At 60.8% G+C, this 90,946-nt stretch carries 78 protein-coding genes and 1 pseudogene (1 of these 79 running past the window's edge); 56 read left to right on the forward strand and 23 right to left on the reverse strand.

Annotated elements, in window-relative coordinates; translation table 11 throughout:
• The 3 genes in view from FJ934_RS08005 to FJ934_RS08015 are tightly spaced (at most 31 nt apart) and all read left to right on the forward strand, a layout consistent with a single transcriptional unit that may run on beyond the window.
• Nucleotides 1–247: the 3' portion of a GTP-binding protein gene (locus tag FJ934_RS08005; RefSeq protein ID WP_140608493.1), read on the forward strand. It extends 716 nt beyond the left edge of the window; only the last 247 of its 963 coding nucleotides appear in the window; its start codon lies off the left edge, out of view; its stop codon occupies nt 245–247.
• 31 nt (nt 248–278) lie between these two features.
• Nucleotides 279–608, forward strand: coding sequence for a nitrate reductase (locus tag FJ934_RS08010; protein ID WP_140608494.1), 330 nt, complete (start codon nt 279–281; stop codon nt 606–608).
• A gap of 4 nt (nt 609–612) precedes the next feature.
• Nucleotides 613–972: a hypothetical protein gene (locus FJ934_RS08015; RefSeq protein WP_140608496.1), complete on the forward strand. Its 360-nt coding sequence runs from the start codon at nt 613–615 to the stop codon at nt 970–972.
• Here the strand turns inward: FJ934_RS08015 and FJ934_RS08020 are convergent.
• Nucleotides 930–1,844 (reverse strand): LysR family transcriptional regulator, encoded by a 915-nt coding sequence (locus FJ934_RS08020; RefSeq protein WP_140608498.1) that lies wholly within the window; start codon nt 1,842–1,844, stop codon nt 930–932. The two genes, FJ934_RS08015 and FJ934_RS08020, sit on opposite strands and share 43 nt — an antisense overlap.
• A gap of 140 nt (nt 1,845–1,984) precedes the next feature.
• Between FJ934_RS08020 and FJ934_RS08025 the strand changes: the two genes are divergently transcribed.
• The 5 genes from FJ934_RS08025 (at nt 1,985) to FJ934_RS08045 (ending at nt 6,272) form a co-directional block, all read left to right on the forward strand.
• Entirely contained in the window at nt 1,985–2,191 is a 207-nt protein-coding gene (locus FJ934_RS08025; protein ID WP_140608500.1) for a DUF680 domain-containing protein, read from the forward strand.
• 161 nt (nt 2,192–2,352) lie between these two features.
• Nucleotides 2,353–2,805 (forward strand): nuclear transport factor 2 family protein, encoded by a 453-nt coding sequence (locus FJ934_RS08030; RefSeq protein WP_140608502.1) that lies wholly within the window; start codon nt 2,353–2,355, stop codon nt 2,803–2,805.
• 612 nt (nt 2,806–3,417) lie between these two features.
• Nucleotides 3,418–5,136, forward strand: coding sequence for a GMC family oxidoreductase N-terminal domain-containing protein (locus FJ934_RS08035; protein WP_226890555.1), 1,719 nt, complete (start codon nt 3,418–3,420; stop codon nt 5,134–5,136).
• 30 nt (nt 5,137–5,166) lie between these two features.
• A complete protein-coding gene (locus tag FJ934_RS08040) occupies nt 5,167–5,487 on the forward strand; it encodes a putative quinol monooxygenase (RefSeq protein ID WP_140608504.1) in 321 nt (106 codons plus the stop codon).
• Between the two features lie 35 nt (nt 5,488–5,522).
• On the forward strand, nt 5,523–6,272 hold the full coding sequence (locus FJ934_RS08045; RefSeq protein WP_181165555.1) for a glucose 1-dehydrogenase: 750 nt from the start codon (nt 5,523–5,525) through the stop codon (nt 6,270–6,272).
• Between the two features lie 209 nt (nt 6,273–6,481).
• Here FJ934_RS08045 and FJ934_RS08050 read toward each other — a convergent pair whose 3' ends face one another.
• Both FJ934_RS08050 and FJ934_RS08055 read right to left on the reverse strand, forming a co-directional pair.
• Nucleotides 6,482–7,525: a GlxA family transcriptional regulator gene (locus FJ934_RS08050; protein WP_210240594.1), complete on the reverse strand. Its 1,044-nt coding sequence runs from the start codon at nt 7,523–7,525 to the stop codon at nt 6,482–6,484.
• Between the two features lie 108 nt (nt 7,526–7,633).
• On the reverse strand, nt 7,634–9,283 hold the full coding sequence (locus FJ934_RS08055; RefSeq protein ID WP_140608508.1) for an ABC transporter substrate-binding protein: 1,650 nt from the start codon (nt 9,281–9,283) through the stop codon (nt 7,634–7,636).
• Nucleotides 9,284–9,823: 540 nt separating this feature from the next.
• Between FJ934_RS08055 and FJ934_RS08060 the strand changes: the two genes are divergently transcribed.
• Complete coding sequence (locus FJ934_RS08060; RefSeq protein WP_140608510.1) at nt 9,824–10,486, forward strand: TetR/AcrR family transcriptional regulator; 663 nt, start codon at nt 9,824–9,826, stop codon at nt 10,484–10,486.
• A gap of 14 nt (nt 10,487–10,500) precedes the next feature.
• Here FJ934_RS08060 and FJ934_RS08065 read toward each other — a convergent pair whose 3' ends face one another.
• Nucleotides 10,501–10,980 carry a TetR/AcrR family transcriptional regulator gene (locus FJ934_RS08065; RefSeq protein ID WP_140608512.1) on the reverse strand — a complete coding sequence of 160 codons (480 nt, stop codon included), beginning with the start codon at nt 10,978–10,980 and terminating at the stop codon, nt 10,501–10,503.
• 185 nt (nt 10,981–11,165) lie between these two features.
• Nucleotides 11,166–12,026, reverse strand: a complete 861-nt coding sequence (locus tag FJ934_RS08070; RefSeq protein WP_140608514.1) for a LysR family transcriptional regulator — start codon at nt 12,024–12,026, stop codon at nt 11,166–11,168.
• A 106-nt stretch (nt 12,027–12,132) separates the two neighbouring features.
• Between FJ934_RS08070 and FJ934_RS08075 the strand changes: the two genes are divergently transcribed.
• Both FJ934_RS08075 and FJ934_RS08080 read left to right on the forward strand, forming a co-directional pair.
• A complete protein-coding gene (locus FJ934_RS08075) occupies nt 12,133–12,786 on the forward strand; it encodes an isochorismatase family protein (RefSeq protein WP_140608516.1) in 654 nt (217 codons plus the stop codon).
• Between the two features lie 88 nt (nt 12,787–12,874).
• On the forward strand, nt 12,875–13,291 hold the full coding sequence (locus FJ934_RS08080; RefSeq protein ID WP_140608518.1) for a DoxX family protein: 417 nt from the start codon (nt 12,875–12,877) through the stop codon (nt 13,289–13,291).
• 101 nt (nt 13,292–13,392) lie between these two features.
• Here the strand turns inward: FJ934_RS08080 and FJ934_RS08085 are convergent, their stop codons facing one another.
• Complete coding sequence (locus FJ934_RS08085; protein WP_140608520.1) at nt 13,393–14,292, reverse strand: LysR family transcriptional regulator; 900 nt, start codon at nt 14,290–14,292, stop codon at nt 13,393–13,395.
• 108 nt (nt 14,293–14,400) lie between these two features.
• Between FJ934_RS08085 and FJ934_RS08090 the strand changes: the two genes are divergently transcribed.
• From FJ934_RS08090 to FJ934_RS08110, 5 genes are all read left to right on the forward strand, one after another.
• Entirely contained in the window at nt 14,401–15,471 is a 1,071-nt protein-coding gene (locus FJ934_RS08090; protein ID WP_140608522.1) for an aldo/keto reductase, read from the forward strand.
• Between the two features lie 297 nt (nt 15,472–15,768).
• Complete coding sequence (locus FJ934_RS08095) at nt 15,769–16,230, forward strand: (2Fe-2S)-binding protein (protein WP_140608524.1); 462 nt, start codon at nt 15,769–15,771, stop codon at nt 16,228–16,230.
• A 15-nt stretch (nt 16,231–16,245) separates the two neighbouring features.
• Nucleotides 16,246–18,420: a molybdopterin cofactor-binding domain-containing protein gene (locus FJ934_RS08100; RefSeq protein ID WP_140608526.1), complete on the forward strand. Its 2,175-nt coding sequence runs from the start codon at nt 16,246–16,248 to the stop codon at nt 18,418–18,420.
• A 479-nt stretch (nt 18,421–18,899) separates the two neighbouring features.
• The gene (locus FJ934_RS08105) at nt 18,900–24,611 is read left to right on the forward strand and encodes a HAMP domain-containing protein (protein ID WP_140608638.1); all 5,712 of its coding nucleotides are present in this window, start codon (nt 18,900–18,902) and stop codon (nt 24,609–24,611) included.
• Between the two features lie 10 nt (nt 24,612–24,621).
• Nucleotides 24,622–26,697 carry a response regulator gene (locus FJ934_RS08110; protein WP_140608528.1) on the forward strand — a complete coding sequence of 692 codons (2,076 nt, stop codon included), beginning with the start codon at nt 24,622–24,624 and terminating at the stop codon, nt 26,695–26,697.
• A gap of 204 nt (nt 26,698–26,901) precedes the next feature.
• Here the strand turns inward: FJ934_RS08110 and FJ934_RS08115 are convergent, their stop codons facing one another.
• Entirely contained in the window at nt 26,902–27,105 is a 204-nt protein-coding gene (locus FJ934_RS08115) for a CsbD family protein (RefSeq protein ID WP_140608530.1), read from the reverse strand.
• Between the two features lie 352 nt (nt 27,106–27,457).
• Here FJ934_RS08115 and FJ934_RS08120 point away from each other — a divergent pair, with 352 nt between their 5' ends.
• The 4 genes from FJ934_RS08120 (at nt 27,458) to FJ934_RS08130 (ending at nt 32,752) form a co-directional block, all read left to right on the forward strand.
• Nucleotides 27,458–29,395, forward strand: a complete 1,938-nt coding sequence (locus FJ934_RS08120) for an AI-2E family transporter (RefSeq protein ID WP_246671462.1) — start codon at nt 27,458–27,460, stop codon at nt 29,393–29,395.
• Between the two features lie 291 nt (nt 29,396–29,686).
• On the forward strand, nt 29,687–30,007 hold the full coding sequence (locus FJ934_RS08125) for a plasmid stabilization protein (RefSeq protein WP_140608534.1): 321 nt from the start codon (nt 29,687–29,689) through the stop codon (nt 30,005–30,007).
• A gap of 636 nt (nt 30,008–30,643) precedes the next feature.
• A complete protein-coding gene (locus tag FJ934_RS27920) occupies nt 30,644–30,793 on the forward strand; it encodes a hypothetical protein (RefSeq protein ID WP_181165557.1) in 150 nt (49 codons plus the stop codon).
• A gap of 168 nt (nt 30,794–30,961) precedes the next feature.
• The gene (locus tag FJ934_RS08130; protein WP_140608536.1) at nt 30,962–32,752 is read left to right on the forward strand and encodes a thiamine pyrophosphate-requiring protein; all 1,791 of its coding nucleotides are present in this window, start codon (nt 30,962–30,964) and stop codon (nt 32,750–32,752) included.
• Between the two features lie 49 nt (nt 32,753–32,801).
• Here the strand turns inward: FJ934_RS08130 and FJ934_RS08135 are convergent, their stop codons facing one another.
• On the reverse strand, nt 32,802–33,326 hold the full coding sequence (locus FJ934_RS08135; protein WP_140608538.1) for a DUF1993 domain-containing protein: 525 nt from the start codon (nt 33,324–33,326) through the stop codon (nt 32,802–32,804).
• A gap of 441 nt (nt 33,327–33,767) precedes the next feature.
• Here FJ934_RS08135 and FJ934_RS08140 point away from each other — a divergent pair, with 441 nt between their 5' ends.
• Nucleotides 33,768–34,121, forward strand: a complete 354-nt coding sequence (locus FJ934_RS08140; RefSeq protein ID WP_140608540.1) for a hypothetical protein — start codon at nt 33,768–33,770, stop codon at nt 34,119–34,121.
• 571 nt (nt 34,122–34,692) lie between these two features.
• Here FJ934_RS08140 and FJ934_RS28320 read toward each other — a convergent pair.
• A pseudogene (locus tag FJ934_RS28320) lies at nt 34,693–35,057 on the reverse strand (IS1 family transposase); the annotation flags it as partial.
• A gap of 434 nt (nt 35,058–35,491) precedes the next feature.
• Between FJ934_RS28320 and FJ934_RS08150 the strand changes: the two are divergent.
• The 6 genes from FJ934_RS08150 to FJ934_RS08175 all read left to right on the forward strand — a co-directional run bounded on the left by FJ934_RS08150 (nt 35,492) and on the right by FJ934_RS08175 (nt 41,879).
• Nucleotides 35,492–36,037 (forward strand): 2Fe-2S iron-sulfur cluster-binding protein, encoded by a 546-nt coding sequence (locus FJ934_RS08150; protein WP_140608542.1) that lies wholly within the window; start codon nt 35,492–35,494, stop codon nt 36,035–36,037.
• On the forward strand, nt 36,034–37,011 hold the full coding sequence (locus FJ934_RS08155) for a xanthine dehydrogenase family protein subunit M (protein WP_140608544.1): 978 nt from the start codon (nt 36,034–36,036) through the stop codon (nt 37,009–37,011). Before FJ934_RS08150 ends, FJ934_RS08155 begins: the two co-directional genes overlap by 4 nt.
• A 50-nt stretch (nt 37,012–37,061) precedes the next feature.
• Complete coding sequence (locus FJ934_RS08160; RefSeq protein WP_246671463.1) at nt 37,062–39,338, forward strand: xanthine dehydrogenase family protein molybdopterin-binding subunit; 2,277 nt, start codon at nt 37,062–37,064, stop codon at nt 39,336–39,338.
• Between the two features lie 206 nt (nt 39,339–39,544).
• Complete coding sequence (locus FJ934_RS08165) at nt 39,545–39,874, forward strand: PepSY domain-containing protein (RefSeq protein WP_140608548.1); 330 nt, start codon at nt 39,545–39,547, stop codon at nt 39,872–39,874.
• Complete coding sequence (locus FJ934_RS08170; protein ID WP_140608550.1) at nt 39,871–40,536, forward strand: response regulator transcription factor; 666 nt, start codon at nt 39,871–39,873, stop codon at nt 40,534–40,536. Before FJ934_RS08165 ends, FJ934_RS08170 begins: the two co-directional genes overlap by 4 nt.
• The gene (locus FJ934_RS08175; RefSeq protein ID WP_140608552.1) at nt 40,536–41,879 is read left to right on the forward strand and encodes a HAMP domain-containing sensor histidine kinase; all 1,344 of its coding nucleotides are present in this window, start codon (nt 40,536–40,538) and stop codon (nt 41,877–41,879) included. The genes FJ934_RS08170 and FJ934_RS08175 overlap by 1 nt, the downstream gene beginning before the upstream one ends.
• A gap of 7 nt (nt 41,880–41,886) precedes the next feature.
• Here FJ934_RS08175 and FJ934_RS08180 read toward each other — a convergent pair whose 3' ends face one another.
• From FJ934_RS08180 to FJ934_RS08210, 7 genes are all read right to left on the reverse strand, one after another.
• Complete coding sequence (locus FJ934_RS08180; RefSeq protein ID WP_246671452.1) at nt 41,887–43,407, reverse strand: RnfABCDGE type electron transport complex subunit D; 1,521 nt, start codon at nt 43,405–43,407, stop codon at nt 41,887–41,889.
• Nucleotides 43,395–44,114: an FAD:protein FMN transferase gene (locus tag FJ934_RS08185; RefSeq protein WP_246671453.1), complete on the reverse strand. Its 720-nt coding sequence runs from the start codon at nt 44,112–44,114 to the stop codon at nt 43,395–43,397. Before FJ934_RS08185 ends, FJ934_RS08180 begins: the two co-directional genes overlap by 13 nt.
• A 25-nt stretch (nt 44,115–44,139) precedes the next feature.
• A complete protein-coding gene (locus tag FJ934_RS08190; RefSeq protein WP_246671454.1) occupies nt 44,140–45,015 on the reverse strand; it encodes an FMN-binding protein in 876 nt (291 codons plus the stop codon).
• Nucleotides 45,016–45,425: 410 nt separating this feature from the next.
• Complete coding sequence (locus FJ934_RS08195; RefSeq protein WP_140608556.1) at nt 45,426–45,851, reverse strand: type II toxin-antitoxin system VapC family toxin; 426 nt, start codon at nt 45,849–45,851, stop codon at nt 45,426–45,428.
• A complete protein-coding gene (locus FJ934_RS08200) occupies nt 45,851–46,093 on the reverse strand; it encodes a type II toxin-antitoxin system prevent-host-death family antitoxin (protein WP_140608558.1) in 243 nt (80 codons plus the stop codon). Before FJ934_RS08200 ends, FJ934_RS08195 begins: the two co-directional genes overlap by 1 nt.
• A 188-nt stretch (nt 46,094–46,281) precedes the next feature.
• The gene (locus FJ934_RS08205) at nt 46,282–47,583 is read right to left on the reverse strand and encodes an epoxide hydrolase family protein (RefSeq protein WP_140608560.1); all 1,302 of its coding nucleotides are present in this window, start codon (nt 47,581–47,583) and stop codon (nt 46,282–46,284) included.
• 301 nt (nt 47,584–47,884) lie between these two features.
• A complete protein-coding gene (locus FJ934_RS08210; RefSeq protein WP_140608562.1) occupies nt 47,885–48,541 on the reverse strand; it encodes a VOC family protein in 657 nt (218 codons plus the stop codon).
• A gap of 291 nt (nt 48,542–48,832) precedes the next feature.
• On the opposite strand from FJ934_RS08210, the gene FJ934_RS27925 reads away from it, so the two are divergent.
• The 7 genes from FJ934_RS27925 (at nt 48,833) to FJ934_RS08240 (ending at nt 55,816) form a co-directional block, all read left to right on the forward strand.
• Nucleotides 48,833–48,976: a hypothetical protein gene (locus tag FJ934_RS27925; RefSeq protein WP_181165559.1), complete on the forward strand. Its 144-nt coding sequence runs from the start codon at nt 48,833–48,835 to the stop codon at nt 48,974–48,976.
• Nucleotides 48,977–49,157: 181 nt separating this feature from the next.
• Nucleotides 49,158–51,101: an FUSC family protein gene (locus FJ934_RS08215; RefSeq protein WP_246671455.1), complete on the forward strand. Its 1,944-nt coding sequence runs from the start codon at nt 49,158–49,160 to the stop codon at nt 51,099–51,101.
• Nucleotides 51,098–51,301, forward strand: coding sequence for a DUF1656 domain-containing protein (locus FJ934_RS08220; protein ID WP_140608564.1), 204 nt, complete (start codon nt 51,098–51,100; stop codon nt 51,299–51,301). Before FJ934_RS08215 ends, FJ934_RS08220 begins: the two co-directional genes overlap by 4 nt.
• A 12-nt stretch (nt 51,302–51,313) precedes the next feature.
• Nucleotides 51,314–52,633: an HlyD family secretion protein gene (locus tag FJ934_RS08225; RefSeq protein WP_246671456.1), complete on the forward strand. Its 1,320-nt coding sequence runs from the start codon at nt 51,314–51,316 to the stop codon at nt 52,631–52,633.
• 364 nt (nt 52,634–52,997) lie between these two features.
• On the forward strand, nt 52,998–53,894 hold the full coding sequence (locus FJ934_RS08230; protein WP_140608566.1) for an enoyl-CoA hydratase/isomerase family protein: 897 nt from the start codon (nt 52,998–53,000) through the stop codon (nt 53,892–53,894).
• A 114-nt stretch (nt 53,895–54,008) separates the two neighbouring features.
• A complete protein-coding gene (locus tag FJ934_RS08235; RefSeq protein WP_140608568.1) occupies nt 54,009–54,728 on the forward strand; it encodes a hypothetical protein in 720 nt (239 codons plus the stop codon).
• Nucleotides 54,729–55,036: 308 nt separating this feature from the next.
• Entirely contained in the window at nt 55,037–55,816 is a 780-nt protein-coding gene (locus tag FJ934_RS08240; protein WP_140608570.1) for an alpha/beta hydrolase, read from the forward strand.
• Between the two features lie 227 nt (nt 55,817–56,043).
• Here the strand turns inward: FJ934_RS08240 and FJ934_RS08245 are convergent, their stop codons facing one another.
• Nucleotides 56,044–57,657, reverse strand: coding sequence for an MDR family MFS transporter (locus FJ934_RS08245; RefSeq protein WP_140608572.1), 1,614 nt, complete (start codon nt 57,655–57,657; stop codon nt 56,044–56,046).
• Between the two features lie 30 nt (nt 57,658–57,687).
• Nucleotides 57,688–58,881: an HlyD family secretion protein gene (locus FJ934_RS08250; RefSeq protein WP_140608574.1), complete on the reverse strand. Its 1,194-nt coding sequence runs from the start codon at nt 58,879–58,881 to the stop codon at nt 57,688–57,690.
• A 118-nt stretch (nt 58,882–58,999) separates the two neighbouring features.
• On the opposite strand from FJ934_RS08250, the gene FJ934_RS08255 reads away from it, so the two are divergent.
• A complete protein-coding gene (locus tag FJ934_RS08255) occupies nt 59,000–59,674 on the forward strand; it encodes a TetR/AcrR family transcriptional regulator (protein ID WP_140608575.1) in 675 nt (224 codons plus the stop codon).
• 71 nt (nt 59,675–59,745) lie between these two features.
• Here FJ934_RS08255 and FJ934_RS08260 read toward each other — a convergent pair whose 3' ends face one another.
• Nucleotides 59,746–60,429: a hypothetical protein gene (locus tag FJ934_RS08260; RefSeq protein WP_140608577.1), complete on the reverse strand. Its 684-nt coding sequence runs from the start codon at nt 60,427–60,429 to the stop codon at nt 59,746–59,748.
• Between the two features lie 628 nt (nt 60,430–61,057).
• On the opposite strand from FJ934_RS08260, the gene FJ934_RS08265 reads away from it, so the two are divergent.
• The 20 genes from FJ934_RS08265 to FJ934_RS08360 all read left to right on the forward strand — a co-directional run bounded on the left by FJ934_RS08265 (nt 61,058) and on the right by FJ934_RS08360 (nt 79,074).
• Entirely contained in the window at nt 61,058–61,288 is a 231-nt protein-coding gene (locus FJ934_RS08265) for a DUF680 domain-containing protein (RefSeq protein ID WP_140608579.1), read from the forward strand.
• Between the two features lie 41 nt (nt 61,289–61,329).
• Nucleotides 61,330–61,524: a hypothetical protein gene (locus FJ934_RS08270; RefSeq protein ID WP_140608581.1), complete on the forward strand. Its 195-nt coding sequence runs from the start codon at nt 61,330–61,332 to the stop codon at nt 61,522–61,524.
• A 213-nt stretch (nt 61,525–61,737) separates the two neighbouring features.
• Nucleotides 61,738–61,965 carry a DUF1127 domain-containing protein gene (locus FJ934_RS08275; RefSeq protein WP_246671457.1) on the forward strand — a complete coding sequence of 76 codons (228 nt, stop codon included), beginning with the start codon at nt 61,738–61,740 and terminating at the stop codon, nt 61,963–61,965.
• 152 nt (nt 61,966–62,117) lie between these two features.
• Complete coding sequence (locus tag FJ934_RS08280) at nt 62,118–62,378, forward strand: DUF680 domain-containing protein (protein WP_140608583.1); 261 nt, start codon at nt 62,118–62,120, stop codon at nt 62,376–62,378.
• 480 nt (nt 62,379–62,858) lie between these two features.
• Complete coding sequence (locus FJ934_RS08285) at nt 62,859–63,437, forward strand: transcriptional regulator (protein ID WP_140608585.1); 579 nt, start codon at nt 62,859–62,861, stop codon at nt 63,435–63,437.
• 102 nt (nt 63,438–63,539) lie between these two features.
• A complete protein-coding gene (locus FJ934_RS08290; protein ID WP_140608587.1) occupies nt 63,540–65,273 on the forward strand; it encodes a GMC family oxidoreductase in 1,734 nt (577 codons plus the stop codon).
• A 20-nt stretch (nt 65,274–65,293) separates the two neighbouring features.
• Entirely contained in the window at nt 65,294–65,662 is a 369-nt protein-coding gene (locus tag FJ934_RS08295) for a Rieske (2Fe-2S) protein (RefSeq protein ID WP_140608589.1), read from the forward strand.
• A gap of 56 nt (nt 65,663–65,718) precedes the next feature.
• A complete protein-coding gene (locus FJ934_RS08300; RefSeq protein ID WP_210241952.1) occupies nt 65,719–66,477 on the forward strand; it encodes a sulfite exporter TauE/SafE family protein in 759 nt (252 codons plus the stop codon).
• A 341-nt stretch (nt 66,478–66,818) separates the two neighbouring features.
• A complete protein-coding gene (locus FJ934_RS08305; protein ID WP_140608593.1) occupies nt 66,819–67,442 on the forward strand; it encodes a hypothetical protein in 624 nt (207 codons plus the stop codon).
• Nucleotides 67,443–67,488: 46 nt separating this feature from the next.
• Nucleotides 67,489–68,118: a hypothetical protein gene (locus FJ934_RS08310; RefSeq protein ID WP_140608595.1), complete on the forward strand. Its 630-nt coding sequence runs from the start codon at nt 67,489–67,491 to the stop codon at nt 68,116–68,118.
• Between the two features lie 66 nt (nt 68,119–68,184).
• The gene (locus FJ934_RS08315) at nt 68,185–69,558 is read left to right on the forward strand and encodes a peroxidase (RefSeq protein ID WP_140608597.1); all 1,374 of its coding nucleotides are present in this window, start codon (nt 68,185–68,187) and stop codon (nt 69,556–69,558) included.
• 31 nt (nt 69,559–69,589) lie between these two features.
• The gene (locus FJ934_RS08320) at nt 69,590–70,960 is read left to right on the forward strand and encodes an NAD-dependent succinate-semialdehyde dehydrogenase (protein ID WP_140608600.1); all 1,371 of its coding nucleotides are present in this window, start codon (nt 69,590–69,592) and stop codon (nt 70,958–70,960) included.
• 174 nt (nt 70,961–71,134) lie between these two features.
• A complete protein-coding gene (locus tag FJ934_RS08325; RefSeq protein WP_246671458.1) occupies nt 71,135–71,494 on the forward strand; it encodes a hypothetical protein in 360 nt (119 codons plus the stop codon).
• An 83-nt stretch (nt 71,495–71,577) separates the two neighbouring features.
• On the forward strand, nt 71,578–72,528 hold the full coding sequence (locus FJ934_RS08330) for an NAD(P)H-binding protein (protein WP_140608604.1): 951 nt from the start codon (nt 71,578–71,580) through the stop codon (nt 72,526–72,528).
• 33 nt (nt 72,529–72,561) lie between these two features.
• Nucleotides 72,562–74,079 carry a DUF4331 family protein gene (locus tag FJ934_RS08335; protein ID WP_246671464.1) on the forward strand — a complete coding sequence of 506 codons (1,518 nt, stop codon included), beginning with the start codon at nt 72,562–72,564 and terminating at the stop codon, nt 74,077–74,079.
• Nucleotides 74,063–74,704, forward strand: a complete 642-nt coding sequence (locus tag FJ934_RS08340) for a HupE/UreJ family protein (protein ID WP_246671459.1) — start codon at nt 74,063–74,065, stop codon at nt 74,702–74,704. The genes FJ934_RS08335 and FJ934_RS08340 overlap by 17 nt, the downstream gene beginning before the upstream one ends.
• Nucleotides 74,701–75,789 carry a hypothetical protein gene (locus FJ934_RS08345; protein WP_140608608.1) on the forward strand — a complete coding sequence of 363 codons (1,089 nt, stop codon included), beginning with the start codon at nt 74,701–74,703 and terminating at the stop codon, nt 75,787–75,789. Before FJ934_RS08340 ends, FJ934_RS08345 begins: the two co-directional genes overlap by 4 nt.
• A 19-nt stretch (nt 75,790–75,808) precedes the next feature.
• Nucleotides 75,809–76,174 carry an EthD family reductase gene (locus FJ934_RS08350; protein WP_140608610.1) on the forward strand — a complete coding sequence of 122 codons (366 nt, stop codon included), beginning with the start codon at nt 75,809–75,811 and terminating at the stop codon, nt 76,172–76,174.
• Nucleotides 76,175–76,440: 266 nt separating this feature from the next.
• The gene (locus FJ934_RS08355) at nt 76,441–77,958 is read left to right on the forward strand and encodes a mechanosensitive ion channel family protein (protein WP_140608612.1); all 1,518 of its coding nucleotides are present in this window, start codon (nt 76,441–76,443) and stop codon (nt 77,956–77,958) included.
• A 228-nt stretch (nt 77,959–78,186) separates the two neighbouring features.
• Nucleotides 78,187–79,074, forward strand: a complete 888-nt coding sequence (locus FJ934_RS08360; protein WP_140608615.1) for an alpha/beta hydrolase — start codon at nt 78,187–78,189, stop codon at nt 79,072–79,074.
• 29 nt (nt 79,075–79,103) lie between these two features.
• Here FJ934_RS08360 and FJ934_RS08365 read toward each other — a convergent pair whose 3' ends face one another.
• Both FJ934_RS08365 and FJ934_RS08370 read right to left on the reverse strand, forming a co-directional pair.
• Nucleotides 79,104–82,151, reverse strand: a complete 3,048-nt coding sequence (locus FJ934_RS08365; RefSeq protein WP_140608617.1) for a PAS domain S-box protein — start codon at nt 82,149–82,151, stop codon at nt 79,104–79,106.
• A 640-nt stretch (nt 82,152–82,791) separates the two neighbouring features.
• Nucleotides 82,792–83,427 (reverse strand): response regulator, encoded by a 636-nt coding sequence (locus FJ934_RS08370; RefSeq protein ID WP_140608619.1) that lies wholly within the window; start codon nt 83,425–83,427, stop codon nt 82,792–82,794.
• 151 nt (nt 83,428–83,578) lie between these two features.
• On the opposite strand from FJ934_RS08370, the gene FJ934_RS08375 reads away from it, so the two are divergent.
• Nucleotides 83,579–84,049 (forward strand): response regulator, encoded by a 471-nt coding sequence (locus FJ934_RS08375; RefSeq protein WP_246671460.1) that lies wholly within the window; start codon nt 83,579–83,581, stop codon nt 84,047–84,049.
• A 2-nt stretch (nt 84,050–84,051) separates the two neighbouring features.
• Here the strand turns inward: FJ934_RS08375 and FJ934_RS08380 are convergent, their stop codons facing one another.
• Together FJ934_RS08380 and FJ934_RS08385 are read right to left on the reverse strand one after the other, a co-directional pair.
• Nucleotides 84,052–90,486 (reverse strand): AAA family ATPase, encoded by a 6,435-nt coding sequence (locus tag FJ934_RS08380; RefSeq protein ID WP_140608622.1) that lies wholly within the window; start codon nt 90,484–90,486, stop codon nt 84,052–84,054.
• Nucleotides 90,487–90,634: 148 nt separating this feature from the next.
• A partial coding sequence (locus FJ934_RS08385; RefSeq protein ID WP_246671461.1) for an ATP-binding protein occupies nt 90,635–90,946 on the reverse strand: 312 nt, incomplete at its 5' end.

Here is a 90,946-nt window from a genome sequence, read left to right on the forward strand (position 1 = left end):
AAAATTCCTGCCATGGCTGCAGACGATCACGCAGCGGTTCGGCATGGATATGTTGCGCATGAAGGGCATTCTCGCTTTCAAGCAAGACGACGACCGCTTCGTGGTGCAAGCCGTCCATATGCTGCTCGAGGGCGATCACCAGCGGCCATGGAAGGCCGATGAGGAACGGATCAGTCGCCTTGTCTTCATCGGTCGTAATCTGCCGAAGGACATCATCGAAAGCGGCTTCATGGAGTGCCGGGCGTAACCTTTGCCGATCAAGAGAGGCTGAGAAGCTGGTGAAATTCGTCAATCCCTTTGCTCCCAGACGGGGGCCGTCATCATCGAATGCCGACAGGATCAAACAATGGATGCGCAATGGGCTTGATCTGAAGGAAGATGTCGCAATCACCGTTACGGAGGTTCGCTGCCGCGAATCGGGCTGTCCTGATCTGGAAACCGTCATCAGCATATTCGAGGAGGGGCGTCCGATGCGCTGCTTGCGCGTCGGCAAGGCCGTGGCAATGATTGGAAAGCCTGACATTGCACTCGCGCTGCAAATCGAGCGGCGGCTTCCCTGCCAGGAGACGGATGGTTCACCCCGAAAGGTGAACGTCAAACAGCATTGAAGGCATGGACTGGATCGAGGATCAAATTGAATGGAGCGCCGATGGCAACAAGGTCGCCATCGGCCTGACCCGTTTTGGAGCGGGCAAGAGCCTGCTCCTGCTGCCGGCGCTCAGCTCAATCTCGACCCATACCGAGATGCGGTCGCTGCAGGAGCGGCTCGGTACATCCTTCGCGACGACCGCCATCGACTGGCCCGGCTTCGGCACCTTGCCTCGCCCTAAGGTCGAGTGGCGCCCGGAACTCTATCGTGCATTCCTGCGCTTTGTCATGAGTGTCGTTCAGCCGGCTGCCACCATCGCGGCCCGTCTGGCGGGGCTTGCTCACCGCGCCCAATTGGCTCCCGACCCGGCGTTGGCCGAATAAAGCTTCAATTCTTCATGCAGGAAATCCGCCACCCGGCGGATACGCATGCTGGTGCGCACGTCGCGATGCATCGCGAGCCAGACCGGCAATACCGGCAGCGGCAGGTCCGGCAGCACCACTTCCATCAACGGGTCGCGGCGGATCAGCGGCTCCTGACCGATGCCGATGCCATTTCCAGTCCGCAGCGCTTCCCACAGAACGATCTGGTTGTCGGCCCTGAAACGGAAAGCATTGCGGGTCAATGAGATGCCGAACTGGGCAAAAGCGCGGATCATGTCGTCGCTGCGGTCGAAGCCGACCAGATCGTGGGCGGCGAGATCGCCGAGCTCCCGCGGGCGGCCTCGCCGGTCGAGATAGGATATCGCTGCGCAAGTGCACAGCGGTATGTCCGCGACCTTGCGCGCCACCAACTCGTTCTGCGCCGGCTTGACCATGCGAATGGCGATGTCGGCATCCCGGCGCAGGAGATTTTCAACCTGGTTCGAAGCGACGATTTCGAGCTCGATGCCGGGCTCCTCGACGGCAAGCCTGGCGGTCATCTCCGGCAGGACATAGGCAGCCACCACCTCGCTGGCGGCGATGCGCACGCTGCCTTCGATGGCCTCGACGGATCCCAACGCCAGCCGTGAGAAGGCGCTGGCCTGCTCGCTCACCGCCCGGCCGCGTTCGAAAAGCGTGCTGCCGGCCTCCGTCAGCGCATAGCCGCTTCGGCCGCGCCGGAACAGCGTCACGCCCAGCGCTTGTTCCAACTCGGCGATGTGGCGGCCAAGCGTCGGCTGACTCGCGGCGAGCTTTCGCGCGGCGGCGGACAGGCTGCCGGTTTCCGCCACGGTGACAAAACTCTTGATCAGGTTCCAGTCGATCTCTGTCATTCATTTGTGAATATCAGATTGCCGTTTTCTGTCAATTTCTATTCGAAGTCAAAGGCTTCATACAGCAGGTGCAAGCAAACACGGAGACGGCCTGCAGCCCTCCCAGAAACCACCAACCTTGAAAACCAGGAGTATCCAACATGACCAAGATCGCAATTACCGCCGCCGCCATGCTCGTTGCCATGGGCGCCGCCTTCGCCGGCAGCGACAATTATGGCTCGGCTGATGCCAACCAGCCGGCCGCTACCGTCGACAACCCGTACACGGCTTCGATCAAGAAATCGGAGCCCGCGGCCAAGCAGCCCGTCGTTCAGGGCAGCGACCGTAATCTGTTTGGCAGCCATTGACAGCCGACACTTTGGCAGCAAGCGACGGGAATCCCGTCGCTCTGCTGTCGGTCGGTTGCCGGAATGCCGAGGATGCGTCTGTCGCCTCGCACGGTCCGCAAAACTCGTCGCGGACCGCCCTCATCATCACCAACGAAGCCGTTCGAACTCGAAAGAATCCCATGACCAACACATCATCCCATGCCGCTCTTGCCGAACCCTGGCGTCTGCTCTGGAACGGAGATCTATCTTACACCGACAAGATCATCGCTCCGGATTTCGTCGCCCACGCCGCGCCGCTGACCGGCTTCGGCGATGACACCATCAAGGGCCGCGCCGCCCTCAACGCCTGGGTCGGCGGCATCAATTCCGTCCTCACCGGCCTCGATTTCACGATCGAGCAGGGGCCGATCATCGATGGCGACTTCCTGGTTGTTCGCTGGCGGGCACGGGGCACCTACCATGGCGGTTTCCCCGGTGCATCGGCCAATGCGGTCGGCCGCACGATCACCTTCACCGGCACGGACACGTTGCGCATCGAGCATGGTCTTCTGGCTGAATATTGGGCCAATGCCGACAGCCTGCTTTTCATGCAGCAACTGGGGGTAGCCAAGGTTCCTGGCGCTCAACTGTAGGGCCGATACCTCAGAGCCGGCTTACGCATTCGTCCGTACCGGAGCCAGTGACATGAAATTCCTCTTTGAGAACGACGCCTTCTCGTTCGACCCCAATCCTGATCGCGGCGACGGCTGGCAACGTGCCTGAGGCCTATACGCTGAGTGGGCAAAACCAGGTTCCGCTCGGCGAACTGTTGAACCCACTGCGCCACGCCCACCGGTGCAAGCTGCCTTGCGCAAGTCCCCTTCCTGATCTATCGCGCCGACAAGCTGACCGCGTTGGAACTGGCCGACGCTGCCTCCAGCTATGCCACAAGGCTGAATGACTGGGCCGCGGAAGGCGCGCCAGCCCGCGCGGCCGCGTGAGCGGTCGCCCTGTCTTCCTGGAAATAGCTGTAATGACCCCGCAGACCAAACACTTGGTGCCATTCTGGCATCGAAAGGCCGCTCAGCGATCCCTGCGGTGATCGGCGGCTGCCTCGCGGGTGGCAGTTTTTGTGGGATAGTTGTCATTGCGGCGAACCTCCGTGAAGCCGGATATTCCCTCATGAGATGACAGAGCGGCGCTTTCGCACCCAATCCGATCGCTGGCTCCAGTTTTCCGCCTGCCATTCAATTGGGGAGGGAGCCATGAACGAAATTTCCAATGCGTCGAACGCTGTCCGGCTTGCTCTGCTGGAAGGCCAACTGGTCACGGGACAAATCGATCGTCGGGTTTTCCTGGACGGCGCGACGCAACTGGGCCTGCCGGGCCCGGACGCCGACCAGGCGGCACAGAAGTTTATGGCCATTGGAGCCAACCAGACCGCGCTCCGATCTCGACTGAGGAAGAGTTACGAGTACATCGTGGTGGGGGCCGGCGCCGCGGGCGCTGCGGTGGCTCGCCGCTTGGCCGAGAATAGTCTTAACAACGTGCTCCTGCTTGAGGCAGGCGGCGATGACCTCAGGCCAGGAATCCTCATGACCGAATCCTGGTACCTCAACCAGGGCACCGACGTTGATTGGGCGTACGAAGCCACGCCGAGCGCTGGCGTCAACCACCGCTCGATCAAGCACGCCTCCGGCAAGGCGCTCGGTGGCGGAACGAGCATCAATGGCATGGTGTGGGCACGCGGCCACAAACATGATTTCGACTCCTGGGCCAGTGCAGCGGGCGATGCGGACTGGGGCTATCGGCATGTGCTGGAAATCTACAAGCGCATCGAGGACTGGCATGGTGAACCCGACCCGGAACGCCGTGGCCAGGGCGGAGAAGTCTTCGTCCAACCGGCACCGGACCCCAACCCCCTCGCGCCGGCCTTCCTGAAGGCGGCTGAATCCTTGGGGATACCTGTCTTTGAAGATCAGAACGGCGTCATGCAGGAAGGTTCCGGAGGCGCTGCCATCTCGAACGTCCGCATCCGTGACGGCCGCCGCCTGAATACTGCTGCTTCCTATCTTTACCCGGTGATGGACCGACAGAACCTTACGGTTTTGACGAACGCGTTCGTCTACCGCCTGCTGGCCGATGGCAACGCGGTCACCGGGATCGAATTCGAATGGCAGGGTGAAATTCACCGGGTAGCGACTTCACGGGAAGTGGTTCTTTCGGCGGGCGCCATTCAAACACCGAAGATCTTGTTGCTCTCCGGTATCGGCGATCGTGCCGAACTGGACCGGTTCGGGATTCCACTGGTTTCGCATTTGCCCGGCGTTGGACGGAACCTTCAAGACCATCCCATTATCGGCTCCGCGCTATGGGAACCACACGAGCCTATGGTGGTCCGTAACAATGCCGCCGAAGCCAATCTGTTCGTCAAAAGCAGCGCCGATTTGGCCACTCCCGATCTTCATATATTCCAGATCGAAGTTCCCTATGTCTCCGAAGTCACCGCACAATATGCCGTAAACGGCGCCTGGACGATTGCACCTGGCCTGGTTCGCCCGGCGAGCCGTGGCTTTCTCAAACTTAAATCGATCGATCCTCGCGCTGCGCCGGAAATAAACTCGAACTTCCTGTCGGACCCGCGCGATCTTGCGGCCTTGCGACGGGGCATGCAACTGGCCCGCGATCTCGGCAATTCCGAAGCGATGAAGCCATTTGTGAAGCGGGAGCTTCTGCCCGGTGATCGTGCTGGGGAGGAATTGGACAATCTCATTCGCGACGGCGCGACCTCCATGCATCACCCCACGAGCACCGCCAAGATGGGGCAAGACGATGCTTCTGTCGTGGATTCAAAGCTGAAGGTCTATGGCGTCGACAATCTTCGCATCGCCGACGCGTCGATCATGCCCGACATCATCACCGGCAATACCCAGGCGCCCAGCATAATGATTGGTGAGCGCCTGGCCGAGATCCTTACCAAGTGACGCCCAGTGATTTCGGAAGGGTCGAAGAAGATGAGCACGGTCACAAATCTCGCATTCTTCCGCGCTCGCCCAGGGCGGACGAATGAGCTGGGGATTGCGCTGATGGCCCTTGTCGAGCCTACACGGAGCGAATCGGAGTGTCTGACCTACAACCTGCACCAGTCCGTCGAGGATCCCGATGTTTGGTTCGTTTACGAAAACTGGAAAACAGCCAGCGGATTGGACGCCCACATGCATGCGAAACATGTCCGAGAGTTCCTGGCAGCAGCACCGACACTGATCACCGGCGACGTCGAGTTGCGCAGATTTTCCATGATTTCGGCGTTCCCGACGCGAGCCTGGGACGCATGACGGACAGAGATCGACAGCCGATCACGGGGGATAAGATGCGCTTCACGGGAAAGAACATCGTCATTACAGGCGCCAGCGGCGACCTTGGTCTGGCAATAGCCGAGCGGCTGATATCGGAGGGAGCAAACGTGCTCGCCGTGGTGGAGCGCGAGGAAGAACGCACCAAGCTGGACAAGATTTCGCCGCCGCCGGGCGTGTTGGAGTCCTTTGTCGCCGACGTCACAAACACCGAGCAGGTAAAAGCGTACGCCGAAAAGGCCTTCTCGCTGTGGGGTGCGATCGACGGGTTCGTCAACAATGCCGGCATCCAGACCCGTGTTCGTCCAATTGTCGACTTTCCCGAAGCGGATTTTGACCGGGTCATGGCTGTCAACGTTCGCGGAGTCTTTCTCGGGATGAAGTACATTTTTCCGCGAATGCGCGACGGAGGATCAGTGGTGAACATGTCGAGCGCGCTTGGCGTCGTCGGCGGCCCCGGCATCGTCGCCTATGTCGGCTCTAAACATGCAATTGTCGGCATGACGAAGACCGCAGCCCTCGAAGTTGGGAACCGCGGCATCAGGGTCAATGCATGCGCTCCGGGTCCAATAGCAGGATCCATGACATTCAAGCTTGCCGAGGAAGTGTTCGCAGGGTCCGACAAGACGTTCGCCGAGACCGTGCCGCTCGGTCGCCACGGCACACCGGAGGACGTAGCCGGGCTCGTGGCTTTCTTGCTGTCCGATGATTCCCGCTACGCGACAGGCACTGTTCATGCCGTGGATGGAGGCTTCACCACGCCGTAATCGACACCGTTGGGCCCGGGCCAACCCCGTCAAATAGAGGCTCTGGGAGCACAACAGTGAGCAGGTGTCTCGATTGCAATGAGCTCGCTCCGAACCGCGTAAAGGCCCTATTGCCGCCGCAGGCGGTGTTGAAAAATAGGCGACAAAAGTCGCTCGGTGACTGTCGCGGCGACGATTTGAACCGACCAACTACGCAAAAGACAGCCGGATCATTGCGAATTGAGTTGGCAGCCGTCGCCGGCTTCGTTTGACCTCTCCACCGATCTGTTCCTGGTGGCGAAGCGGCGGCGATACTCACGAGGCGGAATGTTTAGCACGCGCACAAACGCGGCCCGCATTTGCTCCTCGCCCCGATATCCGCAAGTCTCGGCTATCCCTTCGATCCGATCGTCGCTTTCTTCAAGAAGGCGTCGCGCGGCGTCGAGGCGTATTGCTTCAACCGCCTTGGCGGGAGTGCGCCCGCGTTTTTGGGTGTAAACACGGGTAAAATTCCTCAAGCTCATGTGCATACGATCCGCCAGGGCCTCGACATTCAGCGAGGTGGTGAGATTCTCGGCGATCCAACGGTCGAGTTCGATGAACGTATCAGAATCCGCTTCTCCTTGAGTCGCGAGAAGCGCGCTGTACTGCGATTGACCGCCGGCGCGTTTGAGATAGACAACAAGCATCCGCGCTACGCTCATCGCCGCCTCGCGACCGCAATCGTCCTCGATCAGTGCCAAGGCCAGATCAATACCTGTGGTCACTCCGGCAGACGACCAGACACGTCCGTCGCGGACAAAAATGGCGTCGGGTTCCACGGTTATTTCGGGATACCGTTGGGCAAGCAATTTCGCGTGCATCCAATGAGTGGCGGCGCGTCGACCCTTCAACAGGCCTGCCGCGGCGAGCAAGAAACTGCCGACGCAGACGGAACATACGCGGCGGCATCGCGGGCCTGTTTTTGCCACCCATTTGATGAGATCGACATCACGCGTGACGTCATCGACCAGAAACGCCCCGGGCACGATCAGCGTATCGATCTTCACACGATAGAGGGATTTGATCGATTGAGCGACAAGCGGCACTCCGTCGGCGGTGGCTACCTGGCCGCCTTGCGAAGAAACAACGGTGCATTTGTAGCGGATGCGGTGCTCGCCTCCGAACTCCGAGAACACGCGGAAAGCCTCCAGCGGTCCGCCCAGATCCAACAGCGATACACCCGGATAAACAGCAAGGACGATATGCCTTTCCTCGGTCAAGCGTGTGGCCACGTTTTGTTTCCTTGCATCTGGGGGCAACGGTATCGGCGTAGTTGATCGGGGCGGACACTATGGTCGTGTCTATGACGGACAGCCCGTGCCGCTCGATGTGAGCTTCACCTAGGTTTCCAGCCATACCTCTTCGAAGATCGTTTCCTGCATGGGATGGGTGCTATAGTTCTTCACCGCCTGTGCAGAGTGATTGAAGATTTTGCGCCAGTAAGCCTGAACGAGGACACCGGAGTCCTGAAGGATCTTCTCGACATCCTTCATAATCGCGCGCCGCTTCTCTACGTCGGGGGTAGCCATCGCCTGAGATAGTTTCTCATCAAATTCCTTGTTCGAGAAACCGGACTCGTTCCAAGCTTCGCCAGAGCGGTAGGCAACCGCCAGCACCTGCACGCCGAGCGGCCGCATCGACCAGACGGTGAGCGAGAAGGGATATTTCGTCCAATCGTTCCAGAAGGTCGAGCCTGGCAGAACAGTCCGCTTCACTTTGAAGCCCGCCTCGCGCATCTGCGCCGCGATCGCGTCGCCAGTGTTCTTCTGCCAATCCTCGTCGACCGTGATGATCTCATGCTCGAAGTCCGCTTGACCGGCCTCGGCCATCAGCGCTTTCGCCTTCTCGATATTCCTCTCCACTTTGGGAAGCGGCGCGTATTCGGGATGGATGCCGCACACATGATGGTTTTCCGCCACCTCGCCAAGATTGTTGTAGCCCAGTTCGAGCACCGCTCCATTGTCGACCGCGAGTTGCACGGCATTGCGCACCCTCTGGTCGTCATATGGCTTGTTGTTGACGTTCATGCGGGCCGTAAGTGTGCCGGCGGTCAGAATCTCGCTGCGCACCAGCCCCATCTTGTCCAGGATCGCCACATAGTCGCCGGTGGTCTCATAGTTGGTATGGACTTCACCCGCCTCGAAGGCGCTGATCATGGCGTTGGGGTCGTTGCTGTAGTCGATGAATTCGATGCCGTCGAGATGAACCTCGCCGCCCCACCAGGGCCCGCCGTTCTCGCGCCGCTTGTAGACCGCGTGCACCGCGGTTTCGTAGGAGACGAGTTCGAACGGTCCGGTGCCGATCGGGTTCTTCACGAAATCCGAACCCATCTTCTCGAAGTCGCGATGCACGATGAGGGCTGGATAATCCGAAAAGGCGGGGATGATGGAAATGTCCGGCACCGACGGCGTCAGCTTCACCGTATGGTCATCGACCTTGGCGATGGCGCCGTTCCGGGCCTTGCCCGTCGCCGGGTCGATCAGGCTGGCCATGCGCGCGGCCATGGAATTGCCTTCCGCAGATTTTTCGCACCAGCGTTCGAGGTTGAAGATGACGTCGTCGGCGTTGAAATCGTCGCCGTTGTTCCATTTCACGCCCTTGCGCACATGCAGCACGTACTCGGTCGCATCGTCGTTCACGTCCCATTTTTCGAGAAGCATGGGCTTGAAAGTGAAATCCTTCGTGTATCTGACAAGCGGCTCCAGGACCTGGCGGGCGATGTTGCCCATTTCGCCCCAGTCGAAGCTGCGTATATCCTTCATCTCCTTGACCAGCATGGCCACCTTGATGACGCCGCCTTTCTTCGGCTGTGCCGCCGCCGCCGCCGGGGCCGCGAGACCGATCATGCCGTAGGCGACGGCTGTCGAAAGCCCGAAGACGCTGGCGAGTGCCAGGAATTCGCGGCGATCCATGCGTCCCTCAGCGGCCTCCACCGCCATCCGCTGGACAGTTTCGGGAACAGGTTTGTCGTTGCGTGTCAGAAAGCCCATTTCTTCCTCCCATTGGCCATCAGGCCCGTTTCGTCCGCCATGCCCGTCAGGAGACGGGCATGGCGCCGTCCTCTTCTATGCGGCTCGCAATGAACCCATCCGAGATCTCGGCCGAGGCAGCGGCCACAGGAAACCCTCGAGCGTCCGCTCCAGATGCCGTTGGCGCGTTCGGTTGCCGTGCGCGAACTGGTCTCCGTCGAAGTGCCGAAGTTCGAAAGGTCGAGAACCAGCGGCTCGTCGAAAGCGGCGGCGTTCGGATCGGCATTTCAAAACGTGGAAGCCAGCGGCCGCATGGCATGTTGAGCCAGCTGCGAATTCAGCCCGACCGATCCGGACCACATCCGTCCCACCGGGCTTGGCGAGGCGATACGACACCAAAGCGCCAGCGACCCTGCCTCCCATTGCGACTGCTCGGTAGTGTGACTTCAATCCTGCCTCCCAAGATCAGGATGATCACCATTGGACATATATGTACAATGATTGGACAGCTATGTCCAGTAACTCCTTGCGCGATGTTTTGGGCTGTGTCATTCGTCAGTGATGATCAAGCTGATGCCGCAGAAAGAGCCCACCCCCGGCAACATCAAGGTGACCCGCTGGGATTGGATCAATCTGGCTCTGGAGGTGTTGGTCACCGAGGGCGTGGAAAGCGTACGCGTCCTGCAGGTAGGCGAGAGATTAGGCGTGTCGCGATCGAGCTTCTACCATTATTTCGAGAACCGTCAGGATCTGTTGAATCGTCTGCTGGAGCATTGGCGCGACACCAACACCAGGGCAATAGTCGAACGGGCGGCAAGGCCTGCACAGAATATCATAGGCGGTGTAATGAACGTCTTTGAGTGCTGGGCGGACGAGAGCCTGTTCGACCCGCGCTTCGATTTCGCTGTGCGCGAGTGGGCACGCCGCTCCGCCGAAGTGCGCAGGATCATTGACACGGCGGATGATGAGAGACTGGGCGCCATACGCGATCTTTATCTGCGTCATGGCTACAGTGAAGAAGACGCTCTCATTCGCGCCCGCGTGCTCTATTACATGCAAATAGGCTACTATGTGCTCGACGTGAAGGAGCCGGCGGAGACTCGCCTTGGCCATCTTGCGGCCTATCTGCGCAGCTTCACCGGGCAGGAACCAAGCGACGCCGACGTGGCCCACTTTTCCACCTTCGTCATGCAGGCGCGATCACGGCAAACGGCCCTCAAATAGCGGGCAGGATGTCCTCAGGCCTGTGCCGTTGCCACGTGCATCAAAATATCCACCAGGCGATCCTGGCCCGACCCTCGAAGCGCTTCCGGCGGACTCCGACCGTAGCCAACCGTCAGCAGCAGTCCATCCGTAGCGGCCATGATGACGGCAGCGCGTTGCAGCCCGGCGTCGAAGGAGAGTTCCGGTCTTATGCGCAGGATCAGATCGCGGAAGCGGACAAGCTGCTCGTCGCACAGCGGATCCAGCGCTTTGCTGGCGATGGGATCGCGATGCGCTAGGTTCCAGAGTTCGTAGAAGAACCCGGCGGTGTGGGCGTTCTTGTTGTCCTCGATCAGGAAATGCAGCATGCGCTGAAGCTTGGTCTCTGCATTGCCGAGAGTCTCGCTTTCGAGGCGGCTAAAGGCTTCGTTGTAGTCATGCGTAATGGAGTCGGTGACGGCCTCGAAGAGTTTTGCCTTGTTGCCGAAGAAATGTTGGACGGTGGCGATCCTCACGTCGCAGCCGGAGGCAACGGCCCGCAGGGTGGGGGCGCCTTGATCGCACAGGAGCGGACCAGGTTCGACTGAAGACAGCAAGGCTGAGCGCGGACCTCGGTCCGGGTTCAGGACGCAACGAATCAGACAGAGCGAGGGCTGGGATTTGGTGATGGCGTCTCACGGCAGCGACAATGCTGTCGGGGTCAGACAAGGTGCTTTATGAGCGCTTTTACGGCGATGGACGGTGTAACCGAGCGCGCCTGCAGTGCAGTCGTCTCAATCTGATCAAGGCGACTTTCAGGAAGGATTCGGACAAGATTTCCCTCGGCGATAGGGACGTCTGCAAGATAGCCAGGCAACAGGGCTATGCCCAGACCTGCGCACGCCGCATCGCGGGTTACGTGCATGTTGCTGGTACTGATTTTCCACGGGATGCGTATCGACTGATCATCGATCGTCCAGTGATCGAGATCCGTGCGCGTGAGGATGCCACGGTGGCTGGCAAGCTCTGCCACCGTCCGAGGTGTTCCGGCGCGATCGAGATAGTCGGGCGAGGCGACCAGCTTCCTGTCGACATGCCTAAGCCGACGCCTCACCAGATCGCTGTCGCCAAGCTGGCCAAGCCGTATCACAAGATCGAAGCCGCCGGCGATTACGTTCACGAGCTCGTCGCTGAGGTGCAGGTCGATGCGTACCTCCGGATAGCGCTGCAGAAATGTGAAGAGTTTCGGCGCCAGGACATGCTGGCCGTAAGCAATAGGGGCGGCGATCTTTAACGTTCCACTCGGGATGGCATGTTCCGCAAGCGCCTCGACCTGGGCCTGCTCGGCATCGTGAACGATCGGACGGATCCGCTCAAAGTAACGCCGGCCGGTGTCGGTGAGACTGAGTGCGCGCGTCGAGCGCAGGAGCAGCGGCGCCCCCATGCGCTGCTCCATCAGCGCAAGCTGGCGACTGATCGTCGCCTTGGGAAGACCGAGCAAGCGGCCGGCGGCGCTCAAGGAGCCGCACTCCACGATCTTTACGAAAAGGGCCATCCCGGAGAGGTCAACGGCGTCGGTCATCGTTCCAAATGTAAGACGCTGGAGTTCCAAATGCGAGTCTACTGTTCTACCCGGCGCGGGTCCAAATTCCGTTCACCGTAACATCCATCCACAGGAGCAAACAGCAATGACTACGAACAGCTATACAAAGTCCAGGTTCACTAAAGACAACGCGGCACTTCTGCTGATCGACCATCAGTCGGGAATCTTGCAGCTGGTGCATGACTATTCACCCGCCGAATACCGCAACAACGTTCTGGGGCTTGCGAAGCTCGGCAAAGCCTTCAACCTGCCTACCATCCTGACCACGAGCCTTGACCAAGGTCCCAACGGCCCGTTTATCCCCGAGGTGCTGAGCATGTTCCCCGACGCCCCGCTGATTCGGCGGCAAGGGATCATCAGTGCGTGGGATGATCCTGAATTCCTGGCCGCGGTCGAGAAAACGGGCCGCAAGAACCTGATCATGGCCGGTGTCACCATCGATGTATGCCTCGCCTTCCCCGCCATGCAGGCGGTCGAGGCGGGCTACAATGTGTATGGCGTGGTCGACGCCTCTGGCGGGAGTGACGAGACCCTTCGCGACCTTGCCATTGCCAGAATGCAGGATCACGGGGTCACCCCCATCAACTGGACAACCGTCGGCTTCGAGCTGCAGCGCGACTGGAGGCTGCCGACCGCTCAGGAATTCGGGCCGGTCGTCCGCGATCACTATCACAGCTACAGCCTGTTGATGGACAGCTACGAGGCCCAGACCGCAAACCCTGCCAAGAAGGCTTCCTAGCTCCTCCCGCACCGGTCCTGACGGTCGACTGCGCCCGATCCCACGCTCAAGATCGGGCGCAGCGCCAGGAACCAAAGAGGATTTCGGCATGAACGCTAGATCAAGCCATCGACTGTTTTCCAGTGTCTCGCTGCGACTGCTCTGCATACTCGTCAGTTCGCCGTTTTGGATAAGCGGGCTGAGCAAGCTAGGCGATTGGAATAGCGCGATTTCGGAGATGACACGCTTCCATCTGTCGCCGCCAGCACCTTATGCAGCAGCGACGATCCTGGTCCAGCTCCTCGGAAGCGCCATGTTGATCGTCGGTCCATATAAATGGCTTGGCGCCATCGCGCTGAGTGGCTTCGTCGCGCTGACAATTCCGGTCGCCCACGACTTCTGGAACCAAGTGGGCGCCGACCGCGCGATCTCTTTGGATTTCGCCATCGAACACATGGCGGTCATCGGTGGATTGCTGGCAGTGGCGAGGCTGGCGGCGGAGAGCAGGTCTCCTGGCGGTCAATAAGAACCGCACGAGTGCCCGCAAGGACCAGCGCTCGTCGTGAGCGGCTCGCATGCGATTTGCGTGCCCCTTCCGATGGCGCGTCGATACGAACTGACCCCGCTTTACGAATTTCGATCCAGAAGGCAGTCGATGAAGGCCCGCAATGCCGGCGTCGGTGAGTGGCGATTCGAATAATAGAGGAAGAGGCCGGGAAAGGTCGGCGACCAATCCACCAGGACTCGTTGGAGGCGTCCTTCCTCGATTGAACGCACAATGCGATGATCATTGAATGTATAGAGGATGCCGAGACCCTGAAGCGCGCCATCCAGCACCACCTCCTGCATGTTCGAGGTCAACGGTCCGTCGACCGACATCTCGAACGCCTTTCCGTCCTTCTCGAACTCCCAACGATAGACCGCGCCGCTGCCGGGGTAGCGCCAGTTGATACAAGCATGGGCGTGCAGGTCCGCCGGTGTGTTCGGGATCCCTCGCGTACTCAGATAGTCGGGCGACGCGACGGCCATCATCTCCATGTCCGGCGTCAGCCGAACGGCCACGACGTCCTTTTCGAGCCGCTCGCCGGCGCGGATACCGGCGTCGAAGCGCCCGGCGACGATGTCGCTGAGGCTGTCATCGGAGACGACGTCCAGCACCACGTCCGGATAGGCCCTGTGAAAGTGCCCGAGCCTGGGCGCGATCAGCATGATCGCAGCATAGCCAGGCGCATTGATGCGCAGCAGACCGGCCACACGGCCGGTCGCGTCGACCGCTTCGGTCACCGCTGAATCAAGTTCCAGCAGGATTGGCCCCAGCCGCTCATAAAGCCGTTGGCCGACTACGGTCGGCGCCACGCTTCGTGTCGTGCGGTTGAGCAGCCGGGCACCGAGCCGGCTTTCGAGCAGGCGTATAGTCTGGCTGAGAGCGGATGGGGACAAGCCGAGATGGTTGGCTGCGCGGGCAAAGTTTCCGTGCTCCACGATTGCCGCGAAGGCCTTCAGTTCGGCAAAGTCTGATCCTCGCATTATGCATCGTTCTCTAACTGACCCATCAGGATTATAGAGGATTATTTTACCGGCCGCGACGGTGCATCTTCAGTCCCGTAACTTCACTCGTTCCTGGAGGTTCACCCCATGACCCAATCACTTGACCTTGCTACCTATCGCCTGCTCGGCCGTTCCGGCCTGCGCGTCTCCCCGCTTGCCCTGGGAACCATGACCTTTGGCTCCGATTGGGGCTGGGGTGCCGAACAGGACGAGGCTCGGCGCATATTCGACGCCTATGTCGACCGCGGCGGTAACTTCGTCGATACCGCCAACGCCTACACCAACGGTTCCTCCGAGCGCCTTGTCGGCGAATTCGCCGAGGGCAAGCGCGACCGGCTGGTGATCTCGACCAAATATACGATGGCGACGCATCCGGGCGATCCGAATTCGGGTGGCAATCATCGCAAGAGCATGGTTGCTTCGGTCGAGGAAAGCCTGCGCCGGCTGAAAAGCGACTATATCGACCTGCTCTACGTACATCAGTGGGAGGGGCTGACCCCGGTCGAAGAGATCCTGCGCGGGCTCGACGATCTCGTGCGGCAGGGCAAGGTGCTCTATCTCGGCCTTTCGGATATTCCCGCCTGGCAGGCGTCAAGGATGCAGGCGATCGCCGACCTGCGTGGCTGGACGCCGTTCGTGGCGCTGCAGAGCGAATACAGCCTGGTCGAACGCACCTCGGAACGCGACCTGATCCCGATGGCCAACGAGATGGGTATGGGCTTCATGCCCTGGGCGCCACTCGCCAATGGCGTCCTGTCGGGCAAATACAGCCGCGACGATCTCGGCGCTTCGCAGACCGGCATCGCGGGGTCGCGCAAGGCGGTTGCCGGCGCCCACGGTTCCCTGTCGGAACGCAGTCTGGCTATCGCCGATGTCGTCGGCGAGATCGCCCGGGAAACAGGTCGATCGTCGGCGCAGGTCGCGCTGGCCTGGGTCATGGCCAATACCGAGGTGACGGCTCTGCTGCTCGGCGCGCGCACGCTGCAGCAACTGGAAAACAATCTCGGCGCCCTCGACGTCAGCTTGAGCGCTGAACAGATGACGCGGCTGGATGCGGCGAGCGCGATCGAGCTCGGTTTTCCGTACAACCTGCTGCACGGCCCATTCCTTCGCGCGGCGGTCAGCGGAGGGGCGCACTTCCCGGAGCGGACTTGGTAGCGAACGGGGCTTGGCAAGCCGACCACTCCAGCACCTCGCCTGCCTCTGGCTGCCGTGTGGTCGGGTGCCGAATGATGTCGGTATCCAGCGCCCGGCAACGATGCTCGCTGCTTCATTCGCGGCAACTGCAACGTCAGCGATAGGCGCGGTTGGGCGAGGCCCATGTCTCACGGCGTTGGCGGCAGTTTTTCTGGGATTTATGTCATTTCGATCGTCAGCGTCGCGCCATAGGCTGCGAGATGCCTCAAGCCGTCAAGGCTCGGCACCAACCTCGACGTCATACGGCGGAGAACCTCGATGGCGACATACAAGATCACGGTGAATGGGCAGCGCCGGGACGTAACCGTTGATCCATCGACCCCTCTGCTCTGGGTTCTGCGCGAAGAGCTGAAGCTGACAGGCACCAAATATGGTTGCGGCATCGGCCTGTGCGGCGCCTGCACCGTGCACCTTGCCGGCGAAGCAACCCGCTCCTGCGGCTTGCTGGTCTCGGACGTCGGCGATCAGGAGGTGGTGACGATCGAAGGCATCGGCGGCGATCGTGTCGGTCGCATCGTGCAGGAGGCCTGGGTGGAGAAGGATGTCGTGCAGTGCGGCTATTGCCAGAGCGGCCAGATCATGGCCGCCGTGGCGCTCCTCAAGGTGACGCCTCGACCGTCGGAAGCCGATGTCGAGGGAACGATGACGAATCTATGCCGCTGCGCCACCTATGTGCGCATCCGCGCAGCCATCCAGGACGCCTCGGCACGGTTGATCTAGCAAAGGAGCCGGACCATGCGGTTCGCATACCAGCCTGACAAGGGTCATTTGAGCCGCCGCACCTTCCTGCGCGCATCGGCAGTTGCCGCGGGCGGACTATTGGTTTCGCTGCATTTCGATCTTCCCGCGCTCGCGCAGGATGCCGGGGCGCCACCAGCCCCAGCCGACGCATATGTCCGCATCAAACCCGACGGGCGGATCGTGATCGCTGTGCGGCATATCGAGATGGGGCAGGGCGTGCTCACATCACTGCCGATGATCGTAGCCGAAGAGCTCGATGCGGACTGGTCCCAAGTGAGCGCCGAGCTTGCCCCGGCGGGAGATGCCTACAAGGCGCCACCGCTCGGGATACAGAGCACGAGCGGTTCGTGGTCCGTGCGCTATGGCTATCAACAGCACCGCGAGTTCGGCGCTCGCATCCGCGCGATGCTCGTGGGCGCGGCCGCCGACCGATGGAAGGTGCGCCCGGACGAATGCCGCACGGAAGCCGGCGTGGTCCATGGTCCAAGCGGCCAATCGGCGAGCTATGGCGAACTCGCGGACGATGCTTCGCGCAGGCCCGTGCCGGAGCAGGTCGTGTTGAAGAACCCTGGCGACTTCCGGATTGTCGGGAAGCCGACGCGCCGCATGGACAGCCGCCCGAAGACGGATGGGTCGCAAAAATTCGCGCTCGACATCGACCTTCCAGGCATGAAGATCGCGCTCATCGCACGGCCACCGGTATTCGGGGCGAAGGTCAAGGCGTTCGACGCGCAAGCGGTCCGCTCGATGGACGGTGTGCGGGACGTCTTCGAAATTCCCCTCGTCAAGGGGAGCGCCGTGGCTGTGGTCGCGGATCGGTTCTGGAGCGCGAAACAGGCACGGGACCAGCTCAAGATCGACTGGGATTTCTCAGGCGTGGAGCGCGCCGACAGCCACGAATTGCGCGCCAGGTATCAGGCCCTCGCCAAAACGCCGGGAAACGTCGCTCTCAGCCGAGGCGACAAGACCGCGCTTTCCCGGACAGAACCCTCCAAGCGCATTGTCGCGGATTATGAACTTCCCTATCTGGCCGCAGCCGCGCTCGAGTGCTTGAACATGACGCTTCGCTATGATGGCGACCGCGCCGAAGCATGGATTCCGTCTCAATTTGCCACGCTTGACCAAGGCGTGCTCGCCCAGGCGCTCGGATTGGATCCCGGCCACGTCACGTTGCATGTGGTCTTTGCCGGCGGCGGATTCGGACGGCGCAGCCCGCTCGACGGTCCGGTACCCTTCGAGGCGGCGGCCATCGCGAAGCGCATGCGCGGCACGCCGGTCAAGCTGATGTACACGCGCGAGGACGACATGCGGAGCGGCTACTACCGTCCCATGACCACCCATCGCGTGGAAGTCGGCATTGGGACCGACGGCATGCCATGGGCCTGGCGACACGTCGCCGTGGGCCAGTCGTTCATCATCGGAACGGCGATGGAGAAGACTTTCATCAAGGACGGCGTTGATCCGCTCGTCATCGAGGGAGCGGTGAACAACAAATACCGCATCCCGAACTTTGAGGTGTCGGTACACCATCCGGCGGTGAACGTGCCGGTCTACACCCTGCGCTCTGTCGGGCACTCACAGAACACTTTTGTCATGGAGACGCTGATCGACGAACTCGCCGTTCGCGCCAAAGCCGACCCCATCGCCTATAGGCTGAAGCTTCTCGATCCCGAGGCCACCAAGGTCCGCGATGCATTGACCCTGCTCGAGGAGAAGAGCCGCTGGCGAAATGGCCTTGCGTCCGGCCATGCCGCCGGCATTGCCTGCGCCGACTATTGGGACACGGGTATCGCCTGTGCGGCCGAGGTGTCGCTCGTCGACAATCGGCCAAGGGTCCACCGCGTTACCGTTGCCATCGCCTGCGGGCTGCCGGTGAATCCGCTTTCCATCGAAGCGCAGTGCCAGGGCGCGATCGGCTTCGGTCTCACTCAGCTCATGTCGGCCATCACACTCAAGGACGGCGAGGTTGAGCAGTCGAACTTCGATGGATTTCGGCCGCCTTACATGTCCGACGCGCCGGCGGCGATCGATGTCCATATCGTGCCGAGCGATGACGCCCCGCTGGGTGTTGGGGAACCCGCCACCCCAGTCATTTCGCCGGCCGTGGTAAACGCGTTGGCGAGTCTCACTGGAAAGCGATACCGGTCGCTCCCGATCGATACTGTCTAAGGCAAGACGTCAGTTTTGCTCCACAACCGAGGCGACTGACGCCAAATAACGCCGTAGTATCATGACTTGGCAAGTCTGATCGGCAGTAATTGGCATCGCGCTTTTTGCGCGTAAGCACTACGGAAGCACAAGAGATCGCGCAATTTCGCCGCAACCCTCATGTGGAAAAATGCTATCGAAGTCGGCTCGATGATGACGCGGTGGCCGAAGGTTAGCGATTCCGGCTTCGTTGCCCTGATGAGTAATTTTGCACGCCGATTCACAGCTGGCGGCGTCGCGTTCGAGGAAACGTTCCTTCGAGGCTGAACGTCAGAACCACAATCGTGCCGGAACGTGGGCTTTCAGTCGGTGCGCACCCCCCAAGCGACATGGAACCATTATCCAAATGGCACGTTTTCGAGCTTGCGGCGAGATGTAGCTCGGCCGTGGGGCTTTCTATTCAAACGCAAATCCATCGGCATCGGAGGGGCGCTGTGACCGTGCAGGCATCCAAAAGGGAACTGGACCATGTAATCATTCTGAATTCTCTAAGAGCCTTCCGCCGCGGTGATTTTTCCGTCCGTATCGAGAACGTATACAAGGGGGTCGATTCCGAAATCGCGGAAACTTTCAACGAGATCGTGGACGTCAACGATCAGGTGACGCGTGAGTTCGAGCGCCTCAGCAGGGTTGTCGGCAAGGATGGGCGGATAGGTGAGCGCGGTCGCGTTCGCAATGCTACTGGCAGTTGGGAATCAAGTGTCCGGTCCGTCAACGATCTGATCGAGGATATGGTCCAGCCGACAGCCGAGGTCGCCCGAGTCATCGGTGCCGTTGCCAAGGGCGACCTGTCGCAAACGATGATGGTCGAAATTGATGGCCGGCCTTTGCGTGGGGAGTTCCTGCGGATTGGCAAGATCGTCAACACCATGGTTGGCCAGTTAGCCTCCTTCGCCTCGGAAGTGACCCGCGTGGCGCGCGAGGTCGGCACCGAAGGCAAGTTGGGTGGTCAGGCGCGCGTGAAAGGCGTCGCCGGGACTTGGAAAGATCTGACCGACAACGTCAACGCTATGGCCACCAACCTGACCGGACAGGTGCGCAACATCGCCGAGGTCACGACCGCCGTCGCGTCGGGCGACCTGTCGAAGAAGATTACCGTCGACGTCAAGGGCGAAATCCTCGAATTGAAGAACACCATCAACACGATGGTGGACCAGCTCAATTCCTTCGCCTCGGAAGTGACGCGGGTGGCGCGCGAGGTCGGCACGGAGGGTAAGCTCGGCGGTCAGGCGCGCGTCGAAGGGGTCGGCGGCACCTGGAAGGATCTGACCGACAATGTGAATTCCATGGCCGAGAACCTCACCGGCCAGGTGCGCAATATCGCCGAGGTGACGACCGCCGTGGCTCTGGGCGACCTCTCGAAGAAGATCACCGTCGACGTGAAGGGCGAAATCCTCGAGCTGAAATCGACGATCAACACGATGGTCGACCAGCTCAACTCCTTCGCCGGCGAGGTCACGCGCGTAGCGCGCGAAGTTGGCACTGAAGGCAAGCTTGGCGGCCAGGCACAGGTGCGTGGCGTCGCCGGCACGTGGAAAGACCTCACCGACAACGTCAATTCGATGGCTGAGAACCTCACCGGCCAGGTGCGGAATATCGCGGAGGTGACGACGGCGGTTGCTTCCGGCGACCTCTCCAAAAAAATCACCGTGGCGGTGCAAGGCGAAATTCTCGAACTCAAGGACACCATCAACACGATGGTTGATCAGTTGAACTCCTTTGCCTCGGAGGTCACACGCGTTGCGCGCGAGGTCGGCACCGAAGGCAAGCTCGGTGGCCAGGCCGAGGTGAGGGGCATTGGCGGCACGTGGAAAGATCTGACCGACAACGTCAATCTGATGGCCGCCAATCTGACCGGGCAGGTGCGCAACATTGCCGAGGTTACGACGGCCGTGGCCCGCGGTGATTTGTCCAAGAAGATCACGGTCGACGTCAAAGGGGAGATTCTGGAGCTCAAGGATACCGTCAATACGATGGTCGATCAGTTGAACTCCTTCGCCTCGGAAGTGACGCGCGTCGCTCGTGAAGTGGGATCGGAAGGCAAACTAGGCGGACAGGCTCATGTCGAAGGCGTCGGTGGCACCTGGAAGGACTTGACGGACAACGTCAACGCAATGGCCGGCAATCTGACCGTCCAGTTACGCGATGTGTCCAAGGTCGCGACGGCTATCGCGACGGGCGACCTGACGCAGAAAATCACGGTCGATGCGCTGGGCGAGATCCTGCAGATCAAGGATGTCATCAACACGATGGTCGATCAGTTGAATTCGTTCGCCTCGGAGGTGACGCGTGTGGCGCGCGAAGTCGGTTCGGACGGCAAGCTCGGCGGTCAGGCACAGGTGCGCGGCGTTGCCGGCACCTGGAAGGACCTGACCGACAACGTCAATGCCATGGCCGCCAACCTGACGGGTCAGGTGCGAAACATCGCCGAGGTGACGACGGCCGTGGCGCTCGGTGACCTCTCGAAGAAGATCACCGTGGATGTCCGTGGAGAGATTCTGGAGCTGAAGGACACCATCAACACAATGGTGGACCAGCTCAATTCCTTTGCCTCGGAAGTGACCCGCGTCGCGCGCGAGGTCGGTACCGAAGGCAAGCTCGGCGGGCAGGCGCAGGTGCGCGGCGTTGCCGGGACGTGGAAAGATCTGACCGACAACGTCAACTCGATGGCCGAGAACCTGACCGGGCAGGTGCGCAACATCGCGGAGGTGACGACCGCTGTTGCCCGTGGCGATCTGTCGAAAAAGATCACGGTCGACGTGAAGGGGGAAATCCTTGAGCTGAAATCAACCATCAACACGATGGTGGACCAGCTCAACTCCTTCGCCGGTGAGGTCACGCGCGTGGCGCGCGAGGTTGGCACCGAGGGCAAACTCGGCGGTCAGGCCCGTGTCGAAGGCGTCGCCGGTACCTGGAAAGACCTCACCGACAACGTCAATTTGATGGCGACGAACCTGACCAACCAGGTGCGTGGCATCGCCGACGTGGTGACGGCGGTTGCGCAAGGCAATCTCAAACGCAAGCTGACGGTGGATGCCAAAGGCGAAATCGCCTCCCTTGCCGATACGATCAACGGCATGATCGAGACACTCGCGACCTTTGCCGACCAGGTGACCAACGTCGCCCGCGAGGTGGGTATCGAAGGCAAGCTTGGCGGACAGGCGCGTGTGCCAGGAGCGGCTGGCCTGTGGCGCGACCTGACCGACAATGTCAATCAGCTCGCCGCCAATCTCACAACCCAGGTGCGTGCCATTGCCGAGGTTTCGACAGCGGTCACCAAGGGCGATCTGACGCGCTCGATCAGCGTCGAAGCTTCGGGTGAAGTTGCCGCGCTCAAGGACAACATCAACGAAATGATCCGCAACCTGAAGGATCAGACGCTGAAGAATGCCGAACAGGACTGGTTGAAAACCAATCTCGCCCGGTTTTCGCGGATGCTGCAAGGCGAGCGCGACCTCGCAACTGTCTCGCGGCTCATCATGTCCGAACTCGCGCCGCTGGTGAACGCCCAATATGGGGTGTTCTACGTTACCAATCGCGACGAAGAGGAATCCTATCTCGAGCTGGCGGCGTCCTATGGCGCTGAAAGCAAGGCGGCGATCAAGCAGCGCCTCGACCTGCGCGAAGGCCTGGTCGGCCAAAGTGCTGCCGACAAGCGCGCAATCATGCTCGACAATGTCCCGCCGGAATTCCTGCGCGTCACATCAGGCCTCGGCAGCGCCTCGCCGGCCAATGTCATCATTCTTCCCGCCTTGTTCGAAGATGAGGTGAAAGCCGTTATCGAACTTGCCTCGTTCGGCGAGTTCCGCGACACCCACCAGTCGTTCCTCAACCAGTTGATGGAGTCCGTCGGCATCGTTCTCAACACCATAGCCGCGACAATGCGCACCGAAGGCCTGCTCAAGCAGTCGCAACTGCTGACCTCGGAATTACAAGCGCGCCAGACTGAACTGACCAAGAAGCAGGAAGAGCTGCATGCCACGAACGAGGAGCTGCAGGAAAAGGCACAGCTGCTCGAAAACGAAAAGAAGCAGGTGGAAAACAAGAATCTCGAAATCGAGATGGCGCGACGCGCATTGGAGGAGAAAGCCGAGCAACTGGCGCTGACTTCGAAATACAAGTCCGAGTTCCTGGCCAATATGAGTCACGAACTGCGCACGCCACTCAATTCACTGCTCATTCTTTCAAATCTCCTGGCGACCAACCAGCAAGGCAATCTCAACGAAAAGCAGGTCGAATTCGCGCGCACGATCAATTCCGCCGGAACCGATCTTCTCAGCCTCATCAACGACATCCTCGATCTGTCGAAGATCGAATCAGGCACGGTCTCCATCGATATCAACGATATGCCGGTGTCACACCTGCGCCAGCATATGGAGCGCACGTTCCGTCAGCTGGCGGCCGACAAGGGACTTGGCTTCACCATCGAGGTCGACCCGGCCCTTCCAGATACTGTCCGCACGGACGAGAAGCGCTTGCAGCAGATTGTCCTCAACCTGCTTTCGAACGCATTCAAATTCACCTCCGAAGGTGAGGTCGGTTTGAACCTTCGGGTCGAGAAAACTGGTCGCCGCAACGGCGCCGCGCACCCGAGAAAGGCTCTCGCGATTGCCGTGACCGACACCGGCATTGGCATACCTGAGGATAAGCAAAAGCTTATTTTCGAAGCCTTTCAGCAAGCCGACGGCACCACCAGTCGTAAATATGGCGGTACGGGTCTGGGGCTCTCTATCAGTCGGGAAATCGCCCGGTTGCTTGGCGGCGAATTGCGTGTCGAAAGCACACCGGGCAAAGGATCGACGTTCACGCTGGTTATTCCGTTCGACGGCCCCAGAATGGCGACAGTGCAATCGGCCTTGCTTCCTGTGGCGGAAGAAGTCTCAGCGCCAGCATCCCCCAACAGTCCGCCTTCGGCCGAGTTAATCGATGACCGCGATTCTATCTCGCCGACCGATCGGGTCGTTCTGATCGTTGAGGACGACCCGACCTTCGGAGGCTTGTTGCTTGGCCTCGCACGTTCGGCCGGGTTGAAAGGCGTCTTGTCAAACGCTGGTTCCGGCACTTTGGCATTGGCGCGCAAGCTGGTTCCCGATGCCATTACGCTTGATCTCGGGCTTTCGGATATCGACGGCTGGGTGCTTTTTGATCTGTTACGCCATGATCAGAAGACGAGGACAATCCCCGTCCACGTTATCTCGGGTGCGGGAGATATTAATAGCCTCGCGCGCAAGGGCGCCTCCAGCATTTCCACCAAGCCCGTATCATCGGATGAACTGATGCAGGTGTTTCAGGACATTCATTCCAGAAAGCTGCGCATCCAACGCCGCGTTCTGGTCGCCGACCCCGATCCGGATCGCCGGCTATCGCTGGTCGAAGCGATCCGCGACGGCGTCACCTCGGTCACCGCGGTTGGTCGGATCGCGGCAAATGCGGACGACATCGGGATCGCCTCGTATGATGCCGTCGTGCTCGGGTTTGGACGCTCGGCCAAAGACAATGCGCAGGCACTAGACGAGGTCACCGGCCAATTCGGCGAAGCCTTGCCGAAACTTTTGTTCTTTGCCCCCCATCCTGATGCGCTTGACCCGGTCCTGTCGCTGAATCCGGCTTTTGCGAATGCGCCGCGCGCCGAGAATTTCGCCCAGTTGGCGCTGCATATTTCAGCCACCCTTCCGGGAGAAGGCCGCGAAGAAAGCATGATCGAAACAGAACAGGACGCCAAGTCCGATCTCACCGGTGCGAAGGTTCTGATCGTCGACGACGACATTCGCAACATTTATTCCCTCACCAGCGTTCTGGAGACCTATGGGATCCAAGTTCTGCACGCTGAACGAGGCCGCGACGGCATAGCGCTGCTGGAACATACGCCTGACGTCGATGCAGCGTTGATCGATATCATGATGCCGGAAATGGACGGCTACGAGACGATGCGGCAAATCCGCACCACATCCTCAATAGCTCACATTCCGCTGATTTCGGTTACGGCCAAAGCGATGAAGGGTGATCGGAAAAAATGCTTGGACGCGGGGGCTTCCGACTACATCGCCAAGCCAGTCGATCTCGATCTCTTGCTGGCGCTGCTTCGTGTCTGGATTGGGCGTTCCCGGTCACGCGGTGACACCCCGGAAAAAATGCTCGTGGCGGCGAACTGACGGCTATTCGATGCAAAAATTGCAAAGAAGCAGAGCGAGGAAACCTGGTGTCGTTCAGCTGCCGGAAGGACCGGCACGGGCACGTATTCTCGCCGTGGACGACGATGAGCGCAATCTGCTGGCGATCAGCGAAGTGCTCGCCACCACCGGCGACGTCCTCTGCGCTCAGTCGGGCGAAGAGGCCCTACGTTTTCTGCTGAAAGAAGACTTCGCCGTTATCCTGCTCGATGTCCTGATGCCAAGGCTGGATGGGTATGAAACAGCCGCGCTTATCCGACAGCGCGAACAGTCCAAACGCACGCCAATCATCTTCCTCACCGCGATCAACAAGGAGGACGCCCATATGCTGCGCGGCTATGATGCCGGCGCGGTGGATTATGTGTTCAAGCCATTTGATCCGACCATGCTGCGTTCGAAGGTCGCGGTTTTTGTCGAGCTTCACGAAAAGACGATCGAAATCCAGCGGAAGGCGGGAATTGAGCAGGGACTGCTGGCGCAGGCGCTGCAGGCGCAGAAGGAAAAGCTTCAGGCGGAACGGGCTCTGCGCAGCGCGGAGGAACGGCAGGATGCCATACTGAGTTCGCTGCCGGTCTGCTTTCACGCGCGGACGGCCGAGCCGCCCTTTGCGACGCGCTTTGTCACCAAAGGTGTCGAGCGTTTGACCGGCTTTTCGCCTGCGGATATGACTTCCGATCCAGGATTCGGGCTCAAGCGGGTCCATCCCGACGATCTGGCACGGCTCGAGCAGGCACTTCTGGCGGCCAAAACGGCTGGCTCGTATACGTGCGAATTCCGCTGGAAGTGCGCCAACGGCGAGTATCGCATCTTTCTTGACCAAGGCGTCATGTCGAACGGCGCTGACGGCCGCGAGTCCGAAATCCTCGGGACGCTGCTCGACGTTACCGATCAGCGTGGCCTCGAGGATCAACTGCTACAATCACAACGTCTCGACGCCATCGGCAAACTGACGGGTGGCCTGGCGCATGACTTTAATAACCTGCTGGCTGCAATTCTCAGTGGATTGGGGTTGCTCGAACGCCGCGCGACATTGGACGGTCAAGCACGGCAGGTCCTCGACTTGATGCGGCGTTCCGCGAAACAAGGAGCTGACCTGGTCACGCGAATGCTGGCTTTCTCCCGACGGCAGACCCTAAAGCCGGAAGCGGTGCGCCTGGCAGTGCTGGGCGACAGCATGAACGGGTTGGTCGCACCTGTTTTGGGAGCGTTGGTCCGATTCGACTGGCAAATCGACGACACGGTGTGGCCGGTGCACGTCGATGCCGGACAGCTCGAGCTGGCTTTAATGAATCTGGTTTTCAACGCGCGTGATGCCATGCCCTCCGGCGGTACGATAACCGTGCAAGCGCACAACCGTTCACTTAGGAGGTCTTCGGCGGACGTTTCGGCGGGTGACTATGTCGTTGTGACGGTCAAGGATACAGGTTCTGGCATAGCTCCTGATATTCTCGCCAAGGTCGTTGAACCTTTCTTCACGACAAAGCCGGTCGGGAAAGGGACCGGTCTGGGCCTCAGTACGGTCTATGGCTTTATGAGGCAATCCGGCGGTGCACTTCGCATAGACAGCGTCGTTGATCGTGGAACGAGCATGCAACTCTGGCTGCCACGCTCCGTCGCGGAGCCAGACGGTCCTGCTGCTGAGACCGACGTCGGACATATACGCCTAGACGCCGACACGAGGCGCCCATCGATCATTCTGATCGATGATAGTAACGCGTTGCGGCAGCTGACAGCCGAGTCTCTCCGTCAGCATGGTTTTGATGTGACCTGCGCCGCAGGAGGGCCCGAGGCATTGGCGCTGATCGAGCGCGCTCCTAATGATTTCGATGTCATCGTTACCGACTTTGCCATGCCACTCGTATCGGGCGTGGACGTTATCCGCTTCGCACGCACTCTGCGCTCCGACTGGCCTGCGGTTATCATAACCGGCTATGCCGATGCTAGCCAGATCGCCGATCGACCGGCGGACGTGCCCTTGCTCGGCAAACCCTTCCACGACAAGGATTTGCTCGAAACCATTTTTTTGGCGATCGCAAATGTGGAGCCTAAAGGAATCAAAACAGCCTAGCCAAGTGAGGACGCCGGCCGCTTGACACCATCCGGCGCCAGCAAGAGCAATGGGGTGTAGAGAGCGTCGCGAGGCCGCCTAGCGGAGGAGGTGAGCGCATCATAACCCGGCCCCGGGATGAAGCCGCGAGCTGCGTCGGCTGCAAGCCGCGTTCCCATGCCGGTCGCCGGTAAGAAGAAGCTCACACGACGTGCCAGGCGATACCTACCAGTCTTGCCGTTGGTACCAATCGTCAATATCGCGCCGCACACGATCCTTCTCAATGCCGTAGCGCTCCTGGATCTTGCCTTCGAGTTGATCACGTCTGCCGGCAATACGGTCGAGGTCGTCGTCAGTAAGCTTGCCCCACTGTTCTTTGACCTTGCCTTTGACCTGCTTCCAATTTCCTTCGACACGATTCCAATCCATGACACGGGCCTCCTTGATTGCATTACGGTGCCAAACGTCATGCGCCCTGTGATGTTCCAGGTCGGTGCTCGCTTTTGCGCGTGCGCGTGTTGATTTTGAGGGCCATCGATTTGGCCGGGTTGAGTGTTGGGCTCAGTGCCGGCCCTGTGATGCGTACTGACGGGTGCTTTCGCTGCGGTCGGGCAAGCCATAGGGAGTGCATTGCCGCAGGCGTCGTGCCCATAGACATGGCTCTCGATGCGCCCTCGTTCCGGCCAGGGAAACCGCTATTTGATGGAAAACATATCCCACTTTAGCGTTTATGATCTTGGTGGGCAGGCGGAGGAATTTCTTGGCGATCGATCGTAACGGCATCTCCCCCAGTTCCGGATTGGGAGGACCCCTTTCCTTAGCGCGTCGGCGTACGGCGCTGCCGACCGTCGCCACCGTCGTAACCACTGTTGCGGCGTTGTATTTCGGACGAGAAGTGTTCTTGCCGATCGCGATCGCGCTGCTCCTGACCTTTGCACTCGCTCCTCTGGTCTCGGCGCTCAAACGGGCAGGCATGCCGCGCCTTGCCGCGGTCATCCTGAGCGTGCTCGGGGCATTCGCGGTTCTGGCGCTGTTCAGCTTTATTGTCGCGTCGCAGGTCAGCGAACTCGCTCAGAACATCTCGCTTTACCAGTCAAACATCCTCACCAAGGTCCGTTCTCTCAAGGAGACGGGAGTGGGCGGCGGCGTGATCTCGAGATTGAGCAGTGTAGTCGAGCGGGTTGGCCAGGAGATCAACAGGCAAGAGCCTTCGCTTCCAGCCTCCCCGCAAACCCTGAAACGCGACCCGGTGCCGGTTGAAATCGTTGCCAAGGAAAAGCCGCTCGAAATCCTCCAGAACATCATTGGTCCGCTGATCAGCCCTTTGGGGTCGGCTGGCTTGATCGTCATCGTCGTCATCTTCATGCTTCTGGAGCGGGAAGATCTGCGCGACCGTTTCATTCGCCTTGTTGGCTACGGCGACCTTCATCGGACGACGCAGGCGCTGCAGGACGCCGGCTCGCGGGTAGGGCGCTACTTGCTGATGCAATTGGTCGTCAACCTGATCTACGCGATCCCGATTGCGATCGGGCTATGGGTGTTGGGCATCCCCAACGCGCTCCTGTGGGGACTGCTGGCGCTGGCCCTTCGTTTCGTTCCCTATATCGGACCCGTGATCGGCGCGCTGCTGCCCCTCTTCCTTGCGCTGGCGGTGGCGCCAGGATGGTCGCTTGTGTTGTGGACGGCAGCTCTATTCGTGGCGATGGAGTTGATCACCGGGAATGTCATCGAGCCTTGGCTGTATGGATCGCGCACGGGGCTTTCGCCATTGGCCATCATCGTTGCGGCAATCTTCTGGACATGGCTATGGGGTCCGCTGGGATTGGTCCTGTCGACACCGCTCACGGTTTGTCTGGTGGTGCTTGGCCGGCATGTACCGCAGTTCGAATTCCTCGATGTGCTGTTCGGCAACGAGCCGGTACTGGAGGCCCACGCGCGGCTGTACCAACGGCTGCTGGCAGGCGATCCCGACGAGGCAACAGACCATGCCGAGGAAACTCTCGACGAGAATTACCTGGTCGAATTCTACGACAAGGTGGCCCTGCCCGCCTTGCTGCTCGGTGAGAAGGACCGCGTCCGTGGCGTAATGGACGACCAGCAGATTCAGCAGGTGGCAACCAGCGCGCTGACGCTGGTCGCGAACCTCGAAGACAGCGCTCAACACGAGATGGACGAGGAGGATGCCCCGGTTATCGGCGAGGATGCGGGGTCGATCGAGGACAATGAGGCCGCGAAGAATGGCTATGCCGAATTGCCGGATGGCTCGGGATTGACGGTGCTTTGCGCTGGCGGCCGCGGTCCACTCGACGACGCGGCGGCGGCGATGCTGGCGCAGGTGTTGGAAGTGCAGGGCGCTACGGTGTCAAAGGCGAGCTTTGTAGACTTGGAGCCGTCGACAATTCGTCGCCTTGAGTTGGGCGGCGTCGATACAGTGGTGGTCGGCTTCCTCAACCAGGATTCCGTCAAGCATGCCCGCTTTCTGGTGCGCCGGCTGAAGCGGGCCAAAGCGGACCTCAGGGTCGGGATCGCGCTATGGTTCAAATTCGACGGGGCCGACAAGGAGGACGCCGACAATCTGGCCAAGGACATCAGCGCGGATTTCGTCGCGTCCGGTATGGTACAGGCGGCCTTGGGCGCGCTGGCTTCGGCGCCGCCTGTGCCGCTCAAAATCGTCGCCAAGCGGCGCACACGCCGCCGAAAAACGTCACGAAGCGATTGACCCCGCCGCGTTGTGGGCTCCGGCGGGTTGGACCGCCTGGTGCTTGCCGGGCGAAGTCGGCGGTGCTCGCCGGGCATGGCTGCATTTCTGGACGGGCGAATTTGCAAGGCAGCTGATTGGAAGCGATCGGCCACGCCGGGTTCGCTGGTCCGGCAGCCCGAGAGTTCCGACAGAGGTTTGGGGCTTGGTTGATATTCGATCGCCCAGTGGCGTCGCGCTCGGATGTCTTGGCAATCTGGAACCAAATCGGGATGTGTTCGTTCGCAACCGTTAGAGAAACAGGAGGTCACGATGCCACGTGGCGACAAGTCGAAATACACTGACAAGCAGGAGCGTAAAGCTGATCACATCGCCGAGGGCTACGAGCATCGCGGGGTATCGGAAAAGGAAGCCGAACGTCGTGCCTGGGCAACGGTAAACAAGGATGACGGCGGCGGCAAGAAAGAGGGCGGATCGGGACGTGGAAAGCACACCGGCCATCCTGCAGCTCACAAGGGGGGAGAGAAGGGCGGCAAAGCCCAGGCATCTCGTTCCGCGGCCGAGAGGTCGGCCTCTGCGAAGAAGGCCGCCGCGACAAGGAAAAGGAATGCTGCAAGCCACTCCCACTCATAGGTTAAAGGCAGCACTTTTCGAGTTAACGGCAATTGAGTTGGTGTGACGTCGTTCGGCGGTCACGGCCGTGATCTGGCCGATTCCTGCCTCTTGGCTCGACGTACGAAGGTCGAGCGGCTTGCTGCCTCACTGGTGGTCTTTTTGCGTCAGGCAAGAAAGACCGCTGCCTGCTATCCGCCACGCGAAATCAACCTTACCGGCACCGATTTGGCCGCGGGCACATGACCCTCAGGCCCCGGACACATCGCTCGACCCCCTCCTCGGCTGCCGATTTCAGATCGATCTCGTCCCCCTCGGAAACTCAAGCCGTTGCATATCGCATTTGTTCATCAGCAGAACCATGTGAGTCCTGTGGAACACTGGCGCGCGAAGACCGTTTAGGCCGCAATGCCGCCTTGGCAGGTAAACGGTATCCGGCATCAGTGGATCTGTGATGACGAGAAAACCCTATGTCAAACCCACGCTCGTGAAACGCGGAAGGCTAACAGGGCGCACGGCTCAAATCATAGCTTCCGGGATCATATTGGGCGAATAGGCGCGGGGGCTTCGGCCAAACCCCTTGCCCGCGCGCAATGTCATCGCACGCATCCCGGAACCACCCGTCAACGATTGGGTTTCCCGCCGAAGGAGATTTCCATGTTCAGGTTTTTGATCGGTCTCGGCATCGTCTATGCCGCTTACAAGATTGGCAAGGAAGTCGGTCGAGACCAGGCTCTGCAACAAGGTCCGTCTGAATTGGCACGCGATGATCCCGAGGCAGCCGCCCGGCGTGTCGCTGGGAGCTGAACCCCGGCGGGCAGGGAAGCTTCTGGGAGCGGTGAACACCATTGATCGATAAGGAGCTCGGCAGACCGATGGGTCGGATCAAGAGCTGGAGAACAGTGGCGAGGCTGGGAACGGGACGTCGCCACGCTGGTTAATTCGCTTTCCAGCCATGATCGAAAGGCTCCTCTCATGTCTAAAACTGTTGGCGATTTCCTGATCTCGCGCCTCCACGCCTGGGGCGTACGGCGGATGTTCGGATACCCCGGTGACGGCATCAACGGCGTCTTCGGGGCCCTCAACCGTGCGGATGGGAAGATTGAATTCGTCCAGGCACGACATGAGGAAATGGCCGCGTTCATGGCGTCGGCCTACGCCAAGTTTTCTGGCGGACTTGGCGTCTGCATAGCAACTTCCGGTCCCGGCGCGACGCACCTCGTGACAGGTCTTTATGATGCGCGCCTTGACCACCAGCCCGTCTTGGCCATTGTCGGCCAGCAGGCGCGTAGCGCGATCGGCGGCCACTACCAGCAAGAAGTCGATCTTGCCTCGCTGTTCAAGGATGTGGCGGGAAATTTCGTCCATCAGGCCGCCGTGCCCGCACAGGTCCGTCACCTCGTTGACCGGGCCGTTCGCATTGCGCTGGCAAACCGAACCGTGACGGCGCTCGTCCTGCCGAACGACTTGCAGGAGATGCCTTATGAGGAACCGTCCCGCGCTCACGGCACGGTGCATTCCGGCGTCGGCTATCGCAAGCCGTTGGTTGTTCCACACGCGGATGATTTGAAAGCGGCCGCCGATATCCTCAACGAAGGCGAGCGTGTCGCAATCCTCGTCGGCGCTGGTGCCCTTGCCGCGACGCAAGAGGTGATCGACATCGCCGATCGCCTTGGCGCGGGTGCCGCAAAGGCGCTTCTCGGCAAGGCGGCTTTACCGGATTTTCTCCCTTGGGTAACTGGCTCGATCGGGTTGCTCGGAACGGAACCCTCCTGGGACCTGATGCGGGACTGCGACACGTTGCTGATGGTCGGATCCGGCTTTCCTTATTCGGAGTTCCTGCCAAAAGAAGGTCAGGCCAAAGGCGTCCAGATCGATCTTAAGCCCGGCATGATGTCCTTGCGCTATCCGATGGACGTCAATCTTGTCGGCGATGCAACTGAGACGCTCAAGGCTCTGCTGCCATTGTTGAAGCAGAAGAAAAACAAGTGGCGCAAACAGATCGAGAAGAGCGTAGCCGACTGGTGGAAACTTCTGGAGAAGCGAGCCAAGACAAAAGCCGACCCAGTCAATCCGCAACTGGTGGCATGGGAGCTTTCGCCGAGATTGCCGGACAATGTCATTCTGACGAGCGATTCCGGATCCTGCGCGAATTGGTACGCGCGTGACGTCAGGATCAGGCCGGGGATGATGGCATCGCTCTCCGGCGGCCTCGCCTCGATGGGCGCCGCTGTCCCTTACGCGATCGCCGCCAAGTTCGCGCACCCGGACCGGCCGGTGGTGGGGCTTGTTGGCGATGGAGCCATGCAGATGAACAACATGGCGGAACTGATCACCGTCGCCAAATACTGGAAGTCGTCCTGGCCGGACGGCCGGTTCATCATCTGCGTCTTCAACAACCAGGATCTCAATCAAGTTACTTGGGAGCAGCGGGTCATGGAAGGCGACCCGAAGTTCGAGGCGTCGCAGCGTATCCCGGACGTGCCCTATCATCGGTTTGCCGAACTGATCGGTCTTGAAGGCTTGTTTGTCGATCGCCCAGAAGACCTCGGACCGGCCTGGGACGAAGCATTCGCGTCCGATTACCCCGTCGTCCTTGAGGTCAAGACCGATCCCGAGGTCCCGCCACTTCCCCCGCATTTCACCTTCGACCAGATCAAAAACCTGACATCGTCGCTTGCAAAGGGCGATCCCAGTGAAACCGGTGTTATTCGCGGGACCGTCAGGCAGGTTCTGGGTTCGATACTGCCGGGCAAGTCAGACTAGCAGAAACTGGTGGAGTGCCGAGGTCCTTCCGTTGAGGCTAGATTTCATCTCAGGATGATCTGGTGCGCAGCCGACCCTCGTAATCATGCTTACCGAGCGGCACGCCTCGCGAACGCAGGATGTTGTATGTGGTGACGGCATGGAAATAGAAATTTGGCAGCGAGAAAGAGAGGATGAAGGTCTCCGCGGTGAAGGCAAGCCTTCGCGGGCCGATCTGAAGGTCCAGGTGCTTGCCCGAGCAGCCGTTGACCTCATCGGGGATGAACGCCTCCAGCGTCGTTTCTGCCTTGCCGATCATGGCCTGCAGGTCAGCGAAGGGAACAGGTCCGACCAAGGCGGGAGGGGTGAACGCGCCGGACTTGAGGGCCTCGACCCCCCAAACGGAATGATGCCACGCCGCCTCGATCTGAAAATGGAAGGGTGCCATGTCGTCGAAGAGGCGGGTGTGCACGATATTATCGGGATCGACACCGGTGTTCGAGAAATGCGTGGCCGCACGGTCGAGGAAACCTCCGATGGATCTCACGGTCTGCAGGAAGGTTGGCACGCTGAGATCGTAGAGCGATGTCCGCATCGGTCATTCTCACGAGCAATTTGAATTTCCACATTCAGCATGTGGCACGATGGCTGCAACCGCAAGGCAAGCGCAATTATCGACTGGCGGCGGTCTTGCCCAGTGGAACCCTGATTCGTGCGGAACATTCGGCTGCTCGTCGCATTTTTGCACCGGAATCGATGGAGGCAGGGAGGTTGGCTTGAAACGTCGAAAAATCGACAGGGAAAAAATAGAAAGAGCGAACAGAGAGTCCAAATTGGTGCTGGAGGCTGAACGCCAGGCGAGGTTGGCGAAAACGGCACGTCTTCGCCAACAGCGCCTTAAGCTCACAATGTCCTCCGAACCCAGGTCGGTAGAGTCCGTCAATGCAACTTCCACACCAAAATAGCAGCCCGCAAGGGTCGCTTTGAGGAATTAACCCGTGAATTCCGACCTTGGCTTATCGGGCCCTCGGATTGAGTGAAGTCAAGCCACGCGGTAGGCATCGATCCTGACGACATTCGCGACGAGGTGGGCGATCTCCCGGAATATATCGCTGAGGCGATCAACGAGCAGGACGCCCCGATCGAGTCCGACGATCGGATCAACAAGGGAGCCGAAACACGTTCACGGCTTTTTCGAGATGATCCCGCTGATGGGGCGCCATCAGCATTGTCTCGCCGCACTGGGGCCAGTGCCTGGCGCTATTCCGGATTAGAGGCGCAACCGCTCGTTATGATTTTGCATGGAAACAGCGGCAATTTCCGCCGGCCTGTGATGGAACCCTCTTTCAGCAGCGATGTTATTCATCACCCAACCGGCCGGCAATCATAAGCCTGGGGGCGCAATGGGCCTCACGCGAAAACAAGGCGAAGTGGAGGATCGAACCCTTCAGTCGAACGGCCAAAACCAAAGACCGCAGGCAACACCGAGCCCGGCCATTGAGAAGACCTCCGGCGCTGGTCCCTCTATAGCCGAACACTCAAAGGATGCAAAAGCGGGGTAGTGGGTCAGTTTGAAATCTGACCCGTCGGCCTTGCTATGCAATAGAAACAAAAGCCGGCGAGCAGAGCAGCGAGTGCCCCTAGCGTAGCGAGTGATCTGAAATGCCCGTCACACGGAAGGATCAAAAAAGAAAAACTTGCTGCGATAAGAACCGCCGCTGAAGTCCACGTTCCCGGTCTTGCGGCAACAGAGCGTGGGAAAGCGATGGCTGCAGCAACTGCTGCTAAGTAAAGCGGCCAAGACATTAGGAAGCCGGCCGCAACATAAACGACGAAAAGCGAAAGTGTCTCAGACCATGGAATCTCCGGCGAAGGATTTGACACGGCTAACAAACCTCCAATCACGCCGAACACATAGGACAGCGTGATTTTTGAGGCGAGCGAGACCCTTTGCCTCAGTGTCATGCTACTGCCCGCTTCTCGTAACGGCCGCGCACGACCGGCCTTTCAGCTTCCTTCGCCTCGATCAGTGCCACGATATCCGCGATCTCCCAAAGCTTGTCGGTGACGCCAGCGGCCATCGCCGGGTTACGCGCAGAGAAGCATGAATTCGCACAAAATTATAATACATGAAGTGCAGGGCAACAGCATTTGCGTGAGCCTCAACCTTCTTTGAGAAGCCGTTGGTCAGGCGCGTGAAGCGGCGCATGTGCATGCGCATCTTAAGATTCTGGCGTTCCGAAAATGACGTGCTGACATGCTTGATGTCGGGGTTTCCTTCGATCCGCTCTTTACGTGCGCAAGTGCATTCGGCAGGGTTGTACTGACCCACTACCAAAAAGCGGCAAAGGGCGGCCGCCAGCCTGGCGCCTATGTGAAAGACTGAAGATGGCCCGATGACTGCCGCCTCGCTTTCACGAGTACAGCATAAGAAAAATACTCGCGGCCACGGAATGCAAGGCAGCGTGGCCGCGAGTGACGCCCGGTCTCAATCGCTCTTGAGGCGGATGTGGGTCTCATCGAATTCGATTCCGCCGCCTCGGTGCAGCCGTTCATCGAGGCCTGTCGCAAGCTGCGCCTATGGGCCAGGGAAGGTGCCGTCAAACTGTGACGACGCACCGAGGCTGAACAGTTCTTGCGTCCTGGCCCTCGGGCCAGGCAGCGAAGATTGCACTCAATCGCTATCGGATGTCTCGACGTGGGTTGACCCCTCCGTCGCGAGCGCCAAGTAACCTTCTCTACGCCGATAGCGAGGTCGCCATGTCCATTATCGTCAACGGCTCAGCCGTGCCACTGCCCGCCGACCCACGGGTTTCGCTGCTTGATCTTCTGCGCGAGGAACTCCGGCTCACGGGCACAAAAAAGGGCTGCAATCAGGGCGCGTGCGGGGCCTGTACGGTCCTGCTCGACGGCGAACGCGTGGTTTCCTGCCTGACCCTTGCCGTGCAGGCCGAAGGGCGCGCTGTCACCACTGTCGAGGGTCTTGCGCAAGGAGACGAGCTTCATCCGCTTCAGCAGGCGTTTATCGACCGCGACGGTTTCCAGTGCGGCTATTGCACGCCGGGACAGATCTGCTCCGCCATCGGCATGGTGGCGGAGTTGGGGCGGGGCCTTCCCAGCCACGTGACCGGCGATCTGAGAGCCGGTTCAATCCCTGCCAGCCGCGAAGAGCTGGCAGAGCGCATGAGCGGCAATCTGTGCCGGTGCGGCGCGCATAACGGCATCATCGATGCGATCGCCGCGACGTTTATCAGCAAGGAGGCCGCGCAGCCTTACCGGCCCGATAGCCCGGAGATGGCAGCATGACCCCGTTCCAATACTCCCGAGCGACAAACGCGGCCGAGGCGGTACAGAGAGCAGGCCTTGAGGCAGCCAAATATCTTGGCGGCGGCACCAATCTGGTGGACTTGATGCGCGAGACGATCGAGCGCCCGGCCATCCTGGTGGATGTGACCGGGCTGCCGGCAAACATAGATGAGCATGAGGGCGGATTGCTGATCGGAGCGGCAGTCCGGAACACCGCCTTGGCCGAGCACCGCGCGGTGCGCGAGCGCTATCCCGTTCTGGCCCGCGCCATCCTTGCCGGCGCCTCCGCTCAGATCCGCAACATGGCGACGGTGGGTGGCAACATCCTGCAACGCACACGCTGCGCGTATTTCTACGACGACGAGGGATCGCGCTGCAACAAGAGAACCCCCGGACAAGGCTGCGATGCCGCGGACGGCTTCAATCGCATGCACGCAATTCTGGGGGCCTCGCCGGCCTGTGTCGCGACGCATCCTTCGGACATGTGCGTGGCGCTGGCCGCGCTCGATGCCAAGGTCCATCTCGAAGGCAGGACAGGCAAGCGGACACTGCCGCTGACCGATCTTCACCGCCTGCCAGGCGAACACCCCGAAATCGAGACGGTTCTGGAGCCAGGCGAGTTGATCACCGCCGTCGAACTGCCGCCGCTGACAATGGCTTCAACCTATCGCAAGGTGCGCGACCGCGCGAGCTATGCTTTTGCCCTTGTCTCCGTCGCCGCGGCGCTGCGGGTGGAGAACGGTGCCGTCAAGGCGGTGCGCCTCGCCCTCGGCGGAGTGGCGCACAAGCCCTGGCGGGCCTGGAAGGCCGAGGCGGCGCTGAAAGACGGTCCTGTTACCGCCGAGGCCTTTCGGGCGGCCGCGGAAGCGGAACTCGCGGACGCCGTTCCGTTGCGTGACAACGCGTTCAAGATCGAACTGGCCAAGCGCACCATCGTCAGCGTGCTTGGCGAATTGGCGGGAGAAGCCGCATGAGCATCCTGGAACAAGCCGGCGAGGCGGCCAAGGGCGCGGCCCAGGGCCTGATGAAGAAAGCCATTGAACTGGCACCCGACAGCTGGTTGCCAGGCGGGAAGCCCGATCCGCTCATCCATCACCAGCATGGGCATGTCGGCAAACCCATGTCGCGGATCGACGGGCCTCTCAAGGTCAAGGGCGCGGCCCGTTTCTCCGCCGAGTTCCCGCTCGCCGACATGACCTACGCGGCTGTGGCGTTCAGCACGATCGCCAAGGGCCGGATCGCTGCCCTGGACATCAAGGCTGCGTCGGAAGCGCCGGGCGTGGTTCTGGTGATGACGCACCTCAATGCGCCGCCCATGAAGCCGACGCCGCTGTTCATGACGAATGCCAAGGCGGCGGGCGGCGATAATCTGGCGGTCATGCAGGACGATCGTATTCACTGGAACGGCCAACCGATCGCCGTCGTCGTGGCAGAAACCCAGGAGCAGGCGGATCATGCCAAGTCACTGATCCGCGTCGAATACGAGGCCGAGCCGGCGACCACTTCGCTGGCCGCTGCCAAGGCGCAGGGCACCGAGCCGGGTCAATTCATGGGCGAACCGCTGAAGCTGGAAATCGGCGATGCCGAGGCGCAATTGGCTGCGGCCCCGCACAAGATATCCGTGACCTACCGCACACCTCGCCAAAACCACAATGCCATCGAGCCGCACGCCGCGACTATGGCATGGAATGGCGAGGAACTGAGGGTGCATGATGCCTCGCAAGGCGTGGCGCACACCGCCTGGTCCTTGGCGAAGATCTTCGACATCGACGAGAAGCAGGTGAATGTCACGTCGCCCTATGTGGGCGGCGGCTTCGGCTCGAAGTGCCTGTGGCAGCACCAGGTGCTGGGTGCGGCGGCGGCGAAGCTTGCCGGCCGGCCGGTGCGGATCGCCCTGTCGCGCGAAGGCGTGTTCAGGGTGGTCGGCGGCCGCGGCCTGACCGAACAGCATGTGGCGATCGGCGCGCAGCCGGATGGCCGTTTTACCTCGATCATCCACACTGGCGTCACCGTGATGACCCGGCACAATGCCTTTCCCGAGCCGTTTATTATTGCGACGCGCAGCGGCTATGCCGCCGACACCTTCAAGCTCGATGTCGAGGTGGCGTATATAGACATGGCGGCTAACACCTTCATGCGGGCGCCCGGCGAAGCTGTCGGCACATTCGGGCTCGAATGTGCCATTGACGAACTGGCCGAAGAACTCGGCATGGACCCGATCGAACTGCGCATCCGCAACGAGCCGGAGAAGGATCCGACCGAAGGCACTCCCTTTTCGTCAAGGCATATCGTCGAAGCCTATCGGGCTGGCGCCGAGCGCTTTGGGTGGAGCCAGCGAACCGCGCCCGGGACGCGCCGTGAAGGAGAATGGCTGGTCGGCATGGGGTGCGCGACCGGCACCTATCCCTATTACCGCATGCCTGGTGGCGCGGCTCGCATCACGCTCACCCGCGACGGCCGGGCGACGGTGGCGGTGGCGGCGCATGAGATGGGAATGGGCACGGCTACCGTGAACTTATCCGTCGCCGCCGAAAGGCTTGGCCTGCCGCTTCATTCTGTTTCGATCGAATACGGGGATTCGACCCTTCCCGGTGTGATCCTGGCGGGTGGCTCGCAGCAGACGGCATCCATCGGAGCGGCCGTAATCGCCGCCCAGCGCGTGCTTGTGACCGAGTTGCTCAAGCTCGCGGGAAACGATTCGCCGCTGGCGGGGCTCGGCGCCGACCAGGTCGGCGGCTACGATGCAGGCCTGGCCAAGCTCGATGAGCCGGAACGCCACGAGAGCTACGCTTCCATCCTGTCGCGTGCGGGACGCGACGAGGTTGTGGCCGAGGCGAGCGCGCCTGCGCCGCTTGAACTGCAACACTGGTCGATGCACTCTTACAGCGCCATCTTTTGCGAGGTGCGCGTCAATGCCGTGACCGGTGAGACGCGGGTCAACCGTGTACTCGGCTCATTCGATTGCGGCCGGATCCTCAACCCGAAGACGGCTGCAAGCCAGTTCCGCGGCGGCATTATCATGGGCCTCGGACTGGCGCTGATGGAGGAAACCGAGTTCGACGAGCGCAACGGTCGCATCATGAACGCCAGCCTGGCCGATTATCACGTGCCGGTGCATCTGGATGTTCCGCCGATCGAGGTGATCTGGACCGACATCGCCGATCCGCACACGCCGATGGGCGCTCATGGCATCGGCGAAATCGGCATTACAGGCACCGGCGCCGCGGTCGCCAACGCGGTTTACAACGCCACCGGGAAGCGCATTCGCGACCTGCCTGTCACGCTCGACAAGCTGATGTGACCGATGTCGGCCTGGAGCAGGGCGCGTAGGCCCCACGATCTGCTTACTGATCGCGGACCGGCCTCGATTGATCGGTGATTGCCGGGTTGTCGGCAATCGCAGCATCCGCAATATTCGAGTCGAGCTTGCTGGGTACGAACCTTTGCTGTCTGCTGGACGATGGCTGACAGCGGATTGACAGCCTTTGTGTGCGAGATGCCTGGTTGATGACAACCATTCTCAAACGACTTGTCGTGGCTGGCCTTATTGGGCTCGCCGCCGCCCAGCCGCTCGCAGCGCGAGCCGGCGAGGATGACGACGGCGATCACGACCGGGCAAGGGACCTTTACGAGCATGGCCAAATCAAGGGCTTTGCCAGGATTCTGGATATCGTGCGCGCCAAGGCGCCCGGCGATGTTGTTGCCGTCGACCTTGTCCGCCTTGGGAGCAAATGGATCTATCGCTTGCAGGTTGTCGGCGCGGACGGCCGCCGCAAGCTTGTGGATGTTGATGCTGGAGCCGGCGTGATCGTAAGAGGCGAAGGGGGCGACCGTTGAGAATCCTCCTGGCCGAGGACGAACCCCGGATCGCGGCGGACGTCGCTGCAGCGCTGAAGGCGTCCGGGATGGCCGTCGATGTGGTGCGCGAGGGTGAAGAAGCCTGGTTTGCGGGCGATGTCGAGAACTATGACGCGGCCATACTGGATCTCGGCTTGCCCAAGCTCGATGGTCTAACCGTCCTTAAACGATGGCGAGCCAACGGTCGCCGGTTTCCAGTCCTCATCCTGACGGCGCGAGGCATGTGGACGGAGCGCGTCGAAGGCATCAATGCGGGCGCCGACGACTACCTGCCCAAACCTTTCGAAATGGAGGAACTGCTGGCGCGATTGCGGGCGATCCTGCGCCGTTCGACAGGCCAGGCAGCGCCGGTGCTCAGATCCGGACCCTTGCTTCTCGACACTCTTCAAATGCGTGTTTCGGTCCAAGGTGCCCCTGTTTCACTCTCGCCTCTCGAGTACAGGCTTCTGGCGTACCTGATGCATCATGGCGGGCGCGTCGTGGCACCGACCGAACTGACGGAGCATCTGTACGATTCCGGCAACGATCGTGATCCCAATGCGATCGAGGTCATCGTTGCCCGCCTGCGCAGGAAGCTCGGCAGCGACATCATCAAGACAAGGCGCGGCTTCGGCTATCTGATAGCCGATGATGGCAGCTGATGGGAAACTCGATCCGGTTCAGGCTCTGGCTGGCGGCCACGATTTCAATTCTCATCGCCCTTGCCATCGCAGGCGTTGGGTTGCGCTATCTGTTCGAACTGAATGTAGAACGGCGTATCGTCAGTGAGCTCACCGTAGACCTCAACGAACTGATCGGCGCCACCGCTTACGGTGCCGACGGCCACCTCTCTGTCCAGGCGCCGCTGACCGACCCGCGTTTTTCCATTCCTCTGTCCGGCCACTATTGGCAGGTGGAGGACATCGCATCGAGCTATCTTGTCCGCTCGCGTTCGTTATGGGATGCGACCCTTGCACTGCACGCACACCAGATCGGTGGCGAGCTCAAGGAAATCAAGGAGTTCAAAGGGCCGGAGGGAGAGCTCGCAATCGCGGTCGCGCGTACGGTCATCGATCCCGGCGGCCGATCGTTTCGTGCCATCGTCGCCGAGAACCACCGCAGCGTGGAAGTGGCGGTGAGCGAATATGTCCGCGATCTCGCGCCGGCCCTGATCGTTCTTGCCCTGGCCCTAATGGCCGCATTCTTCATCCAGATCACTGTGGGTCTCGCCCCGCTGGAAAGCCTGCGGGTCGCGGTCCGAAACGTTGTCGCCCAGCGCGCGACGCGGCTCGAAGTGGCGGCGCCTCGGGAGGTGCAACCGCTCGCCGATGAGATAAACCGCTTGCTTGAGGCCCAGGACAAGGCGCTTCTACGCGCCCGCTCACGCGCGACCGATCTGGCGCATGGGCTCAAGACGCCATTGCAGGTGCTCTCAGCGGACATTCGCGCGCTGCGGAAGAAGGGCGAGACGGAGCTAGCCGGCGATATTGAAAGAAGCGCCAGCGCGATCCGGCGACACGTCGAGCGGGAACTGGCCCGGGCCCGCCTTGCACCCGGCATTTTCGGCAAGGCCACTTGCCGCGTCTTCGAGACCGCGGCCGGCGTGGTCGGCGTGGTAAAACGGACGCCTGGCGGCAAGCGTCTTTCCTTCGAGATCGATGTCGCCGATGATCTTGTCGCGCCGATCGATGAAGGAGATCTGTCGGAGATACTCGGCAATCTCGTTGAGAATGCCACGCGCTTTGCACGATCATCGGTACGCATAGCGGCATCCGTGACAGCCGCGGCCGTAATTATCGCCGTTGCTGATGACGGGCCAGGCATCCCGGACGCGGACCGGCAATCCGTCCTGTCTCGCGGGGTTCAGCTGGACAGCAAGGGCGGCAGCAGCGGCCTTGGCCTCGCTATCGTTTCGGACATCGTGGAAGCCTACGGCGGAAGCCTTGCCATGGCAAATGCCGACCCGGGCCTGATCGTGACCATTTCGGTCCCAAGGCACGGGTGACTGCTCGTCAGGCAAAGCCGGGGAAGTAGTCGACCTTTATCCTTGAACGGCGCACGCCCATGGCGCGAAGCTTCTGGCGAAGCGCCTTGACCATGGCCTGTGGGCCGGAAATGTAGAACGTCCGTTCGAGATAGTCGGGGACCGCCAGGCGTATCAGGCGCTCGTCGATATAGCCTGGATACTGGCCGCGCTCGGCGCCCCGTGCGACGGCATGGATTGTCCTGATGCCGAGTTTTTGCCTGGCGGTGCCGAGCACATCGCGATAGGCGATATCCTGCTGTCCCTCGGTTCCGTAGAGAACGACGATCGGGCGTCTCTCGTCGCGGTCGAGCAGATGTTGCAACATGGAGCGGAATGGGGTGATGCCGATCCCACCGGCCAGGAAGGCGATCTTTGTTCCATGGTTCGCCGGAAGGGTGAAGTTGCCTGCCAACTGCGCGGCATGGATTCTGCCGCCGGGCTTCATGGCGATCAGTTCGCGCTTGAAGGCGCTCGATTGCGGGTAGAATTTCACGCCCAGACGGACGGTTTCCTCGGTCGGCGCCGAGGCGATGGTGAAATAGCGGCGGTTGCCCCGATTGTCGGAGCGGTTCATGCCGAGCGTCCACTCGAGATATTGGCCCGCCTCGAAGGCCAGCTTTCGCGGCGAACTGAAGACGAAGTCGTAACTGTCGATGGCGGAGCGCTCTATGCGTTCCAATGTCAGCACGAAGCGGCCCTTCGGCCCTGCCGCGTAAGCAAACACATTGCCAGCGAGCAACGCCAGCTCCGGCGTGAAATAGAACGAGCCGATATGCACGTTGGGAGCGAACAGGAAACCGACGACCGCCGCGAAGGCGATGCGTGGCCAACGCGTGGTAGGCGCCGTCAACGGCTCGGTCAGCATCACGAAGGCGAAGAACAGCAGCGGCGACGAGGTCAGCGTCTCCTTGAGCGCCTCGCCATAGAGCGATGGCTCTGTCGTGGCCAGGATGGTGATCAGCGCCACGATCAGGAAGGCCGCGACGAGATCCAGGCGCCGCAGCTTTCGCACAACGAGAATGCCGCCGACCAGCACGAAGGGGAGCAGCCATGAATTGCCGCCGGCCCACCAGGTGGCGGGCTTGTCCAGAAGCAGCGCCGACAGCGCCACGCCGAGCGCCGCCGGGTTGAAAACATGCTTCCGCCCGACTGCGAAGATGAACTTGGATGAGATCGCCCAGACGGAGGCGAATGCCACGGCGCCAATGCCCGTGAGGTCCGTTGCGGCCACCGGATCGAGGATGAGGGCAAGGATGAGCGCGGTGATGTAGACGGACTCCTTGTTTGCCGGAACCTCGAAGACCAGTTCGAAGGCTTTGTTGGTGATCCAGCAAACCGCGAGCGTCAGCGCGGAGGTAAAGGCGAGCGCGAGTGGATCGTAGGGCACGAGCTTGGCAAAGGTGAAGGCGAAGGCCGTGACCAGCAGGGCCGTCAGATAATAGAGCACCAGCCTGTACATGGTCAGGTGATCGAGGGATCGGTCGAGCGCCTTGATCATGGTTCGCATAGGTCTCCGAAACCGGTTGTCAGCGTTGCCCGACCGTCGATGTCGATGACATAGCCCTCGAGGCCGGAAACCTGCTCGATGAAGTGGATGCCCTTCCGGCCCATTGCGAAGGCGGCGGTGGCGAAGCGGTCGGCGTCGAGCACGTCGGGTCCGACAACCGTCAGGCTGACGATCCCGGTGATCGGATCATCGAACCCATGCGGGTTGTAGATGTGTTGTCCGCGCGCATAGGTGCCGGAGGTCGCGACGCCGAGACCACGCGGGTAGAGGACCTTGACGATTTCATCCATTTTGAAGGGATTGCGGATGCCGATGCTCCAGTCGGTTCCGGAGGCGTTCTTACCGCTCGACTGGACGTCGCCGCCGGCTTCGATGAAGAAGTCCTTGCCGCCCGCTTGGCGAACGAGGCCCGCGGCGTTGCGGATTGCCCACCCTTTGACGATTCCCGAAGGATCGAGCGAGCCGTCCGGCCTGCGAATGTCGAAGTAACCGCCCGTCTCGTTCTTCGTGCGCTCGGCAAGTGCCAGCACTTCCATCATCTCGCGGCTCCAATCCTTGACCGGAACGTCGCCGCGATTGATGGCGGAAATCTCGCTGTCGGTCTTGTACGTGCTGAAGCGCCGGTCGATCCGGTCGAAATAGCCGAAGACGTCCTCGATCAGCGCGCCAGATGCGCCACCGATGTCGACCGTAATGGGCATTCCCATCAGAACGCGGGTTTCGTGCATCGAATTAGGAAGAAGCCTTCCTGAGCGCGCCGTGGAGCGATTGGATGAAGGCCCTGCTGCTCAGCGTTGCGCCTGAGATGATGTCCACATTGGCGCTTTGCGCGCTGATCGCCTCGTCGCGCAACATGGGCAGCGCCTGTCTGTTGATGCGGACGGAGGTGCTCCGGTCCGACGGATATTTCAGCACTTTCAGCGCGGTCAGACGGCCGCCCTGTATGGAAACCTGGATCTGCATGGGGCCGTAATAGGCGTCCGTAACGGGACCGGCATATGTTCCGTCCCTGAAACCGTGCGTGGCCGGACTTGTCGCGATCGCCTTCATTCCTGCGCGGATGACGCGAGCCGGTGCCTGGGGATAGTCCGGCCGCGATTGTGGGATAGGGATGTACACGGCGGGAGTTACGGCGAATGACGAAGTCTCCTGCGTTTCAGCAGCGACGCTCGGCTGAGGTTTGGCCACGGCTGGCTCCGGTGCCGGGGCCGTGGACAGCGAGGCCGGCAGCCGCGACGCCTGCGATAGCCTGACCGCGGCTTGCTCCGGCTCTGGTGCGGGCATCGGAATGGCCGCCGTCGTTTCCTTGCTGATCGCCGACGACGGCACGTCGACACGGGGCTCCAGCCGCGTGCTCTGCCGGCGAGGCTCGAGCAAGGCTGGCGCTGGACTAGGGGCGGTATCCGCGGGTGTTGCGGGGATGGCTGGCTGCCCGGCATCTCGCTCCGTAGCGTCGGCAGGAAGCGCCGAACCAAGCATATCGTCCGTCTGGGCCTTGCCGGGTTGTTCCCAGACATAGGCGCCGGAGGCGGCGATCACGAACAGCGACAGGGCAATCTTTTTCATCCGCGTTTCAATCCAGCTTGGCTTATGCACTGGCGAATCCATTCTGGATCGCTTGGGACGCATTATCCCACGACGAAGCTGACAATTGGCTGTCAGTAGGCAACGGCTCCGCCGTTCGACCTCGGCCGCAGCAGCGGCAAACCTGCGCCACGACGGCGTGGGCTTCCCCGTTTCCTGCACGATCGCCCGCTTCTGCTCGTCGCGAATCCGGCGGCAATTCGATTGCCCGTCCACGGCTTTTCGGTGTCAAGCGTATCTACGCCGCGCGCAATTAGCAGCGCTGCTTGATTAGGCCCAGGCACTCAGCCTGTTTCCAGTTGTTTGCTTCTGTTCCGGCGAATGCACTGTAGTGATAGTGCTAGGGCCCACACCCAAAAAGACGCGGTAAAGGGCCTAACCGCGTCAAAACAATCGAGTGGGAGTGACAGGTAAAAGCAGCGAGAGGGCCTGCTTCATGTCAGCAACTGCGTCGGCACCCCAAGCGCTGGACCGGCCTCACTGAGCCGCTGATCGAGCGTGTGCACTGTGGCGCCATGCTCCGATGCAATGGCGAGATGCAGCGCATCGCCGGCTCGAAGCCCAAGCATATGCTGATCGGCAAATTTCGCCGCGGTCCGGAATTGCCAGCCCGTCACGCCGAGCACGGTGAAGCTCTCGGCGACCAGCTTGTTGAACATGGCGAGCACCCCGGCGCGCTGTTCCAGGCTGATCTGGCCGGTCCGCAGCTTGATCGCCATGGCCGAAGACGTCTCGGTGATGGTCCAGTCGCTGATCAGAAGCTGCGCCGCATCCTGCTCCGCCAGCCAGGCCTGAACACGCGGCGTCATCGCTTCATTGGAGAGCGCCGCGACGATCAGCGACGTGTCGAGATAAAGCATCAGTAGCGGTCGCCGTCCCGCATCGCTCGCACCAGATCAGCAGCGCTTTCAGTCTGCGGTTGCATAATCGCCGTCAGAGACCGGAGCACGGCAGCGTCGATTGGTTTGCGAGGCTTGGCCACGGCGGTGAGCCGTGCAACCGGCTTGCCGCGCCGGGTGATGTTGATTGAATCGCCCGCCTCGACCCGGTCGATCAACTCGCTCAGATGGGCCTTGGCGTCTGCCAGATTGATCGCATCCATGCCATTCTCCTGACCATGTAGATGGTCATATAGCGTGTTCAGCTCAAGAATTCCAGCGCGACCTCTCGACGTCATCGATTTCGAACCAGCGGCGCTTGGTCAAGACTGGGGCAACGTGGAGCGGGATTGCAGTCCCGCTCCACGTCCCGGGAGGAGAGCGGAACACTCATGTTCCGCTCGGGGGGATCTCAGGCTGACCGCAACTGCCGGAAACTTGCGCGAACTTCCTCTGAATAGAATTGCGGCTGTTCCCAGGCAGCGAAGTGCGTGCCTTTGGGAAGCTTGTTGTAATGAATGAGCTTGGGGTAGGCCTTTTCCGCCCAGCTCTTTGGGGCGGTATAGATCTCGTCCGGAAACGCGCTCACCGCGAATGGGATGGTGTTCACGCCCTTGACGTCGAAAAAGCCCTTCTTCGCCGTGGCGCTGGCGTCCCAGTAGAGACGCGCCGATGACACCGCCGTCTTGGTCAACCAGTAGAACGTGATGTTGTCGAGAACGTCGTCAGGGGTGAGGCCTTCGGGTTGTCCGTCGATCGAGCGCGCGATCATCGCGTAGCTGCCCGCGTCGTGATCGAGGATCCAGGCCGCCAGGCCAACCGGCGAATCCTCGAGCGCGTATAGCGTCTGGGGGCGTAGTGACATCTCGTTGGCGTAGCCCAACCCCTTCTTGTAGAAGAGTTCGAGTTGGTTCCACGCATTCTGCTCGTCGGCGGAGAGCCCGGCGGGCGCCGGCTCGTGAAGATTGAGCGCCTTGGAGATATCGGCAGGAAGGGTCCCCGGCATGTTCGAGTGAACGCCAAGCAATCCGGGAGGTGCCTGCACGCCCAATTCGTCGCCGACCTGCGCGCCCACGTCGCCGCCAGCGGCGACGAAATTCGTGTAGCCGAGCCGCTTCATTAGCGTGACCCAGGCGCGTGCAATGCGTGGTGTGTCCCAACCTGTGACGGTTGGCTTGCCTGAGAATCCGTAGCCCGGCAGCGACGGAACCACGATGTCGAACGCATCCGATGCGCTCGCGCCATGCTTGGTCGGATTGGTCAAGGGATCGATGATTTTCAGCTGCTCGATGATCGAGCCGGGCCAGCCATGCGTGACGATGAGCGGCAACGCATTTTCATGCTTCGAACGGACGTGGATGAAGTGGATGTCAAGCCCGTCGATCTCGGTCACAAAATGGGGCAGGGCCTTTAATTGCGCTTCGCACCTTTTCCAGTCGTAGTCCGTCGCCCAATACCGCGCGAGTTTCTGGATCGTCGACAACTGCACGCCCTGGCTCGCGTCCGCGACCGTTTCCGATTTCGGCCAGCGGGTTGCGGCGACGCGCCGGCGGAGATCGGCGAGGTCCTCGTCCGGAAAGCTGAAAGTGAACGGGCGGATCGCCTCCGCGTCAGTCGCCGCATGCAGCGCCTGAGGCAGCAGGCTGATGACCCCGGCGGCGGCGGTGGCAGCGAGAACTTCGCGCCGGTTGGGCGATAGCGAAATGGGTGACATGACGTGCTCCTCTCTTCGGTCGGTGCGTTACGATGCGCTACACAAATCGACTGTCGGCCGAGGCAAATCCATTGCACGTTGGTATCGGCAATACTTTCGGATCGGTTCGGGCAATGCACAGTCGGCTTGAAGAATCGACATGATCGCAAGGCACGGCAAAAGCGCGCCCCGTTCCCGGCGCACGCTTTCAAACGGATGTTCATCGACGCGCTTCCGGCCGATGCCGCCGACCGGATCGTCGCCAACGCTTGCCGCGTGAGCGGCTGGCAAGCAGGCCAACGGACTGCTGATGCCAGGAATCCTACTGCGGCAACGGCCTGCCGGCCCGCTCGGCGACCATGTACTCGGCGTACCATGCCGGCCAGTTCACATCGTGGCGGCCACCGTCGCGCTTCTCGTGCTCGCCATGGGCGGTCGCCGCGCGTAGCAGCGCGGCCTCGAGTTCGCCCGCCGAACTATACGCTGTGTCGCCCGAGTCCACGCGTCCGGGGAGTCGGGTGGTGATCTCCTGCAGCAGCCAGCTGTTGCCGTCCGGATCACGGAAGGTGGCAAACGAGTTGTAGGTGCGGCGCTCCGGATCAACGCCCGGAATAGCAGGGCCGCCAACGGCGGCGCGGTGGAACACTTCACTTACACCGGCGCCGCGCGCTATGAGCGCGGCGCGTGCGGCCTCGATGTCGGATACGACGAGATAGAGATTTTGCGATCCTGGCGCGGCCGAAGTGAGACCCTTGCCGAAGTGGATCGAACCCAGCGAACCGGGCGGCGTGAATTGCACGACCCGGAACGCATCACCGTTGACGAAGTCGGCGTCGAGCCTCCAGCCGAGGCCCGTATAGAAGGCCTTGGCACGATCGATGTCGGACACAGGGATGACGACGACTTCCAACTTCAAGTCGACGCGGGGCGCAGTGGCGGCCCCAGTTGAAACTTCCTTGGTTGCTGCGAGAGTGCTCATGTCGGGCTCCTTGAATTTGGCTGGCTTGAGTTTGGCTGCCTTGAGAGTGGTAACGGTCCCAAGGGCGGTCAATTGAGCGAAGGTATCGGTGGCTGCCGCTTCCTCACTTAGTCCAAGTCGACTCAGTCCAAATTGCCCAACAAATGGACCCGCGTCGGCCCTCCGATCCTCCATCATGCCTTGATATTGGTTCGTTGCGGACCAATCCAAAAGTATTGCCAACACCATCGTGTGATAGATTTGCGGGCGCCTTAAGTCGATCTCTAGCGTATCCGACAGAGGAGATGCGCCATGAACGATCGACGATTTTTCAATTCCGACACCATGACAATCAGAGCGCCCAGGGAGACCAGCGTCAGCCAGGCGCGATGGATACTCATGCCGCTGTTCGGATTGTGGATCGCGTTCTCGATCGTTGGTGTGGTCCTCGGATGATCCGGAGCCATGCAACGGCCTCGCCGCGGTCGGCGGGCTTTCTAGGAGGTTCGACCTTGACGTCCTTCTACCGGCTCTTTCGGGTCATCGATCTCGATCTTCCCACCTCAGATGCGCCGTCAGGCGCAGGGTTGCGCGAGCGCGCGGGCCGCGGGGAATTTCTCAAGATTGGATTTCGGACGTGAGCGCAACCACGGCACAATCGCCCTTCACTGTCGCCGGATTTCCTGTCTGGTCATGGGCCTTTGCGGTCCGCATCTGGATGGCCGCGATCGTCGCCTTGTTGGTAAGTTTCTGGCTCCAGCTCGAGGTTCCGTCCTCGGCCATGCTCACCGTGATGATTTTGGCGGAGCCGACGCGCGGGCAGGCGCTGGAAAAGGCCGGCTATCGCTTGATTGCGACTGTCATCGGGGTGGTCGCCTCGATCGCGATCGTGGGTTCGCTTTCCCAGACGAGGGAGTTGCTGCTCGTGGCATTCGCGGCATGGATGGGCCTTTGCATCTATGCGTGCGGACTGCTCGACGGGTACCGCGCCTACGCAGCGGTCCTATCGGGATACACCGTCGCGTTCATCGCCATCCAGCAGATCGACAATCCACAGAGTGTCTTTGAAGCAGCAATGGAGCGCGGTGCCGCGATTGCGGTGGGGGTGCTGTCGATCACGCTCGTGAACGATCTGCTGTTGGCCCCCGACCGTCATCCGCAACTTGGAACACAACTCGCGGTCCTTCACCGCCGGGTGCGAAGTTATGCGCGAGCCGCCATTCGCGGCCAGGCCACCGATACGGTGGCGGTCGCGACCTTGATCAGAGCGATCGTCGCGCTGCGCCCGGATATTTCAAGCCTCGCCACGGAGTCGAGCAGCGGCCCCGTGAGAAGCGATGCGGCTCGGAGCGCGATGGTCGCGCTTATAGCCGAGTTGCAAGCTGTGCGTGCCTTGGAGGTGCTTCCCGCGACCTTCGATCCAGCTCTGCGCCAGCGACTGGCTTCCTTGTTCGATTTGGATGCCGGCGAGCCTTTGCGGACCCCGCTGAACGAGGATGACCTCGTTTTGTCCGGCGCCGCGTCGACATCATCTGGATGGGCGCTGCAGGAACTGCTGCGGCGGGACACGCAGGTTCGCCTGCATTTTTCCGCGCTGAAATCCGCCGTTCGTCCACCGTGGTCATGGCGGGCGCCGCTCTACCGCTCGCAGCGCATGGCGATGGAAAACGGTATCCGGGCGGCAGCATGCGTCGCGGCAGCTTCGCTCTTCTTTGTTCTGGCGGGCTGGCCGAGCGCGAGTTCCGCGCTCTCGCTGGTCGCGGTCACCCTGGGACTGAGCGCGACGACGCCTGCGCCGCGGGCATTCGCCGCGATCGCCTTTGTCGGAGCACCGATCGCGGTCGCTCTGGCCGGCATCCTCGAATTCTTCGTTCTCAATGGCGTGTCCGACTTCCCGCTGCTGGCGATCGGCCTTGCTCCGTTCCTGATCGGAGCGGCGCTCCTGGTGACCCTGTCAAACCCGATCCTGTCCGGCCTCGGCAAAATCAACCTGATCTTCATTTCGGCCATCTTGGCGGCGAGCAATCCGCAAACTTACAATCCGCAGTCGTTCCTCTTCATTTCATTCTTTATCTGTGTCGCGACGGGCTTGTTGCTCGCGACCCAATACCTCATTCCTCCCATATCGGACAGCCAGCGCAGGCGCTGGCTGCTTGCATCGGCTCGAGATGACATTCGCCTGCTGTCGGGTGGCGCGGATCAACGCTACGCGCCCGAAGAGGCTGCCTTTCGCGATGCCGTACGGGTCGGACAGATCGCCGCGGCCGGCCCGACCGATGCGGAGTACCGAGCTTCCGTCGAGCAAGCGCTGGCTTGCTTCGATCAAGCAGCGGTGATCCGCTTGCGCGCAGCCCAGCTTGCTCGGCCGACGCATGGCGCGGCGGCTGGCTTGGTCGAGCAGGCGCACGCAACTCTGACCGCGCTTGATCCACAATACATCCGCGCCTCCGCCCACAGCCTGAGTGGGCGTGCCGGGGCTGGCGACGTCGCAGCCGCGACGAGTGCGACGCTCGTCATTGCCAATGCCGTTCTCGACCGGCCGCCCACCGACGCTCCCGATATTTACGGACGCGGGTCATGACGCACGACTTTCATGAACTCGTGATCGGCGGAGTCCTGTTCGCTCCTTTCGTTGTCTACGCGGTCGCGGCGCTCGCTATCGTGCTGGTGCTTCGGCCGGTCTTGCACCTCATCGGCTTCGCTAGGATTTTCAGCCACGTGTCGATCGCCGAGTTCAGCCTCTATGTGACCGTTCTCGGAGCCCTTGTGCTTCTGGCCTGATGGAGAATGTCAATGGAAACGCAGCTCAAGATGGATCTTGTCCGGGAAACGCCGGCGGTCCAGGCGACGGAGTCACCTAGTCCTCCATCGACGCAAACAGAGGGGGCAGCACCGACCGAGAACCTCTACCTTCTTGCGCCGGCCCCACCGCAAGACCGTGCTCAGACGGCTCTCGTGCCGCAAGGTGGCCCCGTGCAGAAGCGACATCCCGTGCAAGAAGCGTTGCTCGCAACGGCAAAGCGGCTGGCCACTCTGGTCGTGGCGCTGGCCGCCGTGCTGGTTTCCCTTCTGGCCTGGGACCACTATCTGACGGCCCCATGGACGCGAGACGGGCGTGTCCGCGTTCAGGTCGCGAGCGTGGCTCCCGAAGTTTCTGGCCGGATCAAGGATCTGCACGTTGCGGACAATCAGTTCGTGCACAAAGGCGATCTCCTCTACGTGATCGATCCGTTCGATTTTAACGTGGCTCTGCGCACCAGCAGGGCGACGCTGCAGCAAAGAGCCGCCGATTTGCAGGTGAAGGAGCGGCAATCGGAACGACAGCGTAAATTATCGAGCGTTGCCACAACTCCCGAGCAGCAGCAAATCTACGCCGGCAATGCGATTCAGGCCGAGGCCGCGTTCGAAGCCGCGCAGCAGCAGGTCGCCCAGGCTGACATAAATCTGAAGCGCACCGAGGTTCGCAGTCCGGTGAACGGATACGTGACCAACCTGCTGCTGCGCGCCGGCGACTATGCTCGCCAGGGCATCACCAACGTCTCGATCATCGACACCGACAGCTTCTGGATCGACGGATATTTTGAAGAGACCAAGATGGCGCGAGTCTGTACCGGAGCTCGCGTCGAGGCGAAATTGATCGGCTACCAGGCGCCGATCATCGGGCATGTCAATACGATCACCCGTGGCCTCAGCGTCGCCAACGCAACCGCCGGCGCACAGGGACTTCCAAACGTCGATCCGATCTATACCTGGGTGCGGTTGGCGCAGCGCGTTCCGGTGCGCATTGCCATCGACGAAGTGCCGCCCGGTGTGCCGCTCGTATCCGGCATGACCGCCACCGTGACGGTCCGGGACGCCTCCGATCGCTCGACCTGGTTCGACCGGGCGCAAGCGAGCGTGTTGAACGTTCTGGACGGACCCTCGGTGCGGCCAGACTGTGTTGCCACCGCCCCGACCGACGGTGACCCGTCGCAATCTGTCCCGGCATGGGAAGCGGAAGCGGCCCCGGAGCCGGAACAGATCAATCCAGGCTTGGCCACCGGCATACAGATGACCCCGGCCACAATTAGCGCCGCTGGACGAGCTGAGGAAGCCATCGAGGGCGGCCACTGATGGGAATGCGGCCGTTTCGCTGTCATTTGCCGCGCTAGCACCGTTCTTGGGCGCCTTAGCTTCCATCGCCCTTCAGCTCCAGCGCGGCTGTTTCCGCGATCCGCCGGCTGTTGAATCTCGCACATTGGCCCGGCAGCGCCGCCGCTTGCTGGTCTGGCCGATACCTAGGTGCAATTGCTGGCGGGCCTCCAAGCGATCACATTAGGCCTGCCAAAATCTCTGCGGAAATATCCGGTCCCCAAACGGGGTCACCACGCACGCATCAGGACCAGCATCGGACTTCGGCACTCGTGCTGAGCGCGGCGCCCGCAAGGCTCGCGCTGCTCAGCCGCCTTTCGACGTCTTGAAAATTTGGAGCCATCCAGTGGAAACATTCGACGTGGCCGACCGCATCGATCACAATCGCCTTCCGGCTCCCGGCACGCCATCGGGCGCCACGGCGGTCTTCGAAACGTTCAAGGTGCGCAGGGAAGGCGCCGTTCTGTTCGCGGATATTGCCGCACCGCCGATGAACCTTCTGGGGCCGGCGATGGTGCGCGACCTGGTTTCCCTCATTCAGCAGGCCGAGGCCGACAGCGGCATCAAGGTGCTCGTGTTCAGAAGCGCTGACCCGGACTATTTCATTCCCCATGTCGATGTGACCCAAATCCAGCAGTACCGTGAGGAGGCCGCGAAGCTCACGGGCGAGGCGTCGATCGGGCTCATGTTCCGCCGGCTGAGTGCGAGCCGACTGGTTACCATCGCGCAGATTGAAGGCCGCGTACGCGCCGCGGGCAGCGAGTTTGTCCTGGCGTGCGACATGCGCTTCGCCGCCCAGGGGGCAGCGATCTTCGCGCAGCCGGAAGCGGCATTCGGAGCGGTCCCCGGCGCAGGAGGCATTCAGCACCTGGTGCGTCTGATGGGGCGTGCGCGCGCGCTGGAGGTTATGTTGAGCGCGAGGGACTTCGACGCCGATCTGGCCGAGAGGTACGGCTGGATCAATCGCGCGATGCCCGCCGACGTCCTCGGCGATTTCGTCGGATCGCTCGCTCACCGGATTGCAAGATTTCCAGCTGCAAGCCTCGCCATGGTCAAGAATCGCGTCAATGACATCGCGCTCGCGCCAGTCGAGGCTTTTCGACGCGATTCCGACCTCTTTGGCGAGGCCTCACGCAGCCCAGAGGGCCAGGCCCGCTTCCAGTCGGCGTTCAAGCGCGGCTTCCAGACCCGGGAGGCGGAGATGGATTTGGCTGGATTGCTGGGCGAGCTGGACGATCACTGACCTGAGGGCCACCGGACAAGCTTTGTGCTCCGCCCGTGCGGAGGAGACCAAACCAGAATTCACCAGAGCACTTGCGCAATGTTTGTCAGCACAATGGAACCATCGGAGATACTCATGAGCACGTCCGCACCAGTGATGACCCCGTCTACCAGCGTGTACGTCACCCCAGCCTTCTGGGAGCGCTTGTGGCGCTCTAGCGGCATCCAGTCCGTCGGCCTCTTCATCATCGCTTACGTGATCCATGGATATCAGCCGCAGGTCGGTTCGTCGGCTGATGCCCTCGTCGCTTTCTACGATGGAGATCGCGCGCGGATCCTGATCGCGTCGATTTTTTCCGGCCTGGCGGTTCTCAATCTTCTGTGGTTCGCGGCAGCGCTGCGGACCACCTTGGCGGATGCAGGACAAGATGGCTGGGGCGCGGCCGCGACCGCCGCCAGCGCCATGCTCGGGGCCCTGATCCTCCTGCAGATAACAATGGGTACGGCGCTCGCCTACTCGATCGCCGGTTCACAAGATCACACGCTCCTATCCGGACTGAACGACTTCGCGTGGGTTCTCGGTGTGCTGACGTCGTTTCCACGCGCGATGCTGATCATGTCAGGAGCGTTCGGCCTTTGGCGGGCCAGATTGATTTCCAACGCACTTTTCGCAGCCGGTGTAGCGGCTGTCGTGCTCGGACTGCTGGGCGGTACCACATGGCTAGGCCACGGAATCTGGGCGCCCGATGGGGCCTATTCGCGGTTCGTCTCTCCCATTCTGCTTTTGCTGTGGGTTCTGGTCGTGAGCCGGGTTCTCCTGGGCAGGGCACCCGCGACGCGTGCCGGATGGTGGTGAGGATGCTGCCGCGGCTGGTCCTGCATCGGGGAGCGGCCATCGATCGGTTCGCACGCATCCCGCGTGATCGCGCCTGCGGGCAGACGTCGAGCCGGCCGCAGGCGGCAGCCGGCGACACCTTCGTCCAATCGCCGCGACAAACAACTCATGGTTAGATCGCACCCGCGCTCGGGGTATCACCTGGAAAATCAGGGTACGCGGCGCTCGTCATCAAATGAGGGCATGCGGACGCACGAGCGTCACGGCGACGCTATCGCATCGACAACGTCCCCGGTTTGAACCTATCGGTCGAAGAAAAGGAACCTAAGATGAAAATTCTCGCTGCAACTCTAGCATTTGCCGGTCTCGTGCTCACGGGGGCCACGGCAACTGCCCAGCCGGCCAAGCCGACAATCGTCCTGGTGCATGGCGCCTTTGCCGATTCGTCGAGCTGGTACGGCGTCATCGCCATTCTCGAGAAGCACGGCTATCCGGTCGTTGCCGCCGCCAACCCGCTGCGCAGCGTCAAAGGCGACGCCGACATCGTCCACGGCCTCCTCGCAACCATCAAGGCGCCGGTCGTGTTGGTCGGGCATTCCTATGGCGGCATGGTGATCAGCAATGCGGCGAACGGGCAGGCCAACGTGAAGGCTCTCGTCTATGTCGCGGCCTTCGCGCCGCAAGCGGGAGAAAGCGCAGGCGGCCTCGATAGCAAGTTTCCAGGGAGCCTGCTCGGCCCCGACACGCTCGCGACGCCGGTGCCTCTGCCGGGCGGTGGCAGCGATCTCTATGTTCGGCAAGACAAGTTCCAGCAGGCCTTCGCGCCGGACCTGCCCAAAGCAGAAGCCAAGTTGGCGGCGGCGACGCAGCGACCCATCACCGATATCGCGTTCGGCGAAGCGGCGACGGACCCCGCCTGGGGGACCATCCCGTCTTGGTTCGTCTATGGCGACCACGACACCGCGATCCCCCCGAAACTGCATGCCTGGATGGCCGAGCGCGCGCATTCTCGTGAAACCGTGGTCGTCAAGGGCGCCTCGCATGTGGTTATGATCTCGCATCCCGACGCCGTGGCGAAAGTGATCGAGGATGCGGCAACCGCCCAATAAGGCGACCCAATGGAGGGCATGAAGGCCTTAAGGCCTTGTCGTGGGATGCTCTGTCGTGAGAATCCAGATGTTTCCATGATGGAGAGATTCGGCAGTGAGCGTTACCATTTCCGGGCTTTGCCGGCGGCTGCCTCGCCGCCGGCGAATCCTCTAGTCTGCGATGACTCGACGACGTAGGGGGTAGTTGCACGAAGATGTCGCCGCTGCTTTCGGATTGTTCCGCGTGATTAGTGAGCACCGCCTCCGCCACCCAGCTCGATCTTTTTGGTGAAGAGGAGGGCGACCGCGGCAAGCGCGAGGACGATACCGATCACGCCGAAGGTGTCGCTGAATCCGAAAATGAGCGCCTGGCGATGCACGGTGGCGCCGATCACGCCGATGGCCTTGTGCCGTGCGACAGCCATATCCGTTACCCCATGAGCGAGAAAGTACTGTGTGAGCTGGTCGATCCTGTCGCGCACCTCGTCTCGATACAGGGTCACGGACTGACCGATGACATTGGAGTGGAACTGCTCGCGCTTGGTCAGCACCGTGGCCAACGTAGCCGTGCCGACCGCTCCACCGAGGTTGCGCAGCATGTTCGAGAGACCCGACGCGGCACCCGCCTCGCTCGGAGAAATGCCCGCGGTCGTGATGACGGTGATTGGAGTCAACACCAGCGCCTGACCGATGGCGCGCACGATGTTCGGCAGGAGGAACTGATCTCCGGCGCTGTCGAGCGACAGATGAACGTTCATGAAACAGCTGACGGCGAAGATACTGATGCCGACGAACCCGACGGAGCGCGCGTTGAAATGCTTCAGCAGGGATGGCACAAATGGAATTATGAGAAGCTGCGGCAGGCCGGTCCATGCCAACACCAAGCCGATCTGCTCCGCGTTATAGTGCTGCACCTGGCCGAGATACTGAGGCAGGATATAGACGGTTCCGAACAGCGCGATGCCGACCAAGACATTGACGATTATGCCGATGCCGAAGTTGCGGCGCTTCAGAAGGCGGAGCTGGACCAGCGGCTTCTCCACCTTGAGCTCAATGAGGATGAAAGCCGAAAGGAATACCGCCGCCGTCAAGGCGAGCTTTACGATGAACGGCGACTGGAACCAGTCGTCCTTGTTGCCCTCTTCGAGCACGGTCTGCAGTGCAGCCAGCCCGATCGCCATTGTAGCGATCCCTGCCCAGTCGCCTTCTTTCAGAAGCGACAGCTGCATGGGCTTCTTTTCGAGCGTGAAATAGAGTGCCACGACCATTATGATGCTGGGTGGCGTGTTGACGAAGAAGATTGTCTGCCATCCATAATTTTCGGTCAGAAAGCCGCCGATCGTCGGCCCGATTGCCGGCGCGAAGGTGACGGAGAGCGCAAACAAAGCCAGCCCGAATGGTTGCTGCGACTTGGGCAGCTTGGTCAGAACCATGGTGAACGCCATCGGGATCAGCACGCCGCCGGCGAAGCCCTGCAGGCCGCGCAGCAGGATCATCGAGCCGAGGTCGTGAGCGAATGCACAAGCCGCCGAGAACAGCGGAAACAGCACCGCATTCACCAGAATGTAGCGCCGGAAGGAGAAAACACGGCTGAGATAGTCGGTGAGCGGGATCACAATGATCTCGCCGATCAGATAGGACGTCGAGATCCAGGCGCCGTTGTCGACGCCGGTGCCGATCCCGCCTTCGATATCGAGCAGGGACGCGTTGGTGATCTGGATGTTGAGGATCGCCATGAAGGCGCCGATCATGCCGGCGAACACTGCTATCCAGGCCGCGGTCGTCGCTGTCTCGGAGGGGACTGGCGGAAAGGCGCGGGGCTCCGTGGGCGAAGCCGCGGCAGTTTGTGTCGTCGTGGACATTACGCCCTCCTACGGGCCGGTCGAGAAGCATCAGTTGAAACGTCCGGAGGCCGAGGCGATCTCGGTCGTGGACGACTTGGTGTCGATGGTCGGGTAGACCGACATGCCCGGGCGCAATTCCACTAAGAGCCCAGGGTCCAGGACGATCTTGACGGGAATGCGCTGCACTACCTTGGTGAAGTTGCCGGTGGCGTTGTCCGGTGGCAGGAGAGCAAACTCCTGGCCGCTCGCCGGCGCTAGGCTGTCGATATGACCGCTCAATACCTGCCCTGGGAAGCTGTCGACCTCAATCTCGACAGGCTGCCCCGCCTTCACATTGGCGAGCTGTGTTTCCTTGTAGTTTGCGATGATATAGGCCCCGTCGGTCGGCACAACGGCCATAAGCTGCGTGCCGGCCTGCACGAACTGACCGACGCGCAAGGTGCGGTTGCCTATCATGCCGCCGATGGGCGCGGTGATTTCAGTGTATGAGAGATTGAGTTCGGCCTGATCCTTGGCCGCCTTGGCACTGGCGAGCGCGGCTCTGACCTGGCCAAGCTCGGCCTTGAGGACATCGAGTTCCTTGGTCGCATTGGCGAGCACAGCCGTATCGCGGCTCACCGCGGCACGGGCGGCGGCGATCTGGGACGCGGCCTGCTGCGCGTTCTGGATGCTGCCGAAGCCCTTCTTGGCCAGTTCGGCATGGCGTTGGTCTTCCTGCTCGGCGAATGTCTCGTTTGCCTGATCGACCGTGATTGTCGCCCGCGCCGCCTCGATTTGCGACTGCTGGGCGGCGAGGGCCGCCTGCTTGCTGGCGATGTTGGCTTCGGCCGCCTCGACCTGGGCTTTGGCCTGTTCGAGGCTCACCTGGAAATCACGGTCGTCAATGCGCGCCAGCACCTGTCCGGCCTTTACCGCATCGTTGTCACCGACCAACACCGCCGCTATATATCCCGAAACCTTGGGCGCAATGGTCGTACTGTCGGCCTTCACATAGGCATCATCGGTAGAGACCAGGAAGCGGCCGACAGTCCAGTACTGCCAGCCCCAATGCGCACCGCCTGCGAGAGCGGCAACGGCCACCCCGGCAAAGAGCAGCCGACGCAGCAGCCGCTTTGGTTGCCCGCCACGCATGCCGGCAACCGCCTCGCGGACATCCGCGTCGCGGGGCATTTCTATTCCTGGCGCCGCTTCACCGGCTGGCAGGGATTTCTCCATCGTAAAGTCCCTCTGGTGCCGGCTCATGGTCTGTTCCTTTCTGTTGCCGCCTTGCGCGGAAATCGGGCTTGCGCTATTTAGGAAAACTTATATTTTCTTATATGAGCCTGATGATGAAGCTTGTCAATGAATTTGGAAAACAATCATGGTCCATAATACCAAAGTCTCAAGGCGCGGCCGCCCCCAGCTGCGATCAGACGAAGAGACCCGCCAGTTCGTCGTCACGGCGGCACGCCAGGAGTTCAATGCCAGCGGCTATGCCCGAGCGAGCATGAGCCGCATAGCCGAGCGCGCGGGGGTTTCGACCAAGACCATGTATCGTCTGATACCGACCAAGGCGGAGTTGTTCCGATCGGTCATCTCCGACCGGATCTCGCGCTTCATTCTGGAACTGGACGAAGCGCATCTGGACATGCTGCCGATCGAGGAAGCGCTCGAGCAGATACTTATCGCCTACGCCACCTTGACGCTCGACGGGGACACGGTGTCCACCTTGCGGCTTGTCTTTGCCGAATGCGATCATTTTCCCGAGATTGCCGCTGCTTTCGCCGAACTCGCCGTCGGCCGCACGATCCAAACCATGGAAAGCTGGCTCACTCGGCAGCGCGACAGCGGCGAAATCGAAATCGACGATCCGTCGACGGCCGTCGGCATGCTCAGGGGCATGATGATCATGGAGCCGCAGCGAGCGCTGATGCTGGGCCAGCGTCAGCCGCCTGATCAGCGTGAGATCGTTGAACGGGCGCACTATTGTGCCCGCCTGTTCCTCGATGGGTGCAGGCGACGAAAGGGCCGGCCCGCTGTAGACTCGCTGGCGTGAACCGCCTGTGCTGCCGCTGAAGATGGAAACGTGCTGCTCATGAAGGCGAACTCCTTCTCGAACCGACGCCTTTAGCTTCGAGCGGCAGCGCGGCTGATGCTCTTTGCAAGGGCTCTCAGTTCAGGCGTGGGAAGGCACTGTGAACGGAATGCCTCTATCTCAATGCCTTGCCGGTCAAGGAAGGCCATGAACGCCTGGGAAGTCCTTGATTGGACGCGGTTTGTGAGTTTGGACCTTCCGCCTTCGAGCGCCGTCACGCTCACTTCCCATCGTATGTGGATGGACGTGGGTCCTTGCGACGTAAACAGGTCGGAATGCGATTCCAGCACCAGATTGTCTTTCCTGGCGTTTGTCTCGACGTAGTACTGCATTATCAGGCTGCCCCCGATGAGTTCGACCTGGACCGACATAGGCTTGCCGTCGGGAGCAGCCATCGATCCGGACGCAAGGGCAGGCGTCGAACGTCCGTGGGGCTCGACAGGCCCATGAAACCATTGGGCGAGGTCGATCTTGTCAATGGAGGCCTCAACGATTGTCGTTCCCGTCATCTCCACGGTTTCACCGTCGCTCGAGAGCGCCTTTTTCGCAGCCAGTCGGCCGAGCGATGCTATCGACAGCCCTGGGTTCTTCCCCGCCTCTTTGGCTGATGGCTCCGATCGGCTTGAGTGTTCCGGTCCCAGCCTCGAGAACAGCCGGCACCCGGAAAGTCCGACAGAGGAATCGGTTATCGCGGTTGATGTCGAAATTGCGGTCATGACGTACTCCTGTGGCTTGATGCCGATCCGATGCGCCAAAGGATCGGCCAGCAGCGGCGGTAAATCCATTGCACGAAGGTGTCCGCGATGCCTTCGTATCGGTTCGGTCGGGCCGAACGGTTCCATCGGTTCGAACGAGGGCCAGCGTGCGCCTGAAGGGGATTTTGAATGGCGATTGATGGACCTTCCAGGGCAACAGCACCGCGATGAGACGGAAGCCAGATCGGCTGAGTTGTCAGCCGGCTCCCAAAGCGCGCCGGAGCGGCCTTCACGGGCGGTTATGCCGGATGAGTTGATACCCGATTGCTGCGGCTGGCCATCCCCCCATCGTGTCGCTCATGGCGAACCGAGCAGTTCAATTCGACACTGCGGATCGTTTGTGTGCGAACAATGAGCGACAGAGCGCGGTTTGGAAACGTAATCCGCTGTAAGCGTCTAAGTGATTGAGGATAAATATAAAAATAACCTGTCCGGCAATCTTCCGCCCCGCTTAGACTTTAGGTGCAACACCTTTGTATGATGGAAGCGGCCGTGGCGCATGGCCATCTCCTGGCGGTCCGAGCGACGGTGACTTCCTCCCATGTTGCGTTGCTTGACGGACAGATCACTAAATCCAGGAGTATTTGAAATGAACAAGATCGCTTTTACCGCCGCCGCAATTCTTCTTGCGAGCGGCACCGCGTTTGCTGGCAGCGACCACTATGGGTCGGAGAATGTGAACTGGCAGCCGGCACCGGTTTCCAGCAATATCGACCGTAGCCTCACCGGGTCTATCCACAACTCGGCCAAGCACAACAATGTCGACTCCGCGACTGGTATCTTCCAGGACGAACCGGGCCAGGGGATCTGGGGCCGCTAACGCGGTCCTATCCTTCACAAACCCGATATCAGGAGAATGGAGTGACCAGGCTGGCGCTTGTCGCCGCCGCGGTACTTGCCACATCCGGCTTGGCCTTTGCCGGCAGCGACCATTACGGCACACTGACGGCGACCACTTGGACCGTTAGGCAAAATGTCTATCGCGCCCATTCACAGGCCAGGGGCAACCAGGCACGTCATCGTCGATCCGAGGACGACGGCTATACCATCGAATAGCCGGTCCCCGGCCCGACTTCGGCCAGCTGATCTGGAACGATTGACCCCGACGGCTTTGCGACGTGGTCCGCCCTTTTTCCTGCGTCTGCTTTGGCGTCGGGCGCATGCCGGTCGGAAACGATCCAAAAGTATTGCCGACACCATCGTGCAATGGGCTGCCGGCAACAGCGGTACAAGATTGATCGCCACAAGTAACAGAATGAGGAAACGACAGTGGTCACCACCGACAAGGCCCACCGGATAGCCGGGGATAACGAGTATGACGCTTCGCCAGGCGGATCGCTTTTCGGCGCCGCGTCCATTCTGGCGTTGCTGAAGCGGCAATCCGGGAGACGGCGCTCGCGAATGGCGCTGCTCGAAATCAGCGTCGACCAGCTGAAGGACATCGGCCTTTCACGATCGGACGCCGTCCGCGAGGCGCGCCGACGGTTCTGGGACTGACGCGAGCCCTCGGCCATCGACCTGGCGTGGATGACGAAACGACAACGCGATCAAGGCTTACCAGCAAGCTTTGTTGCCGGTCCGAGTGACGCGATTTCCTCCTAAGGCGCGCCACTTGACGGACAGAGACACTGAAATCAGGAGTACTTGAAATGACCAGGATTGTTCTTGGCGCCGCCGCCATGCTTGTTGCCACTGCCACTGCCACTGCCACTGCGTTCGCCGGTAGCGATCACTACGGTTCGGAGGATGTCTACAAGTCGCCAGCGCACCTCTCTGCAAATATCGACAACAGCTTTACGGCTTCGATTCGGAAACATGCCACACACAGGCAGGTTGACCTAAAAACGAATACTATACCTGCCATGAGCCAGTCCTGGCCGGAAGTCGGGCCCGAAATCTGGGGCAGATGATTTGCGAAGCCCTGGAATGTCAAAGCGGCGGGATTCAAGCGACCGGGACTTGCTCGCCGACACATGATTAAAACGAACTCCGGTCGTTGGATCCGCCATTGGTCGTTGTTCACTGAACGGTGGCTCCCGAAATTCGCCGGTCCAGCTTTCGTCGCGTTAAAAGCAATCGGTAAATTCCCATAGCCGGATGGAGAAAAACAACCGATCGGGCGGCGTGGGGACAATCCCGCGCGGAGAGGGGACAATTCCCGCGCGCGGAGAAATGTCTCCGGCAGCCAATCCGCTGAGGAGATCAGAAATCAAAACGATTTCACCGGAAATGTCGTGGACTAGCAATGCGACCTGCATTTGAGCTCAGGCGGGCTAATTCGCTCGCTCATTTGTCCGATACCTACGTGCAATTGCTCGCGCCCCCTCAAACGATCAGATTACGCCCACGAACATCTTTGTCTCAAACCTGGTTTCCAAAACGAGATCACCATGCGCGCATCAGGATCAGCACCGGACTTCGGATATTCGCGCTGGCCCCAGGCGCCGGCGGTGTCTGAATTCCATCGCGAGCAGGGGCTTCATGATGGACGCGTCGTTCAAACTCCGGACGTGGAGGGGCCACTCTTGACGAACGGAGCCGAGCCGGTTCGCACCGCGCCAACCGAAGTTTCATTCGGGCCATTTCGTCTGCTTCCGGCACAGTTTCTTCTGCTGGAGGGCGACAGACCAGCGCCGTTGGGAAGCCGCGCGCTGGAAATCCTGATTGCCTTGCTCGAACGTCCTGGCGAATTGATTAGCAAGCAAGAATTGATGGCGCGCGTTTGGCCCGATGTCTTTGTGGGGCCCGCCAATTTGACGGTCCATATTTCCGCATTGCGCAGGACGCTGCGTGACGGACGAGACGGAAACCGCTTCATCATCAACATCCCCGGGCGTGGCTACAAGTTCGTAGCCTCGGTCGCCGAGGCGCATCACCGAAGAACGCCGCTTGCGATTGTAAGTCGAACGGCGCCGAAGCTTGGAGGGTGCCTGGAAACCGCCACATTTTCAGACCGCGGCCCCACGTAGCGCAGCCGCGGTTTATTCCAGCCGCCCGACCCCGATCGGGCCCTCCTCGGGACCTGAGTGCTAGATCATCGGGTCCACCAACAAGCCGGAAGGAAAGTGTTCATGGCCACCTTCGACTATGATGTGGTGATCATCGGCTCCGGGTTCGGTGGAAGCGTTGCCGCGTTCCGCGCCGCCGAGAAGGGCTACCGTGTGGGCGTCATGGAGGCCGGCCGGCGCTGGAAAGACGAAGACATTGCGAAGACCAACTGGGATCTGAAGGACTATCTGTGGTTCCCCGCCGCAGAGTTATACGGGATCCAGAGGATGGAGTATCTGGACGACGTGCTCCTCCTCTGTGGGTCGGGCGTCGGCGGCGGCTCGCATGTCTATGGCAACACCCTCTATGTCCCTCCGAAAAAGTTCTTCGATGCGCCAGGATGGGCAGGTATCACCGACTGGGCCGACGAACTGGCGCCTTGTTACGACCAGGCAAGGCGGATGCTCGGCGTCGTTCGCTACCCGTACATGCCGACCGACGTCGATCGCTACATGCAGCAGGTCGCGACCGAGATGGGGAGAGGGGAAACCTTCAACAAGACACCGGTGGGGGTGTACTTCGGTCGGCCGGGCGTCGAGGAGGATGATCCGTATTTCGGCGGTGTCGGACCTCGGCGCACCGGATGCATTTCATGCGGCAACTGCCAAGTCGGGTGTGGCCACAACGCCAAGAACAAGGTGACGACCAACTATCTCTATCTGGCGGAAAAGCTCGGCGCGGAGATCCATGAGCTGCACGAAGTTTACGACCTCTCCCCGCTCGATGGTGACGGGTTCGAGGTGCATGCGCGCCATCCCGGTTGGGCCCAGCGCGCGGCGCATCTGCACCGCCACACATACACCGCCGAGCAGGTGATCGTCGCTGCCCACGCGTATGGCTCGTCGAAGCTCCTTCATCACACGCAGCATGAAGGCCGCTTGAGGGGTCTATCGAGTGAGCTGGGCAAACGGGCACGGACGAATTCCGAACAGCTCCTCGAGATCACCCGGCCTTACGGACAATGGAAGCGCGATCCGGAAAAGATTCACATCACGCCGGGATCTGTCGCAATCACTTGCGGCGTCTGGCCAGATCCGGTGACGAGCATCGAGCCCGTCTACTACGGGACCGGGAGCTCGCTATTCGCGCTCCTTTTCACCCACCATCAGCATGGCGAGCAAAAGCATCCGACGCTGTCGTGGCTCAAGGAGTTGGTCGAACACCCGGCCCAGGTGCTTGGCGTCGCGGATCCGCGTCACTGGCCAGAGCGGGCGGCCATCATGCTGTGCATGCAGACGACCGATACGTCGATCGACCTGTACTGGCACGACGGCCTGTTGCGGAGCCGGCGCGGCTCCGGGGCGCCGCCCTCGGTGCACATTCCGGTCGTCGAGGAGTTCGCCGACCGACTGGCAAAGAAAATGGACAGCGGCGAAGGGGCGCTGGTCACCGAGGTCATCAACCGCACGGCCACGGCCCATTTCACTGGCGGGATTCCGCTTGGCGACAGCATTATGACTGGCGCTGTCGATCCCTATCAACGCGTGTTCGGGCAGCCCGGGCTTCACGTCATGGACGGGAGCGTGATGCCGGCCAATCCCGGTGTGAACCCGTCGCTCACGATCACGGCTCTTGCCGAGCGCGCAATGTCGCTCTGGCCGAACAAGGGAGATCCGGACACAAGGCCTCCGCTGGGGGCCGGCTATATACGCCTCGCCCCGATCATGCCGCACCGCCCGTTCGTGCCCGCCGGGGCTCCAGGCGAGTTGCGCCTCGACGCCAAGAAGTCCGACATCATCCCCGAGTATCCTTATTGAACCCGTTGAAGGAGAAGGCGATGGCGACGCTCGCTGCTGATATTCTGCTTTCGATCGGGCCGGGCGTCGCGATCCCCAACAACCTGGTCGTCCCCTATTATCTGGACGATCACAAACTGCGAATTTCTCTCGTGCGGATTGACGATCGCCTTTACGCGTTCGACGACCTGTGCACGTGCGCTCCGCAGGCATGCCCGCTGTCCGGCGGCCAGCTCACCGGGAAGACCGTCATGTGCCAATGCCACGGCTCCCGGTTCGACATTCCGACCGGAGCGGTGATCGACGGCCCGGCGATCAGGCCGCTCAACGTCTACGAAGCGCGGGAGGTCGGAGGCGACATTCAAATCCGCATGGGCGCGTCAACGATTGCATGGGAGTCTCGTCGGTAGCCGGCAAAGTAACGACGCGCCCCATGGAACTTGAATATTTCTTTGGAGGCGGACGCTTGGAATTGACGGCTGCCACGGTTCTTGTCGCCTCTGTCGGGGTGTTTCTGATCAGTTTCATGAGAGGTGCCTTCGGCGGCGGCTTCGCCATCATTGGCATTCCGCTGCTGTCGATCGTGATGGACCCGGTGACAGCCGGTGGCCTCCTCGCGCCGCTGTTCATCGCGATGGACCTGTTCGCGTTGCGCTATTGGAAGCCCTCGACCTGGTCGAAGCAGGACCTTGTGCTGCTGTTACCGGGACTCGTGATCGGGATAGCGCTGGGCTATCTGCTGTTTCGTGTCCTGGACCACCGCGCCATAGCGATCGTGATGGCGGCCATCACCCTGCTCTTTGTCGGTCTATGGTTTGTCGGAGGCGCGACTGTGAGTATCCGTCCGCGTTCGTCGGCAAAGGCAGTTGCCGCCGGTCTGGCATCGGGCATCACCACCATGGTGGCGCATTCGGGCGGACCTCCGCTTGCGATGTATCTATTGCCGCTTGGCCTCGGCAAGGAAGTCTACGCGGGCACGACGAGCCTGTTCTTCACTGTCGGCAACGCGACCAAAGCGATGCCGTGGCTGCTGCTGGTGAAACCGGAAGGCAACGTCTGGATATTGATGGCGGCTTGCCTGCCTGCCATCCCCGCCGGGGTCTGGCTTGGTTGGCGGATGCACGGAAGGTTGGACCAACGTCAGCTTTACAGGGCCTGCTACGGATTGCTGGTCGTGACGGCGTTGAAATTGTTGTGGGACGGCGTTTCCGGCTATCTCGCGTGAATTTGGCCTGCGCTGGCGCAAATGCCGACATGTGATCCCGGCAGTCTCCACGGCGAGCCAATTGGGCGTCGCTGAGACCAGCACCCGTCGACTGCCTGGCGGCAGCTGGGCCTGCGGCTCCCCGTGACCATTTCCAATATGGCCGGAGCACTTTCATCAGCGGCGCGCCACGCCAGTGCAGGCTCTGATCCGGGATCCCTCAAGACGAAGCGTATCTGATCCGACGCACCCCGATCCAGCGTAACCTTAGCAAGAATTTGGCGCGATTTGCATGGCTTTACTGGTCCCTGCGGCACTTTCGGGGCCAATTAGAGGCCAAGGCTGACAACCGGGAGATTCAAATGGCCACCGCCACCGCACTTAAACCAGAACAGGACTCGACGGTCGAGAAGAAGATCCAGCAGTTCCGGGAACTGTTCGCTGATGCACCGGAGATCGGCAAGAAGGCACTGGAGAACGCAGTTCAAGTGCTGAAGTCCCAAGCTTCGGATCCGCCGCCGCCGATAGAAAGCGCCGGTCGTGTCGGCGCGCGCCTCGGCAAGATCTCTGAGCTGACGATCATCGTCCCGCTCGCACAAGGTGGCGCGCAGCGTTTGCGCGCGTTCCTGAGGCTATTGGGTGGCAACCTTTCGCAAGGCGCCGACAAGGTCGGCACGCTTCACACCATGCGCTTCGTGTTCTTCGATAACGACACGAGACTGCTTTTCGCCACGGCCTACGATGGCGATTGGGACACCTATATCGACGACTTCGTGGCGAAAATTCCCGACTATCTCGACATCATCGACTCCGCTTGGGATGGCTGGCCCGGCATTCGCAGCCCGGGAGCGAAGGACTACCTCGTCAAGCACCAGATCACGGCGGAGGGCTGGTATGTCGCCTATCCGGATCTGACGGTAGCCGAGATTCAGCGGCTCCAGCGCATCGGCAAGGCCGTGGACGAATTCCTGGACAAGATCGGCTAGGCGATCGCGAGGGGACGAACCACCGAAACGCAAAGAGAGAAGTACAATGGCAGCGCAAGCACAGGCACGCACGATGTCGGAACACGAGACGGTCGCTGACTTGATCGACAAGGTACGCGGGCTTTACGCCGACGCGCCGGAGGTGGGCCGCATCGGACTTGAAAAGATGGTCGCCGAACTCAGCACCGCGGCCGCTGATGGGCAGCAGAGAGCCGCGAGCGCAGGGCGTACCGGGCTGCGTCAGGGCAAAGTGTCCGAACTCACGTCGATTGTCACCTTTGCACCGGGAGGCGCCAAGCGGCTCCGGGCTCTGCTCAAAGTCTTGGGCGGCAATTTCCAGGGCGCGGACAAGGTGGGTACCTTGCACGACATGCGCTTCGTATTCCTCGATAACGACACGAGGCTGCTGTTTGCCACAACGTATGACGGCGACTGGGACGCCTATATCGACGACTTCTCTACCAAGATTCCCGACGCGCTCGACGTCCTATTCAGCAATATGGTGGGATATCCGCCAAAGGGGATGCATGATCCCGCGATCAAGGACTGGATCGCTGGCAATCAGATTACTGCTGACGCCTGGTATGTCGCTTCGCCGAACCTCACCGTCCCGGAGGCAAGAAGGCTCGAAAAGCTCGGCAAGGCCGTCGACGAATTCCTCGATGAAATCGGATAGCCGCAGCCGCGAACTCGCTTGGGTCCATGCGGAACGCAACTCCTCAGGCTCGTAAGGAATAAGTCCATGTTGTCCATCAAGGACTCCGTCGGCGAGAACCTGCCGGCGCACGTTCCAACGCTCGATCTGCATGAGATCCAGGCAACTGTGCTCAGGCAGAGGCCGGCGCCATATTTCGGCATGCACATTCTGCTGCGGGTCGATGATGCGGCGGCGGGCCGGGCCTTTCTTCGGCGGCTGACACCTTACGTCGACTCTGCCGCCGGCTGGCGGATCGCCGCAAATGCCTGGCTCGGGGTTGGGATCACTTATGCGGGCCTGGAAGCACTGGGTCTCCCCCAAGACTCCCTGCAGAGCTTTCCCGAAACGTTCCGTGTTGGGATGGCAGCCCGCGCCAAGGAACTTGGCGATGTGGATCTGAACGATCCGAAACACTGGGATGCGCCGTACGGCAACGCTCAGGTCCACATCGGGATCAGTGCATTCAGCGATACCGAGGAGATGCGCCAGCGCGCGCTTGCTGTCGCACGCGATCAGTACGAGGGCTTCTCGGGCGTCAGCGTCGTGGTGATGCAGGATTTCGGCGCCCAACCGGATGACCGCAATTCGCTGGGTTATAAGGACGGCATCGACCAGCCGCCGGTCGAGGGCAGCGGCGTCGATCCGCTACCGGGCCAGGGCCGCCCGATCAAGGCGGGGGAGTTCATCCTGGGATACCCCGGCGAGACCGGCGTCCCGTTGCCGATGCCGCAACCCGATATCCTTGGTCGCAATGGAACCTATGTCGGCTATCGCAAGTATCATTCGCTCGTCGCCTCGTTCAATCGCTTCCTGCGGGAGCACGGTAGCACTGAGGAAGAGCGGGAATTGCTGGCCGCCAAGCTGGTCGGCCGCTGGCGCAGCGGCGCGCCGCTGGCACTGGCGCCTGACAAGGACAATCCAGCGCTCGGCGCCGATCCACAACGCAACAACGATTTCGACTATGCGAGCGATTCCCGGGGCCAGCAGATACCCTTTAGCTCCCACATCCGGCGCATGAATCCGAGGGACACGCAGCTTCAGCGGCTGACTGACGTCAACATCCATCGCCTGATCCGGCGCGGCACGACCTACGGACGGCCCTACGACCCGAACCAACTGTCCGACGAAGACGATCACGTGCCGCGCGGCGCCGTCTTCCTGTTCATGAGCGCCAAGGCGATGGACACGATCGAATTCCTGCAAAAGGAGTGGATCAACGACGGCGATTTCATCGGCGCGAACAACGAGCGCGATCCGATCGTCGGGCTTCAACCGGAAGACGCGACCTTCACGATCCCGAAGGCGCCCGTCCGCCGGCGCGTCCACGGCATCCAAACGTTCAACGTGCTCAAGGGCGGCGAGTATTTCTTCATGCCGAGCATGTCCGCATTGAAGTGGATCGGGAATCAGGGTGGCTGAGAACGGCAACCCAAAGGAGAGGTAGCCTTCCATGCTGTATCAAACGATTAATCCCTACACCGAGCATCTGGTTCAAACATTCCCGCTGCACACTGATGGCGAAATCGAAACGATTATCGCCAAAGCGGAGACGGTATACGCGACCGACTGGAGCCGGAGACCGCTTGCGGCTCGCAAAGCTGTCGTCAAGAAGGCGGCCTCGATTCTGCGCGACGACGTCGAGAGATACGCCAAACTCAGCACTCTCGAGATGGGCAAGTTGTTCCGAGAAGCGCGGTCCGAGGTCGGGCTGTGTGCAGACATCCTCGACTACTTTGCGGATAACGCGGATGCGTTCCTTGCTCCGGAGAAACTCCCGGTCAGAAACGGGGAGGCCTTTATCGAGAACGCGCCGTTGGGCGTGCTTTTCTGCATCGAGCCCTGGAACTACCCTTACTATCAGTTGGTTCGCGTAGCGGCGCCGAACCTGATGCTCGGCAACACCATCATCTGCAAGCATGCTCCGAATGTGCCGAAATGCGCGCTGGCGTTCGAGAAGCTTTTTCTCGACGCCGGCGCTCCGGAAGGAACCTGGACAAATGTGTTTGCGACCAACGAGCAAGCGGCACAGATCATCGCAGATGGACGGATCAGGGGCGTTGCGCTGACCGGCAGTGAAAGGGCGGGGTCGGCAGTCGCTTCCGAAGCAGGCCAGGCATTGAAGAAGAGCACGATGGAACTCGGCGGCAGCGACCCATTCATCGTCCTTGATGATGCCGACCTCGACACGGCCGTGGAATTGGCCGTGTTCGGTCGAATGAAAAACGCCGGTCAAACCTGCATCGCGGCAAAGCGCTTCATCGTTCCGGAAAGCATGGCCGACGCGTTCCTTGACGGATTCAAGGCCGGGTTTGAGAAACTGCAGCCTGGCGATCCCATGGACCCTGAAACCTCGCTGGCGCCCCTTTGTACGGACGGAGCGCTCAACAGCGTCCTGAACCAGATCGACACTGCAGTTATAAGGGGCGCCAAGGTGTTGCTGGGCGGAAAGAAGCTCGATCAGCGCGGGTTCTTCCTCGCCCCTACTATCCTCGTCGACGTAAAGCCGGACAATCCCGCCTATCGACAGGAGTTCTTCGCCCCGGTCGCCATGGTCTTTCGCGTCAAGAGTGACGAAGAGGCCGTGCAACTGGCCAATGATTCACCCTTCGGCCTCGGTGCGACGGTGATTGCCAAAGACATCGAACGCGCAAAACGCGTTGCGCGCCAGATCGAGTCCGGAATGGTTTTCATCAACGAGGTGACCGGCACCGCAGCTGACCTCCCGTTCGGGGGCGTGAAGAACTCCGGGTATGGCCGCGAGCTATCGCATCTGGGCATCGGCGAATTTGTGAACAAAAAGCTGATCCGCGTTGCGGCTTGAAGGGACGGTAAGATGTCCAACCATGTTGTTGTCTCCTGACGGGGCTTTTTAAGACGGGTGATGCCGGCTTGACCCGCCAACATCACCAAGAAGCAACCGTGGGATCGTTACCCATCGAAAGGATCATCCGCCATGCATACAATTCGAAAACTTCGGGAGTCAGGCCACGCCACCGTGGCTGACTACGAGACAATTCTCGCTGCAAATGTTGTTTTTCACAGCCCAGTATTAATTCGGGCCATCGAGGGTCGTGCTGTCGTTGCAAAGATCTTCGCGACCTCGACCACGCTACGAGAAGGTGCCTATACGGGCGAGTGGAAGCTGGACGACCGAAGAACCCTGCTGAGATGGAAGGGAAAAATTCAGGGCCACGAGCTGGAAAGCTTCGATATTATCGAAGAAAACGACGAGGGGCTCATCGTCGATCGCGCAATAGCTTTTCGTCCAATGCCCGCAGCGAAACTTTTTCGGGATGCCATGCGGGCTGCCATGGGAAGCTCTATTCCAGACGATTTCTGGGAATATTCGAACTAGAGCTTCGGCGGATCGCAAGTGACTCGACCCAGGCGCGGAGATCCCACCAGTTCGTCTTTTGAATGTATCCAAAGGCCAGCGACATGACGACCAAACATAGACATAACAACCCGATTCTCGTGACCGGAGCAGCCGGCGCTGTGGGTGGCATCGGGCGCAACCTCACGGGATTTCTGCTCGCGAGGGGGTACAAGGTGCGCGCCATGGTTCGGCGTGAGGACGAGCGCGCCGAGGCCTTACGACGAATCGGCGCGGAGGTCGTTGTGGGCGACCTGACGGACCTTGCCTCGATGCATCGCGCCATCCAAGGCTGCCGGCGCATCTATTTTGGAATGTCTACCTCGGCGGCCTACCTGGAAGCCACACTCAACACCGCCGCGGTGGCGCGCCATTACGGCGTCGAGGTGTTCGTGAACATGTCGCAGATGACGGTCTCCCAGATGAGCATTAGCGAGACTACCGACAGTCCGCAGCACAAGCTGCACTGGCTGTCGGAGCAGGCTCTGTCGTGGTCGGGACTGCCGGTTGTCACCATGCGGCCGACAGTCTTTCTTGAGGGCTTCTTTCTTCAACTCGCCGCCGCCGGTGTGCGGGCCTCCGATGCGTTGGCTCTGCCGTTCGGCAGCGGCAAGACCTCTCCGATCTCCGCGGTGGACGTGGCGCGCGCGGTGGCGGTGATCCTCGACGATCCCACCCCGCATATCGGGCAGATCTACGATTTGACCGGGCCGGAATCGGCCGATCTGGACCACTACGCGCGTCTCTTCTCCGAGGCGCTCGGCCGGCCGATCCGATATCACGACGTCCCACTCCCAGGGTGGAGCGAAAACCTTCGTCAGATGCGGTTTCCTGAATTCGTCATCAGGCATCTCTCAGCCATGACTGAGCTGACCAAGCAGGGGCGTTACGACCGCATGACGGACACCCTGCGCAAACTCACCGGCGAAGCACCCACGAGCATGCGCGACTTCGTCAATCTCCATGCCGCTGAGTTCAAGCAGCATGAACCGGCGCATCCGCTGGAGTCGGCTTGAAGTCGTGGCGACCGAGCCGATGAATGGAGGTTGATGATGTCAGATCATGTTGACGGTCCGCGCTCGATCGGCGATCCCCCAGCCGACGTCACCGACCTCTTCGCCTTCATCAGTCCGGAGAACCCGGTGCGCACCGTGCTTGCGATGTGCGTTTTCCCTTCCGCCGGCGAAAGTGCGATCTTCTCGAACGTCATCGATCACGCGATTGCAGTTCGCCGCGTGACCGTTGCCGGCGTTGGCGAGGCGGCGAAGTTTCAACCTGCGCACGAGGAAATTCGCTTCAGCTTCAGGTTCGAGGTGCTGGAGCGCGATGCCGCGGGAAATGTCATCCAGCGCGGCACGTGCACTTTGCCGGACGGTCGCGAACTGTCGCTCATTGTGAACAACGAAAAGGGCGCATCGACTCCGGAAGGCGATGTGCGCGTGTTCGCCGGGCTGCGCTCCGACCCCTTTTATCTCGCGGTAATCGCCTCCGATCTCAGGAGGGTTCCAAATCTGCTCCAGCACGACAACGTGCTCTGCGTGGTCGTCGAGTTCGACACACATCGCCTACTCAATCCCGCTGCCGGCTCATTGTTCGGGGCGATCGCCGAGACTGTCCCCGCCCGCTCGCCGGCAGGCAACGTCTCACATCCGGTTGCCCGCATCGATTGGGTCGGAAAGCCAGAGCAGACGAATATTCGCCTCACCAATCCCGGGTTGCGGGGCGCGGAGGACATCCGCGACCTGTGGAATCAGCAGAAGCCATTCGAGATTTCGAAAGAGCTGCAACCGCTTTTCCTTCAGCGCCTGAAGGACAGCTTCGCCGACTGGGACATGCGTGACGGCAAAGCCGATTGGACGCCGGAAGCGCTCTCCGCCAACGCCAACATCTTCCTCGACGATTTTCTGCTGTTCGATGTGGCGAAGCCGATCACTGACGAAAGCCATCTCGAAATCGAGAAGAGCACGCTTTACGGCCGACCTTATCAGACCGGCGGTGGCCGCACGATCGATGCGAACGTGATCGACATCCTGCTCACCTGGCTCGTCAACCACGATCGGAAGTTTCTCCAGGGTGGGGCGACCCAAGCGACGAAGCCCGGCATGAAGGTGTTTCCGTATTTCGCGATGCCCAACACAGACCTGCAAAGCGTCGATGATTGCGTCGAGCTTGCGGCGGCCGCCGACGCGGTGTGGTCGGTCATCGGACAGTTCAACCTCGACTGGCATCCGTTGGTCGCCCAGGTTCGCCTGACCGGCGCCGGTACTGGTCAACTCCGAAGGATCGAGACGCGCGATGGCGGGGAAGTCGTCGAACGGCTTGAGGAGGTCGACAACGCGAAACGGCTCTATCGCTACACCTTGGTGGCCGGGATTCCCGCTTGCCATTACACCGGCACGATAAAGGTCACGCCGAGGGGCGACGGTTGCGTCGCCGAATGGAGCGTGCAGTACCAGGCCGACAATCAACCCGATATCGTCGTGAGAGCCAGGGTGGCGACGCTGCTCAAAACCGGTCTGGGAAGCCTGAAATCCCGCTTGGAGGTGCGACATGACCCCAATCATTGAACTGAACCGAACTGGAGGCCGAACGGCAATGAACCGCGCTATCCTGGGGGCTTGCGCCGCCGCAATCGTCTTCGTGCCCGTCGCTGCGTCGGCTCATCCCGGCGTTGTTGGCCTCACGCACGGCTTTGCGTCCGGCTGGACACATCCATTCAGCGGGATGGACCATATTCTGGCAATGATCGCGGTCGGTTTGTTCGCCGCTCATATGGGAGGCCGGGCGCGGTGGTTGGTGCCTTTGACGTTTGTTTCCGTCTTGGCGCTAGCGGGCGTCGCTGGCATGGCCGGCGTCAAACTACCGTTCGCGGAAATCGGCATCGCCATGTCGGTTATCGTGCTGGGTCTGGCCGTCGCGTTTCAGCTTAGCGTGCCGACGCTGGTTGCCACATTCCTTGTTGGATTTTTCGCAATCTTTCATGGTCACGCTCATGGCACAGAAATGCCGGAAAGCATGTCGGGGCTGACCTACGGGCTCGGCTTCGTTTGCGCCACCGTGCTGCTTCATGCGACCGGCGTTGGTTTGGGTATCGCGATTGGCAGGACCGGTCCGGCCACGGGCCGTCAACTGGCACAGGTCACCGGCGCCGCCATTTCGTTCGCGGCCATCGCTCTCCTGATTTTGCCATGAGCGCGGCGGCTTCATCGACAGCGTCCTGGCCGCAGGCCACCGACGGGGAAATTGCGGCCATCAACCTGGAAAGTGCGCGCCGCCATGCATGGATGCGCTTCCGGCAAGACCCGACGCTTCCAGATATTGCCGAAGCCATCGTGGATATGGAGAGGCTGAGGATCCAGTTCGCTGGGGATGTGGAAGCGCTCGACCGCCTGGAAGCACTCGCCGCGCGACTTTCAGATGCGGAAGAATCCTTTCGGGCGGCACTCGTTCAGGCCGAGGTAGCCTCGACAGGGCATCGCTTCGCGGACGCAACGATGCACTTGGCGCGCGCCACCGTGCTGGGCGCGCCGCGCGAGGCAGCAGACCGCCAGGCGTTGGCGATCGACCAGGCCCGTGGCATGGAGCTTGACCGCGTGCTTGACGCCCGGCGCCGCATTGCAAGAGCAGGCGCGCGACTGGAGGATCTCGTGCCTCTCGGTGCCGTGCTTGCCGATCTGGAGCGCTTTACCGAAGCGGAGGCGGTGTATCGGCAAGCATTTGATGCATATGCCGGCACGTCGCCTTTCCCGCCGGCCTGGGTCTGCTTTCAGCTTGGCATGTTGTGGGGTGAACTCAATCCGGTACCGGACCTCAATCTGGCCGCGCGCTGGTATCGGCGCGCCATCGCTTACGTGCCGGTCTATGTGAGGGCCCGCGTGCACCTTGCGGAAATACATGCCAGTCAAGGCCGGACTGGTAAGGTGGAGGCGCTACTCCTGCCAGTGCTCTCGAGCAGCGATCCGGAGGTGCGGTGGCGTCTTGCCGACGTTTTGATCGCGCAAGAGAGATTCGAGGAGGCCGAGACACAGCTCGAGGCTGCACGATTTGGCTTCGAAAAGCTTCTTGAGACACATTTGCTCGCATTCGCGGACCATGCCGCGGAGTTCTACGCCGGCAGCGGAAACAACCTGAAACGGGCGCTCGAACTCGCGCGCGCCAATATCGCGAACCGGCCGACACGCCATGCGCTCCAGCAGGCGCATGCCATCGTGTCAAAAGCCAAAGTCACAACCGTGGCGACCCAGGCGAAAGCGCCCCACGTGCAAGTGCCCGAATGATTACCCACGGAGAGAAGCGATGATCAAAGTCAGTGTCATGTACCCCGCCAGCCTCGGGACGCGGTTCGATCACGACTATTATCGCGACAAACACCTGCCGCTCATCAAGAGCAGGATGGGGCCGGCCTTGAAATATTACGCGATCGACAGGAAGCTGGCGGACGGGATGGCAGAGATCCCGGCTACGTATGTCGCAACGTGTCACCTGCTCTGCGATTCAGTGCAGGCGTACCAGTCCGCGTATGGCCCGCACGCCCAGGAGATCTCGGGCGACATCCGCAATTTCACCGATCGGACGCCGATCGTACAAATCAGTGAAGTCGTGGTCGAGAACTCGGCCAGAGGCGAGACCGAAGCGCTACGACATTCTGCCCGCTCACCATGACTGCGGGTCAAGAAAATCCGCGACGATACGCGCGAGCTCACCAATACGGTTCACGCGCCGGACGCGAACAAACGGGATCCCCGGCTGCAAGCCATGAATGACCTTTTGAAAGACGTCTTGGTACGCGACCTGCCTATGATCGCCGCCGATCTGAGCGACTTTTCGTTCACCTAGAGTCTCTGCCGGCGTTCAACTGCCGCCAGATGACCGGCGGCGGTGGTCGCACCTTCTCAGGCAATAGTAGCCGCGCACGGAGTCCGGAGCCAATGCCGAGTTATGGTGACATCACCCAGGTGGTCGCCGACCCTATCGTGAGGACGGGAGCGCTTGCCGTCATCGGTGCCGTCACCACACGGGTGATGCTTCGCAATCGCCGGTTCCACCTCATCGGCCAATTGGCGTTGTTGGCTGTTCTCACCATCCTTCTGATGTCCCACGACATCGTACCGTACGCGCCGGAGCCGCCGGGCGCGTCCAGCTTCCAGCGTTTTTTCCTTGGGCTCGCCAAGATCACATGGTGGACCAGCGCTGCATGGGCGCTGATCAGCGTCGTCCGTGTTTTTCTGATTTTCGAGGGGCGAGCCCGCGAAGGCCGATTCCTGCAGGATCTCATTGTTGGCGTGATCTACATCGGCGCCGTGCTGTCCATCGTGACGTATGTTTTCAATGCGCCGGTCGGTACGTTGATTGCCACGTCCGGCATCGTGGCGCTGATCCTTGGGCTTGCCCTGCAAAGCACCTTGAGTGACGTGTTTTCCGGGATCGCGCTTAGTCTTGACAGGCCCTATAGGGTCGGTGACTGGCTCGCCCTCGGCGATGCGGTCGAAGGCAAGGTTGTCGAGACAAACTGGAGAGCAACGCATCTGCTGACCAGCGCCAATGATCTCGTCATCGTTCCCAATAGCGATCTCGCCAAAGCGAGGCTCACCAATCTCAGCAGTCCCGAGCCCAGCCACGGCATGACGCTTAGCGTACGCTTCCGACCGTCGACCGCGCCATCGGCCATGGTCGAGGTGATGCGTTCAGTCCTGCTGAGCAGCAATTCAATCCTGACGCTTCCCGAACCCAGCATCCACGTGACAGCTCTCGATGCGAATGCGGTCGAGTTGGAGGTGACGTCCAGAGTTGCCGACGTGTCGGCCGTGGGCACGGCGAGAACAGAAGTATTCGATCTGATCTACCGCCATGCCAAGGCTGCAGGACTGGTTCTTGCCCAGCCCGCGAATGGCGGTGTTACAGCCGCCGCGTCGGCCACGGGCGCGGTGCCAGCCGGTTTGCGTACCACGCAGTTGCGATTGCTGGATGTGGTTCCGCTGTTTGCCCACCTGACCGAGGAAGAGAAGGAGACCCTCGCTTCGACCATGACGCGTCGCACCTTTCGCAAGGGCGACGTGCTGATCGAACAGAAAAACGTGTCGCAGTCGCTGATGATCATGCGCAGCGGTGTCGCAATTGTCACACGACGGAGCGACGACCCGGCGGGCGAAACGACCGAACTCACGAGGCTAGCGCCGGGCGACTTCTTCGGAGAGGGTGGTCTGCTGACTGGTGCGGGCGAGTTCGGGTCCATCACCGCGCTCACCGCCGTCGTCGTGTACGAAATTACCCAGGAGGGGCTGGCGCCGCTGATACGGGACCGACCGGCCATCGCCGACGAGCTCGGCGCCCTTCTGTCGAAGAAAACGGCTGTCGAGCTGTCCAAATTCGATCAACGCCATGGCGGCGCGGCCCTGAAATCCGTTCCGCATCTGACCGCCAGGATCAGACATTTGTTCAACCTCTGAACGTGTCTTGTGCTCAGTTTTCACCATTGAGGGGGCGCTTTCGCGCCGTCTCCAAACCGGGGCTCTCGCAACCAAAAGCCGTGCTTCGGCATCGGTGTCCTCCGCCTTTTTCCTGAAATCGATACAAAGGTGTCGCGCATACCTTTGTGCAATTGCGTGTTTTCAGCTCATTTGAAATGCTGCGTCGCGATTTTGAAAAGAGAGACTTCATTTTGAAGGAATGAGCTCATGCAAGCTTCGCATCTTTCCATCCAGCCCCTGTTTCATTCGATCGATGGGTTGTCCATCCGCATCGCCGAGAGCTCGAAAGAGCGTGGCAAGGTGCAAGCGCTCCTGCTCAGCCCCTGGCCCGAAAGCATATACGCTTTCGAAGCGATATGGTCGCGGCTTGCCGAGCACGCACATCTCATCGCGGTCGACTTGCCGGGGTTTGGCCAGTCGGAACGACGGGACTCGCTGATGTCACCGTCGGCGATGGGCGAATTCGTCATAAGACTGGCGGATGAATTGGGACTGGAGCAACCACATGTCGTTGGACCCGACGTTGGCACTCCCGCGGTGCTTTTCGCGGCCGCCCGCACGCCTGAGAGATTCCGCAGTATCATCGTCGGGACAGGCGGCACTGCCGTTCCCCTGCAACTTGGCGGGGTGCTGAAGGACTGGGTTGAGGCGCCTTCCCTGGATCCATATCGTCGCATCGATGGCCGCGATATCGTGCGCGCCGCCACGAGTACGCTCGAACGATACACACTCTCGCAAGCTGCATTCGAGGACTACCTGGCTTCATACGCAGGCACCCGCTTTGCCGAATCGATGCAGTACGTCCGGGCGTACCCTCGCGACCTCCCGATACTCCGTGACTTGCTGCGGCAGATACCAACTCCGGTGCGCGTGATTGCTGGCCGTCACGATCAGGTTGTTCCGTTGGCCAATGCAGAGTTCCTGGTTGAACGCCTGCCCAACAGTGATCTTGCGATCATTGAGGCAGGACATTTCATTTGGGAGGACGCCGCCGACGCGTATGCGGGCTTTGTCACCTCTTGGTGGGATGGAGGCTACATAGCCGACCGCCGCCGACCCAAGGGTCCTGCAGCCGAACCGCAATCCACATCGTAGGCACCCAGCCACATTGTGCCGATTTGGCGTCAATGATGACTGGCACGAAGTTCCATTGAACCTCGCCCATTGCGGACGGAGGGGAGGATGGCAAAGTTGTCCTGCACCCCGTCCCCGGAATATTCCGGGATAGAGAACGAGAATGTGGCTCCCGGGCCGGCGTTCGCTTCGGCCCATAGCCGCCCGCCGAGGCTTTCCACGATCGAGCGACTTATGGATAAGCCGATCCCCATGCCGTCGCTTTTGGTGGTGTAGAAAGTCTCGAACAGGCGTGTCGTTCCCTCCGGCCCGAATCCAACACCCGCGTCCTGCACCATCAACTTCACCTGATCATTGTCGGCCGGCTCCGTTCGAACAAGCAGGCGTCTTGGGCGGTCGACGACGCTGGCCATTGCATCGGATGCGTTACGCAGCAGGTTCATGATCACCTGCTGAAGCTGCACACGGTCACCGCCAACAGGCCTGATGCCATTCGCAAGTTCGGTATGCACAACCACCTTGTCTCGCTGAAGGTCGTTTTTGGCCAAAGCGATCACCTCGCGCGCCACCTCGTTGAGATCTACCGGTTCGATTTCGACAGTTTTCTTGCTAAACAGCGAACGCAATCGTGCGATCATTTCAGCGGCGCGGTTCCCATCGCGCATGGTGCGTCGTGCGGTCTCCTGCGCCATTGCTATGTTTGGGGGGGCGGCAGACAGCATGCGAAGGCAGGTGCTGGCATTCGTTACAATACCCGAGAGTGGCTGATTGATCTCGTGGGCGATCGACGCTGTCAAAACTCCCAGACTTGTAACCCTGGTGACGTGGGCAAGTTCCGATTGAGCCTTGCTGAGCGCTTCTTCTGCCAGCCGGCGCTGAGTGATGTCCATAACGGCCCCGGTGTATTCCAGGCGACCGGGATGATCCCGTGCCAGATGCGCAATCAAATGCAGGTACTTGACTGAGCGGTCGGGCATCAAAATGCGAAGCTGATAATCCAAGTCATGCGCGCCATATTGCGCACGTTCCAGAAAATCAGCCATGAGTGGCAAATCCTCAGGATGGAGCCGCGATGCGACTAGCTCCATCGTCACAGGGTCTTTTGAATCGAACGCAAAGATGCGGTAAAGTTGCTCCGACCATACGATCTCGCCTGCAGAGATGCACCACGAAAAATTTCCCATGCGAGCCAGTTGCTGACCTTCGGCCAAAAAGGCCTGACTGCGTCGCAATCTCTCCTCGGCCTTTTTCCGCTCGGTAATGTCGCGCGTGACTCCAAGTTGCATGACCGAGCCATCGCTGCCAAGCATGGGAGCAGCATGGGTTTCGACGTGCCGGAGGACGCCTTGCAGACTGACGAGGTCAAACTCCAGAAAGCCCTTCTGTCCGTCGCAGACACGCTCGTGAAATAGACGATATTGATCGCGATGCTCGGGAACCACGAAATCGAAGAAGTTGTGTCCGACCACGACGTCAGGCGAGGGCACGCCCGCCATTATCGCGCCAGCCTGATTGGTCCTTAGCACGGTCCCATCACGCGCGACCACTTTGACGCATTCGGGCGTGGTTTCGACGATGGTACGGAAACTTTCTTCGCTGCGCCGGCGATCTTCGATGTCAATATTGACGCCATGCCATTTGACGACAGTGCCGTGCTCGTCGCGCAGCGGATTAGCCCGGAACAGGAACAGTCGATACTCACCATCGTGGCGGCGAAGGCGCGCTTCTGCTTCGCCCGGGGCGCCCGCTGCCAATATGGCCTGCCAGGTGCCGGCCAGCCCGGGCATATCATCTGGATGAACCGTGGCCGCCCAGCCCCAGCCCTGAGCCTGCTCGTCGGATAGACCGATATAATCGAGATAGTGCTGGTTGAAAAACTCGGCGGATCCATCCGGGCGCGCGGACCAGGCCAACACTGGAATGGTGTCGACTATGGCTTTCAGATTGCGTTCGCTGGTTGCGACAGCCTGCTCGGCCCGTTTCTTTTCGTCGATGTCGATGTGCAGGACGTACCACCGGACGATCCGGTTGTCCGTATCCCGGATAGGCAAACCGCGAACTCGAAACCAACGGTAGACGCCATCCTTTCCGCGAAGTCTTTGTTCCGTATCGAATGGGTCACCTGTCGCGAACGAGTGCTCGATCGTTTGAGTGATGCGCTGACGGTCATCAGGATGAACCACGTCGGCGTTTTGCCAATGCTTCAATTTCTTTTTCGATTTGCCGAAGTATTCGAGCAATTGATCGTTCAGTGCCTCGACTTCGCCGGTTGGCGACAAGACGCAAAATCCTGCTGAGATGGTGTTGACGATCAGCTTCGAATTCCGCTCGCTTTCACGTAGCGCATCCTCGGCTCGTCTTCGATCATCGATGTCGATCAAAAGGTGAAGCCAGCGGACGATCTCGCCTTGCGAATCCCGAAGAGGCAGCCCCAGAACGTTGTACCAGCGGTAAACATTGTCGGCACGACGATGGCGGCTCTCGACATTGTAGGGAGTGCTCGTCCGATGCGCTTCCAACTGTGCGGCCACCGTCCGCTCCAGGTCGTCCGGGTGCACAACGTCCGAGCTCTTCCAACCTTTGAGTTCATCGAGCGTTCTACCGAAATAGTCGAGTGTAAGTTGATTGAGTCCCTCGACCTCGCCCGAAGGTGTCGTTACCGCGACTGGAATTGGAATGCTGTCGATGATTGTCTGGAGATCAAGCCTACGCCGCCGCAGCTTTTCCTCGGCGCGCCGTGCATCCTCGACGTCTGTGGCCACTCCACACCATTTGAGAATGTCTCCGGCCGTGCCGCGGATTGGATTGCATTGGAAGTTGATCCAATGATACTGCCCGTCGAAGCGACCAACACGCGCCTCCATCTCCCCCGCCGTGCCGGATGCCACGATCAATCGCCATCTTTCAAGCAGCCGCTCAAGATCTTCCGGGTGAACGAAAGCTTGCCATTTCGATGCACGGATATCTTCCAGGCCGAGGCCGATGAATTCCGACCAGCATCGATTGACAAAATCGATCTGCCCGTCGGGTAAGGCCATCCATACCATGATTGATAGCGCGTCAAAAACGCGGCCGAGATTGATGTCCCCCGTGGCCATTCTTTCGCATCCCTTCGAATGCACGATGCGTCAGCGCATCGCAAACGTACAAAATAGCTTGATTAAACACTTTGAGTTGTTCTGTCGGTGAATCGAACACAGCATCATTGCATTCACGTGCCCGGGTTTCCCGCCTTGCTTAGATATGGACGGCAGGCTCGGTGTCCGATGCAATTTCGAACGCTGGTCCACTCTTCGACAACCTCCTCCGGCCTCATGCGTGAGGCCCTTGGACAGGTGTCGCAGTCGTCGAATTCGCGAAGGCTTGATGAGCGCATGGCAACCTCACTTGTCCTTCGAAAGTTGAGTTTAAAAGCTGGTTTACAGGTAAGGATATTGACCGTCTGGAGGGAGTGTCAGCTATTGCACGCGGGTAGCGGGTGATGACAAAGTGGTTGAGACTCGTAAGCCAAAGTTTATACGCGCGACGCGCGACGATGTCACCGAACCCGGCTGCTGCCACACACCAGATTGTTGCCCTGGGAGACCGCTGGTCCGCCGGCGCGACCATTGTGTCGCCCGAAGTGGATGGTTTTGCGACTTGGAGCGGTTCAGCGTTTGATGGAGACCGACCCGCTCTAGCTCTTTGTTTTTACGCAATCCCGGACGGAAACTGCAGCGCCCTTTTCCTGGAATTGCCCTAGGAGCGTAGCGGCTCGTCGACTATCAGCTTGAGTTTGTCGGCCATCTGCCCGAGCTCCGGAAGCGAACCCGCCTTCATCTTCTGCATCGCTCTGCTGCGATGCACTTTGACGGTGGCTTCCGCGATGCCGATATTGTACGCGATTTGTTTGCTGAGACGGCCGCGCGCCACCTGGATCAAGATTTCGCGTTCTCTCGGGCTCAGCGATGCGAAACGCTTCTTCAGGTCCGCCAGGGCTTGATCACTTTCGCGTCGCGCCCGATCGCGTGACAAGCCAACTTGAATGGCGTCGAGGAGGTCCTGATCGCGGAATGGCTTGGTCAGGAATTCAATGGCCCCCCTTTTCATCGCCTGGACGGACATCGGAATGTCGCCATGCCCAGTGATGAAGATGATCGGCAGGTCCCTTTTTGCCCGACCAAGTTCCTGTTGCAGATCGAGACCGCTTTGTCCCGGCATTCTGATATCCAGCACCAAGCAGATGGGGACATCGGGCAGTTCGGCTCCGAGGAAATCGGAAATAGACGCAAAGAGCTGAAAATCGATGCCGACCGAACGCAACAGACGACCGACCGAGGCACGTAGGTCCGGGTCGTCGTCGATGACCAAGACGCGGGAATTTGCGTCAGACATCGCTGTTGCTCGGAATTAAGAGATCACTGAAATAGGCTCGGTTCGGCTGCTTCGCCATACGGCTATTTTAGTGGCTGTCCGTGAGCCTGAACACCCCAATTCTTGCGCACGTCACCTAAACCAAGATTTATGGCAAGGCGCCAGCGCGCCAATGGCATTCCTCGTACAAATCAAACTAGAACGTGAGGAGCTAGGCATTGTCTGCCGGCACGACTGGCTCGAGCGCGCTGTCGGAGGCAGCATGACCAAAAAGCAATTGGTTTCGGTGGTCGACGACGATCGGTACTTTCGCGAATCCATGCGAAGACTCATCAAATCGCTTGGCTATTTCGCAGAAGCTTTTGCGTCGCCGGCCGAGTTGCTGGCATCTCCCTATCTCGCCGAAACGGGGTGCCTGATCGCCGACATCAACATGCCCGAGATGACCGGGATTGAACTCTTCCGGCACCTCGTCGAACAAGAGAGCACCATACCAACGATCCTCGTAACGGCCTACCCCGATGACGCTGACCAGATCCGTGCCGCGAATGATGGAGTTCTCTGCTACCTTCGCAAGCCGGTTGATGAACAGAAACTGACGGAGTGCCTTCGCGCGGCTCTCACGCGGGCTGAACAAGCATGAGCTTATGATCCCGCTTCGTGGCCGGGGACGGTGAACTTGAACACGGCGCCGTGCGGTTCGTTTTCCTCTGCCCAAAGCCGGCCCCCATGGGCGACTACGATCGATCGGCAGATCGACAGCCCCATCCCCGTTCCAAGGGACTTGGTCGTGTAAAACGCGTCGAAAACGCGCTCCAGTTGAGCCGGTTGGATGCCCGGCCCGGAATCACGAACCGCAACGAGGGCGCCTGTGCGGTCTTGCTCGGTACTGATCGACAACTCGCGTGCACCTTCCTTCATCGAACCCATTGCCTCGGCCGCGTTCAGGATCAGGTTCAGCATGACTTGTTGAATTTGAACGCGATCGGCATGAACCGGGGGCAATCCATCCGCAAAGCGGGTCCGAACCTGGACACCGCTGCTGACGATTGAGCTCCGCGCCAATGCGATTACCTCGCTTATGGCGGTATTGAGGTCAACATAGTCCTTTCGCGGCGGTGCTTTCCTTACCTGATCGCGGATTCGACCAACAATGTCTCCGGCCCGGTCGGTGTCGCCCACAACGCCGCCCAGCGCCTCCCTGACCTCGCTCAGATCCGGCGGTTGCTTGTCCATGAAATTGAGCGCCGCGCGGGCGTTGTTGCGTGCACTGGCGATCGGCTGCGTGATTTCGTGAGATAGCGACGCCGCCAGTTCTCCCATGATGCCCACGCGGTTCATGCGGGCGAAATCCGATTGCATCTGCTGCAATCGCGCCAGCGCTTGCGTGCGATCCTCGATGTCGGTGTTGAAGCCGTACCATTTGACGATGTTTCCATCGTCGTCGCGCAAGGGCATGGTGCGGAACAAAAACCATCGATATTCCCCATCATGGCGGCGCAGTCGCACTTCGGCCTCTCCCGGCATTCCCGAGGCCAACAGGGTTTTCCATGTGACAGCCAGCCCATTCAGGTCATCCGGATGAACTGCGGCCGTCCAACCCCAATCCAGAAGCTGCTCCGCCGGGGACCCAATGTAGTTGAGATATTGCTGATTGAAGAACTCGGCCGAACCGTCCGGCCGTGCCGACCAGGCCAGTGCCGGAATCGTGTCGATAATGAGCCTGAGACTACGCTCGCTTGCCGCCAGCGCCTCTTCCGCCCGCTTTTGCTCGGTAATATCGCGTGCCACCCCATAAGTTCGTCCGCTATCCACCGTCACTGTCCACGACATCCAATGATAGGAGCCGCTCTTTCCACGCAGGCGGTTTTCGAAGTGCTTGTGGCCTTTGGCAAGCTGACCAAGCGCAGCGCGGGTTTTTTCTCGATCGGCCGGGTGGAGGAGCCATTCGGACGATTTGCCAAGCAAATCCTCTACTGGCCAGCCTAGCGTAGCAGTCCAAGCCGGATTGATACTAAAAAGTGTTCCATCCACCGCAGCAATCGCCAGCAAGTCCTGAGATACGTTCCATATTTGCAGCCGCTCCCGCGTCTCGGCTTGTACGCGTTGTTCGAGCGTTTCGTTGAGCTCGCGCAACGCCGCTTCCGCGCGACTTCGCTCGATTGCAACTGCCGCGGCACTGGTGAACAATTCCACTATCCGCTTGTCGCGTGGACTCGAGTCGCGAACATCAAGGTAGAAGAGCGCAAACGTTCCGAGTACCTTGCCCTCGTTGGAAAAGATCGGCGTGGACTCGCAGGATCGAATGCCGAATGGCCTTGCGTAATCCTGGAATTTAACCCACTTCGGATCGGCCGCCAGGTTGGGTACGACGACGGCTTGTCGCGTGGCCACTGCGTAGCAGCACGGCCCTATCATCGATGACACGGGCAATCCATCGATGGCCTTGCGATAATTCTCGTCAAGACTCGGCGCTGCGGTGTCGCGAAACATCGTCGCGTCCTCGTTTACCGGATGGATGCATGCAATGACACTGTCGACTGACTCCTGCTCCATCGTGTGACAGAGCAATTCCAGCGTTCCTTTTAGCGGGCCGCCCTCCGCGACAGTTTCCAGAGCAACCCGAGTGGCCTCCTCGCGGCGCCTGATGATCGCCTCGCGTTCCGCGAGAGCGCGGTACAATCGGGAATTCTCGATCGAGATTGCCGCTTGCGAGGCAAGGACCTTCAGCACGGTGACGCGATCGGGCGTAAAGGCGTGTGACGTTAGATCGTTCTCAAGGTAAAGAACCCCACCAACTTTGGCTTCATTGACAAGCGGCATGCATAGGATGGACCTTGCGTGTTGTTCTTGGACGTAAGGATCTGAGGAATAGGCCGGGTGAGCCGAGGCGTCGTCGACGATCACGTTTTCCCGCGATCGCATGACGTAGCGGACGATGGATCCTGGAAACGCCGCTGCCAGTTCGTCTCCCTGACGAACGATGATGCCGTCCTGGCCGGTCGTTGCTACCGCCACGTGTCGCAAGTCATCCCCGTGCGATAGCAGCAAGAGGCCCCTTTCGGCACCTGCGTGCTCGATCGCGAGATGCATCAGCGCGTCGATAAGTTTCTCCAACTCCATCTCACTGGAGACGGCTTGCGACACCTTGACCACGGTCGCGAAGTCCAGCTGCTCGACCGAGGCTGCAATAGTCGCAACGGCGGTACGCGCCGGTTCGAACTCTCGCAATGAGGGATAAAGCGCCTCGAGTTGCCTGACTTTGCCATCGGCTCCCCAGCGTAGATAACAGGAGCGCGCTTCCCGCAAGTAAGTGGCCGCAATCGTCGCGTAGCCACGCGCCGCATAAAAGCGTGCAGTCAACTCGTTGGCGATGGCTTCGTCGTTGATAAAGCCGTTTGCCCGTGCCGACGCGATGGCGCACTCGTACAGGTCCATGGCCTCGAGCGGGCGCCCCTCGATCCGGGCAATCTCGGCGCCGACCAGCGCTGCACGGCCTTCGAAATTCTGCGGGGAGTTCGCTGCCCAGCCCCGAAGCTCCCGCTCGTGGGTCGCGAGCGCCACCCTGTGCCTGTCGGACGGGTCGGAGTCTGCGGATTGGCAAAGTGACGCGTGAGAGAGTGCCGCGTAGAAGTGATATTCCGTCTTCTCCAACATAAGGAGCGATAGCGGTGCGGACGTCGCGTACCAAGTGTCCACCTTCTCCGCTGCACCGACCGCCGACAGGTAATCGCTGGCGAAGAAGCGAGCCTGGAGTTTTCGGATCCAGTAGTGACATTCCAGGAAAGCGCCGGCGGGTTGACCTGTCGCCCGCTCCTCAAACGCGCGTTCCTTGAACCAACCGTCATCGAGTGAACCGAACTTCGTGGTCTTTCCGCGGAGCGTCCGGACGAGAGCGAGCGGTGCGGACATCCGGTCGAGAAAGAATCCAAACGGAAGCACGAACTCCAATCCCTGCTCGGCCTCATCCTCGACTTGATCGAGTGGATGACCCAGAGCAAGGAGAATGGAAATGAGACTGCGGCACGAAAATGCAGCAAATGCGGGTTCGCCGTGCCGCTTCGCCATCTGAAAAGCACGACGCGCTGGATCGATCGCCTCCGCAAGCGGCCGTGTCCATGGAACCACCACCGCAAAGCGGTTGTAGACCCGCCCCCCAAAATGATTCAGTCCGCGACGCTCGACCAGATCGCAGGCCATCTTCCCAAGTCGATAACCTTTTTCTTGGTCGCCAAAGTGGGCGCTGGCTATCAATCCCGTTGCCGCGTAGCTCACCGGTGCGGCGTCGCTGTTCCCACGCTCCAGACTTAGATTAGTTGCTCTGCAGATGCTGAGCGCGACCAAATTCTCGTCAATGTACTCGGCTGGAAGACTCAGTTTCGTCAGCATGTCGAGCGTCGCAAAAGCCTCGGGATCCTGCATCAGCGGCAGGTTCACGACATCCTCGATCGCGCGATTTCCAAGCAGTGACCAGATGCGCTCATATTCGCGGCGCGTTTCTTCTTCGCTGGGATGCGGCGACCAATCGATACCAACACCCTGCAAGCACTCCAGGGCGACGGCGACGGCCTGCTCGCCCGCCCCAAGCATGGCGTACAGATCCACAAGCCGGCGTCCGACGGCGCATCGTTGGACCGTGCCGACAACACGCGCTGCGAGCGAATTCAGGCGCTCTTCGGCGGCCTGCAAGGCGCCGGTGCAGACCTCGCAGTCCGCCGGGTGCAACTCCAGTTCAAACGCCAGCTCCTGTCGGCGCTCCCACGCGTCGACCGGCAACAGGGCTGCGCCGGCGGTGAGATACGTCAGCGCGGAGCCATAGGCCGACGACGCTTTGGCGCGCTTGCCGGCGGCCAGATTCAGCTCTGCGAGCTGCTCGCGTTCCGTAAGTGACGTGATTAACGGAGTGCCGCGATTGAGCTGGTTGACGATTTCGAAAATTGCCTCGTCGCGCTTTTCCGGTGGCGTGTGCGCCACGAGCAGGCGGCCGATGGTCAAATGCGCCTCGGCGCGTGACTTTTCCGGAATCAGCGCATAGGCGGCTTCTTGGACGCGGTCATGAACGAACTTGTAGGAGTGATCGAGGCGCTCGATCAATTGTTGACGCAGGGCCTCCCGGAGCGCTGCGTGTACTTCTTCCTCGGGCCTTCCCAGAACCATCGAGAGCATCGTGGCATCGGCGATGTTGCCGAGGCAAGCGAGCTGCCGCAAGGCTTCCTGCGTGTCGAGCGGTAGCCGCGTCAGCTTCCCGGCCAGAAGCCCCACGACATTGTCCGTGTACTGTTTGGCGTGGATGCCGCCAAGATCGAAGGACCATCGAGCCTGTCCATGATCGAACGCAAGAAGACGCTCGTCGGCGAGCAGGTGAAGAAACTGAATCACGAAAAACGGATTGCCTTCGGTCTTGGCGAGCACCAGCTCCGCGAGCGGGCCAGCCTGCTCAGCGGCATCACAATGGAACGAGTCCGCGACAAGGCTTCTGAGATCGTTGGGCGCGAGCGGGCCCAACTTGATGTCCTGCACCCTTCCCGTTGCTCGAATCGCCTCCAGCTTGCGCATGAGCGGATGCGCCGCGGTCACTTCATTGTTCCGGAAGGCACCGATGAGGAGGAGATGGCGCAGATCGGACTGGCTCAACAGTTCTTGCAGCAGGCTGAGCGTGGCCTCGTCAAGCCATTGCAAGTCATCGAGAAAGAGTGCCAACGGATGTTCCTGCCGAGCGAACACAGTCAGGAATCGCCGTAAAACCAGTTGAAAACGCCGTTGCGCGTCCTGTGGTGGAACCTCCGGGACCGGCGGCGGCTCGCCGATGATGAGCTTTACTTCAGGAATGAGATCCACAATCAGTCGTGCGTTGGGTCCCAGCGTCTCGCGTAACGCTTCGCGCCAAGGCACAAGGTCCGTTTCGCTCTTGCCGAGCAGCGGTCTGATCAGACCCTGAAAGGCCTGCACCAGCGTCGAGTAAGGAATATCGCGCTTATGCTGATCGAACTTGCCGGAAGCGAAAAGACCCCGCGGCGGTATGAGCGCCGGCTGCAACTCGTTAACGAGCGAAGACTTTCCGATACCGGAATATCCCGATACCAGGACCAGCTCGGGGGCGCCTCCTTTGACGACGCGATCAAAGGAGGCGAGCAAGGTTTCGACTTCTTCTCGCCGACCGTAGAGTTTCTCGGGAATCCGTAACTGGTCCGGCGTGTCGCGTGCGCCGAGTGAAAAGTCATCAATCCGGTGCTGCGCCCCCCATTCGGCCTGGCATCTGCGAAGGTCGCTTTCGAGACCGGAGGCGGTCTGATAGCGATCTTCGGCCCTTTTGGCGAGCAGCTTCATGACGACCGCCGACACGGTGCCGGGGATATCGCTCCGCTGCCCCGTGAGTTCCACCGGCTGCCTGGCGAGGTGGCAGTGCACCCATTCCATGGGCTCGGCCGCCGTAAACGGTAGACCACCGGCGAGCATTTGGTAGAAGGAGATGCCGAGCGCGTACAAATCGCTGCGGGAATCGATTGACCGGTTCATCCGTCCGGTCTGCTCAGGCGCCATGTAGGCGAACGTACCGGCGATCGTTTCGGGAGCGTCGAGGGGCTGGCGCTCGCGGGCCAAACGTGAGGCGATACCAAACCCCGTCAGCCATACCTCACCGGTTGCAGCGTTGACCAAGACATTGGCCGGTTTGATGTCCTTGTGAATGAGCCCGCGCTGATGGAGCTTGCCGAGAGCTGCGGCAATACCGGTCGCCAGCTGCAAGAAGCGTCCCACTTCCATCGGCGCGCCGAGCAGCCGCGCCAGCGGCTCACCGCCGACATCCTCGAGCACCAGGATGGTCCGGCCGGCGTCGTGCACGAGCTCTAACGGCCGCACGGCCCACGCCCGATCGAGCTTATCCTTCAATTCGAATTCGTGGATGAGACGATCGAGGCCAGAGCGTGACTGATGGTCCGTCGCGGGCTGTACAAACAGCACGGGGCGCTGCTTTCCACTCTCGTCCGGCCGCCAGCCGCGGCGAAAGGCGCGTTCGCCGTCCTCCCATGCGGCCTGAGAGCCGATGCCCTCGTACGCGCCACTGGGTGGATCGGACACCATATTGCAAACTCCGGCGCCACGGATGAATTCGGTTGACTATACCGACCGGCGATGCCGCCCGCTATCGGAAACCGGCTGCTGATGACAAGCCCCATGATGGCCCTGAGTGCCTTCGCGCGGCTCTCACGCGGGCTGAACAAGCATGAGCTTATGATCCCGCTTCGTGGCCGGGGACGGTGAACTTGAACACGGCGCCGTGCGGTTCGTTTTCCTCTGCCCAAAGCCGGCCCCCATGGGCGACTACGATCGATCGGCAGATCGACAGCCCCATCCCCGTTCCAAGGGACTTGGTCGTGTAAAACGCGTCGAAAACGCGCTCCAGTTGAGCCGGTTGGATGCCCGGCCCGGAATCGCGAACCGCAACGAGGGCGCCTGTGCGGTCCTGCTCGGTACTGATCGACAACTCGCGTGCACCTTCCTTCATCGAACCCATTGCCTCGGCCGCGTTCAGGATCAGGTT

This window comes from Mesorhizobium sp. B2-4-12, assembly GCF_006441575.1.
Taxonomy (GTDB): Bacteria; Pseudomonadota; Alphaproteobacteria; order Rhizobiales; family Rhizobiaceae; genus Mesorhizobium.

What these genes read in the sequence shown, in the direction of transcription:
- FJ934_RS08015 (WP_140608496.1), top strand. Translation starts at nt 613, where the DNA reads ATGGACTGGATCGAGGATCAAATTGAATGGAGCGCCGATGGCAACAAG.
- FJ934_RS08020 (WP_140608498.1), bottom strand. Translation starts at nt 1,844, where the DNA reads ATGACAGAGATCGACTGGAACCTGATCAAGAGTTTTGTCACCGTGGCG.
- FJ934_RS08025 (WP_140608500.1), top strand. Translation starts at nt 1,985, where the DNA reads ATGACCAAGATCGCAATTACCGCCGCCGCCATGCTCGTTGCCATGGGC.
- FJ934_RS08030 (WP_140608502.1), top strand. Translation starts at nt 2,353, where the DNA reads ATGACCAACACATCATCCCATGCCGCTCTTGCCGAACCCTGGCGTCTG.
- FJ934_RS08035 (WP_226890555.1), top strand. Translation starts at nt 3,418, where the DNA reads ATGAACGAAATTTCCAATGCGTCGAACGCTGTCCGGCTTGCTCTGCTG.
- FJ934_RS08040 (WP_140608504.1), top strand. Translation starts at nt 5,167, where the DNA reads ATGAGCACGGTCACAAATCTCGCATTCTTCCGCGCTCGCCCAGGGCGG.
- FJ934_RS08045 (WP_181165555.1), top strand. Translation starts at nt 5,523, where the DNA reads ATGCGCTTCACGGGAAAGAACATCGTCATTACAGGCGCCAGCGGCGAC.
- FJ934_RS08055 (WP_140608508.1), bottom strand. Translation starts at nt 9,283, where the DNA reads ATGGGCTTTCTGACACGCAACGACAAACCTGTTCCCGAAACTGTCCAG.
- FJ934_RS08060 (WP_140608510.1), top strand. Translation starts at nt 9,824, where the DNA reads ATGATCAAGCTGATGCCGCAGAAAGAGCCCACCCCCGGCAACATCAAG.
- FJ934_RS08070 (WP_140608514.1), bottom strand. Translation starts at nt 12,026, where the DNA reads ATGACCGACGCCGTTGACCTCTCCGGGATGGCCCTTTTCGTAAAGATC.
- FJ934_RS08075 (WP_140608516.1), top strand. Translation starts at nt 12,133, where the DNA reads ATGACTACGAACAGCTATACAAAGTCCAGGTTCACTAAAGACAACGCG.
- FJ934_RS08080 (WP_140608518.1), top strand. Translation starts at nt 12,875, where the DNA reads ATGAACGCTAGATCAAGCCATCGACTGTTTTCCAGTGTCTCGCTGCGA.
- FJ934_RS08085 (WP_140608520.1), bottom strand. Translation starts at nt 14,292, where the DNA reads ATGCGAGGATCAGACTTTGCCGAACTGAAGGCCTTCGCGGCAATCGTG.
- FJ934_RS08090 (WP_140608522.1), top strand. Translation starts at nt 14,401, where the DNA reads ATGACCCAATCACTTGACCTTGCTACCTATCGCCTGCTCGGCCGTTCC.
- FJ934_RS08095 (WP_140608524.1), top strand. Translation starts at nt 15,769, where the DNA reads ATGGCGACATACAAGATCACGGTGAATGGGCAGCGCCGGGACGTAACC.
- FJ934_RS08100 (WP_140608526.1), top strand. Translation starts at nt 16,246, where the DNA reads ATGCGGTTCGCATACCAGCCTGACAAGGGTCATTTGAGCCGCCGCACC.
- FJ934_RS08110 (WP_140608528.1), top strand. Translation starts at nt 24,622, where the DNA reads ATGCAAAAATTGCAAAGAAGCAGAGCGAGGAAACCTGGTGTCGTTCAG.
- FJ934_RS08115 (WP_140608530.1), bottom strand. Translation starts at nt 27,105, where the DNA reads ATGGATTGGAATCGTGTCGAAGGAAATTGGAAGCAGGTCAAAGGCAAG.
- FJ934_RS08125 (WP_140608534.1), top strand. Translation starts at nt 29,687, where the DNA reads ATGCCACGTGGCGACAAGTCGAAATACACTGACAAGCAGGAGCGTAAA.
- FJ934_RS27920 (WP_181165557.1), top strand. Translation starts at nt 30,644, where the DNA reads ATGTTCAGGTTTTTGATCGGTCTCGGCATCGTCTATGCCGCTTACAAG.
- FJ934_RS08130 (WP_140608536.1), top strand. Translation starts at nt 30,962, where the DNA reads ATGTCTAAAACTGTTGGCGATTTCCTGATCTCGCGCCTCCACGCCTGG.
- FJ934_RS08135 (WP_140608538.1), bottom strand. Translation starts at nt 33,326, where the DNA reads ATGCGGACATCGCTCTACGATCTCAGCGTGCCAACCTTCCTGCAGACC.
- FJ934_RS08150 (WP_140608542.1), top strand. Translation starts at nt 35,492, where the DNA reads ATGTCCATTATCGTCAACGGCTCAGCCGTGCCACTGCCCGCCGACCCA.
- FJ934_RS08155 (WP_140608544.1), top strand. Translation starts at nt 36,034, where the DNA reads ATGACCCCGTTCCAATACTCCCGAGCGACAAACGCGGCCGAGGCGGTA.
- FJ934_RS08160 (WP_246671463.1), top strand. Translation starts at nt 37,062, where the DNA reads ATGAAGAAAGCCATTGAACTGGCACCCGACAGCTGGTTGCCAGGCGGG.
- FJ934_RS08165 (WP_140608548.1), top strand. Translation starts at nt 39,545, where the DNA reads ATGACAACCATTCTCAAACGACTTGTCGTGGCTGGCCTTATTGGGCTC.
- FJ934_RS08175 (WP_140608552.1), top strand. Translation starts at nt 40,536, where the DNA reads ATGGGAAACTCGATCCGGTTCAGGCTCTGGCTGGCGGCCACGATTTCA.
- FJ934_RS08180 (WP_246671452.1), bottom strand. Translation starts at nt 43,407, where the DNA reads ATGCGAACCATGATCAAGGCGCTCGACCGATCCCTCGATCACCTGACC.
- FJ934_RS08185 (WP_246671453.1), bottom strand. Translation starts at nt 44,114, where the DNA reads ATGGGAATGCCCATTACGGTCGACATCGGTGGCGCATCTGGCGCGCTG.
- FJ934_RS08190 (WP_246671454.1), bottom strand. Translation starts at nt 45,015, where the DNA reads ATGGATTCGCCAGTGCATAAGCCAAGCTGGATTGAAACGCGGATGAAA.
- FJ934_RS08195 (WP_140608556.1), bottom strand. Translation starts at nt 45,851, where the DNA reads ATGCTTTATCTCGACACGTCGCTGATCGTCGCGGCGCTCTCCAATGAA.
- FJ934_RS08200 (WP_140608558.1), bottom strand. Translation starts at nt 46,093, where the DNA reads ATGGATGCGATCAATCTGGCAGACGCCAAGGCCCATCTGAGCGAGTTG.
- FJ934_RS08205 (WP_140608560.1), bottom strand. Translation starts at nt 47,583, where the DNA reads ATGTCACCCATTTCGCTATCGCCCAACCGGCGCGAAGTTCTCGCTGCC.
- FJ934_RS08210 (WP_140608562.1), bottom strand. Translation starts at nt 48,541, where the DNA reads ATGAGCACTCTCGCAGCAACCAAGGAAGTTTCAACTGGGGCCGCCACT.
- FJ934_RS27925 (WP_181165559.1), top strand. Translation starts at nt 48,833, where the DNA reads ATGAACGATCGACGATTTTTCAATTCCGACACCATGACAATCAGAGCG.
- FJ934_RS08220 (WP_140608564.1), top strand. Translation starts at nt 51,098, where the DNA reads ATGACGCACGACTTTCATGAACTCGTGATCGGCGGAGTCCTGTTCGCT.
- FJ934_RS08225 (WP_246671456.1), top strand. Translation starts at nt 51,314, where the DNA reads ATGGAAACGCAGCTCAAGATGGATCTTGTCCGGGAAACGCCGGCGGTC.
- FJ934_RS08235 (WP_140608568.1), top strand. Translation starts at nt 54,009, where the DNA reads ATGAGCACGTCCGCACCAGTGATGACCCCGTCTACCAGCGTGTACGTC.
- FJ934_RS08240 (WP_140608570.1), top strand. Translation starts at nt 55,037, where the DNA reads ATGAAAATTCTCGCTGCAACTCTAGCATTTGCCGGTCTCGTGCTCACG.
- FJ934_RS08245 (WP_140608572.1), bottom strand. Translation starts at nt 57,657, where the DNA reads ATGTCCACGACGACACAAACTGCCGCGGCTTCGCCCACGGAGCCCCGC.
- FJ934_RS08250 (WP_140608574.1), bottom strand. Translation starts at nt 58,881, where the DNA reads ATGAGCCGGCACCAGAGGGACTTTACGATGGAGAAATCCCTGCCAGCC.
- FJ934_RS08255 (WP_140608575.1), top strand. Translation starts at nt 59,000, where the DNA reads ATGGTCCATAATACCAAAGTCTCAAGGCGCGGCCGCCCCCAGCTGCGA.
- FJ934_RS08260 (WP_140608577.1), bottom strand. Translation starts at nt 60,429, where the DNA reads ATGACCGCAATTTCGACATCAACCGCGATAACCGATTCCTCTGTCGGA.
- FJ934_RS08265 (WP_140608579.1), top strand. Translation starts at nt 61,058, where the DNA reads ATGAACAAGATCGCTTTTACCGCCGCCGCAATTCTTCTTGCGAGCGGC.
- FJ934_RS08280 (WP_140608583.1), top strand. Translation starts at nt 62,118, where the DNA reads ATGACCAGGATTGTTCTTGGCGCCGCCGCCATGCTTGTTGCCACTGCC.
- FJ934_RS08285 (WP_140608585.1), top strand. Translation starts at nt 62,859, where the DNA reads ATGCGCGCATCAGGATCAGCACCGGACTTCGGATATTCGCGCTGGCCC.
- FJ934_RS08290 (WP_140608587.1), top strand. Translation starts at nt 63,540, where the DNA reads ATGGCCACCTTCGACTATGATGTGGTGATCATCGGCTCCGGGTTCGGT.
- FJ934_RS08295 (WP_140608589.1), top strand. Translation starts at nt 65,294, where the DNA reads ATGGCGACGCTCGCTGCTGATATTCTGCTTTCGATCGGGCCGGGCGTC.
- FJ934_RS08305 (WP_140608593.1), top strand. Translation starts at nt 66,819, where the DNA reads ATGGCCACCGCCACCGCACTTAAACCAGAACAGGACTCGACGGTCGAG.
- FJ934_RS08310 (WP_140608595.1), top strand. Translation starts at nt 67,489, where the DNA reads ATGGCAGCGCAAGCACAGGCACGCACGATGTCGGAACACGAGACGGTC.
- FJ934_RS08315 (WP_140608597.1), top strand. Translation starts at nt 68,185, where the DNA reads ATGTTGTCCATCAAGGACTCCGTCGGCGAGAACCTGCCGGCGCACGTT.
- FJ934_RS08320 (WP_140608600.1), top strand. Translation starts at nt 69,590, where the DNA reads ATGCTGTATCAAACGATTAATCCCTACACCGAGCATCTGGTTCAAACA.
- FJ934_RS08330 (WP_140608604.1), top strand. Translation starts at nt 71,578, where the DNA reads ATGACGACCAAACATAGACATAACAACCCGATTCTCGTGACCGGAGCA.
- FJ934_RS08335 (WP_246671464.1), top strand. Translation starts at nt 72,562, where the DNA reads ATGATGTCAGATCATGTTGACGGTCCGCGCTCGATCGGCGATCCCCCA.
- FJ934_RS08340 (WP_246671459.1), top strand. Translation starts at nt 74,063, where the DNA reads ATGACCCCAATCATTGAACTGAACCGAACTGGAGGCCGAACGGCAATG.
- FJ934_RS08345 (WP_140608608.1), top strand. Translation starts at nt 74,701, where the DNA reads ATGAGCGCGGCGGCTTCATCGACAGCGTCCTGGCCGCAGGCCACCGAC.
- FJ934_RS08350 (WP_140608610.1), top strand. Translation starts at nt 75,809, where the DNA reads ATGATCAAAGTCAGTGTCATGTACCCCGCCAGCCTCGGGACGCGGTTC.
- FJ934_RS08355 (WP_140608612.1), top strand. Translation starts at nt 76,441, where the DNA reads ATGCCGAGTTATGGTGACATCACCCAGGTGGTCGCCGACCCTATCGTG.
- FJ934_RS08360 (WP_140608615.1), top strand. Translation starts at nt 78,187, where the DNA reads ATGCAAGCTTCGCATCTTTCCATCCAGCCCCTGTTTCATTCGATCGAT.
- FJ934_RS08365 (WP_140608617.1), bottom strand. Translation starts at nt 82,151, where the DNA reads ATGGCCACGGGGGACATCAATCTCGGCCGCGTTTTTGACGCGCTATCA.
- FJ934_RS08370 (WP_140608619.1), bottom strand. Translation starts at nt 83,427, where the DNA reads ATGTCTGACGCAAATTCCCGCGTCTTGGTCATCGACGACGACCCGGAC.
- FJ934_RS08375 (WP_246671460.1), top strand. Translation starts at nt 83,579, where the DNA reads ATGGCATTCCTCGTACAAATCAAACTAGAACGTGAGGAGCTAGGCATT.
- FJ934_RS08380 (WP_140608622.1), bottom strand. Translation starts at nt 90,486, where the DNA reads ATGGTGTCCGATCCACCCAGTGGCGCGTACGAGGGCATCGGCTCTCAG.